The 115,343-nt window shown below is 39.1% G+C and carries 104 protein-coding genes and 1 tRNA gene (1 of these 105 running past the window's edge); 84 read left to right on the top strand and 21 right to left on the bottom strand.

Translation table 11 applies throughout. The features are described 5' to 3' along the window. From B9Y87_RS17530 to B9Y87_RS17505, 6 genes are all read left to right on the top strand, one after another. Nucleotides 1–401, top strand: partial view of a PIG-L family deacetylase gene (locus tag B9Y87_RS17530; protein ID WP_085500274.1) — the final stretch only. 2,110 nt of this gene lie to the left of the window's left edge; 401 of the gene's 2,511 nt are visible here — the last part of the coding sequence; its start codon lies off the left edge, out of view; the stop codon is at nt 399–401. A gap of 118 nt (nt 402–519) precedes the next feature. Further along, complete coding sequence (locus B9Y87_RS17525) at nt 520–2,226, top strand: sodium:solute symporter family protein (protein WP_085500273.1); 1,707 nt, start codon at nt 520–522, stop codon at nt 2,224–2,226. A gap of 237 nt (nt 2,227–2,463) precedes the next feature. After that, on the top strand, nt 2,464–3,504 hold the full coding sequence (locus tag B9Y87_RS17520; protein WP_085500272.1) for a LacI family DNA-binding transcriptional regulator: 1,041 nt from the start codon (nt 2,464–2,466) through the stop codon (nt 3,502–3,504). Between the two features lie 175 nt (nt 3,505–3,679). After that, nucleotides 3,680–6,727, top strand: coding sequence for a SusC/RagA family TonB-linked outer membrane protein (locus B9Y87_RS17515; RefSeq protein WP_085500271.1), 3,048 nt, complete (start codon nt 3,680–3,682; stop codon nt 6,725–6,727). 2 nt (nt 6,728–6,729) lie between these two features. Beyond that, entirely contained in the window at nt 6,730–8,331 is a 1,602-nt protein-coding gene (locus B9Y87_RS17510) for a SusD/RagB family nutrient-binding outer membrane lipoprotein (RefSeq protein ID WP_085500270.1), read from the top strand. A 91-nt stretch (nt 8,332–8,422) separates the two neighbouring features. Then, a complete protein-coding gene (locus tag B9Y87_RS17505; protein ID WP_085500269.1) occupies nt 8,423–11,779 on the top strand; it encodes a VCBS repeat-containing protein in 3,357 nt (1,118 codons plus the stop codon). 192 nt (nt 11,780–11,971) lie between these two features. Here the strand turns inward: B9Y87_RS17505 and B9Y87_RS17500 are convergent, their stop codons facing one another. Beyond that, nucleotides 11,972–12,817 (bottom strand): DUF2911 domain-containing protein, encoded by an 846-nt coding sequence (locus tag B9Y87_RS17500; RefSeq protein ID WP_085500268.1) that lies wholly within the window; start codon nt 12,815–12,817, stop codon nt 11,972–11,974. A 174-nt stretch (nt 12,818–12,991) separates the two neighbouring features. On the opposite strand from B9Y87_RS17500, the gene B9Y87_RS17495 reads away from it, so the two are divergent. The 11 genes from B9Y87_RS17495 to B9Y87_RS17445 all read left to right on the top strand — a co-directional run bounded on the left by B9Y87_RS17495 (nt 12,992) and on the right by B9Y87_RS17445 (nt 19,175). Beyond that, a complete protein-coding gene (locus tag B9Y87_RS17495; RefSeq protein ID WP_085500267.1) occupies nt 12,992–13,411 on the top strand; it encodes a DUF1801 domain-containing protein in 420 nt (139 codons plus the stop codon). Nucleotides 13,412–13,419: 8 nt separating this feature from the next. Beyond that, the gene (locus B9Y87_RS17490; RefSeq protein ID WP_085500266.1) at nt 13,420–14,010 is read left to right on the top strand and encodes a Crp/Fnr family transcriptional regulator; all 591 of its coding nucleotides are present in this window, start codon (nt 13,420–13,422) and stop codon (nt 14,008–14,010) included. An 80-nt stretch (nt 14,011–14,090) separates the two neighbouring features. Then, complete coding sequence (locus B9Y87_RS17485) at nt 14,091–14,969, top strand: pirin family protein (RefSeq protein WP_085500265.1); 879 nt, start codon at nt 14,091–14,093, stop codon at nt 14,967–14,969. Between the two features lie 48 nt (nt 14,970–15,017). Continuing rightward, the gene (locus tag B9Y87_RS17480; RefSeq protein ID WP_072860935.1) at nt 15,018–15,311 is read left to right on the top strand and encodes a GNAT family N-acetyltransferase; all 294 of its coding nucleotides are present in this window, start codon (nt 15,018–15,020) and stop codon (nt 15,309–15,311) included. 2 nt (nt 15,312–15,313) lie between these two features. Beyond that, nucleotides 15,314–15,544, top strand: coding sequence for a (4Fe-4S)-binding protein (locus B9Y87_RS17475; protein WP_085500264.1), 231 nt, complete (start codon nt 15,314–15,316; stop codon nt 15,542–15,544). Nucleotides 15,545–15,679: 135 nt separating this feature from the next. Continuing rightward, nucleotides 15,680–16,222 (top strand): DUF3124 domain-containing protein, encoded by a 543-nt coding sequence (locus B9Y87_RS17470; RefSeq protein ID WP_085500263.1) that lies wholly within the window; start codon nt 15,680–15,682, stop codon nt 16,220–16,222. 143 nt (nt 16,223–16,365) lie between these two features. Beyond that, nucleotides 16,366–17,025, top strand: a complete 660-nt coding sequence (locus B9Y87_RS17465; protein WP_085500262.1) for a hydrolase — start codon at nt 16,366–16,368, stop codon at nt 17,023–17,025. Nucleotides 17,026–17,073: 48 nt separating this feature from the next. Next, entirely contained in the window at nt 17,074–17,373 is a 300-nt protein-coding gene (locus tag B9Y87_RS17460; RefSeq protein ID WP_085500261.1) for a hypothetical protein, read from the top strand. A 19-nt stretch (nt 17,374–17,392) separates the two neighbouring features. Next, nucleotides 17,393–18,073, top strand: a complete 681-nt coding sequence (locus tag B9Y87_RS17455) for a lysoplasmalogenase (protein WP_085500260.1) — start codon at nt 17,393–17,395, stop codon at nt 18,071–18,073. A gap of 112 nt (nt 18,074–18,185) precedes the next feature. After that, nucleotides 18,186–18,632, top strand: a complete 447-nt coding sequence (locus tag B9Y87_RS17450) for a VOC family protein (protein WP_085500259.1) — start codon at nt 18,186–18,188, stop codon at nt 18,630–18,632. A gap of 66 nt (nt 18,633–18,698) precedes the next feature. Further along, on the top strand, nt 18,699–19,175 hold the full coding sequence (locus tag B9Y87_RS17445; RefSeq protein WP_085500258.1) for a GAF domain-containing protein: 477 nt from the start codon (nt 18,699–18,701) through the stop codon (nt 19,173–19,175). A 122-nt stretch (nt 19,176–19,297) separates the two neighbouring features. Here the strand turns inward: B9Y87_RS17445 and murA are convergent, their stop codons facing one another. The 3 genes from murA to B9Y87_RS17430 form a co-directional block, all read right to left on the bottom strand. Then, nucleotides 19,298–20,605, bottom strand: a complete 1,308-nt coding sequence (murA, locus tag B9Y87_RS17440; RefSeq protein ID WP_085500257.1) for a UDP-N-acetylglucosamine 1-carboxyvinyltransferase — start codon at nt 20,603–20,605, stop codon at nt 19,298–19,300. A gap of 15 nt (nt 20,606–20,620) precedes the next feature. Further along, nucleotides 20,621–21,274 carry a DUF4290 domain-containing protein gene (locus tag B9Y87_RS17435; RefSeq protein ID WP_085500256.1) on the bottom strand — a complete coding sequence of 218 codons (654 nt, stop codon included), beginning with the start codon at nt 21,272–21,274 and terminating at the stop codon, nt 20,621–20,623. 87 nt (nt 21,275–21,361) lie between these two features. Further along, on the bottom strand, nt 21,362–21,649 hold the full coding sequence (locus tag B9Y87_RS17430) for a DUF493 family protein (protein WP_085500255.1): 288 nt from the start codon (nt 21,647–21,649) through the stop codon (nt 21,362–21,364). Between the two features lie 116 nt (nt 21,650–21,765). On the opposite strand from B9Y87_RS17430, the gene B9Y87_RS17425 reads away from it, so the two are divergent. From B9Y87_RS17425 to B9Y87_RS17405, 5 genes are all read left to right on the top strand, one after another. Next, nucleotides 21,766–22,308, top strand: a complete 543-nt coding sequence (locus B9Y87_RS17425; protein ID WP_139827276.1) for an AAA family ATPase — start codon at nt 21,766–21,768, stop codon at nt 22,306–22,308. Then, nucleotides 22,308–24,212 carry a RecQ family ATP-dependent DNA helicase gene (locus tag B9Y87_RS17420; protein WP_085500253.1) on the top strand — a complete coding sequence of 635 codons (1,905 nt, stop codon included), beginning with the start codon at nt 22,308–22,310 and terminating at the stop codon, nt 24,210–24,212. The genes B9Y87_RS17425 and B9Y87_RS17420 overlap by 1 nt, the downstream gene beginning before the upstream one ends. Then, nucleotides 24,209–25,156 carry a methionyl-tRNA formyltransferase gene (gene fmt / locus B9Y87_RS17415; protein ID WP_085500252.1) on the top strand — a complete coding sequence of 316 codons (948 nt, stop codon included), beginning with the start codon at nt 24,209–24,211 and terminating at the stop codon, nt 25,154–25,156. Before B9Y87_RS17420 ends, fmt begins: the two co-directional genes overlap by 4 nt. A gap of 178 nt (nt 25,157–25,334) precedes the next feature. Beyond that, nucleotides 25,335–25,607 carry an HU family DNA-binding protein gene (locus B9Y87_RS17410; protein WP_031443811.1) on the top strand — a complete coding sequence of 91 codons (273 nt, stop codon included), beginning with the start codon at nt 25,335–25,337 and terminating at the stop codon, nt 25,605–25,607. 114 nt (nt 25,608–25,721) lie between these two features. Next, on the top strand, nt 25,722–26,282 hold the full coding sequence (locus tag B9Y87_RS17405) for a YqgE/AlgH family protein (protein ID WP_072860922.1): 561 nt from the start codon (nt 25,722–25,724) through the stop codon (nt 26,280–26,282). Nucleotides 26,283–26,292: 10 nt separating this feature from the next. On the opposite strand, the gene B9Y87_RS17400 is transcribed toward B9Y87_RS17405, so the two are convergent. Together B9Y87_RS17400 and B9Y87_RS17395 are read right to left on the bottom strand one after the other, a co-directional pair. Next, nucleotides 26,293–27,138 carry an aminotransferase class IV gene (locus B9Y87_RS17400; protein ID WP_085500251.1) on the bottom strand — a complete coding sequence of 282 codons (846 nt, stop codon included), beginning with the start codon at nt 27,136–27,138 and terminating at the stop codon, nt 26,293–26,295. Between the two features lie 54 nt (nt 27,139–27,192). Continuing rightward, nucleotides 27,193–27,576: an START-like domain-containing protein gene (locus B9Y87_RS17395; RefSeq protein ID WP_072860920.1), complete on the bottom strand. Its 384-nt coding sequence runs from the start codon at nt 27,574–27,576 to the stop codon at nt 27,193–27,195. Nucleotides 27,577–27,711: 135 nt separating this feature from the next. Here B9Y87_RS17395 and B9Y87_RS17390 point away from each other — a divergent pair. The 5 genes from B9Y87_RS17390 (at nt 27,712) to B9Y87_RS17370 (ending at nt 36,095) form a co-directional block, all read left to right on the top strand. Then, a tRNA-Met gene (locus tag B9Y87_RS17390) sits at nt 27,712–27,785 on the top strand. 645 nt (nt 27,786–28,430) lie between these two features. Then, nucleotides 28,431–30,425: a YjhG/YagF family D-xylonate dehydratase gene (locus B9Y87_RS17385; protein WP_085500250.1), complete on the top strand. Its 1,995-nt coding sequence runs from the start codon at nt 28,431–28,433 to the stop codon at nt 30,423–30,425. Between the two features lie 1,337 nt (nt 30,426–31,762). Then, the gene (locus tag B9Y87_RS17380; RefSeq protein ID WP_085500249.1) at nt 31,763–34,783 is read left to right on the top strand and encodes a metallophosphoesterase; all 3,021 of its coding nucleotides are present in this window, start codon (nt 31,763–31,765) and stop codon (nt 34,781–34,783) included. 255 nt (nt 34,784–35,038) lie between these two features. Beyond that, nucleotides 35,039–35,725 (top strand): hypothetical protein, encoded by a 687-nt coding sequence (locus B9Y87_RS17375; protein WP_139827275.1) that lies wholly within the window; start codon nt 35,039–35,041, stop codon nt 35,723–35,725. Nucleotides 35,726–35,792: 67 nt separating this feature from the next. Next, nucleotides 35,793–36,095: a DUF1330 domain-containing protein gene (locus B9Y87_RS17370; protein WP_085500247.1), complete on the top strand. Its 303-nt coding sequence runs from the start codon at nt 35,793–35,795 to the stop codon at nt 36,093–36,095. A 7-nt stretch (nt 36,096–36,102) separates the two neighbouring features. Here the strand turns inward: B9Y87_RS17370 and B9Y87_RS17365 are convergent, their stop codons facing one another. Continuing rightward, the gene (locus B9Y87_RS17365) at nt 36,103–37,422 is read right to left on the bottom strand and encodes a prolyl oligopeptidase family serine peptidase (protein WP_176225664.1); all 1,320 of its coding nucleotides are present in this window, start codon (nt 37,420–37,422) and stop codon (nt 36,103–36,105) included. Nucleotides 37,423–37,903: 481 nt separating this feature from the next. Next, entirely contained in the window at nt 37,904–38,338 is a 435-nt protein-coding gene (locus B9Y87_RS17360; protein WP_085500246.1) for a cupin domain-containing protein, read from the bottom strand. A 71-nt stretch (nt 38,339–38,409) separates the two neighbouring features. Between B9Y87_RS17360 and B9Y87_RS17355 the strand changes: the two genes are divergently transcribed. Together B9Y87_RS17355 and B9Y87_RS17350 are read left to right on the top strand one after the other, a co-directional pair. After that, a complete protein-coding gene (locus B9Y87_RS17355) occupies nt 38,410–39,006 on the top strand; it encodes a TetR/AcrR family transcriptional regulator (protein ID WP_085500245.1) in 597 nt (198 codons plus the stop codon). 239 nt (nt 39,007–39,245) lie between these two features. Next, nucleotides 39,246–40,646, top strand: a complete 1,401-nt coding sequence (locus B9Y87_RS17350) for a sensor histidine kinase (RefSeq protein ID WP_085500244.1) — start codon at nt 39,246–39,248, stop codon at nt 40,644–40,646. Between the two features lie 1,013 nt (nt 40,647–41,659). Here B9Y87_RS17350 and B9Y87_RS17345 read toward each other — a convergent pair. Together B9Y87_RS17345 and B9Y87_RS17340 are read right to left on the bottom strand one after the other, a co-directional pair. Next, nucleotides 41,660–42,235, bottom strand: a complete 576-nt coding sequence (locus B9Y87_RS17345; protein ID WP_085500243.1) for a helix-turn-helix domain-containing protein — start codon at nt 42,233–42,235, stop codon at nt 41,660–41,662. Nucleotides 42,236–42,265: 30 nt separating this feature from the next. After that, nucleotides 42,266–43,489: a Tm-1-like ATP-binding domain-containing protein gene (locus tag B9Y87_RS17340; RefSeq protein WP_085500242.1), complete on the bottom strand. Its 1,224-nt coding sequence runs from the start codon at nt 43,487–43,489 to the stop codon at nt 42,266–42,268. A 721-nt stretch (nt 43,490–44,210) separates the two neighbouring features. Here B9Y87_RS17340 and B9Y87_RS17335 point away from each other — a divergent pair. Next, nucleotides 44,211–44,354 (top strand): sigma factor-like helix-turn-helix DNA-binding protein, encoded by a 144-nt coding sequence (locus B9Y87_RS17335; RefSeq protein WP_085500241.1) that lies wholly within the window; start codon nt 44,211–44,213, stop codon nt 44,352–44,354. A gap of 54 nt (nt 44,355–44,408) precedes the next feature. Here B9Y87_RS17335 and B9Y87_RS17330 read toward each other — a convergent pair whose 3' ends face one another. Continuing rightward, entirely contained in the window at nt 44,409–44,618 is a 210-nt protein-coding gene (locus tag B9Y87_RS17330) for a hypothetical protein (protein WP_085500240.1), read from the bottom strand. A gap of 452 nt (nt 44,619–45,070) precedes the next feature. On the opposite strand from B9Y87_RS17330, the gene B9Y87_RS17325 reads away from it, so the two are divergent. Together B9Y87_RS17325 and B9Y87_RS17320 are read left to right on the top strand one after the other, a co-directional pair. Then, nucleotides 45,071–45,640 carry a Crp/Fnr family transcriptional regulator gene (locus tag B9Y87_RS17325; RefSeq protein WP_085500239.1) on the top strand — a complete coding sequence of 190 codons (570 nt, stop codon included), beginning with the start codon at nt 45,071–45,073 and terminating at the stop codon, nt 45,638–45,640. A 70-nt stretch (nt 45,641–45,710) separates the two neighbouring features. Further along, nucleotides 45,711–46,319 carry a hypothetical protein gene (locus tag B9Y87_RS17320; RefSeq protein WP_085500238.1) on the top strand — a complete coding sequence of 203 codons (609 nt, stop codon included), beginning with the start codon at nt 45,711–45,713 and terminating at the stop codon, nt 46,317–46,319. Here the strand turns inward: B9Y87_RS17320 and B9Y87_RS17315 are convergent. Continuing rightward, on the bottom strand, nt 46,289–46,918 hold the full coding sequence (locus B9Y87_RS17315; RefSeq protein ID WP_085500237.1) for a TetR/AcrR family transcriptional regulator: 630 nt from the start codon (nt 46,916–46,918) through the stop codon (nt 46,289–46,291). The two genes, B9Y87_RS17320 and B9Y87_RS17315, sit on opposite strands and share 31 nt — an antisense overlap. A 54-nt stretch (nt 46,919–46,972) precedes the next feature. Here B9Y87_RS17315 and B9Y87_RS17310 point away from each other — a divergent pair, with 54 nt between their 5' ends. The 15 genes from B9Y87_RS17310 (at nt 46,973) to B9Y87_RS17240 (ending at nt 65,959) form a co-directional block, all read left to right on the top strand. Then, nucleotides 46,973–47,830: an alpha/beta fold hydrolase gene (locus B9Y87_RS17310; protein WP_085500236.1), complete on the top strand. Its 858-nt coding sequence runs from the start codon at nt 46,973–46,975 to the stop codon at nt 47,828–47,830. 428 nt (nt 47,831–48,258) lie between these two features. Beyond that, nucleotides 48,259–48,717, top strand: a complete 459-nt coding sequence (locus B9Y87_RS22435; RefSeq protein WP_394334970.1) for a CPBP family intramembrane glutamic endopeptidase — start codon at nt 48,259–48,261, stop codon at nt 48,715–48,717. A gap of 844 nt (nt 48,718–49,561) precedes the next feature. After that, on the top strand, nt 49,562–50,416 hold the full coding sequence (locus tag B9Y87_RS17300) for an SDR family oxidoreductase (RefSeq protein ID WP_085500234.1): 855 nt from the start codon (nt 49,562–49,564) through the stop codon (nt 50,414–50,416). Between the two features lie 11 nt (nt 50,417–50,427). Then, nucleotides 50,428–51,156 (top strand): FAD-binding oxidoreductase, encoded by a 729-nt coding sequence (locus B9Y87_RS17295; RefSeq protein WP_085500233.1) that lies wholly within the window; start codon nt 50,428–50,430, stop codon nt 51,154–51,156. Further along, nucleotides 51,156–52,307 carry an ergothioneine biosynthesis protein EgtB gene (egtB, locus tag B9Y87_RS17290; protein ID WP_085500232.1) on the top strand — a complete coding sequence of 384 codons (1,152 nt, stop codon included), beginning with the start codon at nt 51,156–51,158 and terminating at the stop codon, nt 52,305–52,307. The genes B9Y87_RS17295 and egtB overlap by 1 nt, the downstream gene beginning before the upstream one ends. Then, nucleotides 52,304–53,248 carry an L-histidine N(alpha)-methyltransferase gene (gene egtD, locus B9Y87_RS17285; protein ID WP_085500231.1) on the top strand — a complete coding sequence of 315 codons (945 nt, stop codon included), beginning with the start codon at nt 52,304–52,306 and terminating at the stop codon, nt 53,246–53,248. The genes egtB and egtD overlap by 4 nt, the downstream gene beginning before the upstream one ends. An 83-nt stretch (nt 53,249–53,331) precedes the next feature. Continuing rightward, entirely contained in the window at nt 53,332–54,171 is an 840-nt protein-coding gene (locus B9Y87_RS17280; protein WP_085500230.1) for a hypothetical protein, read from the top strand. Nucleotides 54,172–54,671: 500 nt separating this feature from the next. After that, complete coding sequence (locus B9Y87_RS17275; protein WP_085500229.1) at nt 54,672–56,396, top strand: amidohydrolase; 1,725 nt, start codon at nt 54,672–54,674, stop codon at nt 56,394–56,396. A gap of 25 nt (nt 56,397–56,421) precedes the next feature. Further along, complete coding sequence (locus B9Y87_RS17270) at nt 56,422–56,757, top strand: avidin-fold protein (protein WP_085500228.1); 336 nt, start codon at nt 56,422–56,424, stop codon at nt 56,755–56,757. A 203-nt stretch (nt 56,758–56,960) separates the two neighbouring features. Further along, a complete protein-coding gene (locus B9Y87_RS17265) occupies nt 56,961–58,658 on the top strand; it encodes a response regulator (RefSeq protein ID WP_085500227.1) in 1,698 nt (565 codons plus the stop codon). Between the two features lie 412 nt (nt 58,659–59,070). Continuing rightward, on the top strand, nt 59,071–61,707 hold the full coding sequence (locus tag B9Y87_RS17260; RefSeq protein ID WP_085500226.1) for an MGH1-like glycoside hydrolase domain-containing protein: 2,637 nt from the start codon (nt 59,071–59,073) through the stop codon (nt 61,705–61,707). 190 nt (nt 61,708–61,897) lie between these two features. Beyond that, nucleotides 61,898–63,190: an acetylxylan esterase gene (locus tag B9Y87_RS17255; RefSeq protein ID WP_085500350.1), complete on the top strand. Its 1,293-nt coding sequence runs from the start codon at nt 61,898–61,900 to the stop codon at nt 63,188–63,190. A 67-nt stretch (nt 63,191–63,257) separates the two neighbouring features. Next, entirely contained in the window at nt 63,258–64,547 is a 1,290-nt protein-coding gene (locus B9Y87_RS17250; RefSeq protein WP_085500225.1) for a Gfo/Idh/MocA family protein, read from the top strand. 84 nt (nt 64,548–64,631) lie between these two features. Next, on the top strand, nt 64,632–65,033 hold the full coding sequence (locus B9Y87_RS17245; RefSeq protein WP_085500224.1) for a hypothetical protein: 402 nt from the start codon (nt 64,632–64,634) through the stop codon (nt 65,031–65,033). A gap of 164 nt (nt 65,034–65,197) precedes the next feature. Beyond that, the gene (locus B9Y87_RS17240; RefSeq protein WP_085500223.1) at nt 65,198–65,959 is read left to right on the top strand and encodes an SDR family oxidoreductase; all 762 of its coding nucleotides are present in this window, start codon (nt 65,198–65,200) and stop codon (nt 65,957–65,959) included. 71 nt (nt 65,960–66,030) lie between these two features. On the opposite strand, the gene B9Y87_RS17235 is transcribed toward B9Y87_RS17240, so the two are convergent. Then, a complete protein-coding gene (locus B9Y87_RS17235) occupies nt 66,031–66,615 on the bottom strand; it encodes a DUF4494 domain-containing protein (RefSeq protein ID WP_085500349.1) in 585 nt (194 codons plus the stop codon). A 549-nt stretch (nt 66,616–67,164) separates the two neighbouring features. Here B9Y87_RS17235 and B9Y87_RS17230 point away from each other — a divergent pair. Together B9Y87_RS17230 and B9Y87_RS17225 are read left to right on the top strand one after the other, a co-directional pair. Next, nucleotides 67,165–67,884 (top strand): class I SAM-dependent methyltransferase, encoded by a 720-nt coding sequence (locus B9Y87_RS17230; protein WP_085500222.1) that lies wholly within the window; start codon nt 67,165–67,167, stop codon nt 67,882–67,884. A gap of 204 nt (nt 67,885–68,088) precedes the next feature. After that, nucleotides 68,089–69,093 (top strand): 3-keto-disaccharide hydrolase, encoded by a 1,005-nt coding sequence (locus B9Y87_RS17225; RefSeq protein ID WP_085500221.1) that lies wholly within the window; start codon nt 68,089–68,091, stop codon nt 69,091–69,093. A gap of 49 nt (nt 69,094–69,142) precedes the next feature. Here the strand turns inward: B9Y87_RS17225 and B9Y87_RS17220 are convergent, their stop codons facing one another. Next, nucleotides 69,143–70,276 carry an NHL repeat-containing protein gene (locus B9Y87_RS17220; protein ID WP_139827274.1) on the bottom strand — a complete coding sequence of 378 codons (1,134 nt, stop codon included), beginning with the start codon at nt 70,274–70,276 and terminating at the stop codon, nt 69,143–69,145. Nucleotides 70,277–71,164: 888 nt separating this feature from the next. Between B9Y87_RS17220 and B9Y87_RS17215 the strand changes: the two genes are divergently transcribed. Then, on the top strand, nt 71,165–71,710 hold the full coding sequence (locus B9Y87_RS17215; RefSeq protein WP_085500219.1) for a pyridoxamine 5'-phosphate oxidase family protein: 546 nt from the start codon (nt 71,165–71,167) through the stop codon (nt 71,708–71,710). A 118-nt stretch (nt 71,711–71,828) separates the two neighbouring features. Here the strand turns inward: B9Y87_RS17215 and kbl are convergent, their stop codons facing one another. Both kbl and B9Y87_RS17205 read right to left on the bottom strand, forming a co-directional pair. After that, a complete protein-coding gene (gene kbl, locus B9Y87_RS17210; RefSeq protein ID WP_085500218.1) occupies nt 71,829–73,016 on the bottom strand; it encodes a glycine C-acetyltransferase in 1,188 nt (395 codons plus the stop codon). 69 nt (nt 73,017–73,085) lie between these two features. Next, nucleotides 73,086–74,036 carry an NAD-dependent epimerase/dehydratase family protein gene (locus tag B9Y87_RS17205; RefSeq protein WP_085500217.1) on the bottom strand — a complete coding sequence of 317 codons (951 nt, stop codon included), beginning with the start codon at nt 74,034–74,036 and terminating at the stop codon, nt 73,086–73,088. 180 nt (nt 74,037–74,216) lie between these two features. Between B9Y87_RS17205 and B9Y87_RS17200 the strand changes: the two genes are divergently transcribed. Continuing rightward, nucleotides 74,217–74,678: an Lrp/AsnC family transcriptional regulator gene (locus tag B9Y87_RS17200; RefSeq protein WP_085500216.1), complete on the top strand. Its 462-nt coding sequence runs from the start codon at nt 74,217–74,219 to the stop codon at nt 74,676–74,678. Between the two features lie 88 nt (nt 74,679–74,766). Then, a complete protein-coding gene (locus B9Y87_RS17195; RefSeq protein WP_085500215.1) occupies nt 74,767–75,771 on the top strand; it encodes a 2-hydroxyacid dehydrogenase in 1,005 nt (334 codons plus the stop codon). A 200-nt stretch (nt 75,772–75,971) separates the two neighbouring features. Here the strand turns inward: B9Y87_RS17195 and B9Y87_RS17190 are convergent, their stop codons facing one another. After that, on the bottom strand, nt 75,972–78,155 hold the full coding sequence (locus B9Y87_RS17190; RefSeq protein ID WP_085500214.1) for an alpha/beta hydrolase family protein: 2,184 nt from the start codon (nt 78,153–78,155) through the stop codon (nt 75,972–75,974). A 217-nt stretch (nt 78,156–78,372) separates the two neighbouring features. Between B9Y87_RS17190 and B9Y87_RS17185 the strand changes: the two genes are divergently transcribed. The 17 genes from B9Y87_RS17185 to B9Y87_RS17100 all read left to right on the top strand — a co-directional run bounded on the left by B9Y87_RS17185 (nt 78,373) and on the right by B9Y87_RS17100 (nt 95,048). Further along, the gene (locus B9Y87_RS17185; RefSeq protein ID WP_085500213.1) at nt 78,373–79,299 is read left to right on the top strand and encodes a hypothetical protein; all 927 of its coding nucleotides are present in this window, start codon (nt 78,373–78,375) and stop codon (nt 79,297–79,299) included. A gap of 4 nt (nt 79,300–79,303) precedes the next feature. Beyond that, nucleotides 79,304–81,355, top strand: a complete 2,052-nt coding sequence (locus B9Y87_RS17180; RefSeq protein ID WP_085500212.1) for an alginate lyase family protein — start codon at nt 79,304–79,306, stop codon at nt 81,353–81,355. Nucleotides 81,356–81,607: 252 nt separating this feature from the next. Then, nucleotides 81,608–82,069: a hypothetical protein gene (locus B9Y87_RS17175; protein ID WP_245808737.1), complete on the top strand. Its 462-nt coding sequence runs from the start codon at nt 81,608–81,610 to the stop codon at nt 82,067–82,069. Nucleotides 82,070–82,404: 335 nt separating this feature from the next. Then, nucleotides 82,405–83,004 carry a hypothetical protein gene (locus B9Y87_RS17170; protein WP_085500211.1) on the top strand — a complete coding sequence of 200 codons (600 nt, stop codon included), beginning with the start codon at nt 82,405–82,407 and terminating at the stop codon, nt 83,002–83,004. A 564-nt stretch (nt 83,005–83,568) separates the two neighbouring features. Continuing rightward, the gene (locus B9Y87_RS17165; RefSeq protein WP_085500210.1) at nt 83,569–84,105 is read left to right on the top strand and encodes a GNAT family N-acetyltransferase; all 537 of its coding nucleotides are present in this window, start codon (nt 83,569–83,571) and stop codon (nt 84,103–84,105) included. Nucleotides 84,106–84,698: 593 nt separating this feature from the next. Next, nucleotides 84,699–86,111 carry an amidohydrolase family protein gene (locus B9Y87_RS17155; protein ID WP_245808736.1) on the top strand — a complete coding sequence of 471 codons (1,413 nt, stop codon included), beginning with the start codon at nt 84,699–84,701 and terminating at the stop codon, nt 86,109–86,111. Nucleotides 86,112–86,190: 79 nt separating this feature from the next. Next, nucleotides 86,191–87,198, top strand: coding sequence for a 3-dehydro-L-gulonate 2-dehydrogenase (gene yiaK, locus B9Y87_RS17150; protein WP_085500207.1), 1,008 nt, complete (start codon nt 86,191–86,193; stop codon nt 87,196–87,198). Nucleotides 87,199–87,222: 24 nt separating this feature from the next. Then, nucleotides 87,223–87,930: a class I SAM-dependent methyltransferase gene (locus B9Y87_RS17145; protein WP_085500206.1), complete on the top strand. Its 708-nt coding sequence runs from the start codon at nt 87,223–87,225 to the stop codon at nt 87,928–87,930. A gap of 122 nt (nt 87,931–88,052) precedes the next feature. Beyond that, a complete protein-coding gene (locus B9Y87_RS17140; RefSeq protein WP_085500205.1) occupies nt 88,053–89,150 on the top strand; it encodes a hypothetical protein in 1,098 nt (365 codons plus the stop codon). A 104-nt stretch (nt 89,151–89,254) separates the two neighbouring features. Further along, nucleotides 89,255–90,019, top strand: a complete 765-nt coding sequence (locus B9Y87_RS17135) for a helix-turn-helix domain-containing protein (RefSeq protein WP_085500204.1) — start codon at nt 89,255–89,257, stop codon at nt 90,017–90,019. A 141-nt stretch (nt 90,020–90,160) separates the two neighbouring features. Continuing rightward, nucleotides 90,161–90,568 (top strand): DUF1398 domain-containing protein, encoded by a 408-nt coding sequence (locus B9Y87_RS17130; protein ID WP_085500203.1) that lies wholly within the window; start codon nt 90,161–90,163, stop codon nt 90,566–90,568. 335 nt (nt 90,569–90,903) lie between these two features. Next, nucleotides 90,904–91,353, top strand: a complete 450-nt coding sequence (locus B9Y87_RS17125) for a hypothetical protein (protein WP_085500202.1) — start codon at nt 90,904–90,906, stop codon at nt 91,351–91,353. Between the two features lie 45 nt (nt 91,354–91,398). Further along, complete coding sequence (locus tag B9Y87_RS17120; protein WP_085500201.1) at nt 91,399–91,764, top strand: DUF2200 domain-containing protein; 366 nt, start codon at nt 91,399–91,401, stop codon at nt 91,762–91,764. 91 nt (nt 91,765–91,855) lie between these two features. Continuing rightward, nucleotides 91,856–92,431: a hypothetical protein gene (locus B9Y87_RS17115; RefSeq protein WP_085500200.1), complete on the top strand. Its 576-nt coding sequence runs from the start codon at nt 91,856–91,858 to the stop codon at nt 92,429–92,431. A 127-nt stretch (nt 92,432–92,558) separates the two neighbouring features. Beyond that, the gene (locus B9Y87_RS17110) at nt 92,559–93,023 is read left to right on the top strand and encodes a DUF4019 domain-containing protein (RefSeq protein ID WP_085500199.1); all 465 of its coding nucleotides are present in this window, start codon (nt 92,559–92,561) and stop codon (nt 93,021–93,023) included. A 94-nt stretch (nt 93,024–93,117) separates the two neighbouring features. Then, nucleotides 93,118–93,447: a hypothetical protein gene (locus tag B9Y87_RS17105; RefSeq protein WP_085500198.1), complete on the top strand. Its 330-nt coding sequence runs from the start codon at nt 93,118–93,120 to the stop codon at nt 93,445–93,447. Continuing rightward, complete coding sequence (locus B9Y87_RS17100) at nt 93,444–95,048, top strand: sulfatase family protein (RefSeq protein ID WP_085500197.1); 1,605 nt, start codon at nt 93,444–93,446, stop codon at nt 95,046–95,048. Before B9Y87_RS17105 ends, B9Y87_RS17100 begins: the two co-directional genes overlap by 4 nt. Before the next feature lie 167 nt (nt 95,049–95,215). On the opposite strand, the gene B9Y87_RS17095 is transcribed toward B9Y87_RS17100, so the two are convergent. Next, entirely contained in the window at nt 95,216–96,175 is a 960-nt protein-coding gene (locus B9Y87_RS17095; protein WP_085500196.1) for a lipid A-modifier LpxR family protein, read from the bottom strand. 316 nt (nt 96,176–96,491) lie between these two features. Next, a complete protein-coding gene (locus B9Y87_RS17090) occupies nt 96,492–97,322 on the bottom strand; it encodes a nickel-binding protein (protein WP_085500195.1) in 831 nt (276 codons plus the stop codon). Nucleotides 97,323–98,061: 739 nt separating this feature from the next. Between B9Y87_RS17090 and B9Y87_RS17085 the strand changes: the two genes are divergently transcribed. Continuing rightward, nucleotides 98,062–98,454: a VOC family protein gene (locus tag B9Y87_RS17085; RefSeq protein ID WP_085500194.1), complete on the top strand. Its 393-nt coding sequence runs from the start codon at nt 98,062–98,064 to the stop codon at nt 98,452–98,454. A gap of 135 nt (nt 98,455–98,589) precedes the next feature. Here B9Y87_RS17085 and B9Y87_RS17080 read toward each other — a convergent pair whose 3' ends face one another. After that, nucleotides 98,590–100,104: a Gfo/Idh/MocA family protein gene (locus tag B9Y87_RS17080; RefSeq protein ID WP_085500193.1), complete on the bottom strand. Its 1,515-nt coding sequence runs from the start codon at nt 100,102–100,104 to the stop codon at nt 98,590–98,592. A gap of 421 nt (nt 100,105–100,525) precedes the next feature. Here B9Y87_RS17080 and B9Y87_RS17075 point away from each other — a divergent pair, with 421 nt between their 5' ends. From B9Y87_RS17075 to B9Y87_RS22225, 12 genes are all read left to right on the top strand, one after another. After that, nucleotides 100,526–101,218, top strand: coding sequence for a DUF2490 domain-containing protein (locus tag B9Y87_RS17075; protein ID WP_176225662.1), 693 nt, complete (start codon nt 100,526–100,528; stop codon nt 101,216–101,218). A 4-nt stretch (nt 101,219–101,222) separates the two neighbouring features. Beyond that, nucleotides 101,223–102,242, top strand: coding sequence for an inorganic phosphate transporter (locus B9Y87_RS17070; RefSeq protein WP_085500191.1), 1,020 nt, complete (start codon nt 101,223–101,225; stop codon nt 102,240–102,242). A 175-nt stretch (nt 102,243–102,417) separates the two neighbouring features. Continuing rightward, nucleotides 102,418–102,768 (top strand): ribose-5-phosphate isomerase, encoded by a 351-nt coding sequence (locus B9Y87_RS17065; RefSeq protein ID WP_031443704.1) that lies wholly within the window; start codon nt 102,418–102,420, stop codon nt 102,766–102,768. A 61-nt stretch (nt 102,769–102,829) separates the two neighbouring features. Next, nucleotides 102,830–103,420: a Crp/Fnr family transcriptional regulator gene (locus B9Y87_RS17060; RefSeq protein WP_085500190.1), complete on the top strand. Its 591-nt coding sequence runs from the start codon at nt 102,830–102,832 to the stop codon at nt 103,418–103,420. 323 nt (nt 103,421–103,743) lie between these two features. Next, complete coding sequence (locus B9Y87_RS17055) at nt 103,744–104,826, top strand: NADH:flavin oxidoreductase/NADH oxidase (protein WP_085500189.1); 1,083 nt, start codon at nt 103,744–103,746, stop codon at nt 104,824–104,826. A 184-nt stretch (nt 104,827–105,010) separates the two neighbouring features. Beyond that, entirely contained in the window at nt 105,011–105,799 is a 789-nt protein-coding gene (locus B9Y87_RS17050) for a polysaccharide deacetylase family protein (RefSeq protein WP_085500188.1), read from the top strand. A 267-nt stretch (nt 105,800–106,066) separates the two neighbouring features. After that, nucleotides 106,067–106,924, top strand: coding sequence for a mechanosensitive ion channel family protein (locus B9Y87_RS17045; RefSeq protein ID WP_085500187.1), 858 nt, complete (start codon nt 106,067–106,069; stop codon nt 106,922–106,924). A gap of 601 nt (nt 106,925–107,525) precedes the next feature. Then, entirely contained in the window at nt 107,526–108,482 is a 957-nt protein-coding gene (locus tag B9Y87_RS17040) for a c-type cytochrome (RefSeq protein WP_085500186.1), read from the top strand. A gap of 241 nt (nt 108,483–108,723) precedes the next feature. Beyond that, nucleotides 108,724–109,221, top strand: a complete 498-nt coding sequence (locus tag B9Y87_RS17035) for a CIA30 family protein (RefSeq protein ID WP_085500185.1) — start codon at nt 108,724–108,726, stop codon at nt 109,219–109,221. 211 nt (nt 109,222–109,432) lie between these two features. Further along, nucleotides 109,433–110,836, top strand: coding sequence for a sialate O-acetylesterase (locus tag B9Y87_RS17030; RefSeq protein ID WP_085500184.1), 1,404 nt, complete (start codon nt 109,433–109,435; stop codon nt 110,834–110,836). Between the two features lie 161 nt (nt 110,837–110,997). Further along, complete coding sequence (locus tag B9Y87_RS22230; RefSeq protein WP_245808735.1) at nt 110,998–111,525, top strand: RlmF-related methyltransferase; 528 nt, start codon at nt 110,998–111,000, stop codon at nt 111,523–111,525. After that, nucleotides 111,482–111,847 (top strand): RlmF-related methyltransferase, encoded by a 366-nt coding sequence (locus B9Y87_RS22225; RefSeq protein WP_245808734.1) that lies wholly within the window; start codon nt 111,482–111,484, stop codon nt 111,845–111,847. The genes B9Y87_RS22230 and B9Y87_RS22225 overlap by 44 nt, the downstream gene beginning before the upstream one ends. A 165-nt stretch (nt 111,848–112,012) precedes the next feature. On the opposite strand, the gene B9Y87_RS17020 is transcribed toward B9Y87_RS22225, so the two are convergent. After that, the gene (locus tag B9Y87_RS17020; RefSeq protein ID WP_085500183.1) at nt 112,013–113,080 is read right to left on the bottom strand and encodes a tyrosine-type recombinase/integrase; all 1,068 of its coding nucleotides are present in this window, start codon (nt 113,078–113,080) and stop codon (nt 112,013–112,015) included. 679 nt (nt 113,081–113,759) lie between these two features. Between B9Y87_RS17020 and B9Y87_RS17015 the strand changes: the two genes are divergently transcribed. Both B9Y87_RS17015 and B9Y87_RS17010 read left to right on the top strand, forming a co-directional pair. Then, nucleotides 113,760–114,266 (top strand): hypothetical protein, encoded by a 507-nt coding sequence (locus B9Y87_RS17015; protein WP_139827273.1) that lies wholly within the window; start codon nt 113,760–113,762, stop codon nt 114,264–114,266. Nucleotides 114,267–114,414: 148 nt separating this feature from the next. Then, nucleotides 114,415–114,975 (top strand): hypothetical protein, encoded by a 561-nt coding sequence (locus B9Y87_RS17010; RefSeq protein ID WP_139827272.1) that lies wholly within the window; start codon nt 114,415–114,417, stop codon nt 114,973–114,975. The last annotated feature ends 368 nt before the right edge of the window (nt 114,976–115,343 follow it).

Raw genomic sequence — 115,343 nt, 5'->3', positions numbered from 1 at the left:
CCGCTGGTAGAAATGGATTGGACATGGATAACCTTGCCCCCTACCCTTTATCCATTTCACGTGATAGGGTTACGGATGAATCTTCCAATGTGGACATACTGGCTAAATCGCATGCCTTAGTCAACTATCCCAATAGAATAACCCAAAACGATTTTAATGGCTGGGTTCAGGAACGTGGTCTGTATTTTCCGGATCAATGGTCCAAAGAGTTTACCCCAATACTTTCAATGAACGATGAAGGTGAAGCAAGTTTAAATGGTAGCCTTTTAGTTGCACCATACGGGAAGGGGAACTATATTTATACGGGATTGAGCTTTTTCAGGGAATTACCGGCCGGTGTAACAGGTGCTTTTAGACTGTTTGCCAATATGCTTTCCCTAAAACAGGAAAGTCAAAAATAAAAAACAAGAATAGTTATGTTCGAGAAATTTGATTGGAAAAAGGAGTATACGCTAGTGCTAGTACTGAATATCATCTATATAATTGTTTTTTATTTAATAATGACAGGAAACCGATAAAATGGCTGCAATAGATTGGATTATACTTGTCGGAACCCTTATTTTCATTGTTGGATACGGGGTTTGGAGAACAAAGGGAAGTAAGAACGTAACGGACTATGTCCTTGGTGGTCACGATGCCAAATGGTGGACCATAGGTCTTTCCGTAATGGCTACACAAGCAAGTGCAATAACATTTTTGTCCACTCCTGGACAGGCATTTCATGATGGAATGGGATTTGTTCAATTTTATTTTGGCCTTCCATTGGCCATGATTATAATATGTCTTGTTTTTGTGCCCATTTATCATCGACTCAATGTATATACCGCCTATGAATTTTTGGAAAATCGCTTCGATCTAAAAACAAGGACGCTGGCGGCCTTATTATTTTTAATTCAACGTGGTCTTGCCGCCGGTATTACCATTTTTGCACCTTCTATTATTCTTTCGGCCGTATTGGGCTGGGATTTAAGAACCCTAAATATTTTAATAGGTATCCTTGTTATCATTTACACCGTTTCTGGGGGTACCAGAGCTGTGAGTGTTACACATAAACAACAAATGTTCATTATAATGACCGGAATGTTTATTGCCTTCTTTTTTATACTTGGTTATTTGCCGGAGGACATTACTTTTAGCAAGGCATTGAAGATTGCCGGGGCCAGTGATAAATTAAATATTTTGGACTTTAGTGTCAACACCACAAGTCGCTATACCTTTTGGAGTGGAATTACGGGCGGACTATTTCTTGCCCTGGCCTATTTTGGAACAGATCAGAGTCAGGTACAAAGATATCTTTCCGGAAAAACTGTAAGGGAAAGTCAGCTTGGACTAATTTTCAATGGATTGCTAAAAATACCAATGCAATTCTTTATTTTACTAGTGGGTGTAATGGTATTTATTTTTTTTCAGTTCAACCATTCTCCTTTAAACTTTAATCCGGCTGCTACCAGTGCCATAATGGAATCCTCCTATTCCGAAGACTATAAGATATTGGAAGAAGAACATTTAGTCTTAGAGAGCGAAAAAAGAATGGCTCAAAATAAATTCTCCGGAGCCTTGGATCTTAAGGAGTACGATGCTATTGAAGATGCCAAACAACATATTGTAAGTATCAATAATAAGGACAAGGAAAATAGAAAGGCGGCCCAAGCACTAATTTCTTTGGCCGATGATAGTGTGGAGACCAATGACAAGGATTACGTGTTTATCCATTTTATTTTAAATTTTTTACCCAAGGGACTAATAGGTCTATTATTGGCAGTTATACTTTCGGCGGCCATGTCCTCTACCGCCTCCGAATTGAATGCTTTGGGAACGGTTACATCTTTGGATTTATATAAGCGAAACAAGAAAGGTGAATTTACCCAGGCACATTATGTAAAGGCCTCAAAATTATTTACCCTTTTGTGGGGTGTTATTGCCATTGCTATTGCTTGCGTGGCCAACCTATTTGATAACCTCATTCAATTGGTCAATATTATAGGGTCCATATTCTATGGAAACGTTCTAGGTATTTTTCTGATTGCCTTCTTTTTTAAATTTATTAAGGGCAATGCCGTCTTTGTAGCTGCCTTAATAACCCAGTGCATCGTAATTATAGGTTGGAGTTACGACTGGATGTCCTATCTGTGGTTAAATGCTTTTGGGTGTTGTTTAATAATCATATTGGCAACAATATTGGAAGGATTTGACCGTCTTTTAAAAAATCCCCCAATAGAGGCATAATATTAATCTTCATTTTAACGGTCTTGTATTGGACCTGAACCCGTAATTAAACCACCAACGATCCATTCTATGACTGAATTTGGGTAGGTTTAATGGTGTGTAGACAATGAAATTTTATCAAGTCCACGAAATATTTAGGTGATTTGATAGGATTATTTATATATTTAATGTTAGCAAACTGTTAACATTTGCTTCTTATGCCAAAAATTCTGTTCTCGTATCTACTACTATACTATAATGATTAAGGAGAAATACACTATAAAGGACATAGCCCAAATGGCAGGTGTTTCCAAGGGAACGGTAGATAGGGTATTACACAAACGAGGTAAGGTCTCCAAACATGCTTTTGAAAAAGTTGATAAGGTACTTAAGGAGATAGACTATAAGCCCAATCCAATTGCCAGGAACCTTAAGAGAAACAAAACCTATAGTATACATGTTCTACTTCCCGACCCCAATAAGGATCCTTATTGGATTCCTGCCAATGAAGGCATTATAGAGGCTTCAGATCAATTTACCCCTTTTGGAATACTTATAAGGAAATATTTTTACGACCCTGCCGAGAAATCTTCCTTTATGGAGCAATCAGAGGAAGCTATTCGGTCAAGACCCGATGTGCTATTAATGGCACCCATCTTTGAAAGCGAATCACAAGTGGTTTTGGGACAGTGTTGTGAAGCCAAAATTCCGGTGGTTTTGTTCAATAATCATATTAATTGCTTTAAGGAGCAAATTTTTATTGGCCAGGACCTAAAACAAAGTGGCAGGGTTGCAGCAAGTTTAATGGAGAAAATAATTGGAAAGAATGATGGCATAGCCATAATCCATATCAATAAAGAACCCCATATGCAATCCAAGGAAAATGGGTTTATAGAGTTTTTTAAGGAAAGGTCGGATAGCAAACACATTATGGTTTCCAAAACTTTTAATTCGGCCGAAAAAAATTGTTTTAACCATGAAGTTTCCCAATTTATAAAAAGCAATCCTGAAATTAATGCTTTTTTTGTAACCAATTCAAAGGCGTATATGTTGGTCGAAGCATTTCAGGAACTTAAAAAAGATGATGTGGTCATTATAGGATATGATTTATTAAAGCCCAACATTATGCATCTTGGGCAAGGGAATATAAAGTTTTTAATTCACCAAAAGCCTAAAAGACAGGCCTTTCTGGGTGTCAATTATTTGGCAGAACATTTTCTTTTTGGAAAGTCCTTACCTCCACACGAATTCCTTCCTATAGATGTTATTACTTCAGAAAACGTTCATTACTACCTTTAAATAGGTTGATAAAACAGACAACTAATCAAGATCGACCTTAAAATAATTAAGGTTTTATTCAATGTGCTCGAACACATTTGTGCCCTTACTATTTGTTTTATTAAAAAAAAAGATTAATTTCACTCTTAACTTAATATTAACATACAACTAATTTATTAACTCAAACAACTTTATTATGGTCAAAAAATTGCTATTATTTTTTGTACTAGTGTTCGGAGCCTATCCGTTACTGGCGCAAAGCAAAACGGTGACAGGTACGGTCACTGATGCTACGGATGGTTCCCCTCTACCAGGTGTAAACGTGCTTGTACAAGGAACCACAACTGGATCTCAGACTGATTTTGATGGAAATTATTCCATTGAAGCAGCAAGCGGTGATGTATTGGTATTTTCATTTCTTGGAATGAAAACCCAATCGGTAACTGTAGGTGCATCCAATACTATTAATGTATCTATGCAGGAAGATGCGGAACAACTGGGCGAAGTGGTTGTAACTGCTTTGGGTATCACAAAAGAACAGCGTAAAGTTGGTTATGCCGTTACCACTGTTGATGCTGAAAATTTCACCAAGGCTAGAGAAGTAAACGTTGCCAATTCTTTGGCTGGACGTGTAGCTGGGGTTAACATCAAGGGTACTAGTAGTGGTCCAGGTGGAACCTCTAAAATTTTCTTGCGTGGTCTTTCAAGTACATCTGGAGGATCTCCTTTATTTGTCATTGATGGGGTCCCTTTAGATAATACACAACGTGGTAGTGCCGGCCAATGGGGTGGTGCCGACGGCGGTGATGGTATTGGAAACATTAACCCGGATGATATCGAAAAAATGACCGTTCTTAAAGGTCAGTCTGCATCTGCTTTATATGGCTCTAGAGCTTCAAATGGTGTTATTCTGATTACAACTAAAAAAGGAAAAAAAGGCTCTGATTGGGAGGTTTCATACAACACTAATTATACAGTGGAGCAAGGTGTGGATTTTACAGATTTTCAAGAGGAGTATGGCCAAGGTGTTGGTGGTATAAAACCTGCTACTGCACCTGACGCGCGTACGACTGCCAGATCATCTTGGGGAGCCAAATTGGATGGTAGTCAAGTGGTGGGTTTCGATGGAAACCAATACACTTATGATGTTGCCAAAAACAATTATCTTGATTTCTACAGGACTGGTAGTAATTTCACGAATACTGTTGGAGTCACCAAAGGTTTAGGGGATGGATCGTTTAGAGTATCAGCCTCTTATTTGGATGCTAAGTCCATAGTGCCGAACAGCGGTGTAAAAAGATATAATTTTATGTTTAGTGCCGACCAGAATATTACCGATAAACTTAATGTTTCTGCCAAGGTGACTTATATTGATGAACAGACTGACAATCGTCCATTATTGAGCGATGGTCCAAAAAATCCAAATAACTTTTTGTTTTTGGCACCTAATGTGGATCCTACGATTTATGCTCCTGGATTCGATCCTGTTACGGGGGCGGAAACTGTATTTAGTGATGATATCTACGTTACCAATCCTTATTTTATTTCTAACCAAGGAGTAAATGATTTTGGCAGGAAAAGAACTATCTCCATATTGTCTACAAAATATAATTTTACTGATAATATATATGCCATGGTACGTATGGGTAATGATGTTGCCCATGATTCGGATTTTCAAGTGGATCCTTGGGGATTGGCATACACTGGCGATTTAAAAGGTGGTTTGGGTCGAAAAGGTCAATCTGAAACCTCTGAATTTAATTTGGAAGGTTTGTTGGCCGGATCTTTCGTTATTACTGATGACTTTGAATTGGACGCCTTATTAGGGACCAATTTAAGAAAAAACAGATATGAAACCGTTGGCGTAGGTGGTGGACGTTTTGTTCTGCCATATTTGTATACTCCCGCAAATACGGAGACTCAATCAAGAAGTTATGGTTTTAATGAAAGGGAAGTACAGTCGGCTTACTATTCCTTGGATTTTAGTTATAAGAGATATTTAACGTTAAGTACAACTGGACGATATGATACGTATTCGACCTTACCTGCTGGAAATCGCGATATCTTTACCCCTTCTGTGACAGGTGCGTTCACCTTTTCGGATCTTATAAATTCAGAAAGTCTTTCGTATGGTAAATTTAGGGCATCCTATGCAGTTACTAGTGGAGAACCGGCGGATCCTTATTTAACACAGGTTTATTACAATTCTGGGAACACTTTTAATGGAATACCTACAGGTTCTTCCCCTACTAGTTTACCTAATACGTTAAAACCATTTACTATTAGTGAGTATGAATTTGGCCTCGATGTCAAGTTTTTTCAAAATAGATTGGCATTTGATATTTCTTATTTTGATAAGAAAACCAAGAATGAGATTCAAAATGCTCAATATTCTATTTCATCAGGGTTTTCTTCTGGTGTAATTGGAAATGGATCTGTTCAAAATAAAGGTTTGGAAGTTTTGGTTACAGGTGTTCCTATTCAGAATGATGATTTCTCATGGACAACTTCATTGAACTTAACAACTTTGAAAAATGAGGTATTGAAAACAGACTTGGCCGACAACCCCATTAATTTAGGACAGAATAGAGGTACTTTAGGCAATGCCGTTACCTCGTTTGTAGTTGGTGAGGCCGGCCCCCAGATCAGAGCATACGACTATACCTATGATGCCAACGGTAACATAGTAGTAGATGCGGCTGGGCTTCCTGTACGAGGAGAATTTAAGAATTTTGGTTCGGTCCTACCAAATCTTTACGGAGGCTGGAATAACGACTTTAATTACAAAGGATTCAACCTATCCTTTTTGATAGATTATAGTTTTGGAAACAAAGTGCTTTCTGCCACCGAGTACTATTCTACTTGGAGAGGTTTGAACAAAACGACCCTAGTAGGTCGTGAAGGTGGGGTAACCACCAACGGGATTACAGCAGATGCAGAAGCATATTATAAGGCTCTTGCTCAAAATATTACCGGTACAAGTGTTGTTGATGGAGACTTTATTAAATTAAGACAATTAGTATTGGGGTATTCTTTGCCATCAGATTTGTTTCAAAATACAAATGTACTTAAAGGCGTAAATATCTCCTTGGTTGCTAGAAATTTGGCTATCCTTATGAGGAATGCTAAGAATATTGACCCTGAGAACAATTTTGGCGCCAATATTAATTATACTGGTATTGAAGGAACAAGTTTGCCATCTACTCGTAGCATAGGGTTAAATGTTAATTTTAAATTACAATAATTATGAAAAGATATCTTAATATATTTTTTATAGGGTTCTTACTGATTTTATCATCATGCGATGATAATTTCGATGAAATAAATACTGACCCCAACAGAGCAGGTGCGGATATATTTGATCCCAACCTAATTTTGCCAAATGTTCTGGCAGGATATGCCAATACCACAGTAGGCTACAGCGGATCTATTTTGTTCCAGAGTATGTGGACACAAACTTTGGCTTCCACCACGACCGGTGGTGCCAATTACTATTCCAATGGGGACAAATATGTAGCTTCAGGGAGTATAAATTCCTATATCCAGAATGTTTGGAACAGTGATTTTGCTAATGCATCTAGGGCAGACCAAATGGAGAAATTATCCAGTGAAAATCCAGATTTGGTCAACTTGCAGGCTTTGGGTAAAATGATGAAAGTCCTGAATTTATCATTCATTACTGACATTTATGGTGATATTCCTTACTCTGAAGCATTAATGGCCGAAGAAGGTATTACACAACCGGTATATGATAAGCAGGAGGTACTATATCCGGCAATGCTTCAAGATTTGGAATCGGCTTTAAATGCTATGGACGCATCTCAAAGGTCACCTACCAATGATCCTCTTTATGCTGGTGACATAAGCAAATGGCGAAAATTTGGTTATTCATTGATGCTTAAACTTGCAATGAGAATGGTGAATTCCAATCCCACTGAGGCTCAGTCCTATTTGGCCAAAGCCTTGGCTGGCGGAATTTTCGCAAGTACAGCGGATGAAGCCGTACTTCCAATGGATGCTGATAATTTTCCTAACACCAATGCCAATTCCTTAAGAACTGTTGATGATACTTATGAAGTTCGTTGGAGCAAACCACTGATAGATTATCTAGTTGCCAACGATGATCCACGATTAGGTATTTCTGCCGAAGTTCCTCCAGCTGGCTTGGCTGCTAACTTCGATCCTAATTCTGTTGGAGATTCGGATCCAGCTATTCAAATAGGGTTGCCAAATGGTTACGACACCAGTGGTGGTGCTACGGATATAAGCAATCACCCGGATTTTCCTGGGCCATCTGGAACAGGAGATGACGAAGCCAAAATTGGTAATTATTCCAGACCTACAGGTATCTATAGGGAAAGAAGTGCACCTATTTTTATTCTTACCTATGGAGAAATACAATTACTATTGGCCGATGCTGCCGCGAGAGGTTATACGACTCCTGGAAGCGCTGCCCAACATTATAGCAATGGAATAGTAGGGGTTATGCTTTCAATGAATTCCTTTGGTTCAGCTACCCAATTAACCGAGGCAGATGCCCTTGCCTTTGCTGCCGCCAATCCTTTGGATGTAAGTTCCACTGAAGCATCTTTGGAGATGATTAATAAACAATTTTGGGCTTCAACTGGGCTTATGGGTAATTTTGTTGAAACCTGGAACAACTGGAAAAGAACAGGTTACCCTGTTTTGACACCTGTAAATTTCTCAGGGAATTTCTCAAATGGTCAAATTCCTTTACGACAGGTCTATCCTTCCTCAGAAAGCAGTAACAACCCAGATAATTTTAATGCTGCTGTATCCAATATGGGCGGAGATACATGGACCACTAAAATGTGGTGGGCAAAATAATAGATTTATATTGCTTTGAATCACAATTTTATTTAAGTTAGTAAGAAAAGGAGAGGAAACTCTCCTTTTCTGTTCTAAATACTTTTACAATATGGAAAATAGAATATTAAAGTTCCAGTGTACTTGGTTCCTTTTCTTTATTTTATATATGATCTCCACAATTGGATCGGCCCAAGATTCAAATAGGTTTACCCTCATGAAATCTTCACAGACCAAGATAGATTTTAATAATAAAATTAAGGACAAAAAGGATTCCAATATCTTAATTTATTCCAATTTTTATGGAGGAGCTGGTGTAGGAGTAGGTGATTTTAATAATGATGGGTTACAGGATTTATATTTTGCGGGCAATATGGTTCCGGACAAATTATATTTTAATCAAGGAAATTTTGAATTTAAAGATGTAACTCAAAATTCAGGAATCAATGATGATGGCGGATGGTCCACTGGGGTTACCATAGCAGATGTGAACAATGATGGTTACTTGGATATATACGTAAGCAGGGAACTTTATGACGACAAGCCCGAGTGGAGAACCAATCTCTTATATATAAATAATGGAGACGGAAAATTTGTGGAGTCTGCCTCAAAATATGGTGTGGCTGATTCCCAAAGGACAAGGCACGCCACTTTTTTAGATTATGACAAAGATGGGTTGTTAGATTTATTTTTATTGACCCAGCCACCAAATCCTGGAAGCTATTCCGAATTTTCTGGCACAACTTTGCTTAGAGAGGAATATCATATAAAACTATTTAAGAACACAGGCAAGGATTTTTTTATTGAAAAAACTAAGGAAGCGGGACTACTACTTACCGGATTCCCCAATGGAGTTTCAGCAAGTGATATCAATAACGATGGTTGGACGGATATCTACGTTGCCAATGATTTTAATGCACCGGATTTTCTACTTTTGAACAATAAGGATGGTACATTCACCAATGTTGCCGACAAGGTGCTTAACCATATGTCCTATTATAGTATGGGTGTAGATATTGCTGATATTAACAATGATGCTCTCTTGGATATTTTTGTGGTGGACATGGTTGCCGAGGACAATTTCAGATTAAAATCGAACATGAGTGGAATGAATCCTGATTCGTTTTGGAAAGTTGTGGATGAAGGTGGGCACTATCAGTATATGTATAATGCCTTACAGTTAAATAATGGAAACGGAACCTTAAGTGATGTTGCACAAATTACTGGGATGGCTGCAACCGATTGGAGTTGGTCCAACCTAATTGCTGATTTTGATAATGATGGTTTAAAGGACACCTATATTACCAACGGTCTTCTTCATGATATTAGAAACACTGATGCAGATAAAAAAGTAGGAAGCCTAATTAACGAAGCAACTTTTAAGTATTTGGAAGAAAACCCGCAAGGTGGTAACATTACAAGTATTTTCGATATTTTAGACTTAGATAAGATTCTATCCGTTCTTCCTTCACAGCCATTACAAAATTATGCTTATAAAAACATGGGAGACCTCAATTTTAGAAAGGTAATTGAGGACTGGGGACTTAAGGAAGAATCATTTTCCAATGGTTCGGCCTACGCCGATTTGGACAATGATGGAGATCTGGATCTAATAGTCAATAATATTAATGAAAAAGCCTTCGTATATAAAAACAACTCGGAAAAGTTTGACTCAACTAATTATTTGAGGATAAGACTAAATGACTCAAGCAATAGAGCTCTTTTTGGAACAAAAATTACATTATACGATAATGGGAATATGCAATTTTTGGAACATACTAATGTGAGGGGTATATATTCAACAAGTGAGCCCATTTTGCATTTTGGGTTAAATACTGCCATGGTTATTGACAGTATTCTGGTTCAATGGCCTAACGATACTTACGAAGTTTTAAAGAACGTTAAAACCAATCAATTATTAAATTTAAATATGACCAATGGCATATATAAACCCAACTCCAGCTTAAAAGATAATCCATCATTTTTCAAAGAGTCACAAAAGGATTTGCCATTTGATTATAGTCATAAAGAAAATGAATTTAACGATTATGATTATCAAGTTTTGTTACCCCATAAAATGTCCCAGTTTGGACCTGCATTGGCAAAAGGAGATGTTAATAATGATGGCTTGGAAGATATTTATATTGGTGGGGCCTTTGGTGTAGAGGCATCACTATATATCGCGGATAAAAATGGTGGCTTTTCAAAAATGCAAGATGAAAATTGGAAAAAGGACGCAGATTACGAAGATGTAGACGCCTTGTTTGTTGATATTAATGGGGATGGATTTCAGGATTTATATGTGGTTAGTGGCGGAAATGAATATGAAGGAAATGACTCTCATTATTTAGATCGACTATATTTGAATAATGGTAAAGGTGGTTTCGCAAAAGATACCATCCTAAATATTTATAGTATAAGTGGTTCCAAAGTTATCGCAGAGGATTTTGACAAGGATGGGGATTTGGATCTTTTTGTTGGAGGAAGACATGAACCCCATAATTACCCCAGACCAGCAACCAGTATGCTCTTAAAAAATGAAAACGGACAATTAGTAAACCGTACCATGGAAGTTGCTCCAGAATTAGACAGTTTGGGAATGGTAACAGATGCGGTGTGGAGTGATTATGACAATGACGGCCATAAAGACCTTATTGTTGTCGGAGAATGGATGCCTATAACAATATTTAAAAATAGCCAAGGAATTTTGAATAAAATAGCAAATCCGGTATTGGATGGAACATCGGGTTGGTGGTTTAGCCTCGATAAAGGGGATTTTGACCAAGATGGGGATATTGATTTTGTAGCTGGAAATATCGGGTTAAATTATAAATATAAAACTTCTCCAGAAAAACCCTTTGATATTTACTATAATGATTTTGATAATAATGGTAATTATGATATTGTGCTGGGGTATTACAATGGCGAAAAGCATTATCCATTAAGAGGATTTTCATGTTCATCGGAACAAATACCAGGACTTAAAGACAAAATAAAAAAGTATGATCTATTCGCCTCTATGGAACTAGATCAAGTTTATGGAAAAGAAAATTTGGAAAGATCGCTCCATTATAAAGCAGATACTTTTGCTTCATCCTATATCGAGAATTTGGGCAATGGTAATTTCAAGGTTTCCGCATTACCTAATATGGCTCAATTATCCAATATCAATGATATGTTATTGGAAGATTTTAATGACGATGGCAAACTTGATGTATTGGTGATAGGGAATTTGTTTGTATCAGAAATCGAAACGCCACGGAACGATGCCGGAACCGGAGTATTATTATTGGGAGATGGGAAAGGTGGTTTTGACCCATTGGGCGTTAAGGAAAGTGGTTTTTTTGCCAACAAGGATGCTAAAAAAATTATTTCGGTTTTTAACGGAGATAAAAAATGGGTTATTGTAGCAAACAATAACGACAAGACCCATTTTTATGAACAAATAAAGAATTACTCTAAACCATAAAAAAATTGCCAATAATAAAAGATTTGTTAGAGATTAATAAAACTGAAAAAGTCAATAATTCTTATTTAGTATATTATTTTAAACTTAAAAAATAATACCATCTGTGTCAACCTATTTTAGGACGGGACAATCAAACTAACAAAAAAAGCCCACCAATAAGTGAGCTTTTTTTTATTTGGTACTAAGATATTACTACTTAGCCCCCCACTCTTTCAGGGAGTCTTTGTTCATCTTAATATAGTCATCATTACCAGCAGCTTCGGCAGCGGCCAAAGATTTTTTTGCTGTTTCAATGGCTTGTTTTTTGTCACCGGCCTTAGCGTAGATCAAGGATTGTTGTCTCAACTGCCAAAAAGCGGGTTTCTCAGTCATGCTCATGGCTTTATCCATCCATTCCTTGGCCTTATTGATATCCTTATCGGCATTCATATAATATACGGCAGCCCAATAATAATCGTTGGCATCCGGTCCTTTCATTACCTTTTCTATAGCACTGGTCACCGCTTTGTCCGTAGGAACATCAAACTTTACCCCTACATAAACATCTGACCAATACATACCTAATGTGGCACCGTTATCTGAAAGGCCGTCTAAGGATATTGTAAAAGTTTCAACCTCAAATGGAAGATTTTGCACTTGAGCCGTTGTTTTAGCGGCAACTTTACTTTCGTCCCAAGTAGCGGGAGTTCCTCCCCCATCGGCTTCGGTATAAAATATAACTTCCCAGGAAGTTGCACCGGGCTTAGTATAAATGGCGTAAGAACCAGCTGTAAGTTCTTGATTACCAATTTTTACATTTTCACTAAAGGTTATTTTGGTCCTGGCGTTGGCCCCTGTTCTCCATAATTTATCATAAGGCACCAAATCCCCAAAAATGGTTCTGCCACGCATGGATGGCCTGGAATATTCGACCTTTACGTCGGTCAATCCAACCTTTTGGATCAAGGTAGAGGACGGACTCGCCGCCGGAGTTGTGATCTGAGACTGTACTCCAAAGGATACAGCAATCATAAAAACAAAAAGCGCTATTTTTTTCATGTTGATAAGTGTTTAGAATGTTTATGCTAAATTACATATTAAAAGCCTAATCTGGAAGTGGGACTATCGTATTATGCCCAACTAATGATAATATCTTCAAAAGCGATATTGATACTTAAGCAGTATGTCATTACTCCTTTTTTAGTAAATTTATAGAACTCCAATGTGGAAGCTATGACAGAGAACAAAACCAAAGCGAACAATAAATCCGTTGTAGCTTTTTTAGACTCCATTGAGGACGCAGAAAGACGTAGGGAAGCACATATATTATTGGAATTGTTCAAAAACATTACCCACGAACCGCCTATAATGTGGGGCGAAAGTATAGTCGGCTTTGGTAGTTTTCATTATAAATACGATTCAGGTCGGGAAGGCGATATGTGCATCACGGGATTTTCCCCTAGAAAAGCCAATTTTTCCATCTACATCATGTCGGGATTTTCCAATAATCAAGAGCTTTTGGAACAATTGGGCCCCCACAAAACGGGCAAAGCCTGTCTGTATATAAAACGCCTATCGAATATTGATATGGACGTTCTTTCCGAAATGATAAGATCATCCTACCTTCATTATAAAAACAAACATTCCCAATAAATATTTACATGCAAAACTTCACTAAGTACCTAAAGACCAAGGCGAATATAGCGGAACCTGAATTTGAACTGCTTATCAAAAAAGTAGAATTAAGGAATGTTGAAAAAGGCGAATTACTCTTACGTTCGGGAGAAGTTTGTAGACATTCCTTTTTTGTTGAAAACGGTCTCTTACGCTCCTACACGGTAGATGATGCTGGCAAGGAACATATAATACAATTCGGTTCCGAAAATTGGATCGTTTCCGATCGTAGCTCTGCTTTTTTTAATGAGCCTTCAGATTTGTTTATCGATGCCGTAGAGGATACCAAGGTGGTTTTAATTAGTTCGGATTTTATAAATGAAGCCAGTGAAATAAGTGCTTCCTTTAGGAACTACAATCAAATAGCCCTTCAGAACCATATTCGACACCAACAAAAACGAATTAATCTTTTATTGAGCGCGAGTGCGGAATTGAGATATATGAATTTTATAAAATTGTACCCGGATCTAACGCTAAGGGTACCACAATGGATGATCGCTTCCTATTTGGGCATTACCCCGGAAAGTCTGAGCAGGGTACGTAAGGAATTGGCACATAAGAACTTTAAACCCAACTAGGCCGGTATTACTTATCATACATCAATGCACAAATCCCCTTATCCTTGTATTATTGCCATAAGATTAATAAATAGATATTCATGAATACAAAGAATATAGAAATAGTAGTGGCTCCAAGGGAACCGCATTATGTGGGTGACGGGTTTAGGGTACATAATTTTATCCCCAGTGGTTTTAGGTTGGATATGGAACGAATGGATCCCTTTATCCTTTTGGACTACAATTCCCCGTTTTACTTCCCTCCTACCGAGAAACCTAGAGGTGTAAGTGTACATCCTCACCGGGGTTTTGAAACGGTTACCATAGCCTATCAAGGAAAAGTGGCCCATCATGATAGTTCGGGCAACAGTGGCGTTATTGGCGAGGGGGATGTACAATGGATGACCGCAGCCTCTGGGATACTCCATAAAGAATATCATGAAGAGAAATTTAGCAAGGAAGGCGGTTATTTTCAAATGGCCCAACTTTGGGTAAACCTTCCGGCCAAATACAAAATGTCCGCCCCAAAATATCAGGGAATTACCAATGCCCAGATAAATAAATATGAGTTGAAAAATAATAATGGTTTTATTGAAGTCATAGCCGGTAACTATAAAAATATTGAAGGTGCGGCCTCTACATTTTCCCCAGTAAATATGTTCAATGCAAGAATTGAAGAAGGTGGTAGAGCAGATTTTAGCTTTCCTGCACACTATAACACTGCCATGTTGGTCGTTGCCGGGGAAATAAATGTGAACGGAACACAGACGGTATCCGAGAATCATTTTGTTCTCTTTGAAAATAAGGGGGAAGATTTTAGTTTAGAGGCCACGAAAAAGTCAGTTGTTTTAATTTTGAGTGGAGCACCCCTTAACGAACCTATAGCCGCACAAGGGCCTTTTGTTATGAATACCCGTGAGGAAATAGCCCAGGCCATAAAAGATTATAATTTGGGCAAATTTGGCTATTTGGAGGAATAAAGTGTAAATTAGAAATAGGGTTATACAGAACGAATTAAAACAATAGTGATGGACTACAAACTAATTGATAATACGGAAGGAAAGCAATATGAGTACCATATTGATGGCGTTATTGCCAAAATTGAATATATACGGGCCAAGGATAAAATTTATCTTACCCATACTGAGGTTCCCAAGGAATTGGAAGGGCAAGGAGTAGCATCCGCCCTTGTTAAAGATGTGCTGAACGATATAGAAAAGAAAGAATTGACCTTGATCCCCATGTGCCCATTTGTGGCTTCCTATATAAAGAGGCACCCCGACTGGAAAAAGTTAGTGTTAAAAGGAATTAATATAGCGTAAAAATGGAACAGAAAGAAAATACAAAGGAATACACCAATGGTGAAATTACAGTGGTCTGGAAACCTTCAAAATGTATTCACGCCGGAGTATGTGTCAAAACCTTACCAGAGGTATACGATCCAAAAGGGAAACCGTGGATAAAGCCGGAAATGGCCACCACCGAACAATTGAAATCCCAGATCATGAAATGTCCGTCCGGAGCCTTATCGTTTTACATGAACGGCAAAATTTAGAAACTTACATCTATCCTTAATTTGCCATGTACGATTTTCCAATTAAAGAGTATCTTTATGCAGGACTAAGCGATCGTAACGGCCGTGGCGGTTTTAAGTTTTAATGATGCAATGTTTAAAACGAAGTCTAAAAGAATGATTAATATATTTCTCAAAAGTTTCTATTTAAAAGGAATAAAAATATGTCTTGCCCTCTGCTCCCTGCTTGTAATTATAAGTTGTTCCGAGGAAAAGACAGTTAGTCATATAGATCCTGTTAATTGGGAAAAGAGATACTTGGCCCTACCCGAACAGGACTCACTTATAAAAGGTAGTTCCTATTTGTCCATTTACTCGTCCATATACGATGGAACGGCAAGAACGCTGCATCATTTAACGGCTACGGCAAGTATGAGAAATGTAAGCAACACCGATTCCATTTATATTTTAAAAGCTGAATATTACAATACCCAGGGCGATCTTATCCGTACCTATTTTAACAAACCTATATATCTGAAGCCTTTGGAAACCATTGAAATTGTCATTGATCAGGATGATGAATACGGGGGGACAGGAGCAAATTTTGTTTTCGATTGGGCAGTGGAATCACATAATCACGAGCCCATTTTTGAAGCCGTTATGATCTCCACCACTGGGCAACAGGGTATCTCCTTTACTACTCGGGGTATAAAATTGTAGGGGGTTGTCTTGGCCCCAAAAGGTTATTACACCTATTTTTCCTGTCTATACCAATTAAAAAAAGACTATATTTAATAAGGTCAAGTTTAAGGCAAATTTACCATCCTTCTTGTTCTTCCTATCAACCTAATTCATGCTGCATTATGATCAAGGTACCTTCTTTTGGCAGTAAACTGAGAAAAAATATCGTGGAGGTACCGGAGATAATCAACTCCTGTTCCGGAATACGGGTTTTTGGACAATTGTTAAAATCGTTCCTATTCAGTACAGATGTGGCCATTATTAGAAACACCAATGCCAATGCCATTATTGCGGTCTATCCCTTTACTCCCCAGCCCTTAATTAGTCATGCCTTAATTTTAGCTGCCGACAAGCCTATATTCTGTGGGGTTGGCGGTGGAATTACCACAGGAAAGAGATCCGTGGAATTGGCACTGCATGCGGAGTTTCAAGGTGCCTTGGGGGTGGTCCTAAATAAACCAACTCCCAATGAACTTATAGAGAGATTAAAGCTTAAAATAGATATTCCGGTAACCATTACCATTGTTTCTGAAAAAGATGATATAAAGGGTAGAATAGCAGCAGGTGTGGATATTTTTAACGTATCTGGAGCCGGTAAAACTGCCGATATAGTTAAGCGAATTAGGGATATTGACAGTGATATAGCAATTTTGGCCACTGGAGGCCATATAGAAGAGGACATTATTAAAACTATAGAGGCCGGTGCAAATGCCATTAGCTATACCCCTCCTTCCACCAGTGAGTTGTTCAAGGACATCATGTTAAAATATAGAAGTGAATAATTACCAACCAATAAGCAATCAATATTTAAAACCGTAAGCCCGCATTTTATGAATATCATTCACAGCATCCCAGAAAACATTTTTGAAAGCATCGGTATTGCAGCTGGTCTTAGCGCCTGTCTGGTTATTGCCCTACAAGTATATAAAGAATACCGCTATAAGGGGCCCAGCAGCCTTTCCAACGGCTTTATTTTTGGCTGGGTATTTATATATCTATTTTGGTGTTTTTACGGTATACGTTTTAATACCATTGCCCTTTGGCTAACCAACGCAGTTGCAGTGGTCCTTCAATTGGCCCTCTGTTTTATTGTGGTAAGAAAAAGAAAACTGTATACCTCAAAAACATAACATTACTATATTTTTTAGGATGAAGTTAAGGCAGAATACCTTTTTAGGTCTATATGTTTTTATGGTGCTTTTAGACCTCTTAACGGGATACTTTCACTTTCAGGGCATGAGGCAATTTACCAAGCCTCTTATTCTTCTTACGCTAATATTGCTTTTTGGGATATGCGGAAGCCGGTTGGACAAAAAGATTTATCGTTACACCCTAATGGCACTATTATTTTCCTTAACGGGAGACATACTTTTACTTTATGATCACCTCTCCCCTTTATATTTTATGCTTGGACTAATAGCTTTTCTCTTGGCCCATATAAGTTATTCCGTAGTATTTCTTATCCAGGGTAAAATTGTTTTAAAGCAAGAAATTCGCTTTGTGGCGGTATCGCTTCTGGCCTACGGCATTGCCCTGTTCATGGTGCTACAGGACAATTTGGGTACGCTAAAAGTCCCTGTAATAATTTATATCCTAGGTATTTTGATCATGACCATTACGGCTTTTGGTAGAAAAGACCTGGTAGATTACACAAGTTTCAAATTGGTATTTATGGGGGCACTGTTCTTTATCTTATCCGATAGTATTTTGGCCGTCAATAAGTTTCTTGTGGCCATACCAGGGTCACATTTTCTGGTAATGGGCACCTATGCCACAGCTCAATATTTAATGGTACGCGGATTATTGACTGGTGATCAAAAACTAAATTGAGCATGGAATAAATGACAATTTCCTAAAAATTAGCATAAAAGTAAATTAGCCTGAATGAATTGATTCATTTTTATTTACCTTTCTTTCCAACTAAAATTAATTTCTAATATACATGTACAAGCCCATATTGCTGCTTCTCAGTTTTTTTATACTACAAGCCAATGCGCAAGACTTCGATTTTAAGATAGACCATTCTTCCTTGATCGTCAACCATCTTGATGCTACTGCGGATTTCTACTCCAATATTCTTAAGTTAAAGGAAATCCCACATCCGGACAAGGCACCGGGATTTCGTTGGTTTCAGGTCCAGGGCAATTCACAGTTGCATCTCATTTATAAGGATACCGTGGTCATAAAAAAGCATAAGTCCATGCACCTCTGTTTATCAACGCCCAACCTGGAAACCTTTATTGAACATTTGGAAGATAACGATATTGAATATGAGGATTGGCCAGGGACAAAAGGAGCGGTTACCTTGCGTACGGATGGAGTTCGACAAATATACCTTACTGATCCGGAAGGCTATTGGATTGAAGTCAATAATGCCCAACACGATTAAAAACCTCGTCAGTAGTTTGGATGGATTTAGTAAATTTGGTTATTAATGTAAAAATAAATTAAGTATATGAACAAGGACAATGCGCAAAGGAAGACTGTTATAGATGCCCTCCTTACAAATGAAACCATAAATTGGCAGGAAGTCCTTTCTACTGTAATTTCCGCTTTTGACTGTACTACCGGTACCATACATTTTTTGGATGAAAAATCGGGATTGTTAAAGGTCCAGGCCCATCAAGGCATACCTCCCTTTCTAATTCCCAAACTTTCGGAGATTCCTATAGGTAAGGGAATGGCCGGAATAGCGGCAGAGCGTCGTGAAGCCGTGGAAATGTGCAATCTACAAACCGATAATTCCGGAGTGGCACGTCCTGCGGCCAAAGAAACAAAGGTAGAAGGGTCTATTGCGGCTCCTATGATGTTACATGGAACATTGTATGGAACTTTGGGTATTGGCAAGCCCGTTCCCTATGATTTTACCAAGGAAGAAGTGAGTGATCTTTTAACTATTGGCGAAAAAATTAGTGCTGTCATAAGTGGATAAGCAATATTTAAATAAAATAATGTATTCCTAGGAACCCCATTGGGAACATTGAATACTGTATATAATAAAACAAGGGCTTTCGAATGGAAAGCCCTTGTTTTATTATGAAGTAAAATGCATGACTATACCCTGGTGATCTTGGCACCAATAGCCCTTAGTCTCGTATCTATATTCTCGTAACCCCTATCTATCTGTTCTATATTATGAATGGTAGAAGTACCTTTGGCGGACAATGCTGCGATCAGCAAGGAAACACCGGCCCTAATATCGGGAGACACCATGGTGGTGGCTTTAAGGCTGGATTTAAAGTTATGTCCTATAACGGTAGCCCTATGGGGATCGCAAAGAATAATCTTGGCTCCCATGTCTATTAATTTATCTACAAAGAACAAACGGCTTTCAAACATCTTTTGATGAATCAGCACCTCGCCTTTCGCTTGTGTAGCCATCACCAGAATAATGCTCAACAAATCTGGTGTAAGTCCGGGCCATGGTGCATCTGCCACGGTTAAAATGGAGCCATCTATATAGTTTTGGATCTCATAGCCGTCCTTATGCTCGGGAATGATAATGTCGTCCCCTTTGCGCTCCAGCTGTATCCCCAACTTTCTAAAAACTGTAGGGATTTGTCCTAAATCGTCCCAACTCACATCTTTAATGGTAAGGTTGCTCCTAGTCATGGCGGCCAAACCTATCCAACTACCGATCTCTATCATATCCGGTAGCATTCTGTGGTCTGTTCCTCCAAGGCTGTCCACACCTTCTATTTCCAATAGATTGGAGCCGATTCCCGTAATTTTAGCTCCCATCCTATTCAGCATTTTGCACAATTGCTGTAAATATGGTTCACAGGCTGCATTGTAAATGGTAGTTTTTCCATCCGCCAACACTGCGGCCATAACAATGTTAGCAGTTCCTGTTACCGAAGCCTCATCCAAGAGCATATAGGTGCCCTTTAGTTTTTTGGCTTCAACACCATAAAAGTGCTCTTCCTTGTTGTATCTAAATTTGGCCCCCAGTTTTATAAAACCTTCAAAGTGGGTATCCAATCGCCTGCGTCCTATTTTATCACCCCCCGGCTTGGGAATATACCCCTTGCCAAAACGTGCCAATAATGGACCTACGAGCATAATGGATCCTCTAAGGCCCCTACCGTCCTCTTTAAATTGGGAAGATTGCAGGTAGTCCAAATTAATATCATCTGCCATAAAGGTATATGACCCCTGACCTTTCTTTTGGATCTTAACCCCCAAATCCTCCAACAAGGAAATTAATTTGTTTACATCTACAATATCCGGGATATTGCTAATCGATACTTTTTCCGAGGTAAGCAATACTGCACATAGAATTTGTAATGCTTCATTCTTGGCCCCTTGTGGCGTAATTTCACCATGTAATTGATGACCGCCTTCTATTTTAAATGTTCCCATTAAGGTTTGAGAAGATTAGTACCGCTTTTTTCCGCGGTTTTGATTTCTTTGCGTTTTTTTACCAGAACTGGTCCTAGGCGTCTTAGCCACACGATTTTTTAGGAATTGTCCACTTTCCGTCAAGTTTTCCCCTTCCTTGGCAAGATCTATCTGTCCATCGCTTAACTCGTAAAGATGTTTAAAAATAGCCTTGTCGTCCACAGTGTCCTTGTTCCAATTTAGATAACACTTTTTCATGTGGTTGGCTATGGCGTACTCCAATCCGTCTCGCATATCACCCTTTTCCCACCTTACGGCCACATCGATCATACGTTTTATGTTATTTCCATAAAACCTATATTTTGGAAAATTTTGTGGATATTCCAGAGGATCTGGACGCTTTTGCAAGGTTTCTTTAGAGGTGATGGGAAATGGCGAGTCCACATTCAATTTAAAATCGGACATAATGAACAATTGGTCCCACAATTTATGTTGAAAATCGGGTACGTCCCTTAAATGTGGTTGAATATTGCCCATAACACTAATGATGGCCTTGGCCACACGGTTACGTTCCGCATCGTCCTCAATGGACATGGCATGGTCCACCATTTTCTGGAAATGGCGTCCATACTCGGGTATAATGAGCTTTGGTCGCTCAGTATTGTATTCTAAGTTTTCTACTAAATTCAAATTGAAATATTTATTGCTATTTATTTATGATAAGGAAGTGCTCTTATAACGTCTGCAAATTAACAAAATTATGCCACAAATACTATTTTAGAGAGATATTACCCCCTTTACCTCCCCTACTTCCTTATATTTTTGAATTACTTCATCAGGATTTTTAAGGTTCACGGTAATGCTCAAACTGGTATATTTTGCATTTTTGGATTGCTTGGATTCGATTACCGCACCGGTATTATCAAAAATATCTTGAATCTGTTTAATTTTTTGGGTGTCGGTAGGCACTATAAACTTATACAGGTAATTGGAAGGCCATTTACTACTTTCTGCCAATTGCTCCCTTAATCTACCATAAAATTCCTCTGATTTTTCCTGATCCATGCCAATGTTTTTGCAAATATATAAAGTATCATGGTCAATTTTTTAATCTTAAGGCTATTTCATTACTTTGCAACTCCATTTTATGCATGAAGTTGCATAAGTTTAAATACCACTGTTTGAATTTAGAAAGAATTGTCATTACGGGCGGCCCCAGTACAGGAAAGACATCTATCATAGAAAAAATTAAAAGGGAAGGCTTCTTTTGTTTTAGTGAGATTTCACGCGAGATTACCCTGGAGGCAAGGAAGCAGGGAATTCCGCAGTTATTTATTTCCGACCCCCTACTATTTAGCCAAAAAATTATAGAAGGTAGGATCAAGCAATTCCAGGCTGCCGGCGAGGTGGACCAACCTATTGTTTTTTATGATCGCGGAATTCCGGACGTAGTGGCCTATATGGATTGTTTCGGCCAGTCCTATGACGATCATTTTGTTGAAAGCTGTAAAATTCACCGATACGACCACATTTTTTTACTACCGCCATGGAAGGAAATACATGAGTCCGACAACGAGCGTTATGAAAACTTTGAAGAGGCGGAACGCATCCATACCTACCTTGAAAACACCTACACCCACTACGGATACAAAATTATAGATGTTCCCAAGGAAACCGTAGAAGGAAGGGTTACCTTTATACTGGATAAACTAAAGAGGCTATAATGCAGCAGCTGCCAAAGGATATATTGCAAAAATTTTGGGGGTTTCCAGATTTTAAAAATTCCCAGGAAGACATCATTAATGCCGTAATGAACGGACAGGATGTTTTGGCACTTCTCCCTACGGGAGGAGGAAAATCTTTATGCTATCAGGTACCGGCATTGGCCCGCGAAGGAATCTGCGTTGTGGTATCCCCCTTAATAGCCTTGATCCGAAATCAAGTGGATACCATAAAAAAACTGGGTATTAAAGCCATTGCCCTTACCGGGGGGATTTCCTTTGATGAAGTGAACAACCTATTGGACAATTGCCTGTACGGCAACTATAAATTTCTGTACCTGTCTCCGGAAAGGCTACAACAGGAATTGGTACAGGAGCGCATTAGGCAAATGAACGTTAACCTTATTGCCATTGATGAAGCGCATTGCATTAGTCAATGGGGCAACGATTTTAGACCTGCCTACTTGGAATGCCATATTTTAAAGGAACTGGCACCTAATGTGCCCATGATAGCATTGACTGCTACAGCAACGGATATGGTGGTCAAGGATATATGCGAAAATCTACATCTGGATCAACCATTGGTGGTGAAAGATTCCTTTTCCCGTAGCAATATAACCTTTAGTGTTTGCTGGGAAGAGGACAAAAAGTACCGTCTCAAGGAATTATGTGCCCAGACCAATGCCAGCACCATAGTATATGTGCGCAGTAGAAAAATGACCATGGAACTGGCCAATTACCTAACCCAACAAGGACATACGGCCACCTTTTTTCATGGCGGTATTTCCAAAAAGGACAAGGATACCAGATTAAACCAGTGGTTGGAGAACAAGGTAAAGATCATGGTAGCCACCAATGCCTTTGGAATGGGGATAGACAAGCCCGATGTTGGCCTGGTAGTGCATTACCAAATTCCGGACAGTATGGAAAACTACTTTCAGGAAGCAGGAAGGGCCGGTCGGGACGGTGAATCCGCAAATGCGGTATTGATCACCAACCCTACGGATGAGGCCCAGCTAAGGAAACAATTTTTAGGGGTCCTGCCCGATGTTGACTTCCTTAAACTATTGTATCGAAAATTGGCCAATTATTTTCAGATTCCCTTTGGGGAAGGTAGTGGTGAAACTTATCAATTGCCCTTCAATTCCTTTTGTGAGACCTACAAACTAAATACTACATTAACCTATAATGGATTAAGGTTGCTGGACCAAAACTCCGTAATATCCCTAACGGAAGCCTTTTCGCAAAGAACCAGTGTACTCATGATAGCTTCCAAGGATCAAATATTTGATTACCTGGAAAAAAATAGATCATCGGCCACTATTGTCCAAACCATTCTGAGAACCTACGGCGGTATTTTCGATTTTGAGACCAAAATCAATCCCCTATTGATTTCAAGGAAAGCCAATACCAGCGAAAAGGAGGTATTAGGGGTATTGGAACAAATGCAAAAGGATGAAATTATGGAATACCAAGCTCAACATAGCGATCTGGAAATTACCTTTTTGGTGCCCAGGGAGGATGAACGGACGATCAATATCTTCGCCAAAAAAATAAAACAGATACAACAGGTAAAAAAGGACAATGTAGAAAGTATGTTGACCTATATTAAGAATGCCAAGCTTTGCAGAAACCGTCAGATCCTCAACTACTTTGGTGAAACTTTTAAGGATAACTGTGGCAAATGCGATGTCTGCATTCAAAAAAATCCTGTAAACAATGACATTATAAAAATTATAGAACAAGATATTTTACAACTATTGATGGTAAAGAAAGAAAGTTCCAGAGGGCTCATAAAATTATTGACCTATAAAGAAAGTTCCGTTATTTTGGCCTTGCAAAGATTATTGGAAGAGCGGAGAATTAGCGTAAATTCTATTAACCAATACGAAATCATCAAAAAATGAGCAAACCACGAATAGTGTTTATGGGCACCCCGGATTTTGCCGTGGCCATTTTGGACAAGCTAGTAAAAAACGACTGTAATGTTGTGGGCGTAATTACTGCACCGGACAAGCCAGCGGGCCGAGGAAGAAAATTAAATGAGTCCGCCGTAAAGGTATATGCCATGAAACATGGTTTAAAAGTTATGCAGCCCACCAACTTAAAGGATCCTAATTTTATTAAGGAATTGGAGGCGTTGTTGCCAGAACTTCAGATTGTAGTAGCTTTTAGAATGTTGCCCAAGGTGGTGTGGAGCATGCCAAAGCTGGGTACCTTTAACCTTCATGCTTCCCTCCTGCCCCAATACCGTGGTGCGGCCCCTATTAATTGGGCCATCATTAACGGGGAGACGGAAACGGGGGTGACTACCTTCTTTATTGATGATAAAATTGATACCGGCGCCATATTGCTTCAAAGGAAAACCAATATTTCGGAAGAGGATACTGCAGGCACCTTGCACGACAAACTGATGCATCTGGGTGCGGACCTCGTATTGGAAACCATACATCAACTACAATACAAAGCCATAGTGCCCGCTAATCAACAGGAAGATAGACCTTTAAAGGAGGCACATAAACTGCACAAGGAGACTTGTGAAATAGATTGGACGCAAGATATAGCCACTATAAACAATTTTATAAGGGGATTGAGTCCCTACCCTACCGCCTGGACCACCATGTACAATGGGGAGGATGAACTTTTTTTAAAGATATACGCTGCCAAAATGGACATGGAACCTCACCAGTTAAAGGTCGGTAGCATTGTTGCCACCAAAAATGAACTAAAGGTGGCCGTAAAGGGAGGATATATCAATTTATTGGAAATTCAGTTGCCCGGAAAAAGAAAAATGACCACCAAGGAGGTGTTAAACGGATTGAAATTGGCAGAAAACACCTATGTTGGGTAAACCCCCATGTTCATTGGGGGTATGGGAAATCGTAAAAAAAACCCTACTTTATCAACAAACGTTTCAAGTTATCAACAAAATTGCGGATTTCCCCCTATTTTACTTGCGTTAATGGCAAATCCGTATAAATTTGTTGAAGTATTTAATTATAATTAATAACACTTAATTTATCGAAATTATGAACAAAACAGAATTAATCGATGCAATGGCAGCTGATGCTGGCATTACTAAAGCAGCAGCCAAAAAGGCATTGGAATCTTTCTTAGGAAACGTTGAAGGTTCTCTAAAAAAAGGTGGTAGAGTATCTCTAGTAGGTTTCGGATCATGGTCTGTATCTAAAAGAAATGCAAGAGAAGGTAGAAATCCATCAACTGGAAAGACTATCCAAATTGCAGCTAAAAATGTAGTGAAGTTTAAAGCAGGTGCTGATTTGAGCGGTGCAGTAAACTAGTCATAATATTATTATACATAAAAAGCACTTCTCTAAAAGGAAGTGCTTTTTTTGTACAAAAGACTTTTCAGATTAACGGATTTGTTTTATTTTAGGGATACTAGAACAAATAATATGGTCGCTGAAAAGCCAAAAAAAGGTAAATTGCTCATTGCAGAGCCAACACTTTCCGGTGATGTTTCCTTTAACAGGTCTATAGTCCTGTTAGCGGAACATAACCATGAGGGATCTGTTGGTTTTATCTTGAACAAACCTTTGGACTATAGTATAAACGATTTGGTTACCGAAATAGATCTGCCTTTTCAGGTGTACAATGGCGGTCCAGTGGAGCAGGACAACCTTTATTTTATCCACAAGGTTCCCGAATTGATAGAGAATAGTATTGAAATTTCCGACGGAATTTATTGGGGCGGGGATTTCGGCTCCATAGTGGACCTGATCAACAATAAGGTCATTTCTGAAAACGATATCCGTTTCTTTCTAGGTTATTCCGGGTGGTCCTCCTTACAATTGGACCAGGAGTTGAACTCCAAATCATGGGTAGTGGTAAAAAATGTCTACGAAAGTGCCATTATCCAAAAATCCTCCAACGCCTTTTGGAAGGAAAAAATGATGGAACTGGGAGGCAATTACCTAATATGGTCCAATGCCCCTGAAAATCCCAACCTAAATTAAGCAAAGATCTTTAGTTAAGCCTTGCGGCGGCATTAAGTTTGCCCAATAAATCGGCAGCTACCTTGGCATCGTACTCTTTCTTTCTGTATTTTGTTATAGGTCGTATACCGCTAATGGCATTGGTTATAAACAGCTCATCGGCTTTTTGGAGCTCAAAAGGGGAAATAAACGTTTCCTCAAATTGGTATTTGTCCAAGGAACCTAAAATAGCAATGAGTTTCTTACGGACAATTCCGTTTAGACAACCATCCTTTAGGGATGGGGTTTTAATATGGTGGTCCTTTACCAAAAAGAGATTGCCATTAAGGGCTTCCACCACCTTTTTTTCCTGGTTCAACAACAGACAGTTCTGATAGCCGTTTTCGGAAGCAAAAATACTGCCCACCACGTTAATCACCTTATTATTGGTCTTTAAGGTAGACAACATGTCCGGATTAACATAAAAGTCCTTAAAGAGCTCTACTTCGTAGGCATCGTTATTTAGGGTAAAGAAAGGGGATTCCAAAGCACTGGCTTCAATAATATAAGACACATCATTGGTCTGCGGTAAATATAGTCCGCCATTATTTCTAAAAACGGTAAATCGTATCCTGGCCGGTTTCTCCAACATGCCGTTGGCATCCACACAGGCCAAGATTTGTTCCTCCAGAAATTCCATGGTAAAATTCATAGGGATTTCCATTCTCAAAATCCGCATGGAAGCCATAAGCCGAAGATAGTGGTCCTCCCAAAAGAATATTTTTCCGTTTACTACCCTAATGGCTTCGAACAGGGCATCGCCATAGCGCAGTCCCCTATTTTCTTGATTAAGGTAAGATGTGTTTTTAGAAAGTAGGTTTCCATTAAAATTAACCATAAAAAAAGCCTTGAAAAAATCAAGGCCAAAGATACGTTATATTCCATTAATGGATTAGGCGGAACCCAATACCTGTTTTAAACTGGATACTTGGTTCTCCCATAGCATTTTAGCTTCGTCCACTTCATCGTCATAGGCAAAATCGGTAATAAATAGGGATACATCCTTGGTAATTTCGTCTACGATAATACGCATTTCAAAAAAACTATCATCTTCCTCGGCCACCCAGGTAAATTTCACAAATTCATCGCTCTTTCGTTTTAATAATTTAGCCTGCTCTTCGGAGCCATCCCAAATAAAATTGAACATTTCTCCTCGGGAATTAACGTTGTCGGCGAACCATTCGGACAGTCCGGAAGGAGTGGATATATATTGATATAATAGTTGTGGTGAGGATTGAATTACAAATTCAACTTCAAATTTAATTTTATCGCTCATTCTGAATAGTGTTTATGGCGGACAATATATATATTTATAAATGATTAAAAAATAAAACCGAGATAATATTTTTAGCAATCTAATTTGGAAAGGACAGAAAATTAACTTTATATTTGCACCCGTTAAAAACGGCATGGCGAGGTAGCTCAGTTGGTTAGAGCGTCGGATTCATAACCCGGAGGTCACGAGTTCAACTCTCGTTCTCGCTACGAAACTTAAGTTTATATAAATCAACGGATTGGCAGTAACCAATCCGTTTTTTTATGCCCAATTCCAAATCAATCGTCCCTTTTGGAAACTAAAATAAACCGTTATAAAACCACGCAAGGATTCTCCACTCCTCTATTTGGAAAATAATGAAGGTGAGTGCAACCTTTCTGTAAAACTATCTGATGCTGCAGGATTTTTGCTTGGGACCATCAGAATTTTTCCGAAATATGGAATTGGTTATTTGAAGGTGGACATGCAATTGCTAGATAAATTCCATTGAAAAAACAATTGACTAAATAAACTGAAAAATCAACCGCTGCCGACATCGGCTGAAATTAATATGGCTTAATTTCGAACTTCCATGTTTTGTGTATATTTACTAGGTCGCCATGTCTTTTTGATTGGATTATGTTATAGGCAACAATACAAATCCGAACATGCCCGGAGGTAACTTTTAGGTACGGACGGGCAAACGGTTTCGGGTTCATCCTAGTTGGATATTCGCGTCGATTTTCAAGCATCGCGAATCCTAACCTTAACCAATATGTGCCATTGACAAAAGGACGTAAAACTTGGAAAAATATTTTTATCCTTTTAATAGTATAGACTAACTTAAGACCTTCGTATCACGATTTTAAATATATATGAGCAATAACGACAAAGAGCACTTCCAAGAGAACAGTCCCTTTTATTTCCCTTTGGAAGTTACCCCAAGAAAAGGGCTATTACCGATATCACGGGAAGACTATGAAAACAAGCCCAGTGGTGACATCTTTGGCAAAATACAGGATGCGGGGATGAAGTGGAATCCAGATGATGTAAATCAGTCAGAATTCCTTATAATGAGTACTGCGGGCGGATTAAAGAACGGTGAAGAGACCCTGGCACTGGGCATGCACTCAGGACATTTTGAATTGGGAGATGCCGCAAAAGTGGCTGCAAATGCTTTCAAAAACCTCTTTACCAAACCCTATTATGTATCCGTTTCCGATCCGTGTGACGGACGCACCCAAGGCACTACAGGCATGATGAATTCATTGGCCTATCGCAATCATGCCGCTACAGTTTTGGGAGATTTAAGACGCTCTTTGCCCAATCGCAAGGGCGTAATGGGCATCGCTACTTGTGACAAAGGTCTACCTGCCATGATGATGGCATTGGCCAATGAATCCAATCTACCTACGATTATCATGCCCGGCGGAGTAACCTTGATCGCCAAAGGAATCAAAGATTTGGGTTCGGTACAGTCGTTACCATCGCTTGTTTCCCATAAAGAAATATCATTGCAAGAGGCACAATCCCACGGATGTGCTTCTTGTGGGACACCAGGTGGAGGTTGTCATTTTTTAGGAACGGCGGCCACCTCCCAAGTCGTAGCGGAAGCATTGGGAATGGCCTTGCCACATTCAGCACTTGCCCCCTCTGGAGGGAAGATTTGGTATGCCCTTGCCAAAGATTCGGCCATTGCCCTGGTACATCTGGCAAAAAATAATATCTATACCAGTCAGATCCTCACTCAAGATGCCGTGTACAATGCTATGGTAGTACATGCAGCTTTTGGCGGATCTACCAACCTCTTACTACATATCCCCGCTATAGCCCATGCCGCGGGACTACCCATACCAACTCGGGAAGAATGGGAGAATATTAACCGAAAAACGCCTCGATTGGTCAATGTGCTCCCAGCGGGGAAGTATTCTACAGCACACGTATATGCTGCCGGAGGAGTACCAGAGGTAATGTTACATTTGCGAAAATTAGGGCTGCTCAAAGAAGACTGCCTCACCGTTACAGGCAAAACATTGGGCGAAAATTTGGATGTCTGGGAGCAGGGCGGCAAAATGTTCTCTTGGGAAGCAGAAAATAAAAGAGATAGGCGTCAACAAGTACGATATAACCTCCAGACATTTAATCCTGATGCACATCCAGATAAGGTGATACTATCTCCGGAAGCGGCGAAGAAAGCCAACATGAAAAGCACCTTGACTTTCCCCACCGGAAATTTGGCACCAGAAGGAGCGTTGATCAAAAGCGGTGCAATTGCTCCAGAAATGATCGATGACAACGGCATATACTATAAAAAAGGGGTTGCCAAAGTATTTGTCTCCGAAGCAAATGCCATTAAGGCCATTAATCATGGAGAGGTAAAGCCAGGTCATATTATTATTTTGATGGGAACAGGGCCAAGTGGCACAGGAATGGAAGAAACCTTCCAAATCACCGGCGCTCTAAAACAGTTATCCTTTGGAAAAGAGATAGCACTGATTACCGACGGACGTTTTTCCGGCGTTTCCACAGGCGCATGTATAGGACATGTTGGTCCGGAGGCGCTAGTAGGAGGACCTATTGGTAAGGTGCAAGATGGTGATGTCATTGAAATTAAAATTGATTGCGATAAGCTAAGTGGAAGCATAAATCTAATAGCCTCGCACAGCGATCCCGATGCCGAACTGAGTGATGCCGAAATAGCACAATTGTTTGCAAGCAGATCACCACATCCAGCACTTCAACCACATCCAGAATTGCCCAATGATATTAAAATTTGGGCAGCGACGCAGAGCGGTATATGGGAAGGATGCGTACAGGATGCCGATCGGATCTTGAAGATTGTGAAAGCAGGAATAGATGCTTTGAAATAAAAAAAAGCACATAACAATACGTATGGACGCATATCTGCCCCTACCCTGCAGGGACGGCGACATTTGTTAACTCGTTTTGTTATAAAAGATAAAAAGGGCATCAAGAACAATTGTTGTGTTATGTAGAAATTAGGATTAATTTGATCACTCATGTTTTTTGAACAATAGTTTTAATTAATAGTAGTAATCTAGAAAAACCAACGATTAAATCATTCTTTCATTTTACTCAATGGTTTGTTATTGTTTTTATCGGATTTCGTGAATCTTCGATTTCCTTGCTTGTCCAACCCTTCGACTCTGCTCAGGGTGCGGCCATGCCATCTGCACGACGGAAGAAGAACTATCGAACCATAGACCTTGAGGACAATTCCCAGAGGTGTTGAATAACGGACAATAACTTATCCCCACATGAAGGTCGACGGAACGAAAGGACCGGCCTATTTTCAATTTACTTAATTGGTTCTTATTGTTTTTAATAGGTTTTCGTGAATCTTCGATTTCGTCTTAAATCGAGTGGTTTACACACTGGTCGTGGTAAGCCGTCCATAGAGCATTTCACCTTAGTGAAAGCGGCCTGGGCGGCGCGGCTGTGGAAATTGCGTAGATTTAAAGAAATTTAAAATCAGCCTCCTAGGCTACAGCTGGCTCCTCCTAACCAAGGTACACCGTACCTTGGTTATTCAGCCCTGGTCGTTTTTTATTCATCAGCTGGTCTATTGTTTTTCATTGGTATTCATGAATGCTACGCATTTGGGCGATGCAAAAAATGAACAGAACACAAACTTGAGATAGTAAATTATATCTTTTTGTAATTCACACACAACTTTTGGGATTGATCTTAAAAAGGGTTGTACTATTATTTGGAAACGTTTTATTTCCTAATAAGTAGGAAAGACATGTACATAGAGGTCACGAGTTCTACTCCCCTACGCAAAATCTCCCGGATTTGAGCCCTGCGCTACTTCACTACCTCCATGTCTGGCCAATTTTGCAGCTGTTATAGCCCAGATGTGAACTTTAAAACTTTCTACATGATAACATTCAACTAACATCATTATAACTGTTAACTCCACTTACCATTCAACGGTTAATTCCGCTCTTTATCGATTTGCAAAATACTAAGACCAATATTTGCTAACTTAGAAGGTTAGAAACAAACTCCTGGTTGTAGTACTCCCCCCACTGCCCAACACAGAAAATTTTCTTGAATTAATAGGAATTATAGGACAATATTAAGTATCTAGAGGCTGGCTTGTTGACTTGTTTTAAGTATAGTTAATACCTATATATAAAGGTAAATTCAAGACTAAAAGCGAACCTTAACTCAAAAAGAATATATGAAAATTGGAATTTTACATTTGAGCGACCTTCACATACAAGACAAAATTCATTCGGAAAGAATAGATAATCTTGTTAAAGCAATAGATTTTGATGTAAAACAGCTATCTAACCTTTATTTAGTATTGTCAGGTGATGTGGTAAATTATGGAAGACGTGCCGAATTTGAAAATGCAAAACTACTTGTTAAAGAACTTATAGAAAAATTAAAGCCTAGGGGTAGAGTGTTAACAATTAATATAATTGCTGTTCCTGGAAATCACGATTGCTGTTTTGACAATGAGAAAAAGACAAGAAAATCAGTAATTAACGATTGTAAAACTGATATTATAGAGGAGAAAGATTATTTTATAGACGCAATGGCCGTTCAATCAGATTTTTGGGACTTTACAAATGAAATGACTGATTTTAAAAATAGAAATGAAGTGTCCTACAAGTACGAATTTAGACCTCATATTGACTTCAAAGTTTCTTTTCATTGTTATAATACAAGTTGGCTAACTGAAATAAATGAAAAACAAGGAAGTTTAATAATACCAGAAAATAAATTCCTTGCAAATGAAAATGGTGAATATGTAATTTCAGTATTTCATCATCCAATAGATTGGTTATCTGCCAATACAAAAAGAAATAATAAACAACGTTTTGAAGAACATTTAATTAATAGCTCTAATCTTGTTATTTATGGTCACGAGCACGATAAAGGGAATTCCAAAGCAATTATTCAGAAAAATAATAATATTGTTTTCTGTGGAGGAAAAGCATTTGATAAAAATGAAATCAAAGAAACTGGGTTTTCTCTGTATGAAATAGATTTAACCGATAAGTCAATAAATATTAAGACATACAATTTCAATGGAAATATCTATTCTGTTGAATTTGAGGACAAACACAAAATCGTAGAAAAAAATAAGCGTGAATTTATACTATCTGAAGAGTTTGATAAAAAAATCACTGCACTAAATATCCCCTTGAAACATTCAAAAAAAGCAGAACTAGTCTTATCTGATGTTTTCATTTTCCCTGATTTAGAGCCATTGATAGAAGATGACAAGGTTGTTCAATATCCAAATTCTTATGAATTAATTGAAAAAGTTAAAAATGAAGAAAAGGCAAATATACTGATTGAAGGGGCGGACCAATCTGGTAAAACCTCCCTAATATATGTGTTATACAAGAGGTTTTATGAAATGGGGTATACACCAATATATATAAGAGGGAAGTACTGTAAGGAAACTAATATTAAAAATCTAACAAAGAAGTCATTAAAAGAACAATATGGAAGTGATAGTGTAGATAGATTTTTTCAACTAGAAACTAAAATACTTTTACTAGATAATTTTCATAAATCAGAACTAAATTCAACTTATAAAAAGCGGTTAATTGAATTATTCAATGAGAATTTTGAATATATATTTTTAACTTCTGATAATACTTATAGTGCAAAAAATGTAACTGAAGAAGCAACTAGTTTAAAGGATTATTCAAAATATAAACTTTTGCCCTTAGGTCACGAAAAAAGAAGTGAACTGATTGAGCAATGGTTGATGATAGGTGAGAATAGATTGACAATACAAGAAGGTGTAATTTTAGCAGATGTAAAATCACGATTCAATGAAATAAATTCATTAATTGGTAATAGGTTAATGCCGTCGTATCCTATTTTCATATTAACACTACTTCAAAGTTTAGATGAAAATTTGCAAAATTTCTCTCAAACTTCCTATGCCAACATATACCTTGTTTTAATTAAAGCTGGATTAGTTAAAGGAGGCATTAAAGATGCTGTTTTGACTAGTCTACTGAACATTCTTAAAGAACTTGCATTTTATTTGTACGATAATAAAAAAAACGCATTCAATAGAAAAGATTTTGAAGAATTCATTTTTGTTTATTCCGGAAAATATTTTAGGCATAAAAAATTGACTGATGACAAAATCCTCAACGTGCTTTGCAATTCAAATATTTTAAAATATGACGATGAATACTATTGCTTTTCTTACAAGTATATCTACTACTTTTTGATAGCTCAAAAAATTTCTTCAGAGATTGATAGTTATGAAAGTTTAATCTATGATTTATGCAATAATATTCATTTAGAAATAAATGCAAACATTCTAATATTTCTTTCTCATCATTCGAAAGCTCAAATATTAATTGACAGTATAGTATTTACAAGCCAAATTCCTTTTGAAAAAGCTACTCCTTTGACGTTAAACAAAGATGATGAGTTCGTTAAATTTATTGCAGAGTTTACAAATGAAATCAAAGAGGAAATTGTTGAAGAACGAAATCCTAAAGAAGAAATTAAAAAAGAACTTAAGCGGAAAGATGTTTCAGAAAGGAGAGAATTAAAAAATGAAGAAGTTGAAGGTGACAGTATATTACCTGCTGAGGCTATTGAAATGAATCAAGCTTTCCGAACAGTTAAAATCATTGGTCAAATTGTAAAGAATCAAAGTGGTGATTTTGAAAAAGAAAAACTAATTAAATTGGTGGAAGCCGCTTACAATAGTGTTTTTCGTTTTCTTGGCTTCTTTTCTGGAATATTGGAAAAGGACAAGGAAGTGTTAATTGAGGCAATTGTTGAAGATATAAAAGAAAAGGAGAAAAAGAATAGACAAGGTGAAGTTGATTACAAACTAATAGAGAAAACTGTAAGAAAAATACTTCAATTTATATCTTGGAGAATTTGTGTTGAAAGTTTTACGAATTTAATGTTCGCTGTGGGAACAAAAGGTCAAAATGAATTATTTGATAAAGTTAATTTAAACATTGATTCAACTGCCTCAAAAATTGTAACATTTGCTATCAAAACCTTTTATGACAGAATTGATTTGAAAGAACTAGAAGGTTTGTTTGATGATGTCAAAGATAATTACCTTGCTCAATGCATTCTTAGAGAATATATTAAACGATATTTATACACTAATTTCATTGAACGGAAAAAAAGAGACCAAATTATTCGTATAGCAGGATTTAATAAACAAAAGCTATTAGGAAAAATTAAAATAAAATAACCCCCCCTTGCTGGCGCGAGCATCTTGCTCGTGCCATATCAACGCCCGCTAGTGCGAGCATAACGCCAGCCTAACGGCCAGGCAGGCTCGTACTTTCTTTCATTCACACCATTAGCTGCTATGAAATATAAACTGTACCTATTCTTTGGCATCGTCTTTCTCCTCAAGAGTTGCACAAACAAAAAAAGTATTGACTTCAAGTGTGCTCCAGAACCAATACCAAAGTACGAATATAGAGCAAGCATAAGCGGAGAAATGACGCCCCAATTAGATTCTGTTCTAAGAATAGAAAAAAGAAGAGAAGTCTTTAAACCCTGTAGAGTTTACGCTTTTGATGCAGCATTCTATAGCGCATCGAATAGATTAATCTCCAAGGAGCGTATCTTATTATTGGCAACTGGGAAGCGATGGGAACATCATCCTGAAAAACAAGACGAAATTTTGGTAAAATATGAATTTGACAAGGAGTCTATTGATAGCATTAATTTATATCAGCTTAACAAGAGCGCTGTTTCCGATGAATGGTGGCCAACGGTAAGCACAGGAATTAGAGAGAATGTGGAAGAAATATGGATGCATCCCTTCAGGTCTAACCAATATAACTTCACAGAGGTAGCTCCATTTCCGCAAATTAAATTTCCTTTGAGTGTAGGAAAAAAATGGACAGACAATGATATCGTATTGAAGGAAGGTTGGGGAGATTGGTCCAACATGAAAGTAATAAGTACCTTCGAAATACTATCCAAAGAAACTATACTAACCAACTACGGAGAACTGGAAAATTGTTGGAAAGTTATAGCCGTATCAAACTTTGACCTCGGCCAATCTGAAGTGACCTATTGGTTTCATGAACAATTTGGGTTTGTCAAATTGAACTATGTGAATTATGGAGGCCAAAAACTAAATATTGAGTTAACCGAAATAACAGAAAACAGCATTTAACAGCCTGGCTATCCATTGCTCGTCCTCCCCTATTCAAAAGTTAACACTGAATAAAATCACTCATACTATGATCTACATAACACAACTTATTTACGTTATAGCAGGACAGGAAGAAATATTTCATCAGTTTGAGGATATTGCTATTCCCACCATTTTAAAATACAATGGTAGACTTACCCTAAGAATAAGACCCACAGAGGAATCCATCATTGAAAAAAATATAGAGAAACCTTATGAAATTCATCTGGTGGAATTTAATTCCCAAGAAGACTTTGACAATTTTAAACAAGACGAGGAGCGAAAAAAGTTCCTGCACTTAAAGGAAAAGTCGATCCAATCTTCTATTTTAATCCAAGGAACTAAATTATAGTAGCCGCCTATTTCCCCAACCAGGCATCAAACCAATCAAAGGCGTCGGTTTGCATCCGGACATCAAACTTATGTCCGCCATCATAGAATTTTCCGCTATACTTTTCCGTATGGCCCGCTTTTGAAAAGACCGCAGCCAGTATGCTATCGGCTTTTTTCATTTCGGGCAGGGTATACAATTGGTCATGGTTATTGCTCTGCACCATGGTAGGAAGGGGTACCCGCAGCCCCAAAATTTCAGGGAAATCTATATAATTGGCCAGGCCCGGGGCATAGGTCATCCAGGTGTGGGTATAGGCCTTGTTCAGTAAAAAATCTTTCCAAGTGCTCATAAAACCAACGCATACAGCACATTTTATCCGAGCATCCATACCCCCCAAATACACGGTCCGAAGTCCCCCGCCCGAGAGTCCACCGCAACCAATACGCTCCGCATCCACGTCCTTTCTGGCACTGAGAATATCCAAGGCAATACGGTCTTCGGCCAATACCATTCCGGGGTAGGTGGTACCGGCGGACAAGAGGGATTTTGCCATAAGGTGTTCGTGGTGGCCAGCCCATTCGTTATAGGCTTCTATGTTCCTGACATCTTCGGCATTTTCATCTGTACGGTCTTCCGCTTTTAAGGGTCCCCATGCAATCTCGGCCATATCTTCATAGTACACCCGCCGGCTGGCAAAGGAAAAGGCGTCATGTACCAAAACGGCATAGCCCCTTTTGGCGATCTCGTTGGCCCATGCCCTACCCTCGTAGTCGCTTTCTTGGTGGGCTTCTATAAGCGGGTGCTGGGTATCCGAAGTCTTGGTAATCTTTCTTTTACCAAAGTATTTTTTCCCGGCATGGTCGTGCAGGGCCAAAATGGCGGGCAATTTGCCTGTACTGTTTTCGGGTTTTAAAAATATGGCTTCCACAGGTCTTCCATAGGGCAATTTCCAGGTAAGTTCCTCTATGTGCAGTCCGTCATAACTGTATGTCCTTTTAATGGTAACGGGTATGGTATCCTTAATCAAGGGCTCTGCAATTTGTTCCTGGACCTTGGCATGGGCGCTCGGTTTCCAATCCTCTATTTTAGACCAAAGGTCGTTCCGGAAGGACAGCTTTGGCGGATCTTGCATTTGCGTAGCCAGCCATGGGCCGTATTGGCCAATAAGGCTTTTGGGGAGTTCTTGATTCATTGGGATAGGATTTGTGGTTGGTACTAGATTGTTGAATGTGGCGCTCAAGGTAGCGGGCAAAAGTGGCAAGGCCGCAGTAGCCATTGCAGTTTTGGAAATAAAGGCCCTTCTGGAACCTTGGATTTCGGCATCCGTGTTTTTGGATTTATTCATTTTCTAAAATAATTGGTGGGACGTCTAAAGTTACCAATTATTTCCAATTATTCTATACCGTTGATTTATGTGTGTTGAGGGGTTGGACACTTGGAACACTAAACTGAGGTCGCGACTGCGCCCGCCTGAACGGAACGGGCAAGCTCTACCGGACTAGTATTTCCCAAACAACCCATAAAAACAAAAAGGAGATAGAACACACCTAATTTTGAAAAAGGTATTCACGAAAACCGATAAAAGGTATTGAACCTGGATTCTGCAAAAAGGGCGGGGTTAGTTCAACTTGCCATTTTCAGTGCGTCTTACAGACTTCTCAAAATTGAGTTTTACTAAATAATAATAATAATAATAATAATAGCGACTTGCGGATAATGAAGGTAAAATTGTACACTACCATAGCTCCCAGGCCTATTGCTTTGGGTGTTGCCACCATTCAGTTTAAAAGTTGAACTTCCTGCTCGTGGCTCAAGCTGTTCATCATTTACATTTTAATATGCATGTCAAATTTAGGGGCCGATTGGATTACCTTTTGCACCATCTCTGGGGCTACAGATTTCATTTGGGCATCCGTTTCTTCATCCGATATACCCACCTCTTCAAAGAATCCCTTAAATCCCTTGGGACTATGAATATTGATGAGCTTGGAGGGTTTATTGCTCGCATTTTCAAACGTATGTATGGTATGGGGTGGAATGTCTATTACTTCCCCTACCCTTAAGGTCTTTATTTCCCCATCAATAAAAAATTGAACTTCACCGTCAATGACCATGAATGACTCATTGTAGGATTGGTGGGTATGTGGTGGTGGCCCTTGTACCTTTGGAGGGGTTTCTATAACCGCTAAATCGTAATTTCCCGTAGTATCATGCGTAGTTATCTTATGTCCTACTACCCATTTTGAATATCCATTTTCCATATATGAGATTTTTGTCTCATAAATATAGGCTACAATTTTGACTTCAGCAAATTTTATAAGATATTTGTCTCATGAAAAAGGAATACATCCAAACCGGGAGAATTAACCAAAAGCTGGAAACAAGGCATAAAATCCTTGAAAGTGCCAAACAATTGGTCCGTAAGGGAATAGATTTTAATCTTGAAGATGTTGCCAATAATGCCGACATTTCCAGGGCTACCATTTACAGATACTACCCCAATTTAGAAATCCTCTCTTATGAGGTAGGTATTGATATTGGCACCAAGACTCCCGAAGACCTCATTGAAGATCTTAAGGATTGTTCGTTACATGATATGCTATTGGGGATCCAAAATTATTACAATGAGCACGCTGTAAACAATGAAAATGCCTTTAGAAAATATTTAAGCGCGGTATTGACATCGGCTTCCGAAAAGAAACGCGGTGCCAGACGTAACAGGACACTACAGCTCGCTTTGACGAAGACCCAATTAAGACCCCAAGAAAAAAGGGATTTGGTGCACCTACTGGCCATCTTAATGGGAATAGAACCTCTTATTGTTGCCAAGGACGTCTCCGGATTGGATAACAAAGAATTTAAAGAACTAATGCGCTGGGGGATGCAGTTAGTTTTAAAAGGATTCTTTGATGGTAAAGAATCCAGGTAAATATCTTGCCCAATAATCCACCTGTTTATTGACTTTGGTCAAAAAGGGATTGAAAATACATGACATCTACCGGAAAACAGTGGGGTGTAAAGCCTAATTCCAGATCCGCTACCCTCCTTATACCCACTTGGTTAAGATTTTTTCAACATAACACCCATTTTGTTTCCAAAAAACCTAAAAAATCTGGAATATTGTGGGATTTTTTTTAATCTTTATCAAAATAAATTGAATAGAGCATAATGACCTTAGATTACCCCTCGATTTTGTTTTTTCTCGCCCTGAACAATTTATTTATCATGGCTTTGTTCATCTATCAATACTTTTATCATCATAAACAGTGGTATTTGCTATTGGTTGCACTAGGCATTACCTTACAGACCAGCGCCATTATTCTTTATGGCAACAGGGATGTTTTACCGCCCTTACTTACCTTGCGCTTAAACAATTTTCTTTTGGTGGCCTGTTTTGCGCTGACCACCTTTGGACTTATTTCTTTTGATGGAAAAATCAGAAAAAAGCTTTTGCGGCTATTTATTGTTTCCGGTCTTCTGTTTTATTCCTTCATTTTGATATTTGAAGATAACAACACCATTATAAGTATTATAAGAATAGTTTCCTGCTCCTTTTTCTATGCCATAGGTGCTTTTTATCTGTTTGTTAATAAAAACAAATACAAATTTTCCATCCTTTTAAGTGGTGTTCTTCTGCTGTATTCCTTGTTTCAGCTCATGCGCGCATTGAATATTTACCAAATGGGCGATTCCTATGTTTTTCTTAGGAATTCTGCCTTCAATAATTGGTTTCTTATTATATCCGTCCTTGTAATTAGTGCCATTAGCATTGGATTTATAATGCTCTTAAAGGAAATGGATCAAAAGACCATACTTCAAAAAAATAAAATCATTGAACAGGATAAACGTAAATTGGAAGCCTTGCACCAAACCCAAAATAAATTATTCTCCATTATTGCGCACGATCTACGGAGTCCGTTTATCAATATCCTGGGCCTTTCCGATATACTTTTGGATAATGTAAAGAAGTCTGCCGATCCGGAATCTGAAAAATGTTCGGAGCTGATAAATTCCACTGCCAAAAACACCCTCAATTTACTCGATAACCTATTAAATTGGGCAAAATCACAGACCGGTGAACTGGGTTTTAGTCCAGAAAAAATTAAACTCTCGGAAGAAATACGGGAAATCATAGGCCTTAAAATGGCCAATGCAAAATCCAAAAACATTTCCTTGAAATATTCCCCGTCCCTTGACATTGAATTAGTTACCGACAAAAATATCTTGGGAACCATTTTACGAAATCTTATTGCGAATGCCATTAAGTTCACCAACATTGGGGGACATATAGAAGTAGTTACTACGGCCAATGAGCAGCAGGTTGAAATTTCCGTTAACGACAATGGCGTTGGTATGACCGCTGAAACCATCCGGAAAATTTTCGACCTTTCCACCAATGTTACCCTACCGGGTACGGCCAACGAAAATGGTTCCGGCCTGGGCCTGGTACTTTGCAAGGAATTTGTAGAAAAATTAGGTGGAAAGCTTTGGGTGGAAAGTGAAGTTGGAAAAGGGAGTAATTTTAAATTTATGCTGCCATTGGCCACTGTTGCCCCAGAAAAACAATAAGCCGCCCAAGTCTACCTGGGCGGCCTATACGTTTACAGTGGAAAATGCTTAATTACACCCCTTACAATTACAGGAACTGCCGCAATTACAATTTTCACAAGTACAATTTGGATTACCGCAGCTTTGTTTAGTGCTTTGGGCAATGCTGTTCAATTTTAATTTAGATTCCATGATTTTTAGTTTTATAAATTTATGGGTCAAAGGTAGTAGCAGCGTGGCCTATTCAATTTACATCACTTTGGGAAAGACTTACAGAATTTTGGGTTAATATGGATCAAAATTATTGTTATGTTTATGAAGAAGTTAGGATTAATTTGATCAATCGTGTTTTTTTGATCAATAGTTTTAATTAATAGGAATTCAGTAAAACCAACCATTAAATTATTTTTTCATTTTACTCAATGAGTTGTTATTGTTTTTATCGGATTTCGTGAATCTATGATTTCTTTGCTTGTCTACCCCTTCGACTCCGTTCAGGGTACGGCCATGCCATCTCCACGACGGAAGAAGACCAACCAAACAAAAGGCTTTGCAGACAATGTTCAACGGTACCGAATTAGGCACTATGATTTATCGGTACTATGTGGATTTACGGAACAAAAGAACGGCCTATTTTCAATTTACTTAAGTGGTTCTTATTGTTTTTAATAGGTTTTCGTGAATCTTCGATTTCGTCTTAAATCGAGTGGTTTTCACACTGGTTGCGGGAAGCCGTCCATAGAGCATTTCACCTTAGTGAAAGCGGCCTGGGCGGCGCGGCTGTGGAAAGTGCGTAGATTTAAAGAAATTTAAAATCAGCCTCCTAGGCTACAGCTGGCTCCTCCTAACCAAGGTACACCGTACCTTGGTTATTCAGCCCTGGTCGTTTTTTATTCATCAGCTGGTCTATTGTTTTTCATTGGTATTCATGAATGCTACGCATTTGGGCGATGCAAAAAATGAACAGAACACTAACTTGAGCTGGTCAGGCATATCTTTTTGTAATTCTCACACAATTTTTGGGATTGATCCGTTTATATCTGATCGAGCAATTTTCGCTTGTTGGTTCCCACACGTTTGAAATGGGAAGGAGTTAGTCCACAAATTTTCTTAAACTGGTTGGAAAGATGAGCTACACTGCTGTAGTCCATTTCAAAGGCAATTTCAGATAGGGTCATTTCATTATATACCAACAGTTCCTTTACTTTTTCAATGCGTTGATCAATGAAATAATTTTCAATTGTACGCCCCTCTACCGAAGAAAAGAAACTGCTTAAATACGTGTATTCGTGGTGCAATTGTTCCGATAGAAAAACGGAAAGCTTCATTTTATGTTCCCTTTCACCAATTTCCTTCCTCGCCTTCATTAGTACCAATTGTTTTATTTTTTCCACCAGTCCATGCATCCGGTTATCAATCAATTCAAGGCCTATTTTTTGGAGACTGGTACCCAATAGTTGATGTTGTTCCCTAGTAAGGCCTTCCGGTAAATGAATTTCCCCAATATCAACATAATCAAACGCTAAGGATAAATCCAATAAAATATCCTTAACGGCAAGAATGCAGCGATGGCATACCATGTTTTTTACAAATAATATATTAGTTGCCATAGTTATTATTAATATACATTTCTTTCGCTTTTATTGCTCCATTAATTTCAATAAGCGCTCTACCAAGGCCTTGGCAAAAGTGTCATCGTTGATATGGGCTTCCACCTCCATGACGGACACATGGCCATCGGCGCTTTCCCTAATGGCCCCGAACAGGGCTGCATCCGCTTCGGGATCAAAGAAAATACCCCCTTTGCTGTCGACCTGCGATATGCCCTTTAGCGGGAGCAAGATCTCCGCAGGGGCCTTGGCCTCCAATAGCTTGTCCACCAACTGTTTTCCCAAGGTTTCGTTCTCCGCCACATTGGTCCGCATCAGGGTCACGTCTGGCGCCCAACTGTAGAGCTGTCGGGACCTATACTGCTCGGGAAGCGTGTCCATTTGGGCAAAGTTCACCATGTCCAGGCAGCCTGGCACTACGATCTGGGGGATTCCCATTTCCGCTGCCGCAGTGAGTCGGTCCGGCCCCGCGCTCAAAATACCCCCGCAAAGCTCATCGGCAAGTTCGGTGGTGGTAACGTCCAGCACCGCATCAAAGACCCCTTCCCGGATCAGCGATTCCATGGCGGATCCACCCACCCCGGTGGCATGGAAGGCCATAACTTCAAATCCCTTATCCTTTAACAATTCGGTACATTTGTCCACGCATTTGGTAGTGTTCCCGAACATACTGATCGCTATATTTTTTTTAATGGAAAAGGAATTGTCCTCCTTTACTTCGGCCATAGCGCTAATGGCTGCAGCAGCCTGCCCGATCAACAACCGGCTAATTTTATTGAGGCCCGCCACGTCTACCACAGAGGACATCATGGTAATATCCTTCACCCCAATCTGCCGGGAAAGGTCCTTGGCCACCACCGTGGACAGACACAATTTGGGTATGCCCAAGGTTACCGCCTGCATGGCCTCCAGGATGATATAGGTGCCGCCACCGCCACCCATTCCGATGACACCTTTTATCCTGTCTTTGGCAACAAGGTCCGCAAGGATCTTGGCCGCACCCAGTCCCATCAGTTCTACGGCCTTTCCCCTATCGCCAGAAGCCCGGATAGCCTCCAAGCTTGTACCCGAGGCCCTGGCGACAGCATCCTGGTCCACATCGATGGGGAAGTCCACGGAAGTTGCCATCACCCCGGTATTTATCGTGATCACTTGCTGGCCTTGTGCCCTGAGCCTTCTTAAGAGATAGGAGAAATCCTCCCCCTTGGTGTCAAAACAGCCCAGCATCACGATACGCTTATCGGAAATTATCATAAGTGCTAATTTTGGTTGAACATTAAAGTTGAACACCACAATATTTATTGATTACAGCCTTCAACTAATTATTGCCCATGTAGGGCAATAACAAACCCTGGCGCATCCTGTCTTCCCTAACAGGATTGCAATCATAAAAGTTTCCAGCCAATATAACATCTTTTTTGCTATAAAGGGCGTCTTGTAGGGTTACCTACATTCCCGTCTTACCCTAATAGTTGCCGAACAATCGGTTTTTACAAATGTTAAATGAACCGGTGATGTATTAGTGAAACTCAATTTTGAAAGGTCGGTAAGACGCACTAAAAATGGCAAGTTGAACTAATCCCGCCTTTTCAGGAGGGATCTAGGTTAATACCTTTTGTTATCTACTATTAAACATAGTGTTCTTTTATTGAAAAGAAGGTCTTTGAAAAAAGTATCAATCATGACTATCATAATGGGCAATAATGGTATAGAAACCTTTGGTGATAACTTGGATTAAAAAGGAGGCCCTACATATTAGATCTTCGTTAAAGAGTTACCTCTATAGATATGTATTTAATACCTTTCTTAAGGAATACAAAAAACTTAAACAGAAAGAAGTGGCATTGGCTGATCTAAAAAAAAAAATTCGGTCCTAATGCATTTTGAGGAAAGATGGATTCCTATTTGGAAGAGAGGATAACACTTTTGGAATCGGCCATAGATCAACTTCCTAAAAGAATAGGGAAGACTTTTATTGAGCAAAAAAGCTGGATTTAAGCAGAAGGAAATAGCTTCCCAATTGAACATTTCGGAAAAGGCTGTGGAAAAACATATTGGTCGCGCTACCCATATCCTTAAGCAATGGCTCAAAGAGAAAAAAATAGTTTTGTGCTCATAATCTTAAATTATACGAGCTAAACATTCTACTGAAAAACGATGGTCCTGGAAAGCCTTACTCTTTTCTAACCGGGAGCTTGGATACGGCATTGAGGGAGTCCGACGCTACCTCATTGGTACCTACCGGAGAAATACAGGCTAGTGGATTGTTGAAACAGGCACAAACATCAGGCTCCTCTTGACAAGCTTCATTGTCGCTTGCACAGGAATTGCCAATAAATACCAAGAAAAAAATAGCCAGAATAAATAGAAATTTTGTGTTCATGTTCACTGTGTTTAAATATTATGTGGTTACACGATCAAAACTATCCAATGGAATTATATTCTTATGCCACGTATGTAACCAATTATAAAAGAAATGTAACAAACGAATAATTACCAAGTAAGATTCATAGGGCCCTATACCATTGAAGGTTTTTGTTATATTTATGGAGTCATACCCAACTTTCCTAATTTATTAGTGAAACTCAATTTTGAAATGTCAGTAAGACACACTAAAAAAGGGCAAGTTGAACTAATCCCGATTTTTCGGCGGGATCTAGGTTTAATACCTTTTATTAAGTGAAATTGGGATTACACTATTTAAAAGGCACAAGGACATAGAGGTTTTCTGGCATTGGATTTCTAATTAATGTTATCTTACAACCAAGCAGTACAATCTTTAAAACCCCTACAAATACTATTATTAAGGTGAACCCATTATTTTAACTTTTTGAGATGTATCAAAAGCTGAGTGCCATTATTAATTCCGTATCACCAATTTCCAGTAAATCATTGGCAAAAATCCAGAAGTTGGTGGAATTCTATGACGTAAATAAGGGACAGCCAATTACTGCCGTGGGACAAAATAATAATCTGGAGTATTTTATCCTTGAGGGAATCTGCAAAAGTTTTCTATACACTCCGGAAGGAGATGATGTAACAATTTCATTCTTTATGTCGGGCTCAATAATATCCCCTTGGACAACAAGACATAAAGACGGGAAATCCATTCTTAATATTCGCGCATTGACCGATACTGTAATAGCGACAATACGAGCTGATAAGTTTGAACAATTAATGGTGGAAGATCTTGAAATAAGACAATTTGGAAATACGGTTTTAAGGAATGAACTCATGGGGAAGGTTCAAAAAGAAATAGCCTTGGCGTCCCTTAAGGGTAAGGATAGGTTGCAACTGCTGAGAGATCATTTTCCGAATATAGAAAACCTTGTACCCCATTCGGACATCGCTTCCTATTTAGGGATAACTACAATTTCTTTAAGCAGATTAAGAACACAATCTTAACGCTTAACATTTGTTAATGAAATCTTCTGATGAAATGCCAACCTTTGATTTTTAATCAAAAACATTCATTATGTCTATTTTAAATTCCTTTCTCCTAAAAACTTCCTCGGTAAAGAAAATTTGTATTTCGTTCGTTGCCAGTCACTTGGTCCTCCTTCTGATGTGGCTATTTACTTTGCCGGTGATCAATGATCAAATTGGAACCCAAGTTTTTGATCTCCAAACCTTTGGCTATAATGTTTCCGTAGCGGAATCAATTGTGGACAACTTGAACAATGAGACTACTGCCCTTTATCTTTTTCCGCAATTAAGCTTGTTGGATGTACTGTATCCTTTTCTATTGGCGCTATTCTTAAGTAGCCTTTTGTTTCGACTTTTTAAAATAACCCAAACTAAAAGTAAGGTAACATCGATATTACTGGTTGTTCCGTTCTTGGCGATGATCTTTGATTACGCAGAAAATATAGGTGTTATTTTAATGATTACGAAATCAATCGAGATATCCGAAACCATCGTCCTATTGTCAAGTACCTTTACGGTTTTAAAAGGTCTACTGACTTCAATTGCCTGGATAGCCATTTTAGTATATGCTATTAAATGGTTTGGAATAAAAATTATTGAACGGAACAAAAAACAAACAACGGCACATCACCCAAAAAGTTCTGGTAATAAATTTTGAAATTCGCTTTTCCCTTGAGATGTAAGAAAGGGAAATAAAATACTTAAGTAGGTAATTGCATAATAATCTATAGTACGGGTATCCAACTTATTTGAATAAAGTCGACTGGAATACAACCAAGTATTCCCATAATTGATCATTCTTTCTGCTAGAAAGTTATATTCCTTTTCAAATGAGGCTTCCCTCATCAATTTTTTTTGTTTCAATTTTTCAAATAGGAAGAAACAGCCGCCAATCCTATGGTTATAAACCTCTTGAAAATGTGCCCTCACCCTATCGCTAATGGACAGAAGATTGTACAAATCGGTCCAGAAAAAGGTATAATCCAGCATTCTCCTCATACTGCTCTCTACATCATTTCTAAGCTGTTCAATTGACACCTCGGTATTCGGTAACACATGGATCCTGTGATCAAATTCTTCAACCATTTCAAAGTAGAGGGCCTCAAAAATTTCCTCCCGCTTTTTGAAATGATAATTTAAGTTTCCGGAACTCATATTCATTTTTAAGGCTATCATTCTTATGGTGACATTGTGATAGCCATTTTCGTTAAATAAAGTCCTGGCGGCTTCCAAAATCAATTTCCTTTTTTTACTCATTAGTAAACTTGTCCTAAAATAATACTATTAGTAAATTTGTCCTAAAATTACAAAATGAAATCATTATTCAGATCCGAAGAAGGAAAAAAAGAAATTATAAATCTTTACGAGCAAAAATTAAGGGGTTTAGACATCGATTATAATTACAAAATTATTGAAACTACCTTTGGAAAAACCAATATTATTATAACAGGAGACTCAACAAAACCCCCTATTTTGCTGATACACGGTTCCAATGGCTGTGCTCCCATAGCGTTAGAAACGTATCCCAATCTGTATAAAGATTTTCAAGTATTTGCCATAGATGTGCTTGCCCAACCAAATAAAAGTGCTGAAACTAGATTGAGTATGAAAGACAACAGTTATGGCATATGGATCCATGACATTATACATCAGTTAAAACTTAAGAATGTTACCATGGCCGGTTTTTCCTTTGGGGGATTGATCATACTAAAAACATTGCTTCAGAATGAAAAAAATATCAAAGAAGTATTTTTGTCGGCCCCTGCTTATATCGTCAATGGAAATCCACTAATTTTATTATTCAGTGTGTTTCTTCCTATGAAGCTTTATATAAAAACCCAAAAGGTCAAATACCTTGAAAACTTCTTAAAAACCCTATTTACCGAGCCAGATAATTTTGCTCTTAAATATTTGGCAAAAGTCTTTATTCAATTTAGAATGGATTTTACTCCTGTTCCCGTTATAACCAAAGAAGAGGCCTCACAAATAAGTACTCCAATTACCCTGTTTGCAGCTAAAAAGGATATAATGTTTCCAGGGGTGAAAATGCTAAAACGCTCCAAAAGGATTTTTCCTTCCTTAAAAAAAGTAGTAATGTTGGAAAACTCCAAACATGTCCAAAACAGGGTGGATAATTATGCGATCGAAAAAATAATATTGAAAAATTAAAGTGCTGCGTGTATATTTACACTACGCTCACATTTAACCTAAAACCATTATAGGGCAAACATAGTAAATTGAAAGATTTTTTTACATTATCAATCGTCCAGGACAAGGAAGGGAAGAAAAGATATCGGTGGCAAATTGCAATAACCTTACTAATTCTCTTCATATTTGGTTCCTTAATAAACATACCTTTTAGTAGGGAGGTTAAAAGATTGAAAATCGAGGCCGGATTGGCAAACCTTAATCTGAAGGGATCAATTTATGATGAGCTATTGACCATTGGCAGTAGTAGTCTTGTTTTGGGTACAATATTGATTTTTATTGGGTTGTGGGTTTCTTCTAGAGCCAATCTGGGAGCTCCGCTACTGGTTAGTTTTTTTTCCAAGCAGCCCACACACAAAACATTCCATTGGAAAGCCTTACTTTTAAGTATGTTTTTGGCAACAATAGTAGTCGTACTCCTATTGGTAGCATTTGAAGTGCAAAAAGAATTTTATCCAGTTTCGCATAAACTAACACGCCCATCCAAACCCTTTTATGCCCTTGTGTCATTCTCGGCCGGAATTAGCGAAGAAATAATATTTAGGTTAGGTTTGATGTCTTTAATAATTACGGTCATTCAATTTTTGAAAAAGTCTGAAAATCCGTCGAATAAAATGATATGGACTGGCATAATAATTTCAGCAATAGTATTTGGCCTTGTTCATCTCCCCTTATCAAAGAATTTTGTGGAGCCAACGCCTTTTAGCATCGGCATAACAGTGATAGGTAACTTAATAACGGGGTCAACATTCGGGTGGATATTTTGGAAAAGGGGATTATTGATCGCAATTCTGTCCCATATCACCTTTGATCTAGTCTTTCACGTCATTGGCACACCATTTGGTTAAAAAACAATTGTGATTTATATCAATACCGCGTAACAAAGCATCATCTACCCTTGCATAGGGCAGGAGAGTTGGAGTTCCTTCATCTACCCAAATTATTTACCAAAATTAAGGAGGGGTAGGATCATAATTCCAACCAGCCACATAGGGTGATTTTTTTTGCCTTGTTGTTCATTTTGAATGGAATGGGAAGTCACCAGATTCACCTGAGGGATTATCCTATAAAAACGCAACAGTTTTAAAATAGTCACAGGTTAAGTACATGCTTTTCAGGAAAATCCCAATTAAGATGGACATCTAATTTTATTTACAGAGGAATTTGTACTGAATTAATTTCCAAATCTACCATAGAATTTATTCCCCATCTTTACAATTATCATATTAATGAACCACTAGTTGAAGGAGGTAATTTCAATGAAGTTATCTTATGGGGTTGGAATACCACAACACCTAGGCAAATAGAAATATTATAGCCACCAAGCTGTAGTTATATCTATTGACAAAGTAGCTCCTTTTAAAAAAACATGGAAAAATTTAAAAAAACCGAATCCTTAGAAAAGGTATTGGAAGTTTTAACGACAAACAACTAGAATGATTATTATAAATGGAAACTATGGGTGGATGCTGGTGGCTATTTTGGCCGTCTTGCCCCATTTTTCTATTATGGCAAGTTCATATCGATTTTTCCCTTGGGTTGTCTTTTAGCTTGAATAAAGTTGCTTGAACCCTTTTGGATAAAACCTGGCTGATCGAAGTAGTAGCCATAGGCTTGGGAATGATTGTATGGGTAACTTCTATAAAAGAAAGTATAATGGCATATCGATTACAAATTAAAAAAATATAACCCATGAAAATTGCAGTAACATCCGTTAGCGGACAATTAGGGGCTTCAATAGCAAAAGCATTGATTCAGGAAATTGGAAAAGAAAATGTAATAGGTATTGCACGCACTCCTGAAAAGGCCAAAGATCTGGGTGTGGAAGTAAGAAAAGGCGATTACAATAGTCGTGAAGATTTTGATGCCGCCTTAAAAGGAGTTGATAAATTGTTACTGGTTTCGGGAATGGACCACCCTCAAAAGAGAATTCAGCAACACCGTAACGTAATTGAAGCCGCAAAACTAAACGGAATTCAAAAAATAGTGTACACCAGTATTGTAGGCGATGAAAAAAATACGGCATTTAGTCCTGTGGTACAAAGCAATCGCCAAACGGAACAAGATGTGCGCAACGCTGGATTACAATGGATTATTGGCAGAAACGGCATTTATATTGAACCCGACTTGGAATATATGGATACCTATGAAAAAGAAGGAAGGATTACCAACTGCGCAGCAGACGGAAAATGTACATATACCAGTCGTGAAGAATTGGGTTTTGCTTACGCACAACTACTTTTAAATGATGGGCTTAACGGACAAACCCTAAATCTTGTTGGAGAAGCCATTACCCAAACCCAATTGGCGGAATATATCAATCAGGTGTATAAAACCAATTTAAAATACACTACTGTTTCCGTTGAAGACTACAAAAAAGAACGGCAGGCGGCCTTGGGAGAATTTCTAGGAACTATCATTGCAGGCATTTATGAAGGCATAAGACATGGTGCCAACGAGGTGGTTTCAGATTATGAAAAAGCGGCCGGCAGACCACATAAGTCCCCTTTGACCATGATAGACAATTATCATAAAAAGCTTTCATAAAAAATAAAAGCATGAGTTTTATTGAGACCATATTAAAATCCGTAGTATTAAATGATGCCGTAATCACCGAGAAAGTGAAGCTTTCTGAGGCTGCTTATAAAATTCGCCTACAAAACGATACCATGGGCAAGATCAACTTTATTCCCGGTACTTTCCTGCGTATGGGACTCGGAATTGGCAAAGACGAATTGTCCCTAAAGGACAAAATGAGAAGCTATAGCATTTGGGATATCAACAAAGACAAGTCATATATAGATGTAGCCATTGCCACCCACAGTAATGGTATTGGCAGTCATTGGATAAAAGAATGCCATGTGGGCCAAAAAATTTATTTTAAAACCAAAAAGGGCAACTTTCTAGCGGATGATACCGCAGAAAATTACATAATGATAGGCGATCTATCTGCGTTATCACACCTTTATATGATTCGCAGAAATATAGGCAAAGACAAACAGGTGGAAAGCATTTTGTACAGCCAAAACCAACAGGACCTATTTCCTGATATTGATGGCAGCCTCCCATTCGATTTTTACGAATTGCCAGAAAATCCTTCCGACCAGATCATTGCCTTGCTACGAGAAAAAGTAGCTACTTTTAAAGGTAAAAGAATGGCATACATAGCCGGAGATAGTAGACTTTGTGTAGCCTTGAACCGGTTTTTTAGACAGGAACTGCATTGGGGAACCAAACAAATCAAAACCAAACCCTTCTGGAATCCAGATAAAAAAGGACTTGAATAATGGAAATATTGGACCAGTACAAAGAAGTTCGTTCTTATACGGAGCAAATCTGCAGACCACTCCAAACCGAGGATTACGTGGTGCAGGTTGCCGAATTCGCCAGTCCGGCAAAATGGCAATTGGCACATAGCAGTTGGTTTTTTGAAACCTTTATCCTGCTTCCCCATCTCCCTGATTATAAGCTTTTCAATAAAGATTTCCCCTACTTGTTCAACAGTTATTATAACAATGCGGGAGATAGGGTCTTAAGGGCGAAACGCGGTAATCTCACTAGACCAACAACCGATGAAGTTTATGCTTACCGACAATATGTGGATACTGCCATGGGTCAATTATTGCATCAAAACTTGGATGCCTATATGGTTCAATTGGTCACTTTAGGCCTGCATCACGAGCAACAACATCAAGAGTTATTGCTGAGTGATATCAAATACATGTTTGGACAAAACCCACTATTTCCTGTCTATGATTCGGACACTAGGTTACTGGGCCAAGAAAGGAATACAGAAACCGGTAGCGCGAAAATCCCAGAAGGTGTATACACTATTGGTTACCAGGGAGAAGGTTTTTGTTTTGATAATGAATTGGGAGTCCACAAGGTATATTTACACGATTTTGAGATTCAAAAAGGCTTGGTGACCAATGGCGAGTACCTCGAGTTTATGGCAGCTGGTGGTTATACAGATTTTAATTTGTGGTTGGATGAAGGTTGGTCCTGGTTAAAGCAAAACCAAGTTTCAATGCCTTTGTATTGGCATGAGGTAGAAGGCCAATGGATGCATTATACCTTAAAAGGATTTCAGAAAATAATCGAAAACGACATTTTAAAACATATAAGTTATTATGAAGCCATGGCTTTTGCTGAATGGAAAGGCATGCGGTTGCCCACAGAATTTGAATGGGAAATAGCTTCAGGCCAACTTAATTGGGGGCAGCGCTGGGAATGGACCAATAGTGCTTATTTGCCTTACCCTGGTTTTAAAAAAGCCGATGGTGCTATTGGCGAATACAATGGCAAATTTATGATTAATCAAATGGTGCTGCGTGGAGGCTCCATAGCCACCTCCCCAAAACATAGCAGACCTACCTATCGCAATTTTTTTCACCCAGGTGCCCAATGGCAATTTACCGGAATACGATTAGCAAAATGAACAAACAATTCGCCATAGATGTTAAAGAGGGTCTAAGTAAAACCCCTAAAAGCCTGTCATCAAAATATTTTTACGACGAAAAGGGTTCTGCTCTGTTTTCTGAAATAATGAAATTGCCCGAATATTATTTGACCAATGCAGAGTTTGAAATTTTTCAAAATAAAGCTTCCGAAATTATTGAACTATTGGGCCTCACCTCGGAAAAAAGCTTCGACCTTATAGAGCTTGGTGCTGGCGATGGGTACAAAACCATTGAATTACTTAAAGCATTGGACCACTGCAATTTTCAATACCAGTACACCCCAATCGATATCTCCGCAAAAGCCCTACATCAAATTGAAGGAAATATACAGCGGCAATTCCCAAAGAAAAAAATAAGCCCCAAACTAGGCGACTATTTTCATATCCTTCATGAGTTAAAGGCCTCTCCCCTTCCTAAGGTCGTTTTGTTTCTTGGTTCCAATATTGGCAATATGGAAAATGTGGAAGCCAATTCCTTCCTTATCCATCTTAGTGAAAACTTATCCAAAGGCGATAAAATTATACTTGGGGTAGATCTAAAGAAAAGCAAGGACATTGTGCTGCCTGCTTATAACGATAGTCAGGGTGTTACCAGTGCGTTTAACCTAAATTTATTAAGCAGAATAAACAGTGAGCTGGAAGCTAACTTTAATACCGATTTATTTGAACATGCCCCCATGTACGATGAGCGGGAGGGAGTAGCCAAAAGCGCTCTCAAGAGCATTGTGAATCAAGAAGTAGAGATTAAAGGTTTGGACATGAAAGTAGCTTTCAAAAAAGAAGAACAGATCCACACCGAAATCTCACGTAAATACGATGACTCCGTAATTCAAAAAATCTGTTTGAATACGGGACTTAACCTTATTGGAAAGGTCACGGATTCCCAAAACTATTTTGCCGATTATATTATTGGGAAATAATAATCCAAGGAATAAAAATTTGGCTTACCAGAGCATGTCCCAATCAAAAAAACGTAAATTGGAACTTAATAAAATAGTTGAAAATGGTGTCAAGAACATTAATTATTATAGCGATAATATTATGGTCCTGTAAAAGTAATGATTTGGATAACGGGGCTCTGCAAGCGGGTAGTTTCAATATAGAAAAAGACCTCCTATTAGTTCAGTATGATTGTAAAACAGATGTTGATGACCTACACACTATGGCTGCCTTTTTTACACTCATGTTCGATCCCAATTTTTCTAAAATAAATTATCACGCCGTTGCAGGCACCTATGGTATTCAGAGTGGCTTATACGTTCCGCCCAATCCATTATTGGAATTGGCATTTAAGGACCATTGGACGGATGCACATAATAATACACAAACCGCAGTGGAACAAGTGAGGTCCAAAATTACTGCAACCCTCTTAAACCAAGGTGATGTGTGGATAGCCGAGGCGGGCCAATCAGATTTTACCGCAGAACTTATTAAATCCATTCAAGCCAATTTACCGGAAATAAACACTTCCGAAAATATACATGTGGTGCAACATTCTGATTGGAATGAAAAATCTACCTCTCCAGAGGATCTTGAATTTGTAAAGAAAAACACCGATTATCATAAGATATCGGACGGCAATGTTGTTGGCAATGGGACACCTGGGTTTCTGTCAGCAGAATACACCCAGTGGAGGGATAAATTAACAAATCCAAAATTGATTGAAGTTTGGGAACTCGCTATTGAAATCTCAAATGAATATAACGGAAAAGATGGTCGCTACAACAATAAGGCCATTTCTCAAGGCGGCTTGGACTTTTCAGATCTTTCTGAAGTTTGCTGGATTTTAGGAATCAATGACATTAAGGATACGGCTGAATTTTTTAATATCTATTCCAATTAAAAAATCCACCAATCCTTAATTAAATATTTTTTGAAAAAATCTAAATGGAAATGACTTGTCTTATGGATTTAGAACAAATGGTCCATCTTTTCCAACGATGAAATATACGACTAAACCTATTTAATGCCCCTTTGGGAAAATAATTTCGGGTTGTAATTCTAAGTTTCCCGGCAATACAGTAAATGCTGAGATAAGTCCTTCTATAGTTTTGAATGGCAATGGTGCATTACAATCGAGAATATGAATTTACAGGACTACCGATATGCACAGTTAAAACTGTTGCCACCAGCTACAAGCATTATAATTTACATAAGCGAGTCTACCTTTATTAGGTGATTAAGATTATTCTGCTATAACACTACAAGCACTGGATTATAGGCCTCCTTTCGGATATTCCCATGGCAAGCTTTTGTTTGAAAGTCCCAGGTTCTCCACAATTTATCATAAGTCAGTAATAAGTTTCCTCTTAAAATTGTAAATTCAACTTTTAAGAAAAGAATATGAAGCCATTACGAATCTCGTTATCCCTGGGAGCTATTATAACTTTGCTCCTATTTACCTCGTGCCAGGACACTGAAAAGGAATCGGCCACCATGCTTATTTATGGAGGTAATATTTATACCGTAGATACCACACGGCCCACGGTGGAAGCAGTAGCCGTGAAGGGCAACATCATACTATTTGCTGGTAGTCTTGCCGAAGCCGAGCAATACAAAAGTGCCCAGACCCAACTTTTGGATCTAGAAGGCAAAACCATGACCCCAGGATTAATAGAAGGCCATGGCCATTTTATGGGATTGGGTTACAATGAATTGAATTTGGATCTCAGTAATACTACCAGTTATCAGGAAATTGTAGATGCCGTGGCCGAAAGGGTCAAAAAGGCGGCACCTGGAGAGTGGATTACGGGTAGAGGATGGCATCAAAGCAAATGGAAAGAAATGCCGTCAGAATTAGTAAATGGCTTTCAAACACACGATTTACTTAGTGCTATTTCCCCGGACAATCCGGTTTACCTTGGGCATGCCAGTGGCCATGCAGGTTTTGCCAATGCAAAGGCCATGGAAATCGCCGGTCTATTGGAATTGTCCAAGGAAGGAATAAGCAAATTTGAGGTCGAGGGTGGCGAGGTAATGCGAGACGCTATGGGAAGGCCTACGGGTATTTTCAATGAGCTCGCCGAAAGCATTATTACAAAACATATCCCGGAAAACACCCCAGCAAAAAATATTGAGGCATTTGAAATGGCGGTTGCCGCCTGCCATAAAAATGGTATTACCAGTTTTCATGATGCTGGCATAGGCAGGGAGACCATAGCACTTTACCAAGAAATGAAGGCTAAGGATAAAATGAAAATTCGCCTATATGGGATGCTAACGAGTTGGGATAAAGAATTGCTTAACGATTGGTATGAAAAAGGACCAATGATAGATTCCGATAATTTAATGACGATTAGATCCGTTAAATTAAACTGTGACGGTGCCTTAGGTTCCAGAGGGGCTTGGTTATTGGAGTCTTATAGTGATAGACCAGGGCACTTTGGACACGAAACCCTCCCGATGGATTTTGTAGAAGAGACGGCGATCAATGGGCTTCAGTATGGCTTTCAAATATGTGCGCATGCTATTGGTGATAGGGCCAACAGGGAAGTACTTGACCGTTACGAATCGGCCTTTTCCAAATTCCCCCAACGGGTCAACGACCACAGGTTCCGTATAGAGCACGCACAGCATTTACATCCCGATGATATTCCGCGCTTTGCGCAATTAGGGGTAATTCCTGCCATGCAGGCCATACATATGTCTTCGGATAGGCCTTGGGCCATTGACCGTTTGGGAGAACAGCGAATAAAAGAAGGGGCATATATGTGGCAAAGCCTTTTAAAAAGTGGTATCCCCATTGTGAATGGCACCGATGTACCTGTGGAACCACTAAACCCTATTGCCAGTTTCTATGCCAGTGTAACAAGAAAAACTATGCAAGGAACGCCTGATGGAGGTTATGAGCCTGGAGAGAAAATGACCAGGGAACAGGCGCTGAAATCCTATACCCTGGATGCCGCTTATGGGGCATTCGAAGAAAACATAAAGGGTTCTATAACTATTGGTAAATTGGCAGATTTTACCATATACGACAGGGATTTAATGGAGGTCCCGGAAAAAGAACTTTTGCATACGGAAGTTGCCATGACTATTTTTGATGGCAAAATAGTATACACCAAATAGTATTGATTTTAAATGGAAGGAACCCATGAACTATAACAATAAAAAATTTAAAACTATCCTAAATTCCAATAATGGGGAGACTTCCAGCGAGACTATTTTCGAATACCGGCAAAAGGGCAATATTTTAACTTCAGAATACCAGGGTGGGCAAATTGTAAAAGGACAATTGATAGGTTTGGTGGACAAGGAGGGCAATATAGACATGCGGTATCATCAGGTTAACGATAAAGGAGAATTAATGACCGGGGTATGTCATTCAAGACCAGAAATTTTGTCCAACGGAAAAATCAGACTTCACGAAAATTGGCAATGGACGAGTGGTGATAGATCCTTCGGAACATCCGTAATTGAAGAGATCTAAACACGGTAACCTCCTAGAAATAATCCTATTGGCTTACATTCCATTCTCCCTACAACATTGTGTTGCCTAGCTATAATGTAAGAATTTACTTATAATAAAATAAGGATATAGTCGTTCTACAAAAAGGAACGCTATCATCATTGCAAAAATAGGGTGTTCGAAGACCAATCATAAAACTATGTTGCGTTAATTTATTAATACCAATGGATGAATTCTCTTCTAGGCGAATAAAACTAGTATTCTGTTTATCAATTTTAACAACCCTGATATCCACCATTTGGTTTTTTATTGCCAGAAGCTTGGAATTGATGGAATTGAGCAGGTATATTGGGGCTACCGTACCATTTTTTATTATCTCAGCACTTGTTTCAAAAAATGGCAACCTCACCCTTGCCCGCTTTATCTACATGATCGCCTTTAATATAAGTGTTGCCATTACGGCTTCATTTATAGGAAAAGCAGGTAGTGTAGAGTTTATTCTGATGTTTGCCTTGGCCCTACCCTTCGTAGCCTTTTCCTATAGACGGGAGAGGAATTTTATAGTTCTATTTTCAGGGTTTTCCGTGCTACTGTGGTTCCTACTGTATTATACGGATTTTAATTTGTTCACCCATATCCATATGGATCCTGAATTGGCTGGTAAATATATTTATCCGGTCTCCATTGGGACCACTATTTTACTGGTAACCTATCAGTTAATTTATTTCTCTTATATAAATGCCCAATACTATTCCAGCATCCATAACCAGCGTGAAGAAGCCATAGAGGAATCCAATGCCAAATCAAGATTTTTGAGTATGATGAGCCATGAGATACGGACACCGCTAAATGCTATTACCGGCCTCTCGCACATACTCGGGGATTCCAATCCAAGACAAGACCAGGTACAGAATATAGAAGCGCTGAACTACTCAGGGAAAATTTTGCTGAACTTACTTAACAATGTTTTGGATTTTAGCAAAATGGAATCTACAACCATTACCTTGGATCCGATTCCTACCAATATCATGTTGGCCGTAAAACAAATTAAAAAGATTCATGAACCCAGTTGTTTGAGAAAAGGTATTGCCCTGGAATTGGAAATTGACGATGACCTTCCTGTTGTTCAATTGGATATAGTACGTTTTAACCAGGTAATAAACAACCTAGTTTCCAACGCCATCAAGTTTACCGATGAAGGAAGTGTAAGCCTGAAGATCACAAAATTGAACGAAACTGCAGATACTGTCCTTTTGCATACGGAAATAAAGGATACCGGTATTGGCATTGCCCAGGATCAACATGAAAAAGTATGGGAGGCATTTACCCAAGCCTCTACCAGTACAAATCGCTTGTATGGTGGCACCGGCCTAGGGCTGCCCATTGTAAAAAGTATAGTGGAAGCCATGGGCTCGCAAGTAAAAATTGATAGTGAGCCGGGCGTAGGCAGCAGTTTTAGTTTTGATTTGGAGTTAAAATTGGCCTCAAAAGAGGCATTGGAGCAAGCCACCAAGAAAAAGGAACATGATCTAAAGGGAAATCGAATTTTGTTGGTGGAAGATAATCAGATCAACGTCATGGTAGGGAGGCAAATCTTGGAAAAGGCCAACCTAGTCGTGGAAGTGGCTTATGATGGACAAGAGGCTGTTAACAAGGTTCGCGAAAATGATTACGATGCCATACTAATGGATATCCAGATGCCCATAATGGATGGTTATATGGCTTCCATGGAAATAAGAAAATTCAATACAGATACTCCCATTATGGCCCTATCTGCCTCAGTTTTTATGGAGGTGAAGAGCAAAATTATAGAAAGTGGAATGAACGGTTTCATTTTTAAACCTTTTGAGCCGGAAGACCTTCTGAATAAAATTGAGGATGCCATGCAAACCAAAATAACCGTTGCTATGGATAATAATTAAGAAGAACCGATACACATCACTGAAATTATTTGGGCATCTTAATTTAATACCGATTCTTCACAAAAATACTTCCCCGAAATAGGGTTCGTTTAGGGCATCGAATGGCATGGAACATATAAATGCCCTATAACAATTATCAATAATAAGAATACTCCTCCAACCTTCACGGGTAAATCTAATATGACTTCTTTAATTTGAATCGTTTTTTTTAATGGGATAACAAAAGTTTATCCATAAAAATAACAATTAGGTAATATTGAAGGGTATAATTACCAACTGAAGTAATTAGTCTTATTTTTACAATTATACCCGAATAAAAAATAGCTATTTACATTTTAGGGATAACTATCCAACTTTCAGGTTTTACACATCTATGGTTTAATTCTTTTAATTACGAAAAATCAATATCTCAATGGCACATTTTACCCCGAAAATTGCTGAGGAAGACAGACTGGCTGTTCCCGACGCCTACAAACATTGGAAAAAATGGGGTCCGTATTTGGCAGAAAGACAATGGGGTACTGTTCGGGAAGATTATAGCGAACATGGACATGCATGGGATTTTGTAGGTCACGACAAAGCTCGTAGCAACGCCTATAGATGGGGGGAAGAAGGAATAGGTGGCTTTTGCGACTCCAGGGAGATATTGTGTTTGGCTCCTGCTTTTTGGAACGGTAAGGATGATATTTTAAAGGAACGTTTGTTCGGCCTTACCAATAATCAAGGGAATCATGGGGAAGATGTCAAGGAACTTTATTTTCATCAGGTGTCTACACCAACCCATTCCTACTGTAAATACCTGTATAAGTATCCACATAAAAAATTTCCATATTTAGAGCTGGTCAATAACAACATTCGTAGCCGGGAAGATATGGAGTATGAATTGTTGGATTCCAAATCTTTTGATAACAATGCCTATTTCGATTGTTACATTGAATATGCCAAAGCGGACGTAGAGGATATTCTTATGAAAATCACAGTGGTCAATAGAGGCAGCAAAAAGGCAAATATACATGTGCTCCCTCACCTATGGTTCAGAAATTTTTGGAAACACAATAAAAGGTTTACACGTCCCAGTATCAAATCTATCTCGGATAATTGTTTACAATCCAGAAGTATTAGAAATGGCAGGTATTATTTTTACCATGAAAATGGCAAACAGTTGTTCTGTGAAAATGAGACCAACAATAAACGTATTTACAATGTTGATAATGAGGTGGCCTATGTTAAGGATGGTATCAACGACCATGTGGTAAATGGAAAATCTACCGTAAATCCGGAAAAAAATGGTTCCAAGTCGGCCGTATGGTATAAGTTTAAGCTAAAGGCAGGGGAAGAAAAGAGCATTAGGATACGGCTTAGTAAGAAAAAATTGGAGAACCCTTGGTCCGATTTTGATACGGTATTTGAACAAAGAATACATGAATGTGAGGAATTTTATGGCAATATCCTGAAGACCGACATGCCAAAAGGCCACCAAGCCATTGCCAAAAGTGCTTTCTCCGGTTTGTTATGGACCAAGCAATTTTATTATTATGATGTTTTTAAATGGCTTTTTGGAGGACCAGGGGAACCAAAACCTTTCCGTGCGGCGGCTAGAAATTTCACCTGGCAGCATCTTACCAATAGGCATGTAATATCTATGCCCGACAAATGGGAGTATCCTTGGTACGCGGCCTGGGACCTGGCTTTTCACATGGTTTCCTTTGTAGAAATAGACCCCTATTTTGCCAAAGAACAATTACTATTGGTGCTCCGGGAAAATTATATGCACCCCAACGGACAAATACCGGCCTACGAATGGAATTTTAGTGACGTTAACCCTCCTGTACATTCATGGGCGGTATGGAATGTTTATGAAAAGGATAAATTACGAACTGGCAAAGGCGATACCAAGTTTTTGGAACATGCATTCCAAAAATTACTCATCAATTTTACCTGGTGGGTAAACCAAAAGGACAAACATGGTACGGATCTTTTTGAAGGTGGATTTTTGGGTCTGGACAACATTGGAGTATTCGATCGGAATCACATGCCCGAGGGCGTTAGCAGAATGCAGCAGGCCGATGCCACAAGTTGGATGGCCATGTTTACGGTAAATATGTTGCGAATGTCTCTGGAGCTGGCCAAGACCAATAAGGTGTATGAGGAGTCTGCAGCCAAATTCTTTAGACATTTCCTGAATATTGCCTGGGCCATGCACCATATAGGGAAAAAAGATATCTCGCTGTGGGATGATGAGGACGATTTTTATTACGACGTGGTTGAACTTTCCAATGGGGCAACTAGTAGGTTGAAAGTACGCTCCCTAGTAGGTATAATTCCCTTATTTGCTGTTGAGATTATCCATAAGGATCTCTTTGAACAGTTGAAGGAGTTTAAAATAAGGGCTGCAGAAATTGTTAGGACCAGACCGGATCTGGCTTCCCTAATTTCCAATATCGAAGAGGCCAACAAAGATGGCAACTATTTATTTTCTATTATGAGGGCCTATAGACTGGAAAAACTCCTGAAGCGGCTTTTGGACGAAGATGAGTTTCTATCCGATTATGGGATTCGTTCCCTTTCAAAATATCACAAGGAACATCCTTTTGTATTTCAACACAACGGTCACTATTCCATCCACTATGAACCTGGGGAAAGTAGGTCCAATATGTTTGGCGGCAACTCCAATTGGCGGGGTCCCATTTGGATGCCATTGAATTACATGATCATTCAGTCGTTGCGTAAATATTATACTTTTTATGGACCTACCTATCAATATGAATTCCCTACTGGATCTGGAAAGAAATTAAACTTAAATGAAATTGCCAACGAGCTTACCAAAAGGTTGGTAAGGTTGTTCGAACCCAATTCCGAGGGTAAATTTCAATACCATGCGGAGGACCGGAATAAACTTTTCTCCAAAGACGAACATTTCAAAAACCATCATCTCTTTTACGAATTTTTTGATGGTGATAATGGCAAGGGTCTTGGGGCATCACATCAAACGGGATGGACGGCCTTGATCGCCAATCTCATTATGGAAATGAAAGAATCGGAGTCTTAGCTCTTACATTTCTCAAACACCCATACAATATAGACCCCTCCTTTTGGGGTCTTATTCATTTATAGACTCAAATTTCAACCATATTTATTATCTTTCTAAAGTGCAAGGAATCATTACCTGTTTCCTTCACATCATAATGCGCATATACCCATTGGTATTGCTCAAATTAGAAAATAAACCAACCAAAAATATGAAAACAAAAATTTTTGTCCCTATTACCCTCTTCCTCCTTTGTATCCTTGGTCTAAACGCTCAACCCCGACAAGAACTGGTAGAGGTCATGGTAAGTCCAAACCATGCCGATTGGACCTACTCTCTTGGCGAACAGCCCGAATTTTCAATTTCGGTTTTTAGAAACAATATACCCTTGGACGGCATCGAGATTCAGTATACCATTCAACCAGATCCAGGCTATCGAACCTTAAAAATTTGGGACGAGGGCACACGGACGCTTAAAAACAATTCCACAAAAATAAAAGCCAAAAAATTTACCGAACCGGGATTTTTGCGTTGCACCGCGACCGTAAAAGTGGATGGGAAGGAATATTCTTCGTATACGACGGTAGGTTTTGCTCCAGACAAAATACAACCTACCACCACTTTACCCAAAGATTTTGAGGCATTTTGGAATAAAGGCAAGGAAGAATTGAACCAAGTACCCATGAACGCAGTACTCACTTTGATGCCAGAACGCTGTACTGACAAGGTAGATGTATACCATGTAAGATTGGACAACATTAAGGGGAAAATCTACGGTATTCTTACCAAACCTAAAAAAGCTGGAAAATACCCTGCCATCCTTCATGTGCCCGGCGCAGGAATACGCCCTTATTATGGGGAAATTGACGAAGCCGCCCAAGGTTATATTTCCTTTACCATTGGTATTCACGGTATTCCAGTAAACTTGGACCAAAGTGTTTATGATGATCTTGGCAAAGGGGCATTGGGCGGTTACCAAACCTTTAATCTGGATGATAAGGATAATGCCTATTACCGCCGAGTATATCTCGGTTGTGTTAGAGCGGTAGATTTTATAGAAAGTGTAGACGGATTCAACGGTGAGGATATTGCCGTTACCGGTGGCAGCCAGGGCGGTGCACTTTCCATTGTGACGGCCAGTTTGGATGATAGAATTGATTATTTGGCAGCCTTTTACCCTGCCTTATCGGATATGACCGGATTTTTACATGGGCGTGCAGGAGGTTGGCCACAGATATTTGTGGACGATTACACCAACAAACCGGAAAAGATTGAAGTTTCCAAATATTACGATGTTGTTAATTTTGCACGATTCGTAAAAGTACCGGGCTGGTACAGTTGGGGCTATAATGACAATGTATGTCCCCCGGCCTCTACCTATTCGGCCTATAATGTAATTACAGCTCCCAAGGAATTACACCTTTTTCAAAAAACACAGCATTGGACCTATCCTGAACAGCAGGAATTGAGAAAGGAATGGCTGTTCGCTAAACTCAAGGAATAAGATAGATACGTCGCCATAGAATTTATTTTGGCGTTACCAATATTGAATTGTACCAAACCAAGCATAAATGAAACCAAAAGACCAACATCGAAGAGAGTTTATTAAACAAAGTGGTTTGGGCCTATTGGGCCTAACCATATTACCATCGGTCTATGGCAAGATCGCTCCTAGCGATCGCCTAAGGGTTGCCCATATTGGCGTTGGGGGAATGGGCAATAGCCATATGAAATGGTTCAGCGCCCTACCGGAAGTGGATGTGGTAGCCCTATGCGATGTAGATGAATTGCACCTGGCCAACAGTCTAAAAACAATGGAAACCCTTCAGCCTGGAAAAAAGGTGAAAGGCTATGAGGATTTTCGAAATATTCTGGACCGTAAGGATATTGATGCCATTACTTGTGCTACCCCGGACCATTGGCATGCCCAGATAGCAACTCTGGCTTTCCAGGCAGGAAAAGATGTATACGGAGAAAAACCGCTGTCCTATGATGTAAAAGAAGGACAGATGATGCTCAAAAATTTGGAAATGCACAACCGTATCTTTCAAATGGGAACGCAGATTCATGCCACGGATAACTATCATCGTGTGGTGGAAATAATAAAGTCGGGCGCCATTGGTAATGTTCACACAGTGCGTTTATGGAAGACAGGGGCACCACCAGATTTGGGCAATCCCAAAATTATGTCCGTTCCAAAAAACCTTAATTGGGATATGTGGCTGGGACCGGCCCCTTATGTAGATTATATGCCCGAAAAATGCCACTTTACCTACCGCTATTTCTTGGATTATTCCGGAGGCTTTTTTGCGGATTTCTGGTGCCATATCGCCGATGTCGCCTTTTGGGCTTTGGAACCTAAGGGCCTAAAGAGTATCCTTGCCCGAGGGGAAAAGGCCGAGGGCATTGCCGATACCCCTAAATGGATCGAGATCGACTATGAGTTCGACGGTCTAAAACTCTATTGGACCAGTGATCCTCCAAATGTTCCCGGAGCCTCCGATCGCGGAATCGGAGCTTATTTTGAAGGAGACAAAGGGAGTTTAATTTGTGATTACAATACACGAGAAATTACCATCAACGGGGAAACCATGACGGATATCCCGGAAATACCACAAAGTATAATCCGTTCCCCAGGGCACCAACAAAACTTTGTGGATGCGGTAAAATCCAGAACCCAGACCGAATCTAATCTTGCCTATGCCCGCACCATGACCCTGCCCATGCATTTGGGACTGATTTCCTATAGATTGGGAAGGAAACTTAATTGGGATTCGGATAAAGAAAAATTTATTGGGGATTCGGAGGCCAATGATCTTTTGTCAAGAAAAGCCAGAAAAGCCTGGCGGTTGGTCACCTAGGAACCCATTCCAAAACAAGAGGGATAAGCGGTAGAATACCACTGCTCAATATTGGGCATTTCCAGCATAAACATTAATGATACAATGAATAAAAAAATTACCATAAAAATTATGTTCCTATTGCTTGGAGCACTCGTCATATTTCATGTATTAATTTTCACGGAGCAGATACCCTATGATAAAGTCTGGGCAGGTAAATTAAATTCTGTTGAGGAAATGAAGGCCTTTGAAGCTTTTTCCATCTTTATCAATCTCTTCATGATTTTGATACTGTCCATTAAATACAAACTTTTGGAGAGCGGAAAAAGCAACAAGGCCATTGATATACTCATATGGGTTTTTGTGGTCTTTTTTGCCCTGAATACGATAGGCAATATGTTCGCCAAAAGTTTGATAGAATTAATTTTGGGAGGTTTTTTGACCTTGGCATCATGCATACTTTGTATAATTATTGTTAAAAAGGAAAAAATAAAAACAACCCAATAGGCCAAAGTCGCTCCTCTCTTGTCCTGCATAAGTCGGTACAAAACTATAAGCTATAATATCAATCCAAACTTCAAGGGGGGTCATATTTCCTACTATAAAATTGCAGGTAGGCTGGTCCATTTCTTTAATATTCCCGAATTTTACGAAAACAAAAATCTATTATAATGCCCAAAAACAAAATTGCAGTAGTAACAGGAGGAAGTCGTGGCCTAGGTAAGGATATGGCCATCAATATCGCGAAAAAAGGAATCGACGTCATTATTACCTACCACTCCAACAAATCGGCGGCAGATAAAGTTGTGGCCGAGATAGGGAACATGGGCAGATTAGCTTATGCGCTACAATTGGATACTGCCAATATTAATTCTTTTGATGAATTCTTTAGTCAGCTTTCCACCTATTTAAAAACCGAAACAGCCCAGGAAAAATTCGATTTTTTGATTAACAACGCCGGTACCGGGATTTATCAACCTTTTATTGAAACCACGGAAGAACAGTTTGATGAAATGGTCAATGTTCATTTCAAGGGAGTCTATTTCCTCACCCAAAAGGCCCTGCCCTATTTAAATGACGGTAGTAGAATTATTAACATTTCTTCCGGTCTAACCAGATTTACTTTTCCAAATTCATCGGCCTATGCCCCTGCTAAAGCTGCTGTTGAAGTATTCACCAGATACTTGGCCAAAGAATTGGCACATAGAAAAATTACCGCCAATGTGGTGGCTCCAGGGGCAGTTGCAACGGATTTTGGTGGCGGAGAAAACAAAACTAACGAGCAAAAAAGAAAGGCCGTTACTGCTGCCACTGCCTTGGGAAGAGTGGGAGAACCCGACGATATTGGTGGTGTGGTGGCATTTTTATGTACCGAGGATGCCCGCTGGATCAACGGTCAGCGCATAGAAGCTTCCGGAGGGATATTATTATAAGACCATTTCAGATTTCAAAAAAGAGGGCTTAATGGCCCTCTTTATATTATGGATTAAAAAAAAAGAACTACTTACCCCTCCTCCCCATCTACAGCTTCAACAGCCAAGGCTTCTTCGTTTTCAAAAGTATCCAACGCTTCCAAGTCTTCATTAAGTGCGTTGGACTCCGAAGTTGAAGCCTTTAGGGCGTTGAACTTTTCCAATTGGTCCATATCTCCTTCTTCACCTGAAAAATAGGGAAATACATCCATGATCGGAGATTCCGATATTACAGGAATGGTATAATCTCCCATGGTACCTTTCATGGCCTGTATGGTATTATCATAGGCTTCCTTTACATCATTGGCCTGTACCAATAAATAAGTATTGGTTTTTCTTTCCTTACCACTTTTCTCGTCAAAGGCTATTAAGGACACCTTGGATTTAAACCAACGATCGGAATTCTCAAAAGGATGCACCTCAGAAAAATTCGCAACTTTTATATTGGTAATCAAGAATTCCTCACTGGTATAAGTGGCCATCTCTTCGTTTATTCTGCTCTCCGCTTCGGTATACGATATCGCATCCAATAAATAGGTTTCCGTTGTTACTTTCTGTTCTCCAGTTTCATGGGTTTTTCTATATTTTACCTTGCACTCGTACCAAGTCTGACTCATATCTAATTTTTTTTTAAGGATGCCAAAAATAGTCCTTAATGAAAAATGTGTCCCCCTATTCCCTAAATAGATATTCACAATTTCCAAACTTGCGATATATAACAGCACCTACTGTAGGTACGTCTTTTTTTTAGGAAAATTTCCTATAAGATATAATCATCCCAATATCAATATTATACAATTGTATATCTTATGACATTGGTATCCAACCCTTGGGTGGGAAGCTCAATTTTCCTTTTTCCATATCCAGGCTAAAGGTCAACAAGGTGAAACGCATAAATATGGCCCTAGTGGGAAAAAATTGGGCATACTGGAGGTGACCAACCGTTCGTCACTCAAATTAAGTAAGTCATAATTTCATTGATACATTTCCTAAAAAAAATACCTCGATCCTTTAAAATTAAATCCATTTTAACTTTTAGGAAATATTCAGTGGGAAAGTCCATTTAAACAGTTTAGGGTTGGCAATGCTTTATTTTCATTACTTTTAAAAGGGTAATCGCACTGGTCAGTAAATAACGATTTCAAAAAAGCAAGAAAAAAATTCCAATGAAAAAAGTAGTCCCGTCCATATTCCTTTTCCCTATTTTACTATTATGGAACACGGGAATTGCACAAGACAAAACCCCAAATGCAAATTATAGCTATAAAAAAGGGGACCCCAATGGCATTGGAAAATGGTATATGGGCAGGGAAATTGCCCATGTAATGGGGTACCAAGGAATGCAATGGCTAGACCGTCCGGAGCGTGAAGAAGAGGAACACACCACTACCCTATTGATGAATATGGAAATTGAACCTGAAGATAATATTGCCGATATTGGTGCAGGATCTGGTTACCATGTCTTTAAAATGGCCAAATTGGCCAGAAATGGCTTAATCTATGCGGTTGATATTCAGGATGAAATGTTGGAGGAGATCAATAGTCGAAAAGAGCGGGACCAAATTAAAAATGTTAGGGTCATAAAAGGTGGTGAAATAAGCATAAACATAGCCGAAAATTCTCTGGACAAGATACTGATGGTCGATGTTTATCATGAATTTAAGTATCCGGCAGAAATGTTGGCCTCCATCAAAAAAGCCCTAAAATCCCATGGAAAACTGTTTTTAATTGAATATCGGGGAGAAGATAAGTCGGTCCCTATTAAAGAATTGCACAAAATGACAGAAGCACAGGCCATCAAGGAAATGAAAGCTGCCGGGTTAAAACTTCAAAGAAACATAGACAACCTACCATGGCAACACTGTATGGTTTTTATTAAGAATTAAGTATCTGTTTAGGTTTTTTTCAGCTCCTTGTCTTGTTGGCAATAGTCTCTATGGATAAAACTATTGACTTAGTAGTTTGGTCAAAAAGGGATATGGGTGAATTTTCCCATCAGAAATGAATCCCGTTCTAAATAATTGAGTAACTTCCATAGATGACAACTATTCCTATAATAAATAAATTAGACACTACTAAAACACTTTAAGATGAAACGGACAATTACTTCTATGATATTGGTATTCATAGTCCTTAACGGCTTCTCTAATTGTATGGCACCACAAAAATCCCCCAATCCTTTTTTAGGTATGTGGGGACTCGATATAGAAGGTGGGGGTGCCGGCTGGCTATACGTACACGAGGATCAAGGGTTTTTGGATGCCGAACTACTGTGGATAGGTGGCAGTGTAATTCCTGTGTCCAACATTTATTTATTGGACGAAAACACCTTAGTTGTTACCAGAACTAATCAAGTAAAAAGAAGTCCTGATCGAAGCCATACCATAACCTATACCTTGGAAGTAAAAAAAGTGGGCGATGCCCTAGAAGGTACCATGAGCAGCCCCAATAGGGATGGTACGGGGGTTTCCATTAAGAATTTTAACGGAAAACGTATGCCGCCTATGCCTAGCACACCGGATCTGTCCAAGCTGAAATATGAAAAACCGATCAAATTGTTCAATGGGAAGGATTTAAGTGGCTGGAAATTGATTGATCCGAAAAAAGCCAATGGCTTTAAGGTGGTAGATGGCACGCTTATGAACGATCCAGTTCAACCAGAAAATGGCGAACATATTTCCTATGGCAACATTCGCACACTACAGGAGTTTGAGGATTTTAACCTAAAGCTTGAAGTCAATGTACCCCAAGGAAACAACAGTGGGGTATACCTACGCGGACTCTATGAAATCCAAGTGGTGGATTCGTATGGTAAGGAATTGGATTCCCATAATATGGGGGCCCTGTATAGTCGTATTACCCCTAGTATGGCTGCCGAAAAACCCGCTGGGGAATGGCAGAACTTTGATATTACTTTGGTAGACCGACATGTGACAGTAATCTTCAACGGTAAAAAAATAATCGACAATCAACCTGTGTTGGGACCAACCGGTGGCGCCATGTCAGCCGATGTATTAAGTCCTGGGCCCATTTACCTGCAAGGAGATCACGGCAATGTAGCCTATCGCAATATTATTCTGACCCCAATCAAATAATTCCATTTAAAAGTCAAAAAGGCCTCCATTTCGGGAGGCCTTATCTTATTTATTCCATCTTCAAGACTGCAAATTTTCCTTTGTTCCAGCCATGTACTAGAAGGTACAATTGTTTGGTTCCGTTTTCCGTAACAATATGTGGCCAAACCTGATGAATATTTGTGAGAACGGGAATATCCAAATCTCCCGGAATAACGGTCGAAAGCAACTTCTCACCACTATGTACATAAATTGGTGCCGATTTTTGTTCGCCAATGGCCTGCAAGGCATTTAGAAAGTAATGCTCCGCTTTATAAGAAACATTACATACCAAACTACCATCTGGAATATCATTGAAAGTTTCCACAAACTTACCCTTCTTGGTAAATTTAACAACCTGTCCCGCTGCCCTATTGGCCACCAAAATATGATTGTCATGGGCATAGATACCATGTGCTGTTTGGAACTGGCCGGGCTTATCCCCCTTACCGCCCCAGGCTAGTTTTCCCCAACTCCAAACTCCATTTTTTTCCTTTATCGTCATCACAAAATCCCCAGCGGAATAACCGTGGGCCACATATAAGGTGCCATTTAGGTAGGTAACATCCGTAACCCCAAAATTACTGTCCTTTGACCCAAAAAATTCATTGGCCTCGGAAAACTTGAATTCGCTTCCCGTAGGCTTCAAGACTTCACTAACAATTCTTCCATCCAAGGTCAATACCAGAACTCTTTTGCCTTCCTGGGCCACTGCAAGGTATTTTTTGCCTTTGTGAACAAAGAATACAATTCCATGGATATTATCCTTTAAACGTGAGTCATTACCAATGGTTGACCATTTTTTTAGATCTGGGCTAATTGCACATAGTCCGTAGCCCGGTATGCCGGTATACACAATTCCGGTTTCAGGATCTTCATTAAATCCACCGTGCATTCCGGGTTCAAATTCATGGGCATCTTTTGGAAAGGCGGCCGTTAAATCCTGATCCCAAGAAAAAATAAACTCACCTTGACCAGTAAGCAACTTTGCCTGCATGGAAATTTCATCAGAAGCCATAGGGCCATGTGGGTGATGATGGGCCATATCATTATGTTCATGGGCATGGTGGGTATGATCGTGTTGGGTAGTTTGCGCCATAGCGTTAGAAGAGAATCCCAAAGAGGAAACAATCGACAATACGGCAAGTATAGTTCTTTTTTGCATGGTTGGTTCTTTATATTTTTTTGGAAAGTTAAACATTCTAATTAGAATATTCAACAGATATAAGTTTCTCTGTTTTCTAGATTGTAAAAATGCTTTTTAGCCGGACACAAAAAGTAATTTATAAAGGTATACCGTTATAATATGTGCATTTAGGATCTCAATGGCAAAGCTTATGCATGATAATCCCTGGATTCTTTGCTTACTTAAGCCTATGTCGTATACCATATTTTGCCTATCACAAATTATATTCCCAAATAAAACGGACAGCCACCTTATAAAAAACATTGGCATTTCCTCCACCCACTTTGTTAACAGCCACGAGCAGGATATAAAAGATGGGACCATTGGAGACCCAGGACCAAAACATGCCAAAATAGGTTGCTTATCATCCGCATATTGCTTGTAAGGTCTACACAAAAGGGATTCAACCTTAGGGCAAGCCCTAAAACCAATAATAGGAATCGACCCAAGGGTCGCGGTATTGACCTAGATTCCGCCGAGAAAGATGGGATTGGTTCAACTTGCAATTTTAAGAGCGTCTTACTGACTTCCCAAAATTGGGTTTCACTAATAAATTAAAATTATTGATTCCTCGTCCTAAAGAAAGTTTTGTAGATTTATGTTCGCAATATTCTTGGGTTTCATTTATTTACCGCAAGTTCTATTTAAAAAAATGCACATAGATGTTTTTCCTTTAATTTGTGTGTCCTTAAGATCAATTGAGAGGTTTGAGACAATTTTATCCTTAACTGAGGTTCAACTGCCCTCGGAAAGCGAAACTCATTTTAAACAACTCATTAGCATTTAAGGTAAATAGAACACACCTTATTTAATATATTTCTATTACACAGGAAACCTTGGTATTGCCATTATTACAAATTTAAAAGCATGGGAAAAAAATTAGATTCGATTACGGCCGAATTAAAAGAATTCATTGAAAGACAAAAGATATTTTTTGTTGGGACAGCAGCATCAGAGGGCAGGGTAAATTTATCTCCGAAAGGCACCGATTCATTTAGAATCCTCCACGAAAACAAAATTGTTTGGCTTAATTTAACCGGTAGCGGCAATGAAACGGCAGCGCATTTATTGAAGAACAATAGAATGACGATCATGTTCTGTGCATTTGAAGGAAAACCACTAATACTTAGGCTATATGGGCAGGCAAAAATCTACCATAATAGGGATATGGAATTCCATGGCTTTATAAATCTATTCCCTGAAAACACGGGTGCCCGTCAGATTATTGAAATGGATATCGATTTGGTGCAGACCTCCTGTGGTTTTGCTGTCCCTTTTATGGACTTTAAAGAAGACCGAAATACATTGAACTCATGGTCTACGAAACAGGGAAAGGAAGGGATTGAAGCCTATTGGAAAAATAAGAATACCTTGAGCTTGGACGGATTTGAAACAAAAATTCTGGGTGATTAAAATCCACCTACCCTAAATTAAGACAGATACATGGTTTAAGTTTATTACTCAATTTTCCCAAAAATTGAATAATAAACTTAAACATCATTACCCTTTTTTAACTATTTAGGCCATGCGGTTAAATTACCTTGAGCGCCTTCCCTACTTTGGTAAAAGCCTCTACGGCCTTTTCCAAATGGTGCTGTTCATGGGCTGCGGACAACTGTACCCTAATTCTGGCCTTCCCTTTTGGCACTACAGGGTAGAAAAAACCGATTACATAAATTCCCTCCTCCAACAATTTGGCCGCGAACTCTTGGGCCAAGGGTGCTTCATAGAGCATTACTGGAACAATAGGGTGATCGCCAGGTACTATATCAAAACCGGCTGCGGTCATGGCAGATCGAAAATATTTGGTATTTGCCTCCAACTTGTCACGAAGCGCGGTTGAAGTAGAAAGAAGGTCCAATACTTTTATGGAAGCCCCAACGATGGATGGTGCCAAAGTGTTGGAAAACAAATAGGGTCTGGAACGTTGTCTAAGCATTTCCACAATTTCCTTTCTGGCTGCTGTAAATCCTCCAGAGGCTCCACCCAAAGCCTTGCCATAAGTACCTGTAATGATATCTATCCTGCCCATTACATTTCTATATTCATGGGATCCACGACCGGTAGCTCCCAAAAAACCGGTAGAATGACATTCATCTATCATCACCATGGCCTCATATTTATCGGCCAAATCGCAGATTTTATCCAATTGTGCAATGGTTCCGTCCATAGAAAAGGAACCATCTGTAACGATCAAAATTCTACGGGAACCTGAGGCCGCTTGTAATTGCTCTTCCAGGTCTGCCATGGAATTATGCTCATATCTAAATCGTTTCGCTTTGCACAATCTTATCCCATCTATGATGGAAGCATGGTTCAATGCATCTGAAATAATAGCGTCTTCGGGCCCTAGTATGGGTTCGAACAAACCACCGTTGGCGTCGAATGCGGCGGCGTACAATATACAATCCTCCATACCTAAAAATTCAGCGGTCTTGCGTTCCAATTCCTTATGGATATCCTGGGTACCACAAATAAAACGTACTGAAGATAGCCCATAACCATGTGTATCAATTGCCTCCTTCCCTGCCTTTATAACTTCTGGATGTGCAGAAAGCCCCAAATAATTGTTGGCACAAAAATTCAGGACGTCCTTGGTATTGGTCGTTTGGATCTCAGCCCCCTGCGGGGTGGTAATTATTCTTTCCTCCTTATAAAGTCCCTCTGCCTTAATAGCTTCAAGCTCTTCCTGTAATGCGTTTTTTACTTTTGAATACATATCTATTATTTCTTTTTTACACCCAAAACTAGTCTAGGCATTTTGTTTTTTATTTAGTCCAAAAAGGGGCTATTCATGTGGAATATACTGTTCTTTTAGTTTCTGGACCATAGTACGGACAATCCTTTCCAGGTCGTATTCGGGCTTCCATCCCCAATCCAGGCTTGCCTCTACATCATTTATAGATTTTGGCCAACGGGCAGCGATGTCCTGCCTAAAATCCGGTTCATATTTTACCTTGAATTCTGGATAGTAATTTCGGATTTCAGCGACAATATCCTCTGGAGAAAAACTACTTCCGGCCAGATTATATGCCGTTCTTATTTTAATATTCTCTTTAGGAGCCTCCATTAATTCCATAGTTGCCCTTATGGCATCATCCATAAAGATCATAGGCAAAGTGGTATCTTCATTAAGAAAACATACAAATTCTTCTTCCAGGACGGCTTTGTGAAAAATATCTACGGCATAATCCGTAGTGCCGCCTCCAGGCAAGGATTGGTAACCTATGACACCAGGGTATCTAAGGGATCTTACATCCAAACCATATCTTATAAAATAATACTGAGCCCATTGTTCTCCCGCCGCCTTGCTCATTCCATAAACGGTTGCTGGATTTAGAAAGGCATTGTTGGGTGTATTGACCCATGGGGCATCTTCTCCAAATACGGCAATGGAACTTGGAAAGAACACCTTATCCAACTCGTGGATTCTAGCTACTTCCAAGACATTAAAAAGCATTCTCATGTTAAGATCCCAAGTCCCCAAGGGATTTTCTTCGCCCTTGGCAGACAAAATTGCCGCCAAATGATAAATTTGGGTAATGCCATATTTGGTAACCACCTCCGTTAAACCTATTCTATTTGTTGCATCCAAGACTTCAAAGGTCTCTTTAAAATTATGGGCTTTCTTTATATCGGTAGCCACCACATTGTCTAAACCATGATGATGTTGCAACTCTTTTACCAGTACAGTACCCAATTGTCCATTGGCCCCAATTACTAGAACTTTTGCTTTCATAATGTCCTTTTATTACTAATTTAACCAAAGTGTTAATTACTGTCGAAATTACAAAATACAATATCCAATATTAAATATCACAAATAATTAAGTAAATATCCCTTAATTATAATATTTTAAAAGTTTTATTTACTTTTATTGTTATAAGAATATAAATTTTAAAGTAATTTTTTCTTCACTATGGAGCAATTAGATCAAACCGATATTACCATTCTAAGGATTTTACAAAAAGATTCCAAAAAAACGGCAAAGGAAATAGCGGCTATCCTTAATCTTACCCCCTCACCCGTTTACGAAAGAGTCCGTAGATTAGAAAAACAAGGTATTATTAAAAAATATGTGGCCATTCTGGACAAAAAGCAAATAGACCGCTCCATAACCGTTATTTGCCAAGTGTCCATGCGGTATCACAACGAAGCCTTTATTGAGAAATTTGAGGCACAGGTACAGAGTTTGGATGAGGTGCAGGAATGTTACCATTTGGCCGGGCAAGTAGATTTTATATTAAAAATCCATACAAGAAGTCTTGAGGAATATCATGATTTTGTAAAGACCAAGCTATCAAAAATTGAAAATATCGGTGTTCTCAATAGCACCTTTGTATTAAAGGAAATTAAACATTCCTCTGAATATTACATTTAATTCCTACTGCTTTTTTACATTTGTTCTTAAGCGAATTTCAATATTTAAACCGCTATTTTACAGAAACCAATACTTACCTACAGTAATTATGAAGATTGTAAGAACCGATATGGAGCTGGAAACTCCATATGTAGACCAAACTCTTCGGGACCAAGGACATGATCTGGTAGTGCTCCCGGACGGGGTATCTGAAGATATTCTAACAAAGGAAATAGAGGATTGCGACATCCTTTTGATGTGCTACACCCCTATTACCAAGAATGTCATAGATTCTGCAAAAAGGCTCAAGGCTATAATAAAATATGGGGTTGGAATAGATGCTATAGATATCCCAGCAGCCAACGCGCGGGGCATAGTAGTAGTCAATATTCCGGAATACGCAGAGGAGACCGTAGCAGAAGGGGCATTTGCCATGCTTATTGCACTGGCCAAAAAGCTGCCTACCTTACAAAAACAAATGAACAGCAAAGCCTGGGTATGGCCTAGCAGGGAATGGCTGGGAGTGGATATTGCGGAAAAAACCCTTGGTATCATTGGTTGTGGAAAAATAGGAAGCAGTATGGCAAGGATGGCTGGTTTGGGATTTAGGTCTAAAGTTGTTGGTTATGACCCAAGCAGATCCAAAGAGGATATGGAAAAAAGTGGGATTCAAAAATATGAAGACCTCACCGAAATGCTTAAGGAGTGTGATTTTATTTCTCTTCATGCCGTCTTAAACAAAGAAACCAAACATCTGATTGGGGCAAAGGAATTTTCAGTAATGAAAGAAACCGCTATCATTATCAATTCTGCCCGAGGCGCCTTGATAGATGAAATGGCACTCTTGAATGCCTTGGAGAAAAAGCAGATTGCCGGTGCCGGACTTGATGTCTATAGCCAAGAGCCATTGAATAAAACGGACCATCCGTTGAAAAGGCTTTACGAAATGGACAATGTTATCCTACTGCCCCACCTAACATTTTATACTCATGAAGCTATGCACAGGTTGGAATTGGAGACTATGGAGAGAATTGCAGAGGTTATGGAAAATAGGCCGGTCACTATTAAATCCAAAGACCCCCGACTTCAAAATCAGCCGCAGGCACAGCTATAAATTAGTTGATTTCTACCTTATAAAGTTTCCCGATTTTTACTTTACAATGGGTATGGTGATATTCTGCAATCAATATGGGTTTTTAGCCCAACTCCAGTTGAATTATAAAGTAATTTGCCTTCCTGTTACTTTGTCCAAAATACGCCATGTAAGCATTGGATTTATTTTATGACACTAATGGCTGCCCAATGGGCAACCCCTTAAAAGCTGGATAGGAATTTATCCAGGGGATCCATTGTTCCCTCGTCCAAATCAATCTTTTTTATGGCAAAATTACTGGCCTTGTTCAAGGATTTATAATGTTCCTTCACAAAATCATAGGATTCCAAGAAATTGGAATTAGCAACATCACCATCGTTCATTTGAAATATCATTATTTTATTTGGGGCCAAGGCGGCAGTCAAATCGGGCAAGTCGTAATGTGGTAAAGCCCCGGCCACGGTAAAAGGGATATGAGCTGGGGCATAGTCCTTGTTGGAAACAACGGATTGGAAAGAAGGTATCGGGTCCAAAAACAACATTCTTGAAAATTTCACCCCAGAAACAGCAGCGTGCAACAAACTGGAATTAAAGCCCCCTTTAGATATTCCCATAAATTCCTTATCGTTCAATTTCAAACTTGTTTTACAAACTTCCCACAGCGTTCCTATGGCCTCCACATGTAAGGCAATGGTACTTTTTCCGTTCAAGATCCCTGCAAACCATTGATTATAGGAAGTGTTTTCAAAATAGGCATCACCTTTCAAATACCCAGGCCCCAATTCTCCGTAGCCAGGAAGATCAGGGACAATTACGGTAATACCTTTTTTGGCCATTTCTATGGGAAGGTCATAAACTTCGTCCGACTCCTTATTCTCCATATTATCCAAATAAAGTGCAGAACTACCCATTGGTCGTTTGGGTACAAAGGTTACCAACGGAATTATTTTGTCCCCTTCTTCAACTATCAGATATTTATTTAAAAAATAGGTTTCAAATTCTGTTTGTCCGGAAAATATCAATTTTGCTTTCTTGTTATTTTCTGTATAACCCGAAATTGCTTTTACTTTTTGTTTTAAATCGATTAAATGTTGGTCCATATTCTGTCTGCTCCCCTTCAATACCTCCATATTTTTCTTGGTCAGATCGCTATTCACGTCGAACAAAAATTTGCTGCCTACCGAAGTTGAAAGTTGGCCCGTTTCCATTACATACAATTCTTCCACCGGAAAAATAGTAACTTCTTCATCCTTGGAATCTCCCGGATTATCCAAATGCTTTTGAAAAAAAGCATACATGGCTTCCCTGTTTCTTAGTGTAGATTGATGCCCAGCATTGTCCTCTACCATCCTGAGATTTTCCGACTTATCAAAAGCGTTATAAGCCAATTGAGCTTCCTCATAGGTATCCCGTGCCCCTTGAATACTAAAAATATCACGGGTTGTGGTGATCATCAAAGTTGGTTTGGGGGCCCTTACCTCTAAAAGATCGGCATGGTCCAAACCAAGTAGAATACTTCTGGGAAAGTTCTGCTCAGCATCCTGTGGGCCTCCAGATTTTAATTGATATTCCATACCTGTGATATAACATTCCGGGGCTGAAGCTTTAATACGCTCATCGAAGGCCGCAATGTGGGAAGACTGAGTTCCCCCTCCAGACCTACCAGTAATACCAATACGGTTGGGATCCACTTCCTTACGGCTAAGTAAATAATCCACGGCCCTTATGCCATCCCATATCATATACTTGGCTGTAGAGGCTCCATTTAAAAATAGCTGCGCCCCGGGAAAGGAATGCTCCTTGGTAGGCCCAAAACGCGATTTCCCTTTCTCTTCATCAAAATACTGGGATCTTTCCCCTTGCCCATAGGGATCAAATGCAAAAACAGCAAAGCCCTTTTTCACCAGATTGAGAATAACATGTTGATAAATATCACTTCTAAATGCCAAATCACTATGGCCGCTACAATAAATTATGGTAGGCAAGTTCTTCTTTTTTCCCTGAGGTATAAAAAAAGCTGCTGTTACCTTTACCCCTGGCATAGATTCGAAATATAATTTTTCTACACTATAACCCTCCTTTTTAATCCTTTTGGTAATTACAGGATTTAACGGTGTCTTTACGGGAAAGTCACCTATAGAGGCGTGCAACCTCTCTTTTATTACTTGCTGATAACCTTCCCAATCATTTTTCGATTGCAGCTTCGATATGGATTTCTTTCGTTTAATAAGACTTTGAAAGGATATTTCGGTCTGCTGTTTGTAAAGTTGATTCCCTGCATCCGAATAATATTTCCAAAAATCCAAGATGGAATAATTGCTTTGGGACCAACCATTACTGGGGTTAAATAAGAACATTAGCATTATTGCCAGAGTAAGGACTTGAGCTTTATATATTTTGAACATAATGGAATTTTTGGATAAAAATTGAAAAAAAACAGTTCCAAGATAGATATTTAATCCTTTAAACTATAAAAATTGCCCATATTTACATTTCAAAACAATAGGACTTTGGCCCCCTAGGTTGAAATTGAATAGGCATGCCTTGGTTATATTTTTGTTTATGGCGATGGTATACCATAAAGAAGCTAAAAAAATTGATAATAACTAAATTGATTTTGTCTTGGACACACTAAGTCGATTCTTAAGGATTTTTTTTATTGCCAACCTTTTGGTATATCCAATACTGGGTTTCGGGCAGCAGCTAGCCAATGTACGCCAAGCTTTTGATGCAATAAGTGTGGAACCGGAAGTGATCCCCATTAACAACAGAATTAAAGTGCCTCACCGCCATGGTCATTTTCAAGGGGTGCAACTCATAACTAAAAACGGAACAGAAAAACTACTGGTTTCAGGGAGTTCCAAATCCAAGGCCTACATATTACAAATTGATCTAACCACCCGTAAAACTGAATCCGTATTTACGCTAATGAAAGATCCTTTCCGGCATGCCGGGGGGATTCAAGTCAGTGAACCTTATATGATTGCCGGCATAGAGGATAATATTTTAAAGACCACTTCCAAGGTTTGTCTTTACAATTACCAAAATAATGATATGGCCATGGCCCAGCCCAGTGTTACCATAGCCAGGGAAGGCGAACCTAAACGGCAAACCGCCGGAGCAACGGGATTACTGGCCATAGACGATGGTTACTTATCTATAGTGGCCAACTGGGATTCCCGCAACTGGGATTTCTACCATATAAAACCTAATAATGGAGAACATAAATTCCTGTATAGTTTTACTGCGCCCGAGGAATGGGGAGGTTACCAGGCCATAAACCTTATCAAAGACGGTACCGCCATCTACGCCCTAGGTTTTTATAAGAAGGATAATCTAGGTACAGCAGATTTGATCCTTGTGAGCAAACTTGAATCTTTTAAGCCCATTATGGAGAAGATCCGTTCCAAAACATTTGTATGTAATAATGGGGTCGATTTTAATTCGGCCGTTGGACTTCAGGTAGATCAGGAAGGAAAGCTACACATTTGGAGTACACAGGCAGATCCTGCCAAGACCATCGCCATAAACAAATTTAGTCAGCCATAAGCCCATGTTCAAGGTTACCAAGCTCTTATCACTATTTATTTTCATCTTCTGCATCCAAAAAAATGTTACCGCGCAGGAAAATTGGAAAGCCATCAGTACCGTTGAGGAAGTATGCACCTTGTACCCTTGGACCATGGCCAAAATGCTGGATCAATTTAATCTTGACTATCCCGGGTTGGAGAAAGTAAAGCAAGCACATGACAGCGGTAATATAGTAATGGCGTGCCATGAACTATTGGACTATTATGAAAATGCCAATACGGCATTGGACCTACGTAAAACGCTACCTAAAAAAACCAACATTAGTATAGCGGAAACCGATACCATTTTAAACAATGTTTTTGTAGTGCAGAATGTCAGGGGAAAAGTACCTTACCTAAGTAATGGCCATCGGGACTGGTACTATAAAGGTCCCAATAACGACAAGGAATGGGCTTGGCTTTCCAATAGGCACAGTCAGTTAAGCAGTGTGTTCCACACTTATCTGGAAACAGGCAACCCAAAATATGCCCAATATGTAGATCTGTTTTTAAAAGATTTCATCGTAATGGGAATGCCCTATCCCGGAGTAAAAAGTAGCACTTCGGTATGGCGGGGCTTGGAAGTATCTTTCAGGGCCAAAGTATGGACTAAAATATTTTATGGCTTATTGGAAAGCGAATATATTTCCCCAGCCACCCAATTGTTACTGCTCAGTAGCCTGCCCGATCATGCCCATTACAATAGATATTTTCACAGTAGCAATAATTGGCTCACCATGGAAATTTCTGCTTTAGCAACTGTTGCCGCTTATTTTCCAGAATATAAAAATTCTGAAGAATGGTTGGACTATGCTATTGCAACCATGACCCAAAGCATGAAAGATCAGGTATATTCCGATGGGGCACAAACCGAATTGAGTTCTCATTACCACAATGTATCCTTGTATAATTTTGAACTTTTCAAGGAAATCTGCGAAAGCGCCAATAGGAAGTTGCCTAATTTCTACAACCGTACCATTGAGGCCATGTACGGTTACATTGCCCATATGGTGAGGCCAAGTGGTTATAGAATAATGAACAATGACGGAGATAGGGGCAGTGATCACAGCCTTATAATGCAGGGCGCTCAAAAATTTGGTCATGAAGATTGGGAATACATCGTTTCCAATGGAGAAACAGGTCGCCGACCTGGGGACGGCCCCTCCTATTTTTATCCTTGGGCTGGGCATTTTGTTTCCCGTAGTGGCTTCGACCGGGATGCCCATTGGTCTTTCTTTGATATAGGGCCATGGGGCAGTGGCCATCAACACAATGACAAATTGCACATTTCCCTTTCAGCCTATGGAAAGGATTTTCTGGTAGACTCGGGTAGATTTGCATATACTGGGGAAGTAGCCGAAAAATTCCGTCCCTATGCCAAAAGCAGTGCCGCACACAATATTTTACTAATAGATGGCAAGGGTCAGGTAAATGGACCACCGCTGGCGGAAAAGCCATTGGGAGAAGAACAGTATAAAATAACAACAAGTTTTGACTATGCCAGCAGTTCTTTTGATGGGTTTATGGATTTGGAAGGCAATGCAAAACACAGCCGTGCAGTTTTCTATGTTCGTGGAGAATTTTGGGTGGTGGTAGACCGCGTTGCAACAGACAGGCCACGTACCGTTGAAGCCCTTTGGCACTGGCATCCTGATAACAAGGTAGAAAAAGAAAGGTCCATTGTGAAGACAATTAATGAAAGGGGAAACCTCGCAATTATTCCTGTAGGTAGGCAAAAAACCAACCCAAAGTTCATCAAAGGGCAGGAAACACCAGAAATCCAAGGATGGTATAGTCCGGAATACAATATTTTTGAACCCAATATAACAAGTTCATATACTACCGATATAACTTCCGATGCCACTTTTGTTTGGCTACTCATGCCTTCGGAAAAAGCTATCCCGAAAATAAAGGCAAAGATAGAATCGGAGAATTCCGAGGAGATTATCATTAGTGTATCGACCAAGAATAAGAAATGGCTGCTCAACATTCCTTTTTACAAAAGTGCCCATGCAGCAATGGAGAAATCACATTAATATAGTTTTAACAAAATTCAAGCTTGATAAAACACCTACGGCAAGCCGAAATATTTAGGCCAAATTCAGGGCAAAACACGGTTGGCTTTTAAAGATTTGATGTTTCCGAATAAATATAGGCATAGTATACAGAATTATTGAATATCTTTATTTTACGGAAACAATTTGGAAGCATTTGACACTGTTTCAATAATGCATTCGGATGTTTTTGCTTTAAACAGTTTGATAAGCTTATGTCCTCTAAAAAACAAAATGATGAAAACAACAAAACTTAATTCTATAGCCTTAGGTATAATCACTTTACTGTTTCTAATTTCCTGTAGTAAAGATGACGACAATTCTGGTAATAACACCAAGACTACCGTAGAAAGTAATGTACAAAATGGAACTTGGAGAATAACGAAATTTATTGACTCTGGAAAAGATGAATTAAATCATTTCACAGGATACAACTTTACCTTTCAAAGTTCAGGGGTTTTAAATGCCAATAATGGAACAAATAACTATGACGGTACATGGAGTATAACGGATAGTAATAGCAATGATGATAGTAAGGATGATTTAGACTTTAACATCAATTTCAACTTAACAAATGACTTTGAGGACCTAAATGACGATTGGGATTTCATCTCGCAATCGGCTACAAAAATAGAACTCATAGATATTAGTGGTGGAAATGGAGGTACAGATTATCTTACATTTGAGAAGAATTAAAGTCATAATGCGCTACCTATTATGGCCAATTCTTGTATATCCTCTTCGCTTTGCTTTTTGTCAGAAACTATTTGGATCCTGTAAAAGCTAAACGAGAGGCCAAAATGAGATTGATGGAATTTTTGGAAAAGATTTAAATGTTGGCGTTAAAGCCTTTGAAGCAATGCAGGCTTGGGCTTCTTTTCCAAAAAAATAGGTCCAAATTTCCGAGATCTTAAAATCGGAAAGGTTTTGCTATCTGATTTGCGGAAAGCAAATAACAGTTTTTGTTCTACTTCCTTTAATTACCCAACCGTTGTGCTCTATGTTGGGAAAACGTCATAAAGATTTATAAAGTGGAGATATTTGATGGAACTTGGTTAAGGATAAAAAAAGGGTCCGATTATTGTTTGCCTGAATTTATTGAATTTGAAAACGATCAAATTATTCACTTTAAGTTAGAGAAAACAAGCGTTGACGGATTAACAGAAAAAGTACATGAAAGGAATGAAAAATTTTCTGAAACCAAATGTGTGTTTATAAATAAAAATCGGATAAGAATATTCAGAATGGGAAAAACCCATACGGTTACTAGCCAAACAGAATCTCTTACAGAAGATTTAGAAATCGCAACGGATTACGAAAGAATAAGACCTACAAAAACAGATTTGACCGCAAAGCAAATTCAAGCCCTCGAATTCGATGCTGAATGGAATAATGAAAAATTCCCCTTCGTGTTTAATAAAATTTTGGATAATCCAACAATAATTAAATTAAACAAAAGACTAGATATAGAGGGGCGGAAATTAGTGTTGGAAAAACTTCAGGGAACATATTTTGCTTCGATGTATGAAAATAGAGAAAGAAGTATACTTATCGGAATTAAGGAAATTGACGAGGAAAAAGCTATTCTTTTTGGTTTTCCTGAAACACCCTATCAAATAACAGCAAAATGACTAAAAAAATCGTAGACGCAACAATGCATAAGGTCTATCGGAATTACCAACGTCAGTGCCAAACCGAAAGTTAAGGTTTAGAAAACCATAACTCAAGCTTGTACGAGTTTGTTGTAGGACCTTTTTTGAAGAATATTACGAATAGACGTAACAAACATTTTGAATAAATGAAATCAAATTTACACCCTCCTAAAATGATAAAATTACTTATTCTATTTACGGTTATTATCAGTACAGGTTGTAAGCAAAAACATTCAGATCAATAGTTGGAACACAGTTTAAAGACTACGGGAGTTTAACCCAATTAGTTAATTTTGAAAAGGTATCAGATACATTGACTTAAAAAAATAGTAACAAGGAAAACATAATTGCATTCATTGAAAAAACTGATGATGACAATATGTTTATCAATAAAATAAAGGAGGCATGGGTTGCCAACCCCGATTCTGAACGAATTGAAAAATTAAAAAATATTGATAAAGTGGATTGTTTCAATGATTCATACAACGGAAACGAAACTAAAATCAATTATGATCCTTTAAATAAATAAAAAACAAACATAAAATGAACAGTACATTTCCAGCTCTAGAATCTGAAAGGGTAATTTTAAGACAATTTGCTGACTCTGATTTGGAAAATGTTTTTAGAGGGCTGTCACACCCCGATATTATTAAATACTATGGAATTAGTTTTAATAGTATGGAAGCAACTAAAGAACAAATGACCTGGTTTGCCGACCTGGAAAAAAATAAAACTGGAATTTGGTGGGCCATTTGCTCAAAAGAGGATGGCAGATTTCTTGGTGCAGGAGGATTAAACAATATCAGTAAAGTAAATAAAAAAGCTGAAATCGGTTTTTGGTTGATGCCAGAAAATTGGGGGAAAGGACTTATGAGCGAAGTGATGCCCCTAATCCTTAATTACGCATTCACTAATATAGGATTACACAGAATTGAAGGTTTTGTGGAGACTGAAAATGTGAATTGTAAAAAAGCTCTTGCCAAACTAAAATTCAATTGGGAAGGTACTATGAAAGACTGTGAAATTAAGAACGGAGAGTTTATCAGTTTGGATATTTACTCAAAATTAGTTGATAAATAGAACGTCTGATTGGAAGTGGTAAATCAAGGTAAAATTTACAAACAATAATATCCCTTCCAAAGTACCATGAAATGTATAATAGGACGTTGGACAATATAGGGTATTGGATAAAGGGAAGCGCCAATAAAACCTTATCCAATTGGCTTAATTGGTACCATATAGGTTTTACTTATGGCGGAACTATTAATGTGCTTGTTGTATGCCTACTTTATCGAGAAAATATTTTGGTGTTCGAGTTTAACAATAACCTTACTCTAATTATAACCTTAACAGTATTCTCATCAATTTTAGGTCAAATTATTTTCCCCATCAATTTCATCTACGGATTACTAATAAGAAAGCTAGAACCAATGGCTAGTGTAGATCTTAATTTGGCCCTCCCCTATTGCTAAGAAAAAACTTCTTCCTTTTTGTGCTGCACTATTCCGATCCTGTATAATCCTCCTACACCCGAAATCCTGACAGGCCTCAATTTCTTAATTCAATTGGGCAGGTTCGATATGTATTTACTAAATTAGTTACCAAAACATCGATTTAAATTTTACACCATCATTTTAGCGCCTATTGGATAAATGAAACTATTAAAACGTCTTTTGAAAATTTTCTTTGGGATTGTTGGTATGGTAATTATAGCTGCCATCATTGCCTTGTGGCTAGACATAATGGGGACGCGTTATTTGAAAATAAAGAATCTACCGGATTCCAATAACTCGACCTATCTTATAACCAATGCAAACATACTCCCAATGCATCAAGATACTGTCTTGACCAATAAAATGGTGTATATCCAAGATGGTATCATTAAAAGTATCACCGAAAGCCTACCCCAAAAAGAAGTAGAGATTGTTGACGCCCAAGGTAAATTTCTACTCCCCGGACTCATAGATATGCATGTGCACGTATGGGATAAATACGAACTTGGACTGTACCTTGCCAATGGTGTCACTGCGGTTAGAAATGTATGGGGTATGCCAATGCATTTGAGGATCAAGGATGATGTAAACAATGATAAAATACTTTCCCCCCACTTTTACACAACGGGGCCAAAGCTCACTGGGCCGGAATTTATAGGTGACGATAATTTAAATTTAACAAGTCATAGTGAGGCCAAAAATAAAGTGATTTCATATAAGGACAGAGGCTATGATTTTATTAAAACCTATTATGGATTGGACAGGGCACTATTTGATGCCGTTATAGAACAGGCTGCCATTTCCAAATTGGATATCGTTGCCCATCCTTCACAAAAAGTGCCCTTTTCATATCACTTACATCCACAGATCAAATCTATTGAACACGCCGAAGAAATTGTGCAACAACCTTTGCAATTCAATTTAGACACTATTAAGTTACAACCTATAATCGATTCCATTTCCAATTCAAAACATAGCCGTTATTGCCCAACATTAACGGTGTTCAACAATATTTATCAGATGATGATGAATGATTCCATTTTAGAAGCGGAACCCTTATCCTATATAAATCCTCTTATCAAAAAAGTAGACAGTAAAAATCAGTTTAACCGCTGGCACAATGCCAAGATGGAAGATTCCAGTGTGGTAGATAGAATAAAGAATCAGCACGATTTTCATTTGGAAAGCGTTGCCGAACTCCACAAGGCCGGGGTTCCAATTATATGTGGAACCGATGCAGGAATAGGGGTTACACTGCCTGGATTTTCAATTCATAAAGAACTTGCATTTTACAAGGAGGCCGGACTTTCCAATTACGAAGTATTGAAAACGGCCACGGTAAATGCTGCTCAAACGCATTCCATAATGAACCAATTGGGAACTATTGAAGAGGGTAAGGTTGCCAATTTGCTACTGGTAGATCTTAACCCATTAATGGAATTATCCACATTGGAAAACCCTTCATCCATTTTTATTAAGGGAAGACAGATAAACAGAAAGACCCTCCTTTCCTTTAAAGAAAAGGCCAAGAATCGGAAAAATTTAATAGCCTCATCACTGAGGTACTTAGAAAATCTTATCATTGAAAAATAAATTATCACCATGATTAACATAAAATCACAGCAGCATAAAGGAATGTTGTTTACGATCTAACACTAACAAATAAAGAACCATGCAAATCACTTCCCAACACATGCAGGATGTACTCTACAAACTGTTCCTAAAATATAGATTCCTAGAGGAAAAGGCCCACTTACTTGCCAAAACCTATACCGAGAGCACCTTGGCCGGGGTAAATTCACACGGAATAAACCGTGTACCCCTATTTTTGGAATATGTGGAAAACGGTTCTGTTAAGGTGGATGCCGAAGCAGAAAAAGTGGAATCTTTTGGTAGTATAGAACGGTGGGACGGCAATTATGGTCCGGGAATCATCAATGCTACCAAGTGTACCCAACGTGCCGTGGAATTGGCCAAAACACATGGCATGGGCCTAGTGGCTTTGCGCAATACCAATCATTGGATGCGAGGCGGCACCTATGGTAAGTTGGCAGCGGATGCTGGCTGTATTTCCATCCTCTTTACCAATACACAGCCCAATATGCCGCCTTGGGGCGGTAAAGACAGCAGAATTGGCAACAATCCGTTCATTGTATCCATTCCTAGGAAGGGAGGACATGTGGTTTTGGATATGGCCATATCCCAGTTCGCTTTTGGAAAAATTAACGACTATAAACTTAGGGGCAAAAAACTACCCTTTCCAGGGGGGTGGGATGCCAATGACGAACTTTCCAACGATCCCGAAAAGATTACCTTAAAGGAACGTGGTCTGCCCATTGGCTATTGGAAAGGTTCCGCCCTATCCATAATTTTGGATATGTTGGCCACTCTATTGTCCGCTGGGAATTCGACCTATAAAGTGGGGCAAAAAGATTTTGAAACGGGAATATCGCAAGTGTTCCTCTGCATTTACCAAGAAGTTTTTAAAGACAAGGAGTTGCAAGAAAAATTATTGAATGAAATTATCAATTATACCCATGACGTGGAACCCATGCAGGACGGGGACAAAATTTATTATCCCGGGGAAAGAAGTGCCCTTACCCGCGAAGAAAATTTAAAGAACGGGATGCCGGTAAGCGATAGCGTTTGGGAAAAAATAATGGCACTGTACGAATCATAAGAAATTAAATAGACTTTGCAACAAATGAAAAAATCTACCATAGCGGAGATCAGGGAACGGTTCGATAAGGATGTGGAGCGCTTTTCCAATTTGGACACAGGACAACTTAGCACCATCGATGCCAAAATTTCCTTGGAGCTCATTACCGAAGCGGCCAAAAGAATCGTACCCAATGCCCAGCAATTGTTGGACGTTGGCTGTGGTGCGGGAAACTATTCCCTAAAAATGCTCTCCAAGCTTCCCAACTTGGAATGTACTTTGGTGGACCTAAGTGGACCCATGTTGGACAAGGCCTTGGAAAGGGTTTCTAACCAAACCACTAAAAAGGTGCATGTGGTAAAAGGAGATGTAAGAGAGGTTCCCCTAAAGGAAAACCATTTTGATATAATTCTGGCAGGAGCCGTATTGCATCATCTAAGGGACGATCACGACTGGGAAACCACCTTTAAAAAAATATATGGCCTACTAAAACCGGGAGGATGTTTTATGATTTCTGACCTAATTACACAGGACAGCGAAATACTCAATGATTACACTTGGGAAAGATATGGCGACTATTTAGAAGAATTGGGCGGAAAGGACTACAGGAAAAAAGTGTTGGACTATGTGGACAAAGAGGATTCTCCAAGATCGATGAACTATCAGCTGGACCTTATGAAAAAGCTAGGCTTCAGCAAAGTAGAAATATTGCATAAGAATATGTGTTTTGGGGCCTTTGGGGGCATAAAATAGGAATTTCACCCATTTATTGAACAAAATGCAGCAATTATAGGTAGATCCACATGGTTATTGTGCACTTTGAAGCTACAATATTGTACAGGAAGTTGTAAATTAATTCTCAAAAACTTAAAGGTATGGCTACTAACCTAAAACTCCAATATATTTACCTATACCTTATTTCCGCGCTCGGACTTGTATCCTGTGGATCAACTACAACTAAAACCGTAGAGATTAAAGGTATCTATGGGAATCCCAAACCCCTTTGGGAAAAAGGGTATAAACTTAATGAGCTTGGGGTAAATGCCATATTTGTCCACAGCGGGTCCATTAACCAGGACATGATTATCCGTGCAAGGGCGGAAGGCGCCAAGGTTTATGCCGAATTCGCCACCCTAAACGGTAAAGGTTATGTGGATACACATCCAGAGGCCTGGGCCATAAATGACAAAGGCGCAAGAGTTGAGGCTGCCACTTGGTTTATGGGTGTCTGCCCTACCGAACCTGGATTTAGAAAATATCGTTTTGATCAGTTGCGCGACTTACTCATAGAGTATGATCTGGATGGGGTTTGGATGGACTATGTTCACTGGCACGCGCAATTTGAAGACCCCGAACCCATATTACCGGAAACTTGCTTTTGCAGACATTGTCTCATTAGCTTTTCAAAAGATTACAATATACGTTTGCCAGATGCCACTACCTCGGAAAAGGCCGAATATATCCTTACCAACCATGAACCAGCTTGGCGTAAATGGCGCTGCGAGGTTATTTACGACTGGACTACCAACATGAAAAGCATTATATCCGAAATTAAACCCAACGCCCTTCTTGGTCTTTATCATTGTCCTTGGGACGATGACGAATTTAACGGTGCTAGGGAACGTATTCTGGGTTTAAATTACGATCTTCTAAAGAAAACCGTGGATGTTTTTTCACCAATGGTCTACCATCAAAGAATGGGGAGAGAACCCAATTGGGTGGAAGATAACATTGTATGGTTTGGAAAAAAGATAGGTGCTGAACTTGATGCTTACCCCAAAATATGGCCCATTGTCCAGGCCTACAATGAACCTGGCATAGTTAGCAAGGAAGCCTTTGAAACGGTATTACGAGGTGGTTTAGCTGGGAAGTCGACCGGAGTTATGATGTTTACCACCCATGCCATGGCAGAGGATGAAGGTAAAACGGAAGTGATGAAGAAGGTGTATTCCGAGCAAAGGGAAAGACGTTAGAATAGAGTTGCCGAAAAAGGTATTATTTTATTTATAAAAACGGAATATAGGTACTTTTAACGATACTCAATTATTGGTAACAGGCAAACTAACCATAGAGAGAAATGCGGTTCTATAAATATTTTCCGAATGAAAGTTTAAGGCCCTACATCAAATATCTCGTTGTATCTGAGAATGAAATGGAAAACGAATATAAAGTTTTTCCACCATCAGGTTTGGTAATGGGATTTCAATACAAAGGACAACTTTCCATCGTAAAGGGAAATATAGAGAACAAACTCGATTCATCGGGAATAACAGGGATTTCCGATAGCTTTAGAATCTTCAAAAACTCGGCAGGTATCGGAACAATTCTAGTATATTTTACCGAAATTGGATTCACCCAATTCACTTCCCTTCCTGCTCACGAATTATATAATCTAAGTCTTTCACTGGACGACATATTCGATAAAAACAGTGTTAATGAAGCGGAGGAAAAATTAACTTTAGCCACAACCGAAGAAGAAAGAATCAATGTCGTGGAACATTTTTTGTTATCACACCTTAAGGATATTGAAACTGACAAATTGATTGCAGAGGCTATTAAGCTCATTTATCAGAGCAACGGAACAGTCAGAATTAAAGAACTCAACCAGAAGTTATTTATCAGTCAAAGTCCGTTTGAAAAGCGTTTTAGAAAAATTGTAGGGTCGAGCCCTAAAAAATTCGCTTCAATTGTACGTTTTAACAAGATACTTGACAGTCTCAACACAAGGAATTCATTGACAGAAATCTGCTACGACAGCAATTTCTTTGATCAAGCCCATTTCATTAAAAATTTCAAACAGTTTACTGGAGAAACCCCGGAAAATTTTAAACGCTTCCTATAACAAAACGATTTTTTACAATCGCACTTGTTTTGGATCTTGAACCTTTGCATAGTAAACATAATTGTAAAACAGCGAGATAGTTGATCATCATTTAACTGCATTCAACATTATGGTTTCGTGAATCCATTAAATCTATTAACTATGAAAAATCAACAAAGAACATTTACGGCAGATCAAATAAGAAAAGCACACAGCAAAGTAAAATCTGGTGCAGACTTTCCAACTTATATTCAAGATCTAAAAAAATTAGGGGTTACCCATTATGAAACTTTTGTATCGGATGGACATACGGATTATTATGATGTAAATGACCATATCATAAGGTTAGCTGCAAAGTACCCTACCCTAAATATTGCACAAACACCCAATAAGGAAGGATTTCAAACCCAATTAAAAGCGCATCAAGAAGGTAAAACGGATTATCCTACATTTTGCAATGATGCGTCAAAATCAGGAATTAAAAAATGGGTTGTATTAATAGAAGAAATGACCTGTACCTACTTTGACAAAGCCAACAATAGCATTTTAGTAGAGCAAATACCTCATTGAATACAGGCTTAGCCGTTTCCGATACGAAGTGACGATAGAATAGCTGCGCCCGCGGGCGCGTCGGTTCGCCTGTCTTACGGCAAGGCAGGCTCGTGCCATAACAGTCATTTGTTCAGAATTGAAAGCGATTAATATTATTTATTTTGCGATTATTATAACTTCATTATCTTTAGAATAACTGTAGTTGCCTATGTATAGTTATAATATCTCTCTGATATATATTTTACAGGGGGTTACCCTGCTTTTCCGCACAAGGACGACACAAGCATGATGTCTGTTATTAAAGGCATTTTTCAATAGGAGCTTAGTAAAGAAATTAAAAAGAGTAAAGAATAATGAAAGTTAATGCAGTGGTATGCCAAGGTCATGGGGTTGCTTCCGGGAAGGCGAAAGACCCACGCTATCCCCATGGCACCTTAAAGGCCCAATACAAACATTTTTTACAAAAAGGCTTGGACCTAAGTCCATACTTTCTTGGGACCATCAATTTAGACATTGCTCCAAATATTTATAAAATAATAAATCCAAAATATTTTCTAGAACATGTAAATTGGTCCAATTACATTCCCCCGGAAAATTTTTACTTTTTTGATGTTTTGCTTCAATTTAAGGAAATTTCCTATGAGGGTTTAATTTATATGCCAGATCCTACCACCAAAGCAGATCATTTTCAGAACCCGACCATATTGGAGCTTTTACTTCCTAAGATTGAAGGCTTAAAATATGGGGACATGGTAATGCTTGAAGTTAGTGATACGCAAATGGAATTTATCGGCACGCCATAACCTGATTTCAAATAAAACAACAGAGCTTATATTAGAGTATTTATCATGAAAACAACACCCGAACACAATGATCGCATTGCAAAAATGACCTTCTCGTCTGTTTATCCGCATTATGTAACCAAAGTGGAGAAGAAAGGTAGAACGAAAGAGGAATTACAACAAGTTATTGAATGGCTTACCGGATTTGATGAAGATAAAGTAAAAGAACTCATAGCTGAGAAGGTAACCTTTGAAACATTCTTCCAAAGGGCAAAATTAAACCCCAATGCCCACCTCATTACCGGGGTAATCTGCGGCTATAGGATAGAGGAAATTGAAAATACCTTAACGCAACAAGTACGGTATTTGGACAAGCTGGTAGATGAACTGGCAAAAGGAAGAAAGATGGAGAAGGTTCTCCGTGCTGGGTAGAATTATCATTATGGCATTAAATGTGGCGCTGTCTGGTGATATCTATGGCATTATCAACGATGGTGTAACTTAATACACAACAACAAATTCGATGAGCAGAATCATAATTATATTATCCCTTATAATAATCGGATTCAATTCCTGTAAATTTTATGAAAAGGAAATTGACAAAGTTGAAATTGCCAAAAAATATTATAGGGCTTTGGACCATTCTGACAAAACAGAAATAAGACTCTTGTTGACCGATAGCCTTGTGACCAAAGAAACTGAATATGACTATGAACAGATATTTTCTCTGCAAGAATACATGGAATGGTTGAAATGGGATTCTGTATTTGATCCAACATACGACATCCTTCAAATAGAGCAAGAGGGTGAAATTGTGAAAGCAAAGATTTCAAAAATCGATCAAAGAATCTCATTTCTTCACGAAGAACCCATTGTGACCAATCAAGTTATCCGATTTGATAATGATAAAATAATCAGTATTGAAACCGTAGAATATGTTATTTTCAACAATTCAACATTTATTGAAAACAGAGATGGTATTGTACGTTGGATTGACAAAAATTATCCTGAATTGAATGGTTTCATACACGACCAAACAGAGACTGGCGGATTGAAATACTTAAAAGCAATTGAACTATATAGGAGCAAAAAAAACTAGCCTAAATACCCTATGCTAAAAAAATACACATCCAAATAATTATTACGCCATTATTATAAATTTTAATCAATCCATAATTTAAATTTTGTGCTGTTGAATTGTTACCCCATAAAAAAATAATATATTCATGAAAAAATCAATGTACAAATACCTTGTCTTTTTAGTTTTTACCGGACTATTATCCTGTAAATCCGATCCGAAAAATGAAAAAGTGGAAAATGTCCAATCAGAGGCCACCGTTTCCAATGAATTAAAACAGGAAGTAATCCAGGATGCCAAGGGATGGCTGGGATTGATTTATGACCAAGATTATTCCCAGAGTTGGGATAATGCGGCTTCCCTTTTTCAAAGAGCGGTTACCAAGGAACAATGGACGCAACAGTTAAGTGGTATTGTGCCTCCTTTGGGAGAAGTAATCAGCAGGGACGTAATATCATCGGAATACCAAACAACACTTCCAGGAGCACCTGATGGGGAGTATATCGTAATTCAATTTAAAACCTCCTTTGAAAATAAAAATGAAAGTATAGAGACCGTTACCCAAATGAAGGATGGTGACCAATGGAAGGTATCCGGGTACTTTATAAAATAAATCACAACTGGATACCTATGTTACTCCAAATATAAGGCCTATACTTTGTGTGTTCCGCTAAGGACCTTCTTTACCTTTAAACCCTATATAGTACATGAACGAAACAATTACTTTAAGGAATAGTCCCAAATTGGATATTAACCTTCAAAAAGATATGTTCGAAATTGTGGATCAGCTAACTCCAAAGAATAATGGCAGCTATACTTATGGCAGTTTAAAGTCGGTCCAATTAAACAAAGGCTGGCTGTTTTCCCTGTTAAGTTATATACCTTTTTTTTGGACGGTCCCCTTTGAACCGGGATTTAGAAACAGAAATCATCTTCATATTAAATTGGCCGAAAAGAATCTAAGAATATGGTTAATGGGTTCTGATATGAACAAAGCGGCCAGTCTTAAGCAAGAATTGAACAGTAAAAAGGTATGATATTTCGGATAGCATTTTGTTTAACGGTAATATTGAACACGGGCTTGGGATTTAACGCTTATGCCCAGGACCGTCCCAATATTCTTTTTGCCATTAGTGATGACCAATCATTTTTCCACACTAGTTACCAAGGGTCCAACTTTGTTAAAACTCCTGCCTTTGATAGGGTGGCCCGCGAGGGGGTATATTTTTCCAACGCTTATGCCGGTTCTCCGGGATGTGCGCCTTCCAGAAGCGCCATTATTACGGGTAGACACCATTGGCAAAATGAGCAGGCAGGACAACATGCCTCGGCATGGTTAAAGAAGTATGTGCCCTTTGTGGATTTGCTTGAGAAAAATGGATATGCCACCGGAAGAACCGGAAAAGGAGTAGGTCCTTTTCAATACGCCCGTACAGAAGAAGATTCGCTTTGGCGAAAAATTGATGCTGCCGGAGTTTCGCATAGCAACCTTAAATATGAAGAACATAATGATGAGCGATTTGCCAAGGGCATTAGCAAGACCAATTACTTTGGAAATTTCAGGTATTTTGTAGAGAACATTAAAAAGGACAAGCCATTTTTTTTCTGGTATGGCGGTGTTGAACCACATAGAACTTACGAAAAAGGTTCGTGGAAAAATATGTCCAAAAAATTGGAGGATGTAGAGGTACCCGAATTTCTTCCCGATAATGCTGAAATACGGGGGGATCTATTGGATTATGCAGTTGAAATTGAGTGGTTTGATCTTCATCTTCAAAGAATGCTGGAATATTTGGAGGAAATTGGCGAATTGGAAAACACCATTGTAATTGTCACTGCGGATAATGGTATGCCCTTTCCCCGTGCAAAAGCCAACAGTTATGAATATGGGGTACATGTACCTTTTGCCGTTCGGTATCCAAAGAAATTTCCAGGAAATAGGGTTGTGGAAGATCCTATTGGATTTATTGATTTAGCACCTACCCTTTTGGAAATAACCAATACCTCATCCAAAGGAATGCTCCCCATTACCGGAAAAAGCATCCTGAATCTGTTGCAGTCAAAGGAAAGTGGCGTCTTGTCAAAAACTGAAAGAGCTGCATATTCTGGAAGGGAGCGCCACTCCTCATCCCGATATTTAAATTGGGGATATCCCCAAAGGTCTGTTCGAAAAGGAGATTATCTTTTTATATGGAACATGAAACCCGAAAGGTGGCCGGCAGGTGCTCCACAAAAGTTTGCAGAAAATGATAGCACGCAATTGCTTCCAATTCACGGACTGGACAAAAACAATACCTACTTGAACGGGAGTGCGTATACCGATATTGATGATTGCCCAACAAAGACCTTTTTAATAGAGTATCATGGGGAAGAAGAAATTATGCCCTATTTCGATTTAGCGGTAGAAAAGCGTCCTGAATTTGAACTTTACAATGTGCGGCAAGATCCTTCGTGTTTAAAAAATTTATCGGGAACACCATTATTCAAAAAGTTGGAACAAGCCGTGAAAACCGAACTCTTGAACGAATTGAAAAGGTCCAACGACCCGCGAATTGTAGGTCCCGATCCCGAAATATTTGATAGCTATAAGCGATATTCGCCCATGAGAAAATTCCCTGAGGCGGGATCGGCAAATTGATTTTAAATGAGGTAAACAAATCAAAACTGGACCGCGTTGCTACTAGAACCTAGAATCTAGAATTTCTTATTTTGACCTAAGTCTCCATACTCCTGGCCCCAGACTATTGGCCAATGCCTATTGCCTATTGGCTCTAAACACCAACCTCTCATTCCTCCCAACAGCCTTTAAAATCCCCTGGTATATGAAAGTATTACATACTGATGGGATCGGGCCCCTTCAAACTCCGGAGCATTATATCGTACGCCTACCCAATAATCGTTTCGTCCGTAACGCCATTGAAAATCAAAACCGGCATATACCACCGTAGTTTTGGAAGCAACCAACAGCACGGAATCATCACCCAAGGCATTACCTTCCAATAGGCCGTTATGACCCACCAAGCGATATCCGCCACGAAGGGCAAAGAAGATCTCACTGTCCGTAGATCCAATTTGGTTGTGCGCTATGCTACCAGATAATGGATTTCTCCTTCCAAAATACGCCACCAATTCGGGATATACATAGATATCCCTAGTGCCAAAGGCAAATTGGGATTGTGTTGCAATGTGTATACTAAAGGGATTGGGTACCAATTGCCATTCGTAGAGGTATCTGGTGTACAGGTTATAATGAACACTATTCTCCATTTCTCCCACCCAGGTAGGGGTTTCGGTCTTCATGACGGAATGATGGTACCATCTTTGCAAACTACCTGCTCCCGAAGCCCTACCCGCCAACCCTAATAGAAAATTTGCCTCTATTAAACTGTTACGGCCCACACGGGACCATCCGGACCTAAGTGCCGAGAAACCTACGTAGGCACGATCCAATAGCTGAACATCTTCGGTAATAAGATAGGATGGGGTTATAATTTCCTGACCAAGGGAAAAAGTCAACTGTTCGTTTTCGGAATTAAATAATCCCTTTTCCAATCGATGCCTATACGTTAAGAATAGTCCAGCGGTATAATACCTATCCGTAAGCAATATAAAATCATTGTCGTGCCTTAGCCCAATTTGGTTCCGAATGCTAGCCCTTTCCCCTCCAATATCCCCCTGCTGTGCTATGGAAAACACGGTCCCACCAAGGAAACATATCAACACTAGTAGAAAGTTAAATGGATCTTTGGAAAAATTAGGCCACATTGAAAGTGGTTTATTAACTAGGTTCAACGGAGTGGTTTTGGTTTTGGAATGAAAAAGTACAAATAATTCATCAGAATTGTAAGTACGTTTAAATGATGGGGAGGGAACTTCTTTAGACTACCAACATGATCTAAATAGATTCTGGACTGTTGAGCTACTAGAACCTAGCCTCTTGACTCTAGTTTATCTGGTCTATAATTTTGAGACTTTTGGCTATTGTCTCCTGAATACTGATTGCTAAACTGAATACTGACCTTTGATTACTAATCACTGTTTACCAACTATTACTCCCTGATTACTGAATACTGACAACTGTTTACTGCCCACCAGCATCCCACCATTCTATAAGTTCCAGATCCACAGGTTCATCAAAGCCCTTAAGCATTTGCGGACCAAGCGACTTAAAGGAAATATCCTTACCAATACAAAGATCTTTTACCACCTTGGCGCTAATAATCTGTCCTGAATTTCCATAACTACAAATACGGGCCACAAGATTTACCGTTGAACCAAATAGTGCATCCCCATCCTGTACCGGCTCTCCTGCCCCAATCCCTATCCTTGCCTGTAGCAGAATCCCATCTTCCCGGGATTCATTGAATTTGGATAATTGGCGCTGTATTTCCACTGCACAGACCGAGGCCATATAGGCCGATCTAAAACTGGTCAGGAATCCATCCCCTGCCCTATCCACTTCCCGCCCCCCATGATCAACAAGGGCCTTTCTTACCACGTTTCTATAACTATGTACCAAATCCAAGGCCTTGGCATCCCCCAAGGCTTTGGTAATATCTGTTGAACTCACCATATCTATAAACATAATAGCCCTGAACGGACTCTCGGTCATGGGTTTGCCGTCTTCCTTTTCAGGGTCTATCACCCGGCCAAGAAACTGGGCTACGGCCGAACTGTCAACTTCAATGATCTGGTTAGGTATTAGCCCGTGGGCTTCTTTATGCATCCCTCGTACGGCAGCAGCAGATGGTGCTTCTATAAGGCAAAAAGCCATGCCCTTTTCTTCATCATGCCAATAGGTCAAAGCCTTGCAATGGTGCCTTGATTGAATTTTCATGTCTTCATGGTGGGCTTTTGCAACCTCCTCTGGAGTGGCTCCTTCAATATAATGTCGATCCATGAATAGTGGCATAATTTCTCTGTTTTAGGATGGGGGAGGTAAAAATTGGTCAAAGCTGGGAACTAGTAAAGGTATTAGGACTCATTTTAGGCCATATAACTATGACCACCAGCCAAATAAAGATACCAAATTATTGGTTATAAAAATTACAAAAGGGCAAATCATTGGTTGTGATTGTTAAATTTGGTAGATAAGGGAATTAGAATCCAGACCGCTTTGCTACTAGAATCTAGATACTGGAACACTATTTGTCTTTGCTCTAGACTCTAGACTCTTGATTCTTTTCTCTTTACTCCGTACTCTTGCCTATTGGCTAATGGCTCTTGCCTATTGGCTCCTGACTATTGCCTACTGAATACTGAATTAACTGCTAATAACAAGAACAATAATGGAATCAGAAAATAGACCGCTCCGCTACCAGAACATAGAAGCCGGACTACTATTTGTCTTTACTCTGGAATCCAGACTCTTGGTCCCTGCCTCTTTCCTAACGATCACTGAATACTGTTTCTGATTACTGTTTACTGAAAACAGACTACTCTATACTAACCATTGGCGCTTACCTGTACACTTTAGTCTATCGATTAAGAATAATTCCCAAAAACTAGCTATGGAATAATGCTGGTTCCAAATTAAGAGTTTGGGCATTTTTTGATATATTAGTTAACCCAAGATATAGGCACCGCGCCCCGTAAATTTTGTATACCCTAAATAACCTTGGAATTATTAAAAAATATTAAATTATATAATTATGAAAAATGTAAACCCAGTAGTTTGGTTCGAAATTTATGTTGATGACTTAAAGCGGGCAAAAAAATTCTACGAAGCCGTATTTCAACTTGAACTGAGTGAAATGCCTATGCCTCCTTCTGCCGAAGACCATATGAAAATGTTATTTTTTCCCTCCAATATGGAATCCATGAACAGTGCCTCCGGAGCCTTGGTGAAAATGGATGGATTTAAGGCTGGAAACAACAGCACTATTGTATATTTTATGAGCGAGGACTGTAGTGTGGAAGAATCCAGGATTACAGGTGCAGGTGGAAAAGTAATGAAGTCCAAAGTGTCCTTAGGAGAGTATGGCGCCATGGTTCTTGCAACCGATACCGAAGGGAATATGATAGGTATACATTCCATGAAGTAATATTCTTTACAAGGTTATCAGGGCAGGTCTCACATGTGAATTTTAAATGAACTTGCCAGGAAGATGAACAATGCCCATTAAAAAAGGGAACCAGCTTCCACCCATTCCCTTTTCTACAAATAATAAAATGTACTTTTAAGCTGGCATATCCGGCAATTTCCAACCTTCCCGATACGTATGTTTAATTAATTCTGCTGCAAAATCGCTAGCAGAATAGGGTTCTGTCCATTCTTTTTCAAATTTGGGACGACCGTCCTTCATTACAAAATTATCACGGATTACGGTTTTAATGGTCTCGTCCTGTCCAATATTGGTAAACCTCATATTCTCTCCATCCCAGTTCAAAATTTTGTTCAAGGATTGCAACCTAACGGCTAGCACCCCCATTACGACCATTTCATTAAAGGGACCAGCTTCTGAAAAATCGGATGTACAAGGTTTGCGATTCTCCGGGCTTTCCTTACAGGCCCTGACCCAATCCATTTCATGCGCTCCTTTACCCCAACTGAACCCCATTTCCTTCTCTACCCTTCTCTCCGTCTCAGCTACTTTGGGCATTTCCCTGCCCAATATCTCTGGTTCCAATCCATAACATCCGGCATGTATAATTCCTTTGGTACCATAAAAAAAAGTACCTCCACCCGACTTATTAGGGTTTTTGCCACTAGGCCAATTGGCAGGTAGATCTGGCTTTATACCCCCGTCGTACCAGTTAACCTCTACTTCGGGTAGTTTAATCTTGCCTTTCCTGCCCCTTTCCGGGAAGGTCATTTGTACGGACTGTGCCGTAGGAGCACTGTCCTTTAAGAGCAGGGAGGAACTTCCCTGAACTTTGGTAGGATAGCCTAATTTAAGGGCTTCAAATACGGGATGCAGAATATGGCAGGCCATATCTCCCAAGGCTCCCGTACCGTAATTCCACCATCCCCGCCAGTTCCATGGGTGGTACACCTGATTGTAGGGAATCAATTCTGCAGGCCCGGTAAATAAATCCCAGTCCAAGGTATCCGGAACCCACTGCCCTTGGGCGGGTGGATTCACCCCTTGTGGCCAGATGGGCCTGTCCGTAAAGGATTCCACTTTGGTTATTTCCCCAATGGCACCGCTCCAAATTAATTCGCAGGTTTGGGCCACTCCCTCTCCGGATGCCCCTTGATTTCCCATTTGGGTGGCCACCTTATACTTCTTGGCCAACTTGGTCAATAACCTGGATTCGTATACGGAGTGTGTTAGCGGTTTTTGTACATAAACGTGTTTTCCACGAACCATGGCATCTGCTGCAACAATAGCGTGGGTATGATCGGCCGTGGCCACCAGAACAGCATCAAAGTCGTTGCCCATCTCGTCATACATCACCCTAAAATCCTTGTATTTCTTGGCTTTTGGAAAATGATCAAAACATTTCTTTGCATATTTCCAATCCACATCACACAATCCAACAATATTTTCGCTCTCTAAATTTCTTAGGTTGCCAAAGCCCATGCTTCCTACCCCTACCCCAACTATATTCAATTTATCACTGGGAGCCTTATGTCCCAATCCCGATATTACGTTACTTGGGAGAATAGTAATTCCGGCCGCGGCAACGCCCGTTTTACTAATAAAAGATCTTCGTGTAAGTGGTAAGGGCTTGTTTGGTTCTTTTTTCATGGTGTTAGTTTGATATTTATTGATTTACAATAAGCTTTATTGGCTATTTATTTCCCTAAAATTCGTAAAAAATATTGTTCTGCTCTATGGAAATCCTAAAAAATGTCTTACTCTTTGAAGGAATTAATATTTTTATTGAACTTACCTATCGTACTTGTTTAGCGGATATTCCCTACAATACTTTCTAAGAATTAAGTTGGATTTGTTAAGGTGCATACTGCTATCGAATCTCTATATAAGCAGTCGCAATAACAGTTTCCATGGCACTGAGGGGTTGGTCCAAACGAGGAATATCCAATAACAAAATTTATTACCCTAGTTAATCTATAGATTAAATAATATTATATATATTCGCTGTAGCTTATTCCCATAAACTATGGTATACTACAAACACAATTTAATAATTCCAACCCTAGTAAGCATGGCCATTACAAATCTGGTCGCCCAAGAAAGGCATATACAGACACAGCAATTAATTTGGACACGATACAGCCTAGGCATAAACATCAACGACCACTATACCTTAAGGCAAGACTTGGAAGAAAGGACCTACTGGTTCCCTTGGAGGCAACATCAGTTTGTTTCCCGAACACTTCTAGAAAGAAAACTGGGAAAAGGTTGGAATGGGGGCATTGGTATTTCCTCTTTTCTACAATCGCTTCCGAACGACCCAGAAATCCAGATTGTAGAAACCAAGTCAGAACTACGGCCAATGTTGGCATTTGGGCATTGGTCACCTATAACCAAAAAAATTGGTCTACATCATCGTTATTGGTCAGAATTTAGGTTTTTTGAACAAGCAAATGGCTCCTTCAATTATGCAAACAATAGAACTAGATACAAACTAGAACTGAGATATGCAGCAAGTCCTAAGATGAACTTGAAAGCATTTGATGAAATTCTACTGAACATGGGCGGTAAAGTAGTCCAAAATGTATTTGACCAAAATCGCTATGGTGCCAGCATTCAATATATGCCCTTTGATAAGCTTGGATTTGAAGTGGGTTATATCAATTGGTTTCAACAACAAAATTCTGGGGTAGATTTCTATAACCGACATATAATAAGATTAACGATCCACCAAAACTTAAATTTAAAATCCCATAAAAAATAGTACTATGTCAGAAGTATTAAACCTATTGACCATCCCCTTTCTTTTAGCCATGTTCTTGGCCATCAATATGGGCGGAAGTGGCACCGCTCCCGCTTTTTCGGCGGCCTATGGTGCCGATGTAATAAAACGAACGATGATTCCCGGATTATTCGGAATAATGGTACTTGCGGGAGCTTTGATTGCCGGTAAGGAAGTCTCCCTTACCTTGGGCACGGGACTATTGGAACAATCCTTTTTTACCCCGATCAACACTTCGGTAATATTACTTTCAATAGGACTCTCCTTGTTGATAGCCAACCTCATCGGCGTTCCACAATCCACCAGTCAGGCAAGTGTATTGTCTATTGCAGGAGCCGCTACTGCTTTGGATGGCCTCAATACAAGAAAATTATTTTATGAAATAATTCCGACATGGGTGATGCTTCCCATAATTTCCTTTCTAATAATATTAGTGTCACATAAGTGGATTTTTCCCTTGCTCAAGAACAAGGTTTTTAACACTGATTATTCACATCTACAAGAGCACCGGGTTTTAAAAATCTTGTTGATCATTTCTTCCTTATATGTGGCCTTCTCCATTGGTGCCAACAATGTGGCCAATGCAGCAGCGCCAATAGCTTCCTTAACCGCCAATGAAATAGGGATAGACACCTTACAAAACTTTCGGCCGATCATAATTTTATCGGTTTTGATAGTTGCGCCATGTTTTGCCATAGGGAGTTCACTTCTGGGACACAAAGTAACACAAAAAACAGGAAAGGAAATAGTAGAGGTCAGCCCCTTTTACGCCACTGTTATTGCAGTAATAGTTGCCAGTCTTTTATTGCTCGCCTCGCTTACCAAAGGAATTCCAACTTCTTTGGTACAGCTTATTGCCGCCGGGTTTATTGCTTTGAGCGTTAGTAAAAACGGCTTTAAGAATACTTTTGCCAATAAGACGGTGAAGCGCTTTTTTACGGTCTGGGCGGTTGCACCAATTTTTGCGTACATTGTGACCTACTTGTTGATTGCACTATTAAATTAATAGCCGTATAACCAAGCTTGGATCATAACTGCGCCTTACTATTAATTATTATTTCTTTTTTGGAGAAAGTGGCCAACCAAACCGTAATGGTCTTGAAAACCACAAAGTGTAAAGTAATAAGTCGATAATTTATACGATTTTTGTTGCCAATAAGTCCAAATATTTTTTAATTCCCATGTCCAAAACCCTCTACCGAGTCTATGTTGTGGAACTTTCCAAACGCGTTTTTACAGAGAACGCAAAGTTTAGGGCCGCCAATCCGCAATTTAACGGTGTACTGGAATGTCTATACGTAGGCATGACGTCCAAGACGCCCAAGGAGCGATTTGAGCAGCACAAGACCGGATATAGAAATAAGAAGGGACATAAATTGTCGTCCAACATTGTGGAAAAATATGGTCTATACCTAAGGCCTAGTCTTTATAATCACATTGATCCGGTATTGACCAGAGCCGAAGCTTTGGAAATAGAGGAAGGTCTTGCCTTGGAACTAAGGCGGGAGCGTTATGCTGTCTGGTATAATTGAGCAGGTCTGGATACTGGAAAAAATCCCTAAATTTAAACAACTTATCACTCATTAATTGGCAATGGATCCACAGAACCAAATTGCATCCTACATTCAGCAATTTATTACCTTAACGGAAGAGGAGTCATTTCACTTTAGTTCCAAATTTGAGGTAGTAAAGGTTCGAAAAAAACAATTCATTGTGCAGCCTAATTTTACCGCAAAGAAAAGATTCTATGTTGTAGAGGGTGCATTACGCTCATTTGTAGTAAATGAGTCCGGACAGGAAACAACCATAGCCTTGGTCATCAATGATTGGTGGATTACCGATTATAATAGCTATATATTTCAACAACCTGCCACTATGTTCGTGGAGGCCCTGAAAAATAGCACTTTATTGGAACTGGATTTTGAAAAGGAACAGGACTTAAAGAAAAGCAATCCAAAGTTTGAGACCTTTTTCAGGATTATCGCAGAAAGGGGGTTGGCTTCCCAACAGCGAAGAATCATTATGAATTTGACGAAGTCTGCAGAAGAACGGTATACCTATTTCACAGATAAATATCCGCAATTTCTGCAACATATTCCACAATACGCCTTGGCTTCTTATCTTGGAATGACCACCGAATTTCTATCAAAAATTCGGAACAACAAAGTAAAAGGTAAAAGTTGAATTATTTCAACCTTATTTCCTAATCTACTTCAACTTTTTCCATCATAATTTAAAGCAACTTTGCATTGTCATTAATCGTGTACTCAGCATGGAAGCATTTACTAACTATTATCTATTGGATTAGCTGGCCATGATCTTAAGCCTCAAGGCCATTTATCGTTTAGGGAAAAAGAACAAATAAGGATTTATCTATTTTGCCCTGGCCAATTTAATATGGATAAGCCTGGGCTTTGGACCAATAGGCAGTTTTGGTATTGGAATTGGCAACAGTGCCTTTTTAATGATGAACATCAGAGGATTTATAACTTGGAAACAACCTAAAAATGAAAAATTTATTTAGCCCGTTAAAACTTAGGGAATTAGAGTTAAAAAACAGAATAGCTCTTTCCCCAATGCAACAATACAGTGCCATGAAGGGTATACCCAATAACTGGCATTTGGTCCACCTGGGGAGCAGGGCTGTTGGTGGTGCCGGATTAATTATAACCGAATGTACCGCCGTATCGGAAGAAGGATTGAATACCTTGTACGATACTGGGCTTTGGAACAATGTGCAAATGGAGGCTTGGAAACCTATAGTAAGGTTTGTTAAGGAACAAGGATCAAAAATTGGCGTTCAATTATGGCACTCTGGAGGGAAAGGCAGTAATACCCATCCAAATGAAGGAATGAAACCGTTGCCTTTGGAAAAAGGCGGTTGGATTACCAAAAGTGCCTCTTCCACTGTAATTAATGGAATTACTGCACACGAATTGACCATTGAGGAAATACAAAAACTAAAAATGGATTTTGTTTCAGCCGCCAAAAGAGCTTTATTAGCTGGTTTTGACACCATAGAACTCCATGCGGGACACGGTTATCTATTTCATCAGTTTTATTCTTCCGTTGTTAACAAAAGAAGTGACCAATATGGAGGAACCTTCGAAAATAGGATTCGTTTTTTGATTGAAACCGTGCAGGAAATAAGAAAAGTAATACCTGATACCATGCCCTTATTGGTCAGGGTTTCGGCAGTAGACTATTTGGAATCAGCGGATGCATGGAATCTGAAAGATAGCTTGGCCTTATCCCTGATTTTAAAGAACAATGGTGTTGATCTCATAACTGCTTCAGGTGGTGGTTTTGCCCATGTGGACAAATCAATGGTTTTTCCAAATTACCAATTGCCTTATGCAATGGAAATAAAAGAAAAAATAGGGATTCCCGTGGGTGCAGTTGGTTTGATCACCACTTCGGTACAGGCCAACGACATAATTGTACAGGATAGGGCAGACCTTGTGGTTATTGCAAGAGAACACTTGCGAAACCCTTATTTTTCTATAAATGCAGCCCTTGAATTGAATATACCCCCTGAAATTCCCTGGCAATATCATAGAGCTTACAGTTCAATTAAACCGTATTCTTAACTTTTATTTTTTCCGGAGCAGTAACAACCCGAAATTTTTAGATTGAAGAAAAATAAAAATTCGGTCCAATATTCAAAGGAGTGTGTTATTTTAGGGATTGAAAGCAAGAAATGATACGATTTCACAAGAAATTCACCAATCAATAGTCTCTTTTATCAGCATTAATCCTTTCATTAGGAGTATTATGAAAAATTTCTTAGTTGTCCTTTTTACCATTAGCGCTATTTTTTATAGCCATTCCCAAATCCTAAAAAAGGCAATACCGGACAAATTAGTGGTACTTACCTTTGATGATGCCCCTGCCAGTCAATATTCGGTGGTAGCCCCATTGCTCAAAGATTTCGGCTTTGGTGCTACCTTTTTTGTGTGCGAATTTCCACCGAATTTTAAGGATAGTACCCTGTATATGAATTGGCGCCAAATCAAGGCTTTGGACAAAATGGGTTTTGAAGTGGCCAATCATACCCACACCCATGCCAATGTAAGCAAACTCACCCTATCCCAATTTAACGCCGAGTTGGAATATATAGAAAACAAATGTGATTCCCTGGGAATCCAGAAACCCCAAAACTTTGCCTATCCCGGTTATGGGCTAAATGCCACCGCCCTCGAATATTTACAAAAAAAAGATTACGTTTTCGCACGCGCCGGTGGCAACAGGGCGTACGACCCATTAACGGATCATCCCTTTCTTATACCCAGTTGGGCGACCAATGCGGATAACAAAAATGAAATTATCCATGCTCTGGATGAGGCCAAAAAGGGTAAGATCGTAGTGATTACCCTGCACGGTGTACCCGATGTGGAACATCCTTGGGTAAATACACCGCCAAAGTTGTTTAGGGAATATCTGCAGTATTTATCCGATCGGAATTTTAAAGTGGTTTCCCTTCGGGATTTACAGGCCTATATAGATGTGGATATAGCCAAGGGTAGCATTGTCCCAGATCTGGACAAGCCACTTAAAAATTAATAACGACTTCCTATGTACTGGTTTTTAAGCCTATTTAACCGCATTGTTACCTACAATAAACAACGGGGGTATACCTATCATCGCTATTCAGCAAGGTTTAAAATGGCATCATGATATGCCACTAAATTCTACCTTGAACACTCATTTTTCTGCGGATAGTTCAAGGGATTTCACTATATTCCAATAGAATAATAGCAACGCTCCTACCCTTCCCCTGCTCAAGCTATAACTTCTTGGCAAGGCATTCGGTGGCCCTAAAGGAATGAAATGGATACACTAAGTAAAATATTGGATTTTAATCTGATCAGTATTGGTGATTATAAAATTAAAGTGTACAGCCTTGTCATTATACTTTTAATTTTACTGATCACCAAGGTGATAGTGCAACTAATAAAAAAAGCATTGTTTCGCCGTTATAAGGGGGTGCATTTTGATACTGGAAATACCTATGCGCTGTATCAAATTATTAAATATGTAATATGGGTCATTGCCATTGGTCTTATACTGGAATCCATAGGCATTCAGCTGACCTTATTTTTAGCTGGTTCGGCGGCGCTATTGGTTGGGGTGGGATTGGGCCTGCAGCAAACCTTCAACGATATAGTTTCCGGCATTATTTTGCTTTCGGAGAAATCGATCAAAATAAACGACATATTGGAAATAGATGGGGATATTGTTGAAATCCAAGAAATTGGACTGCGAACTTCAAGGGGACTCAATAGGAACGACATATCCATCATCATTCCCAATTCCTTGATCACCACCAACAAGGTCATCAACTGGAGCCACCAGAAGAAAAAGACGCGTTTCAAGATAGGTGTTGGGGTGGCTTATGGCAGTGATGTTGATCTGGTAGTAAGAATATTGGAAGAAAGCGTTTTGGAACATCCCGATTTTGTGGATGGCAAAACCATAGAGGGCCGTTTTGTGAATTTCGGTAATTCCTCTCTAGATTTTGAGGTGCTTTTTTTTAGCGAGAATGTATTTAGGATAGAGAAGGTGAAAAGTGATATCAGAAAGATCATCAACCGGAAATTCAGTGAAAACAAAATTGTTATACCCTTTCCCCAGATGGACCTGCATTTTAAGTCGGGCCATACTGAGATAATACCAAAAACGGATTAGCCGTATTTTGGAATACGAACTTAAATGGTCCATAAACACGCGATCAAACAAAATCTAAAAAAGTCAAAATTCTTTAATTAATCTACCGCAAACCTCTTAGGATTAAGGATGGTGTAATTGCCATTAATTATCCAAAATCCCATTAAAGTTTTAGCTTCACTGTAGAGGCACCACGCAAAACACAATACTTTAAAACCCTTTTTGTTTCCTACGGAAAAGATTCACTTGGCCCATTTATGAAAAGAAGGTAATACAGCTATATAAAAACTCTTACAACTCTCTGATTAAAAGAAGATTGTTAAAAAATTGTTCATCGCTTTAATCCAAAAATTTACTAATTTTAGTACAGACCTCGTAGTATACAATGATAACAACCAACAACCACCCCTACTGATTGTTTTATAAACAACCAATGATAAAATGCTTTCTTAAAATTAATCCCCCATATTTTTAGAATTTAATATTGAACATGAACTACAGTGTAGCGCATAAAATAATACCTATGTTCGGAATACTGGTTTAGGCGTGTAGACAACGATTTCAATTAAAATAAAACGTTCCCACAGATTGAGTACACTTTGTTTAATTAATTATAATTAAGATGAAAAAAGTATTTAAAATAGTTGGTATCGGACTAGGGATTATTGTTCTTTTAATGGCCATAGCATTGATCTCTATCAGTGCCAGCGATATTCCTTCCTACGAAGTTGAAAAAATTGATTATAAGGTAACAAGTAGTCCAGAAGCGATAGCCAGGGGCGAAAAATTGGCTGTTATGTTATGTGCAAGTTGCCATTTAAACCATCAAACCAATAAACTTACCGGACAAAAGATGATGGATGCGCCACCTGAATTTGGAGAAATTTATTCCCAGAACATCACCCAGGACAAAACCTATGGTATTGGGGATTGGACCGACGGGGAACTAGTATACCTCCTAAGAACGGGAATAAAAAGGGATGGAAAATACAGTCCTCCCTATATGGCGAAATTGCCAGGTATGGCGGATGAAGATATCAATGCCGTTATTTCATTTTTGAGATCGGACCACCCAATGGTCAAAGCAGATCCCACTCCGGATGTTCCACCAAAACCTTCTTTATTGACCAAAATACTTTGTAGGGTAGCCTTTAAACCCTTGCCAATGCCAACTGAAGCCATTCCCTTACCCAATGCGGACGATTCTGTAGAATTGGGCAAATATCTGGCACATAACCTGGATTGCTTTTCCTGTCATTCGGCCGACTTTAAAACCAACGATTTTTTAAATCCGGAATTAAGTGAAGGGTATTTTGGAGGAGGCAATAAACCTTTGGATTTACAGGGCCGGGTAATGCTGACATCCAATCTTACGCCGGACAAGGAAACCGGAATTGGCAATTGGACCAGGGAAGACTTTATTAAAGCACTTAAATATGGGCAGATAAAAGGCGGGAAGGCCTTAACCTACCCCATGCTGCCCTATTCCCAACTTACCGATGATGAAGCTGGGGCCATATTTGAATACCTACAGACCATACCTCCCATAAAAAACAAAGTGGAGCGGTCCATATACTAAAATATATAGCCGAACCCCTAACAAGTGCAAATCTGTCCATTTGGTAACCTATGAAATAAACTTGGGAATTAGGTTTCAATTTAAAGGAATTGGTACAAACTTCTGAAATGATGCTACCCAACCCGTATAGTATTATTCCTAAATGCCCTAATTGGTCATGGTCTTTAGCTTAAGTTGTCGTAAATTACCCTAAAGGTGAATTATAAAGTATCTTTTGGCCACTTTAGTTTTTATGACACTTATGACCTCAAAAATAATTTTCGATTTCAACAAAAATTCCAACATCAAGGAATGGAGAATTGTGAATGATGGGGTCATGGGTGGCTTATCGGAAGGTAGCTTTACCTTGAGCCCTGACGGACATGGATTATTTGAGGGCGAAATCTCTTTGGAAAACAATGGTGGATTCACTTCCGTCCGTCACCGATTTGACAAACTACAAGTAACTGCTTATAGTTACATTAGCATTCATCTCAAAGGCGACGGAAAGAAATATCAATTTAGGGTAAAGGACGATTCCAGTACTAATTATTCCTATATCAATACCTTTGCAACCTCCGGGGAATGGGAAGAAATAAAGGTATCGCTCAAAGATATGTACCCTTCTTTTAGGGGCAGGAAATTGGACCTGCCCAATTTTTCAAAAGAATACATTGAGGAAATCGTCTTCTTGATTGGGAATAAAAGAACTGAAAACTTTCAATTGTTGATCGATAAAATAACCTTGCATCAACCTTAGTCCCAGGACCGTGTATAGAAAATTCCATTTAATTCGATTATAATTCTGATAACAATCATAGGTAAGGAAACAGTTGAGGACTTTCTACCCAACTTGAAACCATAAATATTTGTTACATTTATCCAAATACTATTTCCTTAAGCAAATTCCCAGCGTATTTTCTTGAGGAACATTTTAATAATAACCTAAACCACTATTTTTTTACACCACTATGAAAGTATTGAAAACCTTATTATTGGTATGGCTATTGAGCACTGTCACTGTCTCTTTTGGGCAAATAGAATTACCTGCCTTTTTTGGGGACCACATGGTCTTGCAACAGAAAAACAATGTTTCCATTTGGGGAACAGATAAACCCAATACCAAAATTAAAATAACAGCTAGCTGGGGGGAAGAAGCCTCTGCATCTACCAATGCCCAAGGGCAATGGAAACTAAAGATTAAAACACCGTCCTATGGCGGACCTTACACCCTAAATATTAAGGGGAGCAATGAAGTTGGTCTTAAAAATGTGATGATCGGCGAGGTTTGGTTGTGTTCCGGGCAATCCAATATGGAAATGCCCGTAAAAGGATTTAACAACCAACCCATAAATGGCAGCAACGAGGCCATTTTAAACTCCAAGAACAGTCAAATACGCCTGTTTACCGTAAAAAGGGCCACCAGCCTGGAGCCATTGGAAAATGTGGAAGGGCAATGGGCGGAGGCCAGTCCGGCAACCGTAAGGGACTTTAGTGCTACCGCCTACTTCTTTGGAAAAAAGTTGAATACCCTGTTGAACATACCCATAGGACTTATACATACCTCTTGGGGCGGGTCCACTGTGGAAACCTGGATGGATAAGGAGACACTTTCCCAATTCAATACCTTAGAACTTCCAAGCAAACTTCCGGAAGGAGCACCACAGCGCACCCCTACCCTGTTGTTCAATGCCATGATCAACCCCTTGATAGGTTACAGCATTAAGGGTGCCATTTGGTACCAAGGGGAATCCAACAGGAACCAGGCCAAGGAATACGCCCAACTTTTCCCCACCATGATCAACGCCTGGAGGGAAAAGTGGCAACAGGGCGAGTTTCCATTTTACTTCGTACAAATTGCCCCTTATGGCTATGATGGTGGCAATGCCGGCTTTGTTAGGGAGGCACAATTGCACAGCATGAAAACGGTTGAAAATACCGGAATGGCAGTAACCATGGATATTGGGGATTGTAATTTTATTCACCCCAGGGAGAAAAAATTGGTAGGCGATAGATTGGCCCTCTGGGCGCTTGCCAAGGATTACGGCATGGAAGGATTTGCTTATAGTGGTCCTATATATAACAAAATAGAGGAAATTAAAGAGGGTAAGGTAAAGATGTCCTTTATTTATAGTGAGAACGGTCTCTCCAGTTATGGACAGCCATTAACTGGCTTTGAAGTGGCCGGTGCGGACCAAGTCTTTCATCCTGCCGAAGCCAAAATTAATGGGGACAAGACCCTAACCGTTTGGGCAGAAGGGGTAACAAACCCTGTTGCCGTTAGGTATGCATTTAGCAATTGCGAGGCAGGTAGTTTGTTCAATACGGAAGGCCTACCGGCTTCCTCCTTTAGAACGGATACTTGGGAGGAGTAGCCACTTCCATAAATTTTAAAATGCCATAAAAAAACCAACTAATTAAGGTTTTTGCTTTTGCTATAGCTTTTTGGTATGCTACGAATTGAAGTTTGGACGGTTTAATGATTACCTCATTTTGAAGTTACTTTTGTTACCTTTACCCAATTAAAACCTATACGGTGCATCCAAAAAATCCTTTTTCCAAAGCCTATGATTTGGATTTACTAATTCGGCATTCCCCAGAACTAAGGAAATTTGTCTTTGTAAATAAGTATGGCAACCAAACCATAACATTTGGAGACCATCAGGCCGTAAGGGCTTTGAACACTGCCTTGTTAAAGGCACACTATGGACTAGATTATTGGGATATACCGGACTACAATCTCTGCCCCCCTATTCCTGGCCGCTTGGATTACCTTTTACATGTGGCGGATCTGATTCCAAAGCCCACACTCCGTTTGTTGGACATTGGCACCGGGGCCAACCTTATCTACCCCATTTTGGCTACCTGTCACTTCCATTGGCAGTGCACGGCTAGTGAGGTAGATCCTGATGCCTTAAAAAATGCCCAGGAAATTATTGACAGAAACAGGGTATTGGCCAACATAGACCTTAGGCAGCAAGGTTTCAAAAATAGTATTTTGAAACATATCATTAGGCAAGATGATTATTTTGACGTGGTGGTCTGCAACCCCCCCATTTTTTAAGAACCGTACAGATGCCGAAAAACAAAATCTGCGAAAGGTCCGGAACCTGCAATTGGAGGACAGGGAGCGCCTAAATTTTGGAGGCTTGGCCAACGAGTTGTGGTACAAGGGGGGTGAAGAAGCGTTTGTAAAGAAGATGGCAGTGGAAAGCCTGCAATTCAAAGACCAGGTACATTGGTTCACCTCCTTGGTATCCCAAAAAGAAAACCTTAAAAATATAAAAAGGGCCATTAATAAAACCCTCCCAGCAGATGTCCAGGTTATAGCTATGGAACAGGGCAATAAAAAGAGCAGGTTTGTGGCCTGGACTTTCAACAAATAAATCTGTCGCAATCCAAAACTATTTTATATGTTATTGGGGTTATACAGTCTGGAGCTAAAACAACTGGTATTTATTATAAGCTAAACCCTGTCCTGTTAAAGTAAGCGGCCCAGAAGTCAACATTAAATAGGTCTTCCTTGCCTTGAACTTTCTTGCAATGCAGCATTATAAAGAATCTAACGGACTTTCGATATTCGCAAGACTACGTGGTGTTACCTTCGTATACACCTGGGTGGTCTTAATGGAACTATGTCCCAAAAGTTCCTGAATAAAACGCATATCGGTACCCGATTCCAAAAGGTGGGTTGCGTAGCTGTGCCTGAGGCCGTGAACCCCAATATTTTTTTTGATACCTGCCCTTTTCATGGCCTCTTTAAATACCTTCTGTATGCTACCCCTGGAATATTGCCCCCCGTACCTGCCTTCAAGCAGATACTCCTTGGGATTATATTCCCTATAATACTTTCTTAGTTTTGGCAATAGCGTTATGGGTAGGGGTACCATTCTATCTTTCTTGCCTTTTGCACCACGAATATGCACAACCATTCTAGAGCTATCAATGTCATTTATTTTAATAGCAACGACTTCTGAAACTCTAAGCCCCAAACCATAGCATAGTTCTAGGGCAATGCGATGTTTTAAATTTTCTACCTGTTTAAACAACTTGGCCACTTCACTCTTAGCCAACATTTTAGGTAAGGTGGCCGGTTTTTTAGGTCGCGGAATATCAAAAAAGAGTTGTGGCCTGTACAATACTTTTTCAAAATAAAATTTAACGGCATTTATTTTACCGTTCATTTTGCGTTCCCCCATTTTTTCTTGGTAAACGCAATAGAGAAAATAATCCTTTAATTTTTTGGGTGTAAGCTCATCCACAGGATAATTTTTTATCAATTGAAGTAAATGAACAAACTCTGCAATATAAATCCGAATGGTGTTTGGACTAAGTGCTTTTAACCTAAGCTGATCATAATACCGTATTAGGGCAGTTTGATTAACATGAGCTATCTTGGGAAGTTGTTTTTCAATAAATGGTCGCTGCTCTATTTTCAAGGCCTTTCTAACCGCGGGTATATCCGGTAGATACCAAGCTTTATTGGTTTTGCTCCATTTTGCAGAGGTAAAGCGTTCTCTAAACTGTTGTACCAAATGAGGATTAAATGGAAAAATAACCAGTATTACATCTTTGTTTCGATGCACAGCAGGTTTAAAAGTATATTGGGAAAAATCCATTCGTCATTAGGTATATCAATATACTGTAAGATACAAAATGATATATAAAATGACAACTTTTAAAAATCCTCTTAACTATTTATGTATAGGAGTTAAGGAGTTATTTCGTTATTTTTATATCTTAACCATTAATTACACATATATATGTGTTAGCGGTAACTTGCTCTAAAATAATGAGCTGCTTAGGGTCTTCTTCTTTTTTGCTGCCTACCCTATAGTTTGACCAATCGGTGCGCAAGCAGAACGTTTATCAGGGCAGCAAAAAATCCACGGTTTACAAATCTGGGGATCAGGCTTTCTTAGGGTTTTGGGATTTAAAATAGAGCAACTTAAGGGCTTATCCTTTTGCCGCCAGTACCCAAGGGTTACGCAAGCAGTACCCTGTTTGAATTTTGGCTCGGCCATCCCTTTCCAGGCTTTACAGAACGCCAAATTTTATTTGTGTTTACAATGGTCTCGGCTTGATTTTAAATGCGGCAAAATCCACGCGGATTGTTCCATTGGCTTGTACGTTAGAGTATGGTCCGGGCTGCAAGCAACCGCTAACATGGCCTATAATTCAGTCTTGCCTTTTTCAAAAGAGAAAATTCATTACTTTTAATCCGGCACGATTCCAACCTGAAAAATCCTAACGGATTTCCCAGACCGAAATCATAGCCTTAACGTTATGCAAAAGTTGATGAATTCCTTTAAACCTATACTTACATCCTTTCTAATTTTATTCCTTTCAAGCTGTTTGCAAAACAAATCGAAAGGAAAAATTGACAAATTAAATACTGGGCAAGAAATTGAATCTGTAGAATCGGACTTTACAATTATTGAATTTGACCCAGAATGGTATTGGATTTACAAAAATGTTTCTCCATCAATGCTTTCGGACAATGAAATTCAGCAAGTCGAAAAAATTCTCCAAACTGTGGTCGAAGAAAATAATGCCTCACGGAAAGAAAAGACGGAATCGAGATTCTCTATAAAACTAGAAGGTTATAAAAAACAATATGTTGCGGTTATAAATCAAAAAGGGGAAAAAGAAGTATGGGCTAATATGTTCTGTTCCGATTTTGAAGCTGAGTATTGGAAAGTTGGAATTGTTGACGTCGATGACGGAGGGAATTGCTTCTGGAACGTAAAAATAAATTTGGCCACGGGGGAATACTATGAACTTTCCATAAACGGATATGCTTAAAAACCTTTGCATAACAATACCTATAATCCATTGCGGTGGATTTTCCATACGGAAAATCCTTACTTTTAACCAATGGCTCGGATTTAGGCGGACAATTTCCGATGGAAATGTCCGCAACGAGATCATAGCCCAACCGTTACCTGTAATTATGAAAAACATCCTGCTTGCCATAATATTATTTCCACTTTTGAATTTTAGTCAGTCATCTAAAACTTATATGGAATTAGTTGATGACGCAAAAACAAAGAAAAGTGCGGAACAAATTGAAAAGTTGATTATTGGAACGTGGGAATTTCAAAAATTGACAGATAAGAACGGAAAAACTATTGCGGAAGTGAAACATTTCGTGAATGACACAATTACAGCGACTGAATTTGTTTCTCGACCAAATATGCGAATTGAAATGGACAAAACGTATGAACTATTTGGTTGTGAAAATTCGGAAAACTGTGAAAGCGGAATTTGGGAATATGACTCAAAAGCAAAGATTTTTAGAATGACTTTTGATAAACCAAAATACAACGTGCCGATTGACAAACTTGCACCTGGACTTTTGGAACAATTAAAAAAATCTGGTTCTTTAATTGAGTTTACGAAAAACGAAATAGAAATAGCGGAAATCACTCAAACGGAATTGAAAGTATTTGAATTTTTAGAAAGTGATGGAACTGAATTTAAGTATAATTTAAAAGTGTATCGGAAAAAATAACTACAGGTAACACCGTATCCTATGAAAAGCACTAGTCCAGTTCCTTAAAGTTAATATTTTATTTTTTATCAGTCCATATTGGTGATTTTGGGGTGTTGAATTGTTGGCAACCCTTGTCAGCTTTTTACTTGGTTGTCAATACTTCAACACCATATATAACTTGCTCCGCATCCTATATGTGATCGATCCTAGATTATGAACGTCACCGGCATCTGTATGATTATAAGTTATAATAAGCCCGGCCACTTGCTATAAAAATGTGATCCCAATTCCTTGGGCCACCCACGTTGTTTTGTGGTACTGGCTTTGAATACTTCGTTGTGAGCTTTGTTATCTGGTTGCTGTTTATCCTTTAGGTTATTCCAATA

The sequence above is a fragment of the Arenibacter troitsensis genome (genome assembly GCF_900177645.1).
In the GTDB taxonomy this organism is placed as follows: Bacteria; Bacteroidota; Bacteroidia; order Flavobacteriales; family Flavobacteriaceae; genus Arenibacter; species Arenibacter troitsensis.
This window is presented reverse-complemented; position numbering and strand designations above follow the sequence as displayed.

What these genes read in the sequence shown, in the direction of transcription:
- B9Y87_RS17525 (WP_085500273.1), top strand. Translation starts at nt 520, where the DNA reads ATGGCTGCAATAGATTGGATTATACTTGTCGGAACCCTTATTTTCATT.
- B9Y87_RS17520 (WP_085500272.1), top strand. Translation starts at nt 2,464, where the DNA reads ATGATTAAGGAGAAATACACTATAAAGGACATAGCCCAAATGGCAGGT.
- B9Y87_RS17515 (WP_085500271.1), top strand. Translation starts at nt 3,680, where the DNA reads ATGGTCAAAAAATTGCTATTATTTTTTGTACTAGTGTTCGGAGCCTAT.
- B9Y87_RS17510 (WP_085500270.1), top strand. Translation starts at nt 6,730, where the DNA reads ATGAAAAGATATCTTAATATATTTTTTATAGGGTTCTTACTGATTTTA.
- B9Y87_RS17505 (WP_085500269.1), top strand. Translation starts at nt 8,423, where the DNA reads ATGGAAAATAGAATATTAAAGTTCCAGTGTACTTGGTTCCTTTTCTTT.
- B9Y87_RS17500 (WP_085500268.1), bottom strand. Translation starts at nt 12,817, where the DNA reads ATGAAAAAAATAGCGCTTTTTGTTTTTATGATTGCTGTATCCTTTGGA.
- B9Y87_RS17495 (WP_085500267.1), top strand. Translation starts at nt 12,992, where the DNA reads ATGACAGAGAACAAAACCAAAGCGAACAATAAATCCGTTGTAGCTTTT.
- B9Y87_RS17490 (WP_085500266.1), top strand. Translation starts at nt 13,420, where the DNA reads ATGCAAAACTTCACTAAGTACCTAAAGACCAAGGCGAATATAGCGGAA.
- B9Y87_RS17485 (WP_085500265.1), top strand. Translation starts at nt 14,091, where the DNA reads ATGAATACAAAGAATATAGAAATAGTAGTGGCTCCAAGGGAACCGCAT.
- B9Y87_RS17480 (WP_072860935.1), top strand. Translation starts at nt 15,018, where the DNA reads ATGGACTACAAACTAATTGATAATACGGAAGGAAAGCAATATGAGTAC.
- B9Y87_RS17475 (WP_085500264.1), top strand. Translation starts at nt 15,314, where the DNA reads ATGGAACAGAAAGAAAATACAAAGGAATACACCAATGGTGAAATTACA.
- B9Y87_RS17470 (WP_085500263.1), top strand. Translation starts at nt 15,680, where the DNA reads ATGATTAATATATTTCTCAAAAGTTTCTATTTAAAAGGAATAAAAATA.
- B9Y87_RS17465 (WP_085500262.1), top strand. Translation starts at nt 16,366, where the DNA reads ATGATCAAGGTACCTTCTTTTGGCAGTAAACTGAGAAAAAATATCGTG.
- B9Y87_RS17460 (WP_085500261.1), top strand. Translation starts at nt 17,074, where the DNA reads ATGAATATCATTCACAGCATCCCAGAAAACATTTTTGAAAGCATCGGT.
- B9Y87_RS17455 (WP_085500260.1), top strand. Translation starts at nt 17,393, where the DNA reads ATGAAGTTAAGGCAGAATACCTTTTTAGGTCTATATGTTTTTATGGTG.
- B9Y87_RS17450 (WP_085500259.1), top strand. Translation starts at nt 18,186, where the DNA reads ATGTACAAGCCCATATTGCTGCTTCTCAGTTTTTTTATACTACAAGCC.
- B9Y87_RS17445 (WP_085500258.1), top strand. Translation starts at nt 18,699, where the DNA reads ATGAACAAGGACAATGCGCAAAGGAAGACTGTTATAGATGCCCTCCTT.
- murA (WP_085500257.1), bottom strand. Translation starts at nt 20,605, where the DNA reads ATGGGAACATTTAAAATAGAAGGCGGTCATCAATTACATGGTGAAATT.
- B9Y87_RS17430 (WP_085500255.1), bottom strand. Translation starts at nt 21,649, where the DNA reads ATGGATCAGGAAAAATCAGAGGAATTTTATGGTAGATTAAGGGAGCAA.
- B9Y87_RS17420 (WP_085500253.1), top strand. Translation starts at nt 22,308, where the DNA reads ATGCAGCAGCTGCCAAAGGATATATTGCAAAAATTTTGGGGGTTTCCA.
- fmt (WP_085500252.1), top strand. Translation starts at nt 24,209, where the DNA reads ATGAGCAAACCACGAATAGTGTTTATGGGCACCCCGGATTTTGCCGTG.
- B9Y87_RS17410 (WP_031443811.1), top strand. Translation starts at nt 25,335, where the DNA reads ATGAACAAAACAGAATTAATCGATGCAATGGCAGCTGATGCTGGCATT.
- B9Y87_RS17405 (WP_072860922.1), top strand. Translation starts at nt 25,722, where the DNA reads ATGGTCGCTGAAAAGCCAAAAAAAGGTAAATTGCTCATTGCAGAGCCA.
- B9Y87_RS17400 (WP_085500251.1), bottom strand. Translation starts at nt 27,138, where the DNA reads ATGGTTAATTTTAATGGAAACCTACTTTCTAAAAACACATCTTACCTT.
- B9Y87_RS17395 (WP_072860920.1), bottom strand. Translation starts at nt 27,576, where the DNA reads ATGAGCGATAAAATTAAATTTGAAGTTGAATTTGTAATTCAATCCTCA.
- B9Y87_RS17385 (WP_085500250.1), top strand. Translation starts at nt 28,431, where the DNA reads ATGAGCAATAACGACAAAGAGCACTTCCAAGAGAACAGTCCCTTTTAT.
- B9Y87_RS17380 (WP_085500249.1), top strand. Translation starts at nt 31,763, where the DNA reads ATGAAAATTGGAATTTTACATTTGAGCGACCTTCACATACAAGACAAA.
- B9Y87_RS17375 (WP_139827275.1), top strand. Translation starts at nt 35,039, where the DNA reads ATGACGCCCCAATTAGATTCTGTTCTAAGAATAGAAAAAAGAAGAGAA.
- B9Y87_RS17370 (WP_085500247.1), top strand. Translation starts at nt 35,793, where the DNA reads ATGATCTACATAACACAACTTATTTACGTTATAGCAGGACAGGAAGAA.
- B9Y87_RS17365 (WP_176225664.1), bottom strand. Translation starts at nt 37,422, where the DNA reads ATGAATAAATCCAAAAACACGGATGCCGAAATCCAAGGTTCCAGAAGG.
- B9Y87_RS17360 (WP_085500246.1), bottom strand. Translation starts at nt 38,338, where the DNA reads ATGGAAAATGGATATTCAAAATGGGTAGTAGGACATAAGATAACTACG.
- B9Y87_RS17355 (WP_085500245.1), top strand. Translation starts at nt 38,410, where the DNA reads ATGAAAAAGGAATACATCCAAACCGGGAGAATTAACCAAAAGCTGGAA.
- B9Y87_RS17350 (WP_085500244.1), top strand. Translation starts at nt 39,246, where the DNA reads ATGACCTTAGATTACCCCTCGATTTTGTTTTTTCTCGCCCTGAACAAT.
- B9Y87_RS17345 (WP_085500243.1), bottom strand. Translation starts at nt 42,235, where the DNA reads ATGGCAACTAATATATTATTTGTAAAAAACATGGTATGCCATCGCTGC.
- B9Y87_RS17340 (WP_085500242.1), bottom strand. Translation starts at nt 43,489, where the DNA reads ATGATAATTTCCGATAAGCGTATCGTGATGCTGGGCTGTTTTGACACC.
- B9Y87_RS17330 (WP_085500240.1), bottom strand. Translation starts at nt 44,618, where the DNA reads ATGAACACAAAATTTCTATTTATTCTGGCTATTTTTTTCTTGGTATTT.
- B9Y87_RS17325 (WP_085500239.1), top strand. Translation starts at nt 45,071, where the DNA reads ATGTATCAAAAGCTGAGTGCCATTATTAATTCCGTATCACCAATTTCC.
- B9Y87_RS17320 (WP_085500238.1), top strand. Translation starts at nt 45,711, where the DNA reads ATGTCTATTTTAAATTCCTTTCTCCTAAAAACTTCCTCGGTAAAGAAA.
- B9Y87_RS17315 (WP_085500237.1), bottom strand. Translation starts at nt 46,918, where the DNA reads ATGAGTAAAAAAAGGAAATTGATTTTGGAAGCCGCCAGGACTTTATTT.
- B9Y87_RS17310 (WP_085500236.1), top strand. Translation starts at nt 46,973, where the DNA reads ATGAAATCATTATTCAGATCCGAAGAAGGAAAAAAAGAAATTATAAAT.
- B9Y87_RS22435 (WP_394334970.1), top strand. Translation starts at nt 48,259, where the DNA reads ATGTTTTTGGCAACAATAGTAGTCGTACTCCTATTGGTAGCATTTGAA.
- B9Y87_RS17300 (WP_085500234.1), top strand. Translation starts at nt 49,562, where the DNA reads ATGAAAATTGCAGTAACATCCGTTAGCGGACAATTAGGGGCTTCAATA.
- B9Y87_RS17295 (WP_085500233.1), top strand. Translation starts at nt 50,428, where the DNA reads ATGAGTTTTATTGAGACCATATTAAAATCCGTAGTATTAAATGATGCC.
- egtB (WP_085500232.1), top strand. Translation starts at nt 51,156, where the DNA reads ATGGAAATATTGGACCAGTACAAAGAAGTTCGTTCTTATACGGAGCAA.
- egtD (WP_085500231.1), top strand. Translation starts at nt 52,304, where the DNA reads ATGAACAAACAATTCGCCATAGATGTTAAAGAGGGTCTAAGTAAAACC.
- B9Y87_RS17280 (WP_085500230.1), top strand. Translation starts at nt 53,332, where the DNA reads ATGGTGTCAAGAACATTAATTATTATAGCGATAATATTATGGTCCTGT.
- B9Y87_RS17275 (WP_085500229.1), top strand. Translation starts at nt 54,672, where the DNA reads ATGAAGCCATTACGAATCTCGTTATCCCTGGGAGCTATTATAACTTTG.
- B9Y87_RS17270 (WP_085500228.1), top strand. Translation starts at nt 56,422, where the DNA reads ATGAACTATAACAATAAAAAATTTAAAACTATCCTAAATTCCAATAAT.
- B9Y87_RS17265 (WP_085500227.1), top strand. Translation starts at nt 56,961, where the DNA reads ATGGATGAATTCTCTTCTAGGCGAATAAAACTAGTATTCTGTTTATCA.
- B9Y87_RS17260 (WP_085500226.1), top strand. Translation starts at nt 59,071, where the DNA reads ATGGCACATTTTACCCCGAAAATTGCTGAGGAAGACAGACTGGCTGTT.
- B9Y87_RS17255 (WP_085500350.1), top strand. Translation starts at nt 61,898, where the DNA reads ATGAAAACAAAAATTTTTGTCCCTATTACCCTCTTCCTCCTTTGTATC.
- B9Y87_RS17250 (WP_085500225.1), top strand. Translation starts at nt 63,258, where the DNA reads ATGAAACCAAAAGACCAACATCGAAGAGAGTTTATTAAACAAAGTGGT.
- B9Y87_RS17245 (WP_085500224.1), top strand. Translation starts at nt 64,632, where the DNA reads ATGAATAAAAAAATTACCATAAAAATTATGTTCCTATTGCTTGGAGCA.
- B9Y87_RS17240 (WP_085500223.1), top strand. Translation starts at nt 65,198, where the DNA reads ATGCCCAAAAACAAAATTGCAGTAGTAACAGGAGGAAGTCGTGGCCTA.
- B9Y87_RS17235 (WP_085500349.1), bottom strand. Translation starts at nt 66,615, where the DNA reads ATGAGTCAGACTTGGTACGAGTGCAAGGTAAAATATAGAAAAACCCAT.
- B9Y87_RS17230 (WP_085500222.1), top strand. Translation starts at nt 67,165, where the DNA reads ATGAAAAAAGTAGTCCCGTCCATATTCCTTTTCCCTATTTTACTATTA.
- B9Y87_RS17225 (WP_085500221.1), top strand. Translation starts at nt 68,089, where the DNA reads ATGAAACGGACAATTACTTCTATGATATTGGTATTCATAGTCCTTAAC.
- B9Y87_RS17220 (WP_139827274.1), bottom strand. Translation starts at nt 70,276, where the DNA reads ATGCAAAAAAGAACTATACTTGCCGTATTGTCGATTGTTTCCTCTTTG.
- B9Y87_RS17215 (WP_085500219.1), top strand. Translation starts at nt 71,165, where the DNA reads ATGGGAAAAAAATTAGATTCGATTACGGCCGAATTAAAAGAATTCATT.
- kbl (WP_085500218.1), bottom strand. Translation starts at nt 73,016, where the DNA reads ATGTATTCAAAAGTAAAAAACGCATTACAGGAAGAGCTTGAAGCTATT.
- B9Y87_RS17205 (WP_085500217.1), bottom strand. Translation starts at nt 74,036, where the DNA reads ATGAAAGCAAAAGTTCTAGTAATTGGGGCCAATGGACAATTGGGTACT.
- B9Y87_RS17200 (WP_085500216.1), top strand. Translation starts at nt 74,217, where the DNA reads ATGGAGCAATTAGATCAAACCGATATTACCATTCTAAGGATTTTACAA.
- B9Y87_RS17195 (WP_085500215.1), top strand. Translation starts at nt 74,767, where the DNA reads ATGAAGATTGTAAGAACCGATATGGAGCTGGAAACTCCATATGTAGAC.
- B9Y87_RS17190 (WP_085500214.1), bottom strand. Translation starts at nt 78,155, where the DNA reads ATGTTCAAAATATATAAAGCTCAAGTCCTTACTCTGGCAATAATGCTA.
- B9Y87_RS17180 (WP_085500212.1), top strand. Translation starts at nt 79,304, where the DNA reads ATGTTCAAGGTTACCAAGCTCTTATCACTATTTATTTTCATCTTCTGC.
- B9Y87_RS17175 (WP_245808737.1), top strand. Translation starts at nt 81,608, where the DNA reads ATGATGAAAACAACAAAACTTAATTCTATAGCCTTAGGTATAATCACT.
- B9Y87_RS17165 (WP_085500210.1), top strand. Translation starts at nt 83,569, where the DNA reads ATGAACAGTACATTTCCAGCTCTAGAATCTGAAAGGGTAATTTTAAGA.
- yiaK (WP_085500207.1), top strand. Translation starts at nt 86,191, where the DNA reads ATGCAAATCACTTCCCAACACATGCAGGATGTACTCTACAAACTGTTC.
- B9Y87_RS17145 (WP_085500206.1), top strand. Translation starts at nt 87,223, where the DNA reads ATGAAAAAATCTACCATAGCGGAGATCAGGGAACGGTTCGATAAGGAT.
- B9Y87_RS17140 (WP_085500205.1), top strand. Translation starts at nt 88,053, where the DNA reads ATGGCTACTAACCTAAAACTCCAATATATTTACCTATACCTTATTTCC.
- B9Y87_RS17135 (WP_085500204.1), top strand. Translation starts at nt 89,255, where the DNA reads ATGCGGTTCTATAAATATTTTCCGAATGAAAGTTTAAGGCCCTACATC.
- B9Y87_RS17130 (WP_085500203.1), top strand. Translation starts at nt 90,161, where the DNA reads ATGAAAAATCAACAAAGAACATTTACGGCAGATCAAATAAGAAAAGCA.
- B9Y87_RS17125 (WP_085500202.1), top strand. Translation starts at nt 90,904, where the DNA reads ATGAAAGTTAATGCAGTGGTATGCCAAGGTCATGGGGTTGCTTCCGGG.
- B9Y87_RS17120 (WP_085500201.1), top strand. Translation starts at nt 91,399, where the DNA reads ATGAAAACAACACCCGAACACAATGATCGCATTGCAAAAATGACCTTC.
- B9Y87_RS17115 (WP_085500200.1), top strand. Translation starts at nt 91,856, where the DNA reads ATGAGCAGAATCATAATTATATTATCCCTTATAATAATCGGATTCAAT.
- B9Y87_RS17110 (WP_085500199.1), top strand. Translation starts at nt 92,559, where the DNA reads ATGAAAAAATCAATGTACAAATACCTTGTCTTTTTAGTTTTTACCGGA.
- B9Y87_RS17105 (WP_085500198.1), top strand. Translation starts at nt 93,118, where the DNA reads ATGAACGAAACAATTACTTTAAGGAATAGTCCCAAATTGGATATTAAC.
- B9Y87_RS17100 (WP_085500197.1), top strand. Translation starts at nt 93,444, where the DNA reads ATGATATTTCGGATAGCATTTTGTTTAACGGTAATATTGAACACGGGC.
- B9Y87_RS17095 (WP_085500196.1), bottom strand. Translation starts at nt 96,175, where the DNA reads ATGTGGCCTAATTTTTCCAAAGATCCATTTAACTTTCTACTAGTGTTG.
- B9Y87_RS17090 (WP_085500195.1), bottom strand. Translation starts at nt 97,322, where the DNA reads ATGCCACTATTCATGGATCGACATTATATTGAAGGAGCCACTCCAGAG.
- B9Y87_RS17085 (WP_085500194.1), top strand. Translation starts at nt 98,062, where the DNA reads ATGAAAAATGTAAACCCAGTAGTTTGGTTCGAAATTTATGTTGATGAC.
- B9Y87_RS17080 (WP_085500193.1), bottom strand. Translation starts at nt 100,104, where the DNA reads ATGAAAAAAGAACCAAACAAGCCCTTACCACTTACACGAAGATCTTTT.
- B9Y87_RS17075 (WP_176225662.1), top strand. Translation starts at nt 100,526, where the DNA reads ATGGCCATTACAAATCTGGTCGCCCAAGAAAGGCATATACAGACACAG.
- B9Y87_RS17070 (WP_085500191.1), top strand. Translation starts at nt 101,223, where the DNA reads ATGTCAGAAGTATTAAACCTATTGACCATCCCCTTTCTTTTAGCCATG.
- B9Y87_RS17065 (WP_031443704.1), top strand. Translation starts at nt 102,418, where the DNA reads ATGTCCAAAACCCTCTACCGAGTCTATGTTGTGGAACTTTCCAAACGC.
- B9Y87_RS17060 (WP_085500190.1), top strand. Translation starts at nt 102,830, where the DNA reads ATGGATCCACAGAACCAAATTGCATCCTACATTCAGCAATTTATTACC.
- B9Y87_RS17055 (WP_085500189.1), top strand. Translation starts at nt 103,744, where the DNA reads ATGAAAAATTTATTTAGCCCGTTAAAACTTAGGGAATTAGAGTTAAAA.
- B9Y87_RS17050 (WP_085500188.1), top strand. Translation starts at nt 105,011, where the DNA reads ATGAAAAATTTCTTAGTTGTCCTTTTTACCATTAGCGCTATTTTTTAT.
- B9Y87_RS17045 (WP_085500187.1), top strand. Translation starts at nt 106,067, where the DNA reads ATGGATACACTAAGTAAAATATTGGATTTTAATCTGATCAGTATTGGT.
- B9Y87_RS17040 (WP_085500186.1), top strand. Translation starts at nt 107,526, where the DNA reads ATGAAAAAAGTATTTAAAATAGTTGGTATCGGACTAGGGATTATTGTT.
- B9Y87_RS17035 (WP_085500185.1), top strand. Translation starts at nt 108,724, where the DNA reads ATGACCTCAAAAATAATTTTCGATTTCAACAAAAATTCCAACATCAAG.
- B9Y87_RS17030 (WP_085500184.1), top strand. Translation starts at nt 109,433, where the DNA reads ATGAAAGTATTGAAAACCTTATTATTGGTATGGCTATTGAGCACTGTC.
- B9Y87_RS22225 (WP_245808734.1), top strand. Translation starts at nt 111,482, where the DNA reads ATGATTATTTTGACGTGGTGGTCTGCAACCCCCCCATTTTTTAAGAAC.
- B9Y87_RS17020 (WP_085500183.1), bottom strand. Translation starts at nt 113,080, where the DNA reads ATGGATTTTTCCCAATATACTTTTAAACCTGCTGTGCATCGAAACAAA.
- B9Y87_RS17015 (WP_139827273.1), top strand. Translation starts at nt 113,760, where the DNA reads ATGAATTCCTTTAAACCTATACTTACATCCTTTCTAATTTTATTCCTT.
- B9Y87_RS17010 (WP_139827272.1), top strand. Translation starts at nt 114,415, where the DNA reads ATGAAAAACATCCTGCTTGCCATAATATTATTTCCACTTTTGAATTTT.